This is a genomic window from Streptomyces sp. NPDC051555, from assembly GCF_044454405.1.
Taxonomy (GTDB): domain Bacteria; phylum Actinomycetota; class Actinomycetes; order Streptomycetales; family Streptomycetaceae; genus Streptomyces.
The window spans coordinates 71,491-186,833 of sequence record NZ_JBITDP010000007.1 but is presented as its reverse complement, the minus strand read 5'-3'; the positions used below and the strand labels follow the sequence as shown (position 1 = coordinate 186,833).

Here is a 115,343-nt window from a genome sequence, read left to right as displayed (position 1 = left end):
GAGGACCAGAAGGCCGTGACCCAGGCGGCCCTCTTCGACGCCTTCGGCGGCATCCGGGGCACGATCGAGACGATGCTCCCGGGCCTGCTCTTCGTCATGATCTACACGATCAACAAGAACGTGCAGATGTCCGCCATCGCGGCGGGCGCGGTGGCGGTCGGGCTGGTCATCGTGCGGCTCGTCCGCAAGGACACCGTCAAGCACGCCTTCAGCGGAGTCTTCGGCGTGGGCGTCGGCGTGGCCTTCGCCCTGTTCACCGGCACCGCCAAGGGCTTCTACCTGCCCGGGATGATCTACGGCGCCGGGCTGGGCGTGGCCTTCACGCTCTCCGCGCTCGTGGGCTTCCCGTTGCTCGGGGTGATGCTCGGGCCGGTCTTCAAGGAGAACCTGTCCTGGCGCACCCGCAACCCGGGGCGCAAGAAGGCGTACACCAAGGCCAGTCTGGCCTGGGGCCTGATCTTCCTGGCCAAGTACGCGATCCTCTTCCCGCTGTACTTCTGGGGTGACGAGACGCAGCTGGGCTGGGTGCTGATCGCGCTCAAGTTGCCGCCGATGGTGCTGGCCGTCTACTTCACCTGGCTCTTCCTGGCGAAGGCGCCGCCGCCGATCAACGTGCTGGCGGAGTGGGAGGCCGAGGAGGCCGCCGAGAAGGAGCGCAAGGCGGCGGAGAAGGCCGCGAAGGCGGCACGCAACCAGCAGGCCTGAGGGCCGGCGGGGCGCACACGAAAGGGGCGTGTGCGCACACGGAAGGGGCGGGTGGCCATCGGGCCGCCCGCCCCTCCCGTGTGTGTACGAGGGGTGCGCGCCGGTGTCAGCGGCGGGCCTGGAGGAGTTCCTCCAGCTGCTCCTCGCGGGCCTGGGCGGCCACGAACAGGAGCTCGTCGCCGGACTCCAGGGTCTCCTCCGGGTGCGGGGTCAGCACCCGGTTGCCGCGGATGATGGTGACCAGCGAGGTGTCCTCGGGCCAGCTGATCTCGCTGATCTGGGTCCCGGCGACCGGGGACTCCGGCGGCAGGGTCAGCTCGACGAGGTTGGCGTCGCCGTGGCTGAAGCGCAGCAGCCGGACCAGGTCGCCGACGCTCACCGCCTCTTCGACCAGGGCCGACATCAGGCGCGGGGTGGAGACGGCGACGTCCACGCCCCAGGCCTCGTTGAAGAGCCACTCGTTCTTCGGGTTGTTGACGCGGGCCACCACGCGCGGCACCCCGTACTCGGTCTTCGCGAGCAGCGAGACGACGAGGTTCACCTTGTCGTCACCGGTGGCCGCGATGACCACGTTGCAGCGCTGGAGCGCGGCCTCGTCCAGCGAGGTGATCTCGCAGGCGTCGGCCAGCAGCCACTCGGCCTGTGGCACCCGCTCCACCGAGATGGCGGTCGGCGCCTTGTCGACGAGGAGGACCTCGTGCCCGTTCTCCAGCAGTTCGCCCGCGATGGAGCGGCCCACGGCGCCTGCGCCGGCGATCGCGACCCTCATGCGTGTGCCTCCTCGGGGCCCTCGGCGAAGGCCGCCTCGACCTTCTCGATCTCGTCCGTGCGCATCATCACGTGGACGAGGTCGCCTTCCTGGAGCACGGTCTGGGAAGTCGGCAGCATCGCCTCGCCCAACCGGGTGAGGAACGCGACGCGCACGCCGGTCTCCTCCTGCAGGTTGCTCACCTTGTGCCCGATCCAGGCCGCGGAGGTGTGCACCTCGGCGAGCTGGACCCCGCCGCTCGGGTCGCGCCACAGCGGCTCGGCCCCGGACGGGAGCAGCCGGCGCAGCATCTGGTCGGCGGTCCACCGCACGGTCGCGACGGTGGGGATGCCGAGGCGCTGGTAGACCTCGGCGCGCTTGGGGTCGTAGATGCGGGCGGCGACGTTCTCGATGCCGAACATCTCCCGGGCGACCCGGGCGGCGATGATGTTGGAATTATCACCACTGCTGACGGCGGCGAACGCCCCCGCCTCCTCGATGCCGGCCTCGCGCAGGGTGTCCTGGTCGAAGCCGACGCCCGTGACGCGGCGGCCGCCGAAGGACGCCCCCAGCCGGCGGAACGCGGTGGGGTCCTGGTCGATCACGGCGACCGTGTGCCCCTGCTGCTCCAAGGTCTGCGCGAGGGCGGAGCCCACCCTTCCGCAGCCCATAATGACGATGTGCACGGCCGTCCTTCCGGCTGTCGGCGGCTGGCGGCCTGCCGTGGATCGCCTTTCGGGCTTCCTTCGGGCTTCCGTGGGAGTTCCATCGGAGTTCCGTCGGCGTTGCGTCGGGGTTCCACGGGGGCCAGCCTTGTTACCTGCTCAGGCTTAACAGGGTCTCAGACCGTGGCCCAAGCTACACACGGGCGGTCACCAGTGTGACCCCAGTGTCGTCTGTTGGGGTCCTGTGGTCTGCAAATACGCCGACGTGGGGGTGGTGGTTGGCCAGGCGAATTTCCCAACGCTTACGATCCTCTGCGTGTCCAAACTGACCGACGTGCCCAAACGGATCCTGATCGGCCGGGCGCTACGCAGCGACCGCCTCGGAGAAACGCTCCTCCCCAAGCGGATCGCCCTACCCGTCTTCGCCTCCGACCCGCTCTCCTCAGTGGCATATGCCCCTGGCGAGGTACTGCTGGTCCTGTCGATCGCGGGCGTGTCGGCGTACCACTTCAGCCCGTGGATCGCGGTGGCGGTGGTCGTGCTGATGTTCACCGTCGTCGCCTCCTACCGGCAGAACGTCCACGCCTACCCGAGCGGCGGCGGCGACTACGAGGTCGCCAACACCAACCTCGGCCCCAAGGCGGGCCTCACCGTGGCCAGCGCCCTGCTGGTCGACTACATCCTGACCGTCGCCGTCTCCATCTCCTCCGGCGTCGAGAACCTCGGCTCCGCCGTCGATTTCGTCATCGAGCACAAAACGCTCTCCGCGATGATCATGATCGTGCTGCTCACGCTGATGAATCTGCGCGGAGTGAAGGAATCCGGGAATCTCTTCGCGATCCCGACCTATATCTTCGTCGGCGCGGTATTCGTGATGATCGCCTGGGGCGCCTGGCGCGGCCTCGTCATGGGCGACACGATGGAGGCCCCGACGGCGCATCTGGAGATCAAGGCCGAACACCAGGGCCTGGCGGGCTTCGCGCTGGTGTTCCTGCTGCTCCGGGCCTTCTCGTCCGGCTGCGCCGCGCTCACGGGCGTCGAGGCCATCAGCAACGGCGTCCCCGCCTTCCGCAAGCCCAAGAGCAAGAACGCGGCCACCACCCTCGCCCTCATGGGCGGCCTGGCCGTGACCATGTTCTGCGGCATCATCGGCCTGGCCATGGCCACCGACGTGAAGATGGCTGAGACGCCGGCCAGCGACCTGCTCGACAAGGGCGTCCCGGTCGGCTCCGGATTCGTCCAGCACCCGGTGATCTCCCAGGTCGCCGAGGCCGTCTTCGGCAACGGCAGCTTCCTGTTCATCGTGCTCGCCGCGGCCACCGCGCTCGTCCTCTTCCTGGCCGCCAACACCGCGTACAACGGCTTCCCGCTGCTCGGCTCGATCCTGGCCCAGGACCGGTACCTGCCGCGCCAGCTGCACACCCGCGGTGACCGGCTGGCCTTCTCGAACGGCATCGTGCTGCTCGCCGGCGCCGCGATGCTGCTGGTGTGGATCTACGACGCCGACTCGACGAAGCTCATCCAGCTCTACATCGTCGGCGTGTTCGTCTCCTTCACGCTGAGCCAGATCGGCATGGTCCGGCACTGGAACCGCCACCTGCGGACCGAGCGGGACCCGGCGGCCCGCCGCCGGATGCACCGCTCCCGGGGGATCAACACCTTCGGCGCGATCTTCACCGGGCTGGTGCTGGTCGTCGTGCTGGCCACCAAGTTCACCCACGGTGCCTGGGTCGCCCTGCTCGGCATGGTGATCTTCTACGGCACGATGAGCGCGATCCGGAAGCACTACGACCGGGTCTCCGCGGAGATCGCGGCGGCCGACGGGCCCTCCGAGGACAGTGTCCGGCCCTCCCGGATCCACTCGATCGTCCTGGTCTCCAAGGTCCACAAGCCCACCCTGCGGGCACTGGCCTTCGCCAAGCTGACCCGCTCGGACACCCTGGAGGCGCTCAGCATCAGCGTCGACCCGGTGGAGACGAAGGCGCTGCGCCAGGAGTGGGAGCGGCGCGGGATCAACGTGCCGCTCAAGATCCTCGACTCGCCGTACCGGGAGATCACCCGGCCGGTGGTGGAGTACGTGAAGGGGCTGCGCAGCGAGAACCCGCGCGACGCCGTCAGCGTCTACATCCCGGAGTACGTCGTCGGACGCTGGTACGAGCACCTGCTGCACAACCAGAGCGCGCTGCGACTCAAGGGCCGACTGCTCTTCACCCCCGGTGTGATGGTCACCTCGGTGCCCTACCAGCTGGAGTCCTCCGAGCTGGCGAAGAAGCGCGCCAAGCGGCGCCAGGACTGGAACGCCCCGGGTGCGGTGCGCCGCGGCCCCGTGGACACGCCGCGCCCGCCCCGGCCGCCGAAGTCGAAGGACACGGCCGCGAAGTAGCACGGCGGCGAAGTAGCCGCCGCCCCGTGTTGGTGAACGGCCGGACGAGATCCACGTAAACTGGTGGGTCGGTCGTCCGGCCGTTTCCGTACGCCGGCACTCCTCCGTACGACCGCTACGCCCCGCACGTCCAGCACGCCCCGCACACCCCGTGCGGGTTCTCGCCCTTGAACCTTGGAGTTCCCCCGACATGACCGAGCAGAACGAGACGAAGAAGTCACTGGTCGGGGAAGAGTACGAGGTCGAGGTCGGCGCCGTGGCCCACGGCGGCCACTGCATCGCCCGGACCGCCGAGGGCCGGGTCCTGTTCGTCCGGCACACCCTGCCCGGCGAGAAGATCATCGCGAAGGTCACCGAGGGCGACGAGGACTCCCGCTTCCTGCGCGCCGACGCGGTGACCGTGCTCGAAGCCTCCAAGGACCGCATCGAGGCCCCGTGCCCCTACGCCGGTCCGGGCAAGTGCGGCGGCTGCGACTGGCAGCACGCCAAGCCCGGCGCGCAGCGCCGCCTCAAGGGCGAGGTGGTGGCCGAGCAGCTCCTGCGGCTGGCCGGGCTCACTCCCGAAGAGGCCGGCTGGGACGGTACGGTCCTGCCCGCCGAGGGCGACAAGCTGCCCGCCGGACAGGTCCCCGCCTGGCGCACCCGGGTGCAGTTCGCGATCGACGAGGACGGCCACGCGGGCCTGCGCAAGCACCGCTCGCACGACATCCAGCCGGTCGACCAGTGCCTGATCGCCGCCCCGGGCGTCACCGAGCTGGGCATCGAGAAGCGCGAGTGGCCCCAGCTGGCCGCCGTCGAGGCCATCGCGGCCTCCGGCTCCGGCGACCGCCAGGTCGTCCTCACCCCGCAGCCCGGCGGCCGCCTGCCGCTGGTCGAGCTGGACAAGCCCGTCTCGGTCCTGCGGGTCGAGGAGAAGGACGGCGGCGTCCACCGCGTCCACGGCCGCGCCTTCGTCCGCGAGCGCTCCGACGGCCGCACCTACCGCGTCGGCATGGGCGGCTTCTGGCAGATCCACCCGCAGGCCGCCGACACCCTGGTCAAGGCCGTCATGCAGGGCCTGATGCCGCGCAAGGGCGAGATGGCCCTCGACCTCTACTGCGGCGTCGGCATCTTTGCGGGCGCCCTGGCCGAGCGGCTCGGCGACACGGGCGCGGTGCTCGGCATCGAGTCGACGAAGCGCGCGGTCGAGGACGCCCGGCACAACCTCCAGGACATGGAGCGCGTCCGCATCGAACACGGCAAGGTCGAGCAGGTCCTGCCGCGCACCAAGATCAGCGAGTGCGACCTGATCGTCCTGGACCCGCCCCGCGCCGGCGCCGGCAAGCAGACCGTCCGCCACCTGGCCGGCCTCTCCCCGCGCCGGATCGCCTACGTCGCCTGCGACCCGGCCGCCCTGGCCCGCGACCTGGCGTACTTCAAGGACAACGGCTACAAGGTCCGCACGATGCGCGTCTTCGACCTCTTCCCGATGACCCACCACGTGGAGTGCGTGGCGATCCTGGAGCCGGTGGCGAAGGCCGGCTGACTGGGTTGGCTGGGCGATATGTGAGGCGTGTCATGGGCGTCACCGGCGATATCGATTGGCTTCGATGCTCGTGACACGACGCACGCCCGACGGACAGCAGGAGCATCGCCCGATGGACCGTCAGGGCGGTGCAGCCGCTGCCGCATCGGCGCCGGGCCGGTGACTATTGTCCTCGGGTTAGGGATCGCTGGGCGAGGTCATGTCGGCCCTTGCCGAGATGTCGCGCAGGATGGCGTCCTTCAGTTCGGACAGCGTGCTGATCTCCGAAGCGAGCTGCCTTGCCATCGCGTGCAGGGGGTCGGTCAACTCGTGGAAGCGTGTTCGGACGCTCACGTCAGGCCATGCGATGCTCAGGCGCGAGAAGGCGCCTGCGGAGATCTCCCGTCCGTTCTGGCCCTGCGTGGCGCCCACGATGGCGCTGCTCCGGCTCCTCAGTTCGTGCAGGAGCCACCAGGTGTCCAGGGGGTTCTGAGGGCGTACAGCCAGGACGCCCCTGGTGTGTGAAGCGAGGCGACGCGTCACTGCGATGTGTGCGCCGGTCGGACGAGTGGTCAGTAGGAGTGTGCCAGGGGGGCACGTCGCTGGATTGTCCCCCTGGCTGCACAAGCGGCTTCTCCTGACGTAGGGCAGCGAGAGCTCGAGGAGTTCGGTCGGGGTGATCCCGTCGATGCCCGAAGCCTCGGAGCGGGGGGCCAGCGACTTCGCGGAGCCCGTGCCGCTCTTCGCCTTGGTGACCTCGCCGAGTCTTCGTGTTTCCCACGTGGCACTGTTGGAAGTCCATTCGTCGTGCATCGCATCGCACAACTCCAGCGTCGTGAGCGCTGCTGTCCTGTTGAGGGCCGCCTTCGCCTCGATGAGACTGATCGCTCTGTGGAACTTCGCGATCGTGCTCGCCGGGGGGAGGGGGAAGGGCATGCGGCGAAGTGAGTCGAGGCTCAGGGTCGGTTCGACGTGGGCGGTCACTTCCTCGTCGATCCATGCTCTCGCCGTGGGTGTCTGCAACCAGATCTGAAGCCAGCGCACGATGTGTGGGGCTGCTCGGATGATTCCGACCGATCTGGTCGCCCTCCATCCGGAGTGCTGGGCGGTGACGAGCGCGGCATCGCCCGTCCGACGGACAAGTACGACGACCAGATCACCCTCCTGAAGCGTGGCCCGAGTCGCACGCACATCTGGCGGGTGGGCGATGTTGCCAGGAGGCGTGCGGATGTGCCCGTCCCTGAGGTGAGTTGAACTGACCACGGCCCGCTGCTCGGAACCGTCATCGTTGAGAACGCCGAATGTGGTGAACATGGCTCGTCCGGGGAATTCGGCGATGGCGGTCTCCCGCCATGCCTCGGAACAAAGACTGTCGGTCGTGGTGTCCATCAGATCTCCTTCAGCGCTTCCAGCAGCCGCGGTTCGAGCGCGTGGGCCTGGCCGAGCTTGTCGGCCAGGTCGCGCTTCAACTCGTCGATCCTGCTACGGGTGGCCTCCTGCTGCCCCGGTGGCGTCGCCGCGTACGTCGTCGGCATCAGGTCGTAGGAGCGGCGGGCGATCTCCTCGGTCGTGCAGCTTCGACACCAGCCGGGCTCATCACGCCGGGGGGCGTCCGCAGAGTTCTCCTCGACCATTCCCCTCCACGCCGCGAGCGTGGCCAGGATCCGTTCGGAGTGCCGGTCGCCCAATCGCCGCGCCCTTGAATCCGGGATGAGTTCGAAGGCCCGCCGCGCGTTGATGAAGAGCACCTGCCCACGCCTGTCGAGGGTTCCCCAACCGGAACGTGCACTCTTGTCCCGGTTCAACACCCAGAGGCAGGCGGTGGCATCGGAGGTGCCGAACACCCTGGGTGGAAGCGCGATGACGCACTCGACGATGTCGTCCCCGACCAGCTGTTCCCGCAGACTTCGCGTGGCAGGTTGCGGACTCTTGGCCGCGATGTCGGCCATCAGGAAGGCGGCCCGACCCTGCGGAGCGAGCGCATGCGCGATGTGCAGAATCCAGGCGGAGTTTGCTGTCCCCCTGGGCGGGGGGCCGTCCGGCCATCGAGGGTCGACGTACGGGAGCTCCGTGAGGCCCTCCGCAGCCCAAGCCGGCTGGTTGAACGGAAGGTTGGCCAGGACGATGTCGTACGACGAGCCGGTCTCCGGCCTGGCGAGGCTGTCTCCCGGAGGGGCGATTCGCGCCCCGATGCCCCGTACGGCGAGATTCATACGGGCGACCTGGGAGGTGTGGGCGTGTTGTTCCTTGCCCACCAACGACATGGTGGGATTCAGTCCGACCCTCTCATGAACGTAGCGGTGGCTCTCGGCCAGGAGCCCTCCGGAACCGCAGACAGGATCGAGCACCCTGTGACCGTCCTGAGGCACCGAGGCGCCGATCATGAGACGGGCGATGTCGCGCGGGGTGAAGTACTGGCTGCCGCGCGCCTGAGCGGCCGATAGGTTCTGCAAACACTGATCGAGCAGGTCCCCCACCTGCTGCGCGGCATCAATGGCCCGGATGAGCCTTCGCAGCAGGGAGTCGATGTTGGGGGGCAGGAAGGGGACGGCATCCTGCATACCCGTTCTGCTGCCCCCGTCATCGGGGAGGGCGAGCCATCGATGAAGGCACTGGCTCACGGCACTTGTGATGGGCCCGTCCTTCGCAGCCTGGTGTGAGAGCCACGACCAGGTGGGGGCGACGGAGGTTGGGGAATCGGTGTGCGCGGTCCGGCTCAGGTAGAGCAGCCCGAGGACAAGACGAGCCGCGTCATGAACGTTCATCAGACGGGACAAGTCGTTGGTCAACTCGTCGACCAGCACCAATGCCTGCCGGGTGGCGGTTGTCCTACGCCGGGAGGTCGGGCGAGGCGCCCCCTGCTCCGTCACGGGCCCACCACGCCGAGGGAGGCCATGACCCCGAGGCTCAGGGTGAGCGCAACGGAGAAGGCCGCCACCCCCGCCTTGAAGGCGACTGTGGGCCCGCCTTCCTCGACAGTTGCGACGAGGCTACCGGCAAGGGCAGCAACCAGGGCTGAGAGGAGCGCGATGATCACGTATAACATCTTTTGTTCCATTAGCTTCCTTTCTGAGATCAAGAGACCTGGACGAACAAGACGTCGCCGTGGGGTCCTTGTTGTCAGGTAGGACGGTAGAGGACGTGGCCCCTGCACGATGGAGAGCACGGTGTTTGGGATTTTCCTAAGGATTCCGCAGGCTCTTGAGGGTGATGTGACGGAGCACGGTGTTCGGAGTTTGAGGGAGCGGGACCGCCAGGCATGGCGGCGCAGTGGTCGTCATGCCCACGCGCAGGCCGATCTTCCGCACTTCGTCGCCGCGAGACCCCGGTCCGGCGCATGGGCAACTCCCAGGAGGCGCAGCGCCCGTCGCCGAATTCACGGAGACCGTCCGACAACCGCAGCACACCGTTTCGCGCACATCGTTCTGATCGACTATCACTCGCCCGGCAGCGTCGCGGACTACGATGCAACAGGGGGATTCTCGGTGCCTGAAGCTTGAGAGTCGGTGTCCGGGCGTCAGCATGTCGTGTGAGCTCCTCCAACGACCGACCCCTCCGCAGTCGCCAGGAGTGCAACGTGCCGTACACGGCAGAGATCAGCCGCAGCAATCCGACGAGCATCATCTTCCTCGTCGATCAGTCGACATCCATGAGCGACCCCATCGGTGGTGAAGTCCCCCAGCAGAAGGCCGATGTCGTCGCCGATGCCATCAACCGGCTCCTCACCGAACTGTCCGTCAAGTGTGCAAAGGAGGAGGGCGTACGCGACTACTTCCACGTGGCCGTCATCGGCTACGGCGCTACCGTCGGTTCGGCATTCGCGGGTTCACTCGCCGGCCGCGACATCGTTCCGTTGAGCGAGGTGGCCGACAATCCGGCCCGCATCGACGAGCGGAACAAGAAGGTGTCCGACGGGGCCGGTGGGCTGGTCGAGACCGTGGTCAATTTCCCGCTGTGGATGGACCCGGTCGCCCACGGCGGCACGCCGATGAACCGCGCTCTGAAGTACGCCGCGAACCTCGTCGCCGGATGGACCGGGCGCTACCCTGCCGGTTTCCCGCCGATCGTCATCAATCTGACGGACGGAGAGTCGACCGACGGCGACCCCGGCGCGGCTGCCGAAGCCATCACGTCGCACGCCACGGCCGACGGGGCTGCCCTACTGTTCAACCTGCACGTCTCGGCGGCGGGTGGAACACCCACCGCGTTCCCCGACACCGCCGACGGGCTCCCCGACAGTTACGCCCGCACGCTCTTCAGCATGTCGAGCCCTCTGCCCAGCCACATGCGTTCCTACGCTGCTTCCCAGGGCCAGAAGGTCAGCGAAACCACCCGCGGCTTCGTCTACAACGCTGACATCACCACGGTCGTCCAGTTCCTCGACATCGGCACCCGTGCCACCGAACTGCGGTGACCACTTCGTCATCCTGCGTGTACGTCACTCACCTCGTGGCTCCCAAGTACGGCAGCACGGACGAGGAATGCGAGGATGCCGTCGCTGTGCTCCCGAACTGTTCGCACGACCACATGCTGCGGGGGCCGTTCACCGCGGGTGTGTGTGACGGGGCCACGGAGAGTGCCCTGGCCAAGAACTGGGCACGCCTGCTGTCCGGAGCGGCGGCCGAGTACGCCATGGAGCGACCGGAAATGCTGGCCGGCGGCGCAGCCTTCGAAGGGTTCGCCGCCTCGGCCGTCGCCCGGTGGGACCCTTGGCTCGCCCAGTACACGAAAGGGCGCGTAGAGGAGGGGCGCCCGTTGAAGTGGTACGAGCACACCAAGCTCGCCGAGGGTGCCTACGCGACCCTGCTCGCCCTGCGTGTCGACCCCGATCCTGCTCCTCGACCCGATGACGACACCGGCGCCGACACCTCCGAACCGGGATGGTGGTGGCGAGCCGCTGCGCTGGGGGACAGTTGTCTGTTCCAGCTGCACGAGAACCGGCTGGTCGAGACGTTCCCCGTCAGCTCGGCCGAGGAGTTCGGTACGGTGCCGGACCTGTTCGGTAGCCGCAACCATGATGCGGCGCTGCTGGCCCGCCGTACTCGGTTCGCCGAAGGCCGGTGTGGGCCCGGGGACAGGCTGATCCTGATGACCGATGCGCTGGCCGCTTGGTTCCTTTCGGTCCCTGACCAGGAAGGCGCTGTACGTCAGTTGCTGGACTTCTCCGGACCCAGTGACTTGCGTGGATTCAGGGAATGGCTGGACGGTCTGCGGGAGCGCCGGCAGCTGCGCAACGACGATGTGGCAGTCGTGCGGATCGATTTCGAAGGGCGGTGACCGTGGCCCCGCCCACCGGACCGCAGGTGCAGTTCCCCAGCGGCGCAGCCTACGCGGAAGCCCTGCAGCACACGCAGCTGTGTTTCCAGCACCCCGAACTCAAGGGCGCACGACCAGAACTGACCAAGCTCGGTCTGCCCCGTGCGATATCCGGCGCCTTCGCGAGCGTGTTCTCGTTGACCTCCGCCGCCTCGGGGCAGAGGTACGCGGTCAAGTGCTTCACCCGGCACGTCGCCGATCAGGAGCGCCGCTACCAAGCCGTCAGCGCCCGACTCGCTCGGCTGGACTCGGCTGAACTGTCTCAGCGGTGGAACCTCGGTTTCGAGTATCTTCCCGATGCGATCCGTGTGGGGAAGGGCCTCTTCCCCGTCCTCAAAATGGAGTGGATCGAGGGCGTCACCCTTTCCTCGTGGCTGGAGGACAATCATACGGACCGGTTCGCCGTCGACCGCCTGGCTGACCGGTTCGAAGGTCTGACCCGAGATCTGTCGGTACATGAGATCGCCCACGGTGATCTCCAGCACGGCAATCTGCTCGTTGCGAGCGATGACACCTTCCGCCTGGTCGACTACGACGGCATGTTCGTGCCGGAGCTCGCGGGCCTGGGCGGGACCGAGAGGGGCCACCGCAACTATCAGTCACCCATGCGGGGGAACGACGACTTCGGATCGACGCTGGACCGGTTCTCCGCCTGGGTCATCTTCCTGTCGCTCAAGGCGATCGCTGCCGACCCGGCACTGTGGAACCGGCTGCACGAACCGAGCGGCGAGTTCCTCCTGCTCGCGGAGGATGACTTCAAGAATCCGGCCGGGTCCACGGGGCTCCGGATGCTACTCGCCCATCCCGACCGGACGGTGCGGGGCCTCGCGGACCAGGTCAGGCACCTGGCCTTTCAGCCCCTGGACCTGCTTCCCCCGCTCGCCCGGGCCGTCCCGAACCAACGGCCTTCCACGACGGCGAGCACTTCGGTGCCGGTCCCCTCCAGCGTTGCCGCCGGTACGGGGGGCCTGCCCGGCTGGATGGCCGGGCACGTCCCCGCGCGGGACGTGCCGACGCCGGCCGCGGCTGCCGCGATCGCGCCGGGCAGCTTTCGCACCCGTACGGCACTGGACGTCATGGCAGCAGTGTTGTGGCCCCTTGCCCTGGTGATGACCGTCCTGATGTTCGTCGCCGGGCTCACGGCGCAAACAGCCGCGGCAGGGGTACCGCTCGTCCTCGCCGCCGCGATGACCGTGTTCGCTCGGAGCCGTCGTGCCGAGCGGTCGCAGTCCCGGGCTGCCATGGCCGTGTTGACGCACCAGCTGGGCCGGATCGAGGACCCGCAGAAGGCGGCGGCGAAGCTCCGCAAGGATCGTGCGAAGCTCGACGCAGCGGAGTCGGACCGGAGTGCCGCCTACCCTCGGGCCCAGGGCAAGGTCACGGCCGAGTACCACGCCGCGCTCACGGAAGCCGAGAAGCGCAAGGCGCGCAAGCAGCGGGACACGGACAAGAAGATCGACGGGCTCTCGGACGAACTCCACAAGGCGGTGGCCAAGGCACTTGCCGACAAGCAGGCCGCTCATGTTCGGGATCAGCTGAGTCGGAGGCTGATCGTGCAGTCGCCGCCACACGGCATCGGGCCGACACTCGCTGCTCGCCTTGCTGCTCACGGCATTCGGACCGCCGCTGACTTCACCGGCTACCGGGCTGTGCAGCACAGCCCGTACAACACCACGGGAGCGGTGCTCGTCCTGCCTGGCGGCCGGGTCGCCAACGTCCACGGAATCGGCGAGGCAAAGGCCATCGCCCTGGACGTCTGGCGCAAGGCCGTGGTCGCGTCCGCCGTGGCCAAGCAGCCGACGGCCCTCGGTCGCCCGGAGCGGCAGTCGATCGAGCAAGGTATCGGTCGCCGCCGAGCCCAGCTCACCGACCAGCGCAAGGCCGTGGAGACCGATGCCGAGAGTGCGCGGCTGCTGGCGCGGAAGAGGTTGGACGAGGGGCAGGAGCGACTTGCCCGGGAGAACACCCTTGCCGGGGATCGGGCTCGGCAGGAGAGGCAGGAGTTCGGTCGACGCGCCGTCGTGCTCCAGCAGAACAGCGCCCTTCACGGGACGCTGAGCACCGCGCTGGAGACTGCGAGGCTCCAGCAGCGCGGGCTTTCGTATCCGCGCTACGTGCGCTTCCTGTACGTCGGTCGCTGAGCCTTCGACCGGTCGGGTCGAGGGCTGCCGGGCCGCGCGTCGAACGCGGTTCCATCATGTGGTGACGTTGTTGTCGGCCGGGCACGATCAGTACCCGGTGCGAATCGGCCAAGTACCAAAGTCTCTGTCGATCATGGACCGCGGTCCAGGAGGATGGCGGGCAATGGACATGACTTCCCCGCAGGCGGCAGGCCCGCCGGACGGGTACGGGCCCTTTGCGCATCTTGTCGCTCCGAACGTGCTGCTGTACCGCTCGGTGATGCGGGCCTTCCTCGTCGCCAAGGAGCGGTTCGCCGTGCATCTGCGGCCCGAGGACGTGTTCGCCGGGTTGTCCGCGGCCGTACGGCCCGACGGGCTGGAGGGTGTGGTCGGCGCGCTGGACAAGTTGGTCGAGTGGGGGAACCTGCGGGCCGATCCGGACACCGGGCGGGTCACGGCCGTCGAAGATTTCTATCGCAAGCGCTTCATCTATCAGCTCACCCGAGAGGGGGAGGCGGCCGAGGAGGCCCTGGCCGTCTACGACGAGGGGCTCGGGCGGCGGGGTGCGCTCCAGGCCGTTGCGCTGCACGACATCGTGACCCAGCTGCGGGCCCTGCTGGTGCTCGCGGTCGGGGACGAGCCGGATCCGGCCAAGACGCATCTCGCGCTGGACGGGCTCGCCAGTCGGTTCGGGGCGCTGGCCGACAACGCGCGGGCTTTCATGGGGTCCTTGCAGCGGACCATCGACCTGCATGACGTGGGGGAGGAGGTCTTCCTCGCCTACAAGGATCAGCTCATCCAGTACCTGGAGCGGTTCATCCAGGACCTGATCACCCTCGGCGGCCGCATTGCCCGGCTGATCCGGGAGCTGGAGGAGGGCGGGAGCATCGAGGCGCTGCTGCGGGCCGCTGCCGCCCGTGAGGCCGCCGATGCCACGCCCCAGGAGGCCGCGCACGCCGAGCAGGCCGCGTACGAGCGGTGGGCCGGCCGGTGGGCCGGGCTGGCGGCCTGGTTCCTCAGCCGGGACGGACGGGAATCACAGGCACGGCTACTGCGTGGCCGTGCGCTCGGGGCCGTGCCACAATTGCTGGCCGTCGTGCGGTCGTTGAACGAGCGCAGGGCCGGTCGTTCCGACCGCTCCGCCGACTTCCGTACGCTCGCCCGCTGGTTCGCCGAGGCCCCCGACGACGATGCCCGGCACCGGCTCTGGCGCACCGCCTTCGGGCTGTACCCGGCTCGGCACCTGACCGTGGACGCCGAGACGCTGGCCGCCCGTGTCGCCCGTCCCGAGCCCGCCTCCACCCCATGGGCCGCCGCCGCGCCGCTGCGCATCAGCCCGCAGCTGCGCCGTACCGGCAGCTATGAGCGGCGCGGCAAGCCCCGCAAGGTGGAGGACCGCCAGGATGCGCGCCGCAGGCTCGCCGAGGTGGCCGTCAAGCAGGCTGCAGAGATCGCGGCAGCGCGCGCCCGGCTGGTCACCGACGGCATCACCCGGCTGTCCGGGCTCGGCGAGCTCGATCCCGTCAGCTTCCGGCTTTTCCTCCAGCTTCTCGGGGATGCGCTGGCCACCTGGCGGCCCGGAATGACACACACGGTGGCCACCAGCAACGACGGGTCCATGGAGATCCGGCTCACCGCCCTGGCCGACGGGTCCGTGGCTGAAGTGCGCACGCAGGGTGGCGTCTTCCGTGGCCCCGACCACACCATCGAGATCATCGAACTGGCGGAAGGAGGCGACGGACGATGAGTACTCCGCTCGCCGAAGTGCTGGACGGGCAGCATGCCGCGGAACTGCGCAAGGCCGCCCGCGCCCTGCTGAAGCAGCCTCTGCTGCTCGCCGGCGGCGCGTACGCCGACGAGTTCCGTCTCGTCCGGCGGCACGCCTCCGACCTGCGCGAGTGGTTCGACCGCAACACAGGCTGGTCCCTCCAGGTCGATGCTGAGACCGCCCGGCTGGGCAAGATCCCGGCTCACCTTGCCGATGCCACCCACCCGGCCCGCGAGGCCACGCGCAGCGCTGCTCCCTTCACCCGTCGCCGGTACGTCCTGCTCTGTCTCGCCCTCGCCGCCCTCGACCGCGGCGAGGCGCAGATCGCCCTCGGCCGCCTCGCCGACCAGGTAGTCCTCGACGCCGCTGATCCCCAGCTGGCCGCGACAGGAATCCAGTTCACCCTGGACCGGCGCGACGAGCGGCTCGACCTGGCAGCCGTCGTGCGCCTCCTGCTCAGCCTGGGCGTGCTGCGGCGCGTCGCCGGCGACGAGGAGGCGTACGTCAGCGGCGCGGGAGACGTCCTGTACGACGTCGAACGGCGGGTGCTCGCCGGGCTGCTCGCGACCCGGCGCGGCCCGTCCACCATCCGGGCCGCGACCCTGGACGAGCGGCTCGTCGGGCTCACCGCCGAAACGGCCCTCGACAGTGACGAGCTCCGGTTCCGCGCGATGCGCCGCTCGCTGACCCGTCGACTGCTGGACGACCCCGTGCTCTACTACGACGAACTGACCGACGCCGAGCTGGGCTACCTCACCCGCCAGCGCGGCTTCCTCACCGCACGCATCACCGAACTGACCGGCCTGGTGGCCGAGGTCAGGGCCGAAGGCATCGCCATGGTCGACCCCGAGGACGACCTCACCGACGTGCGGATGCCCGAGTCGGGAACCCACGGCCACGTCACCCTTCTGCTCGCCGAGTACCTCACAAGGGCCGAAGACCCGGTCGTCTCCACGGCAGACCTCGAGCGCCGCGTTGCGGCACTGGCCGGCGAACACGGAGGTTTCTGGGCCAAGTCGGCCCGTGAACCGGGAGCCGAGGGCGAGCTCGTGGAGCAGGCCGTCAGTCGGCTAGCCGCCCTGGGACTGGTCTCCCGCACTCCGGATGGGGTGGTGCCGCGCCCGGCACTCGCTCGGTACGCGGTCGGCGAGACCGTTGTACTCGAACCCCGCACGATCGGCGCTTCTCAGGTGCCCGCGCAACGAAAGGCCCACCAGCGTTGACCCCCCGTGCCGTACTCCCGGCCCCCGTGCGCGACCGCTGGCAGCCCCTGCGGATCGGTCTCGTCGATCTTTTCCATTACGACGTGGAGGAGTTCCACTTCCGCGACGGCAGGCTGCTGCTCCGGGGGAACAACGGCACCGGCAAGTCCAAGGTGCTCGCCCTGACCCTGCCCTTCCTCCTCGACGGGGACCTGAGCGCGCGCCGGGTGGAACCCGACGGAGACGCCGGAAAGAGGATGGAGTGGAATCTGCTGCTCGGCGGCGAGCACCCGCACTCCGAACGGCTCGGCTACACCTGGGTGGAGTTCGGCCGCCGGGACGAGGTGAGCGGCGAGGAGCAGTTCCGCACGCTGCTCTGCGGACTCAAGGCCGTCAGCGGGCGCGGCATCGCCCGGCACTGGTGGGCGGTGACCGCCCAGCGGATCGACCACGCACCGGCCGGGGCGAGGTCGCAGGGCGCGCTCAGCCTCCTCGACGCCACCGGCACGGTGTTGTCCCGGGACCGGCTCATCGAGGCGGTCGCCGGACACGGGATGGTCTACGACCAGGCCAAGACCTACCGCCGGGCCGTCGACGAAGCGCTCTTCGGACTCGGTGAACAGCGCTACGCCGCCCTGGTGGACCTGCTCATCCAGCTGCGCCAGCCCCAACTGTCCAAACGCCCCAACGAGGCTGCCCTCTCCCGCGCCCTCACTGAAGCGCTCCCGCCCATGGACCAGGCGGTGATCGCGGACGTGGCCGAGGCCTTCCGCTCCCTGGACGAGGAGAAGGACGAGCTACGGGCCGCCGGAGCGGCCGAGCGCGCGGCCGCCGCCTTCCTGGACCACTACCGGCGCTACGCCCGCATCGCCTCCCGCCGCCGCGCACGCCTCCCGCGCAGCGAGCACTCGAAGTACGAGCACCTGCTGCGTGACCTCGCCGAGGCACAGGCCGAGAAGGCCACGGCCGAGGAGGAGCGGGCGGCGGCCGATGAGCGGATCGCCGCGCTCACCGAGACGCAGGCGCGACTGGAGGCCGTCGACGCGGCCCTGCGCGAGGGCCCGGAGATGCGCAGTGCTCATGAACTGGAGCGGGCTGCGCGGGCGTTGGAGCGGTGCCGGCAGGACAGCGCACGCGCGCGCGCCGACCGGGAGGAGGCCGCGCTGCTGCACACACGGGCGCTCGGCCGCCTCGGGGCGGCGGAGAACCGGCTTCGGGCCGCCCGGCACCGAGTCGAGGATGCGCTTCGCCTCGCGCAGGAGACCGCCGAGGTGGCCCGGCTGGACCTGCCCGCGGACGCGGGGCTGACGGAGGCCGAACTGCGCGCCGCCGTGACCGCCGTGACCGACCGCCGCCACCGCACCCTCGCGCACGCCGAGGAGCTCGCGGACCGGGCCGAGGCGGCGGTGGCCGAGCGCCGGGCCGCCGCGCTGCGGCTCGACGAGACGGAAACCGACCTGGCGCACGCCGCCGAGGAACAGGGCGTGGCCGAAGAAAGCGTGACGGCCGCGGGCCGGGCCCTGGTGGATGCCGCACGCGAGCACACGGGCCGGTGCGAGGAGCTCGTGTACGCCGACCCGGTCGGATTGCTGGACGAGCTCCAGGAGTGGACGCGGCACCAGGACGGGCCCTACCCGGCGCGTCGGCACGGGTCGGCCGCACACAGCGCCTCGGCGGCGGTACTCGCCGACCGGGCAGCGCAATCGGCGCAGCGCAGGGTGGCCCTGGCTGCCCGTGCGGGAGACGCGGCACAGGAGCTCGCCGAGCTGGAGGCCGGCGGCCGCCGCGGACCGTCGGCCCCGTACACCCGGACCCCTGGCCTGCGCGATCAGGTGCCCGGCGCTCCGCTGTGGCGGCTGGTCGACTTCTGGGGCGGGGTCGGGGACCAGGAGCGCGCCGGTCTGGAGGCGGCCCTGGAGGCGGCCGGGCTGCTGGACGCGTGGGTGCGGCCCGACGGCGCGGCCCTGACGGCGGTAGGTCACGACGTACTCCTCGACGCGCGGACGGGACCGGTAGACGGGCCGTCGCTCGCCGACGTGCTGCGCCCGGCCGTCGACCACGGCGATGCCCAGGCTGCCCACGTGGGTGAGGAGGCGGTGGGTCGACTCCTCTCGGCGATCGGCCTGGGCGCGGTTGCCGGGGACACGGAGGCGGGTGCCGGTCCAGGGGGCAACGAGCCGCCAGGGGAGACGTGGGTGGCCCCGGACGGACGCTACCGCGTAGGGGTCCTCATCGGCCGGTGGGCCAAACCCGCGGCCGAGTACATCGGCGAGGGCGCCCGGGAGGCCGCGCGGCGCACCCGGATCACCGCCTTGCGCGGCGAACTCACCTTCCTTCAGCAGGAGATGGCATCCGAGGCCGCGCACGCGCAGGTGTGGGAGACCCGTCGCCGTACGCTCGACGCCGAGCTGGCCGCGGTGCCCGACGACGGGCCGCTGACCCGGGCGCACGCGCGTGCGGCGGCTGCGGCCCACACCGCGCGCCGGGCCCGGTCCCGTCGTGAGGCACGGGCCGCCGACGTGCTGGCAGCAGCCGAACGGTCGGAGTGGGCGAGCGCCGAGCTCCAGGAGGCCGCCGCTGATCTGGGTCTGCCCCCGGACCGGCCGGCGCTGGCCGTCGTACGGCAGGCCCTCATCGACCTCGCGGCCGTCCTGGCCGCACTCTGGCCGGCGCTGCGCGAGCGAACCGAAGCGGCACGGCAGGCGCAGGAGGAGCATGAGGAAGCCGGCCGGGCAGGGGAGCGCACCGCCGAACTCGCCCTGCGCGCGGAGGACGCCGCGCGCGAGGCAGCAGCCGCGGACGAGCGGCTCACCACGCTGCGCTCGACCGTGGGCGCGGCCGTGGCCGAGCTGGAACGGCGGCTCGCAGAGACCGCGGAGTCCCTTCGCCGCTGCGCTGCAGATCAGCGGTCGACCCAGGACCGACGCACGGCGGCTGACCGGCGGGCGAACCGGGCCGAAGGCGGGATCGTACAGCTGGAGAAGGCCGTCAACGATGCTGCCGCCGCGCGTTCCGAGGCCATCGCCGCGCTCCAGCGCTTCACCGTCACCGGGCTGATCACGGTCGCACTTCCCGATCTCGCGGTACCGGCCGCGGGCGACGGGCCGTGGGCGGCCACCCCGGCCATCGCCCTCGCCCGTTCCCTCGAATCGGAGCTGTCGACCACGGACGACTCGGACGGCGCCTGGGAGCGCGTACAGCGACGTCTGAGCGAAGAGCTCAAAACCCTGCAGGACGCACTATCCCGGCACGGCCACTCCGCCTCGGCACGAATGGTCGAGGACGGGATGGTCGTCGACATCGTCTACCAGGGTCGCGAGCGTGCTGTACCCGAACTAGCCGAAGCACTGGCAGTCGAGGTCGGCGAACTCACCCGTATCCTTTCCGCGAACGAACGCGAAATTCTCGAAACCCACCTCATCACCGAGGTCTCGGGAACCCTTCAGGAGTTGATCGCCACCGCCGAACGTCAGGTGCTGGCCATGAATGCCGAACTGGAGGGTCGCCCGACCTCCACGGGCATGACCCTGCGCCTGGTGTGGCGGGCCTCCCGCAAGGCTCCCGTCGGTCTTGCCCAGGCGCGTGGACGACTGCTCCAGACCGCCGATGCCTGGACTTCCGAGGACCGGGCCGCGGTCGGTGAGTTCCTCCAGACGCAGATCGCCCGCCAGCAGTCCGAGGACGCGGCCGGCAGTTGGCTGGAGCACCTCACGGCGGCGCTCGACTACCGCTCCTGGCACGAGTTCGCCGTCGAGCGGCAGCAGCACGGCCGCTGGTTGCCCGCCACCGGTCCCGCTTCCGGAGGCGAACGGGTCCTGGCGGTCTCCGTGCCCCTGTTCGCCGCGGCCTCCTCGCACTACGCGAGCGCGGCCAGCCCGTACGCACCACGGCTGGTCACCCTGGACGAGGCGTTCGCCGGGGTCGACGACGACTCGCGCGCCAAGTGCCTCGGCCTCCTGCACGCCTTCGACCTGGATGTGGTCATGACCAGCGAGCGGGAATGGGCCTGCTACCCGCAGGTGCCGGGCATCGCCATCGCCCAGCTGTCCCGCGTCGACGAGGTGGCTGCCGTTCTGGTCACCCGCTGGGAATGGGACGGCACGGCTCGTACCCGTCACGAAGACCCGGTGCGTACGCCGGACCCGGAGCCCCTGTGGACGTGAACAGGGTTCCGGTCGACGAAGCCCGCCTGCGCCGTCTGCTCGGCGGGCCCGATCTGGCCTGGCTGGTGGAGCGCGTGCGCCGCCGGCTGGAGCGCGGGCAGCCGCTCATCGGACCCGTCTCCCTGGCCGCGCCGACCCCGGCCCAACGGGCCGCGGCCGAAAGGTTGCTGGGCCGGGCTCCGGGTGGTGGCAGGGCGCTGACGGTCCGGCTCGATGCCGTGGACGCCGTACTGGTCCGGTCAGGCGTCAGCCCCGAAGGCCTGACGGCGGCCGTGACGATGCTCACCGGGCCCGTCGTCCCTAGCGAAGAGGTCCGCCGGAGTGAGGACCAGGCCTGGGCAGAGGCATACGCTCCGCTCATCGCACTCGCCGGGGAGGTTCCGGCCCTCGCGGAATGGGCCGCCCGGGTGCGCGAAGGCGGCCTCGTACGACGTTACGCCTCTACGCCTGAGGCCGCTCGACCGCTGCTCGCTCAAGTGGCCCGCGTCCTGCGAAAGTTGCCGGCCGAGCCGCCGCGTTCCCTGTCCGTGTTCGCCGCGGACGTCCTGGGCAGCGCCCACGCACTGGATGACGGGACGCCCCCGGCGACGCTCTGCCTCTCCGGCATCCGTGCGCTCACCGGACACCCGGACGGGGCGGGCGGGGCTTGGCGGCGGGCTGCCTGGGCCTCCGCGGGCCTGCTCCGTGACGACGTCTCCTCCACGGTCCTCACCCTCAACCTCGGTGGGACCCCGGCTCTGGACTGGATGGCCGATATGGGGGAACCGTGCGTACTCACCCTTCGCCAGCTCGCCCACCATCCGCCCCGGACCGCGTCGCCGGTGGTCCACATCTGTGAGAATCCCGCCGTTCTGTCGGCCGCCGCCGACATCCACGGCCCGGACGCCCTCCCGCTGGTCTGCCTCCAGGGTCAGCCGTCGGCTGCCGCCTTGGCCCTTTTGGCGCACCTTCATGGGCTCGGTGCCGCCTTTCGCTACCACGGCGACTTCGACTGGGGCGGCCTGCGCATTGCCACGACGCTGCACCAGCACGTGCCGTGGCAGCCCTGGCGCTACACCGCTGACGAATACCGCGCGGCGGTAGCCGCTGCCACTCCTGCTCCTCCGCCTCTGACCGGGATGGCGGCCCTGTCGCCATGGGATCCGGATCTGGCGGCCGCCCTCGCTGAACACGACGTGCGTATAGAGGAGGAGGCCGTTCTGGACGCGTTGCTGGCAGACCTTGGGGGAGGGCCTGCTGCCGGTGAGACATGCGAGTGCCGAGACCCGGGCGGCCGGGCCGACGCCAGGACTGGTGACGCCCGTTTGACGCACGGATCCTCAAGAAGGCCATGAGTGACAGGCAATATGGTCTTTGACCTGGCGCTTTGCTGGCTGGCCTCCATGCATACGTCCTCCCGATGACGCAGCACGTGGAGGGCGTGGCGACCTTGGAGCCCATCGCGAAGGCTGCCTGACCCGTAGGTTCGGGTGGCCATCGGTTACCGGTGGGTCGTCAGCCATGGACGGGCGCCTCCTGCGGCAGATTGCGATCTTGCCGCGGGAGGCGCCCTTCTTGGTGGGGGGCGGTCGAGTCGGTGCGTGCCCGAGTCGCGTCCTGCCTTTCTCGCTCATGGGTCAGTCCAGGACGTCCGGGACCCGCTGCGTGTCGGTGCCTCGCAGTGTGTTCCGGGAACCGGCGGTCGCGCCGAGTGCCCAGTTCGAGAGGGCCATGGAGTCCGCGTAGCGTTCCTCGTCGTTCAGGAGGACGCCGATGATCGTTTTGCCGTTGCGGGTCACGGAGAAGACGAGGCACTTGCCCGCAGCTGTACCCGTGCCGGTCTTGACGCCGGTCGCGCCCGGGTACCCGTAACCGGTGGGCCGTGCGCGGACCAGCAGGTTGGTGTTCCACCAGGTGGCGAGGGTCGACGTACCGCCGGAGCTGTACGAGGTGGTCTTCACGACCGACTGGAACAGGGCGTTGCCCATCGCGTACCGCGTGAGCGTGGCGAGGTCGCGCGGGGTCGTGAGGTTGTTGCCGGTCGGTGAGATGCCGTCGAAGGAGTCGTAGACGGTGTTGGTCATGCCCAGCGCCTTCGCCTTGGCGTTCATCTTCGCGATGAAGTCCGCCCGGCGGGCCGCCGTGGTCGAGCCCGCCCCGAAGGTGTCCGCGAGTGCGTACGCCGCGTCGCAGCCCGACGGGAGCAGCATCGCGTACAGCAGCTGACGGACGGTCGGTGTGGCACCCAGCTTGAGGGAGGCCGAGCTGGCGCCCTCCCGGTAGACGTAGTCCAGGTACGTCTGCTTGACGGTGACCTTTCGGTTGAGGTCGAGACCGGCAGTGGTAGCGACCACCACGGCCGTCATGACCTTCGTCGTGCTGGCCATCTGCCTTTTGGTGTCGGCGGCCTTGGAGGTGAGCACGGCCCCCGTGGCGCCGTTCATGAGGATCGCGCCACGCGCGCTGACGGGCGGGGCGGCGGTGGCGGCGGCGTGGGCGGGCGTCGACACCGTGAAGAGGGCCCCCACGGTAAGGCTTGCGGCACACGCGGCCCGGGTGCGCCGCCTCAGGTTCGCTGCTGTCACGTCAATCCCCGATTTCGCCGAAGGACCTTTTCCCGAGGGGGAGTTCCGGACAGCTCTGCCGTCCGCCCCTTCCCCTTGGCGAGATTAGGCCTCCGGGCGCGGGAGCGGGAGCCCTTGCGCGGCGCGGGATGGAGAGTTCACTGTGTCCGCCCCGGCGTCACCCAACTCGGCACCACTTCGCAGATCCGCAACGCCTGGTACACCGGCAAGCTCTGCTGAGCGCCGGCCCTCCGGGCGACGCGGTCACGGGCGCGTGTTCGACCAGATCGGCTATGCGAAGGAAATGCAACGGCAACGGGACGTTGGCCAACTGGTACGCCTGCTGGATGGCTTGTCCGAACAGATCGGGGTTCGTCATCCCGGGCACCGGCGGAGTCCCGTACGCGCAGGTCGTCGGCGGTGAAGCAGACGGCTTCGGCGACCCAGACGCGCTTGCCGTTCTGGCCGAGCAGCCCGGCCAGTTCTTCAGCTCGATCATGCAGACGCCGCCGGGGGCGATGACGAGGAGGTCGATCTCGCGGACGTGACCCGTGTTCGCGGTGAAGGTGAAGTTCGACCAAGCACGCCACGGGTCGGAGTCCGGCAGCTTCTCGCGGATGGACTCCAGACCGCGGTGCTCGTGGTCGTACTCGGACTCGGACTCGGTGACCGTGGTCCACCGGCCTTCCCGCATGTGCGGCCCTCGCTTCGTCGCTTTGCGCTGACAGCTGACCGGCTCGGCCATCCGCCGGGTAGAGAAAGCTCTCGGGAGATCCTGACTGTGGGCAGTGACATCCGGGGCAGCTGCGACGAGGCGGGCAGGGCAGCGCAGCGCAGCGGGGGTGTCCGATGTGATTCGGCCATCGTGCCCCGGTGGGCGTTGGGGGGATCGAAGCCGCGTTATCGATTGGCCGCCGCATTCCCTAAGATCACCGGTACTGATTGCGGATCGACGGGCTTCCTCCGAGGACATGTCCCCACCCGCACGAGTTACTCGTGCCCTGGGGGAACCACCTCGTGTCCATGCTCCTGCTCAAGCTTTCGGCCCAGGATCTGCTCACCCTGCATGCGCGGCGCCACATGGTGCCGCACCTTGCCGCACGCTGGCGGCACTTCCGCAGTGCCGACGCCTCGGTCTCGGAGCGCTCCGCATGGGCGGAGAGTCTGATCAGCCTTGCGAACGACCTGGTTGCGGCAGACCGCGGGAACGTGGAGATGATCGTCGAATGTGCGGCCACGACGAAGGACGTCCGCCGTCCGCCGCTCATCGACGTCGTGCTGGTCGGGCGCCATCCGCAGGAGAACCGTCCGTCCGTGCAGCTGGTCGAACTGAAGCGCTGGTCGACCGTCACCAGGATCGAGCGGGCCACCGCCGACCTGGTGGATGTGCCGGGGATGGGTAGGAAGAAGCACCCGGCACTGCAACTCCGGGAGCACTATCTGGCCTTCACGAGTGACCAGGGTCCCTTCCGGGGGCTGGAGATCGAGTGCGGCGGTTTCGCCTACCTGCACAACGCCACTCAAGCCTCGGTGCGTCCGCTCATCGATGTGGATGCGCCGACGGGTGCCTATGCGCGGGTGTACACCGGTGATCAACGTGAGGAACTGCTGGACGATCTCAGGAAGAGCTTCGATGCCCAGGGTGGAGCCTCCGAGTCCGAGGCCATGCTCCAGAGCATGGGGCTGCGCAACACCCCGTTGCTCGACGCCATGATCCGGTCCCGTGGTGCCGACACCGTCTTCACCCTGAGGGGACGGCAGAAGGGCGCCGCGGCCCAGATCCTGGAAACGGCTGCCGTGGTCCTTCCGGACCTCTGGCAGCCAGCCCTGATTCCGGACGAGAAGCGCGTGGTCTTCCTCGTGACCGGCGGCGCCGGCACGGGGAAGAGCGCCATCGGCCTGCAGGTCAAGAAGAAGCTCGAAGCACAGGGCAGGACGGTCAAATACGCCAGCGGAAGCCGGGCATTCAACGGGGCTCTGAAAGAACACGTCGGATATGGGGACGGGAAGTTCAAGAAGACGTTCACGTACTTCAGCAGCTTCGTCAAAACGCCGGACCCGCCCCTGGACGTACTGATCTGTGACGAGGCCCACCGCCTGCGCGAGCGTTCCACGAACCGTAGGGACGCGAGGAAATCGGGAACCCGCCCGCAGGTGGACGAACTCCTGGACGCATCGCGTCTGACGGTCTTCTTCATGGACGAGCGGCAGTCGGTACGCCCCAAGGAAGTGGGAACCGTGGATCTGATCCGGGATGCGGCAGACCGGTACGGCGCCCGGCTCGTCTCCTACGACCTGCGCGAGCAGTTTCGGTGCGGTGGCAGCGATGCCTACATCCGCTGGGTGCGCGCGCTCCTCGGGCTGGCGGATGGTGCGCCGGAGCTCTGGAGGCCGGACGGCCTGATGCACGTAGAGGTCGCGGACACCCCGGAGGAGCTCGAGCAGATCATCGGGACCGAGGCCGGTGCAGGTGCTTCCGCGCGCATGGTTGCAGGGTACTGCTGGCCTTGGACCAAGCCCCAAGGCAAGAAGAAGAGGCTGGAAGCAGATGTGCGCATTGGAGACTGGCACCGGCCGTGGAACGCGGATAGCGAGACCTTCTGTGCGGACGGGGCGCCCCCGTCGAGGATCTGGGCGGTGAACGAAGGCGGCCTCGGTCAAATCGGCTGTGTCTACACGGCGCAGGGCCTGGAATGGGACTGGTGCGGCGTGATCATGGGGGAGGACATGGTGCGCCGAGGTGACGAATGGGTGTTTCGTCGTGGAAAGAAGCGGAAAGAGGCGCCGAAATCGAAGATCTGGCGGGTGGCTCAACCAGGATCGTTCGATCCTGAAGTCGCGGCATCCACAGTCGACCCCGCTGAATTCGAGCTCCTCGTGCGCCAGGCCTACCACGTGCTCATGACGAGAGGCAGCCGGGCGACGGTTCTGTACTCGACGGACGAGGAGACCCGCGCCTATCTGAAGGACCGGGTGGGGCCAGTGGAGATTCATGGGCTGCGTCCCACCATGCAGAATCGGCAGGCTTCGGATCGCAGACGGCACGAACCCCGGCCGAACAGGCGGGGAGGCAAAGGCAGCAAAGCAAAGGGTCCGAGTCCTGACGTCCTGTTCTGACGGGGACGTCCGACGATGTGGTGGCGGGCTCGCCGGGCCCGCCACACACCTGCGTCAGAAGAGCAGGTTCGCCACCGCGGTCAACGCCGTCAGCAGAACACTGGAGACGACTCCGGCCACGATGTCGATCAGGATCTCGCGAATCCATTCACGACGCGCAGGCTTGTACTCGACGTTGCTCATGTCGGCCCTTCAGGTGGGTGAGTTCTGAATGGCAGGGGGCGCCCTACCGGGCAGCCACGCTCGCGTCGTACGTCGCCGCACGACGGGCACAACCATTCGTCACTCACGGCCTGTTAGGCCTCGTACATGAACTACCGCCTCGTACCCTCCGGGAAGGTGCGCAGCGAGATCATGGTATCCGCCGACCGCTGCCGTCGCTCAGGAAATGAGCGAGCGGAGCTTCTCGCGCGTCTCGGGATCCGTCGAGTAGACGACCGTTCCGATCATGCCGCGGGTCAGCAGCACCTTGTACGTGTTGCGGACGAGGCGGTCGATGTCCTCGTCCGGTGTCGCCTTGGTGAACGAAGGGTCCTTCGAGGCCGTACGGTCGACCACCCATCGGTCGGTCCGCCAGACCAGGTCCGGTCCCATGATCACCCCCGACCAGTCGTACTCGAAACCCTGCGCCGTGTATACGCAGCCGACTTGGCCGAAGCCCGCCGGGTCGGTGGCCCAGAGCGGGGCCGGCGGTGCGCCGAGGAGGGACCGGTCCCCGAACAGGTTCCACGGCTTCGACCAGTCGCCGATCACCACGTCGGCGGGCAGGGTCGTCATCACCGGAGTGATCTTCGTGGTCCACCTCCAGCAGTAGCCAGCGGACAGTCGGGCGCCGTAGCCCTGAGCGCGCTTGGCGTCGAGGAAGTCCTCCAGCTCCTGCGGACTGTCGACCGTCAGCAGCTGCACCTTGCCGTCCGGTTCCCATCCGATCGGCCCGTCGTCCTCCAGAGCGAGGAGGGCTGTCACCCAGCGAAGGTAGGCGTCGCTGCCTCCGCAGCGGAACTGGCTGTCCAGCTCGACCAGCGTGAAGTCCACTTCCTGCTCGTCCGCAGCCTGCCGGATCTGTTCGACCGTACCCATCTCGCCCGGACGCACCACCTGGTGTTGGTCGAGCAGGAACACCGGAACCCGGGCCGCGTCGATCAGCTCGGCCACCTGCGGGCGTCCCGTACGCAAGGCGGCTGCGGTGTAGCGGTTGGCGGAGGTCTTGCGGAGCCGGTGTGCCTCGTCGCACACGAGCACGTCGATGTCGTTCGGTTCGGCGTCCATGAAGCTGTTGAAGTAGCGGAACAAGCGCTGGACCTCGGGCTTGCGCGCGCCCGCGACCTTGCGCATCGTCTTGGTGAACGACTGTGATCCGGTGGCGTGAAGGGCCGGCACACCGCGCCGGTACAGATCGCCGAGCACGGACAGGGCGATCACGCTCTTGCCGGATCCGGGCCCTCCGGTCACGACGACCACCTGCTTGCGCTTGGACCGGCGGGCCTTGCGGACGGCTGCCATCACCGTCTCGTAGGCGAGCCGCTGCTCGTCCAGTAGTACGAACTGCTCACGGTCGCGGACCTCGTCGGCGGCCACGGCCATCAACTGCATGGACGGCTTCACCCTGGCCTGCAGGAGGTCGTCCGCTGCGGCGGCACCCGGCTTGGGGGCCAGCCTCGCGCGCAGATAGTCCAGGAACGCACCGCGCTGGTCGCCGGTGAACATCCGGCCCCGGTTGTCCTCCTCGACCTCGCGCAGTCCCGCGACGCCGAACTCGGTCGCGTTGTGCAGGAAGGCGACGCCGGTGACGGACCCGGGGTTACGCTCGAGCGCCCCGTTGAACGAGACCAGGTAGTCGCAGTAGCCCCGTACCTGCTCGATCGGGTTGAGGACGGGATCCTTGTACGAGGGCACGCGGCAGCGCAGCGGATCGTTCTCCTCGGGGTGAGCCTCGCTCCACTGCTTGAGTTCCACGATCACGTACGACGGCTCGCCCGAGACCGGATGTACGCCGGCCAGTACCGCGTCCGCGCGTTTGCTGGTCAGCGGCAGCCCGTACTCCAGCAGCATCTCGACCTCACCGAGCCCCGCTTCGATCAAGGCGTTCGTGAGGGCGGGGATGCTGCGTTCCCATGACCGGACTTCCGAGGCATGGGGCCGGTGACCGTGTCTGTGGGAGAAGTTCTCGGTCAAGAGTTCCGCCAGCCGTCCCTCAACGCGGGTGCGGTTGGCCAAGGACGCCGCGGACTCACGGAACAGCAAGAAATCGCCCCCAGGCAGCACGGAGTGACTCGTGCGGGTGGGGGCATGTCCTTCGGTCCCACAGCAGTGGAACGGAAGCCCGGCGGGCCGCTGAGATGGTCTTCGTCATCTTATGGCAGCGCGTGGATCATGCAGCCGGGGCGATCCCCTGATTCAGACCGGGTGACAAGGGCCTCAGCTGTGAGTGGGACGGCCGGACCGCCACCGGTGACGTGTGCCACCTGAACCCGGGTGCTGTAGGGCGCGACCGGCCCGACATGGGGCAAGAAGCACCACTCCGCGCACTGGACGCTGCGGCCGCCGAGTACGAGTGTCGGGGCGCTACAGGCCGTGTTGGTCGAGCATCGCCATCAGCTTGCGTTTGCGTTTCTGGGTGGTGCGCAGGGTGGTCATGTAGGTGGTGAATGTGTCCTCCGTGCCGAGGGCGCGGTGGCAGACGCGGGCGCTGAGCAGGAGTTCGGTCAGGTGCTCGTACGCGGTGTCGCCGGTCCGGGTGAGGAGCGGGCCGATCAGGCGGAGGTACACGGTCAGGGCCTCGGCCGGGCGGCCGGCCCGCTCCAGGTCCTGGGCGATCAGCAGGTGCGTGGCGCCCGATGGGGCCAAGTCCGCCGCGTGGAGCGCGATCGGCGCGTCCACGCTTCCTTCGGCGCGCATCAGCTGTTCCATGAGGTACTTCTCCGCCCAGCCCTTCGGATGGTCGCGCAGGGCCGCGGCGGCCCGTTCGTGGGCCCGTGCCAGGCCCGCCGCGCCCAGGGCATCCGCGTAGTCGGGCAGCAGGATGTCGGTGGCGTCGCTCAGGTCGCCAAGGAGATGGTCCACCAGCCAGTCGGCGGTCCGGACCGGGTCGGGGCGCGCTGTCCGGCAGGCTTCCAGGTGCACTGCGGCCAGATCGGTCGCCACGTTGCCGATGGTCCCGTCCGAGTCGTCGATCTCGCCGTACGTTCGGGCGAGGGCCTCGATCGCGTCCCGTGCCACCTCCACTGCTTCCGCTGCCCGGCCGGTCTCCGCCAGCGTGCGCAGCGCGGACACCGCCTCCGCGGCCTGCAGCCCGTAGGCGTGGGCGTCGGCGTACTCGACATAGCCGTACCGGGCGAAGGGCCGGGTGTCGAGCAGACCAAGGATGCGTTCGCGTACGGCGCCGAGGTCGTCTGCGGCAGTGGCCGCGCGAAGTTCCAGTCGGTGGCGCAGGTCACGGTTGCCTGCGATGTGCTCTTTCACCAGAGAGAGCAGTTCGTCCCGGCTGCGCGATTCCAGCCAGGTGGTGAGCTGCCGGCCGCGAGACGCAGCGGCGGCCCGGTGACGGGGAACCGACCCTGCCTGTCGCGGGACTGTCAGCCCCACCGCCACACAGTGCTTGCAGAAGTTGCCCTCCTGCCCGTAGGGGCAATCACATCGGCCGGTGAATCCCGTCGCCCTTTCCGTCAGCTCGACCTCGTACGCGTCGGTTCCGTCCACGGTCGCGGTGATCGACCTCTCGCCGATCTCCATCGCGGACACCGAGGACACATAGCCGAGACCACGCTCGAACGACCGGGACCCCGCCAGTCGACGTAGCTCGTCTTCGTCGAACCCCAGCACGTTGGTCATGACTCTCATTGAAAGGGATCGCGCACGTGCGCGGGCAGGGTGGTGATGGTGCACAGGCGTTTGGTGGCTCGGGTGAGGGATACGTAGAGGTCTCTTTCGCCGCCCGGGCGGGACTGGATGATTTCCTCGGGGTTCAGGACGACGACGGCGTCGAATTCCAGGCCGCGGGCTTCGGAGGCCGGGACGATGCGGGCGTGGGCGGTGATGTCGGGGGCGGTCAGTTCCTTCACCCTGGTGTCCGCGCAGATCACGGCCAGGAGTTCGCCCGGGTGGGCCGTGCTCTGGGCGCGGAGCTCCTGGGTGAGGGTGGGGATCGCTTCGTGGGGAGGCGTGGTCACGGTGCGAGGGGGTTCGCCGGTTCGTAGGGATCGGGTGGGTCGTTGGTCCGGGGCGATGCGGGTGAGCAGGTCCCGGACGCTCTCCAGGATCTGCTGGGTGGTGCGGTAGCTGACCGTCAGGGTGTGGAGTTTGAAGCGCGGTCCGACGTGAGGGCTCAGGGCTTCCTTCCAGTCGCGCGCGGTTGCGACCGGGCCCGCCTGGGCGAAGTCGCCCACCAGGGTCATCGCCCGTGACGGGCAGCGGCGCAGGATCATCCGCCACTGCATGGCGGTCAGTTCCTGGGCCTCGTCGACGACGACGTGGCCGTAGGTCCGCTCGGGGGGACCGGTGACGAGGCTCGCGGCCTCGTCCAGCAGCGGCACGTCGGCGTCGGTCCACGGGTCGTCCGGATCGCGCAGCAGGAGGGAGCGATCCCGGGAGGGGAAGTGGGGCAGGTGCCGGGCGAGGGCGGTGGCGTTCGTCAGGAGCGCCTTCACGAGGTCGCCGGGTGTCAGCCGTGGCCACAATGCCTCGACCGCGCGGTCGACGCCGGCGTCGTCGAGGAGGTCGGCTCGGAGGGCGTCCAGGTCCAGCTCGTGGACCGGACCCGGGTCGGCGGCGCCTTCGACACGGCGCCCGGCGGCGCCCGTGAATCGGTCCAGGTCGATCCCCGTCAGCCGTTCGGAGTCGGCGTCGATCTGCTCCAGGACGTCTCCCATGTCCCGTTGCATCGCGTCGGTGACGGCGTCGACCAGGAGTTCTGTGAAAACCTGGCGGGCGGGGTTGTGGCCGGGTGCGGCTGCCACGGCGGCGTCGCGGGCCGTCGCCACTTCGCTGCCGGACAGGTGGACCAGTTCCTGGCCGACCCGCACGGTGAAGCCGCCGGAGGGGGCTTGGTGGGCGCGAAGGAGAGCGGCCAGGGCGTCGGCGAGGTCGGAACCGCCCTTGAGGCGCGCCGTATCGAAGGGGGCCGTCTCTTCCGCGGATACTCCGGCCAGTTCCCGGCAGGTCGTCAATACGACGTCGTTTTCGCCGAGCGAGGGGAGGACCTGGGAGATGTAGTCGAGGAACCGGGCGTTCGGGCCGACCACCAGGACGCCCTCTTCCGCGGCGCGCGGGAACGCGTACAGGACGTACGCCGCCCGGTGCAGGGCGACCACCGTCTTGCCGGTGCCCGGTCCGCCCTGCACCACCGTCACCCCGCGGTGGGCGGAGCGGACGATCTCGTCCTGCTCGGCCTGGAGCGTCGCGACGGCCGCCTGCATCGTGCCGGTACGCCGCGCCGACAGGGCGTCGGTCAACGGGCCGTCCCCCACGACGTCTTCATCGGTCGGAGCGGTCCCGTCCAGCAGTTCGTCGCTCACCGAGACGACCGTGCGTTCTTCGAGGCGCAGGTGCCGGCGGCGCCGCAGGTCCATCGGGTGGACCGGTGTCGCCTCGTAGAAGGGCCGCGCCGCCTTCGCGCGCCAGTCCACGAGCAGCGGCAGGTCGTCCTCCTCCGTGTGCAGTCCGATCCGCCCGATGCGCAGGGCCGTGCCGTCCGTCCGGTCGATGCGGCCGAAGACCAGCCCCCTTTCGGCGCCCTCCAGTCGGCCGATCTCCCTGGCCAGCCGCTCGGCGGCGACTTCCCGCTCGTACGCCTCACCGGCGCCTTCGGCCGGGGTGCTCAACACGCTCGCCCGGCTCGCCCGCGCCTCGGAGAGCCGCTCGCCGAGCAACTCGTACAGGGAGGACACACAATCCCGCTCCGATGCAACCGCACGTACAACGGGGTCATTCGTTTTTGACAACATGAGCTCCTTCGATTCGACCCACACCATAGGGTCGAATTTTCCCGAAGGTAAGTCTTGAGTTATCAAGGGAGTTGTGGCCTTGCGGGTGAATTCATGGCGGCTCTGACAATGGAATGCAGAACCCCTGTTGAATTTGCGCAGTGAATAGTTTTGTGCCCTCCAGTGGATGTGTGAGGGACGAGTGTCAGGCCAAGGTGAGGGGGAGGGTGGTGAGGCCGCGGGTGAGGCGGGTTCGGCGCCAGGTCGGGGGGGTGGCGGGGGTGGTCAGGTGGGTGTTCGGGAAGCGGGTCAGGAGGGTGTGGAGGGTGATCTCGGCTTCGGCGCGGGCCAGGGGGGCGCCCGGGCAGCGGTGGACGCCGTGACCGAAGGAGAGGTGGGCGGTGGCGTCGCGGTCGAGGTCCAGCCGGTCCGGGTCGGGGAACGCCGCCGGGTCGCGGTTCGCGGCTCCGGGGGCGATGAGCACCGGGTGGTCGGCCGGGATGTCGACGCCGCCGATCCGGAGGTCCCGCGTGCTGTACCGGAAGGTGGCCACGCTCACCGGGGAGTCGTGGCGCAGCAGTTCGTCGAGGGCGCCGGGGATCAGCTCCGGGTCCCGGCGCAGGCGGTCGTACGCCTCGGGGTGCCGGAGCAGGGCCAGGATGGCGTTGCCGATGAGGTGGGTGGTGGTCTCGTGCCCGGCGACCAGCAGGAGGGCGGCCAGGGAGACGGTCTCGTCCCGGTCGAGGCCGCCCTCGGCGCAGTCGCGCACGAGGGAGTGGAGCGGGCCCTCGCCCGGGGTGGCGCGGGCCGCGTCGACGAGGTGGGTCAGGTAGTCGCCGATGTGGTGCGAGGCGGCGTCGACGCGGGCGGTGTCGGTCGCGTCGAAGAGGTCGTGGGAATGGGCGGCGAGGCTGGCGCGGTCGGCCTCGGGCACGCCCAGCAGTTCGCAGACGACGGTGACCGGAAGGGGGACCGCCAGCTCCGCCACCAGGTCGACCTCCGTGCCCGGTCGCCACGCGGCGGTCAGGTCGTCGACGACGCGGGTGATGAACGGGCGCATCTGCCGGACGCGGCCGGTGGTGAACAGGGGCGTCGCCACCCGCCGGTGGCGGGTGTGCTCGGGGGGATCGCTCGCCAGCATGTTGCGGGCGATCGCCGGGTGCAGGTCGCGGTTCGAGGGCTTGTCGGCGAAGAAGCGGACCGTGTCCTTGGACAGGCCGGGGTCGGTGAACGCCTCGCGGGCCTCGGCGTGGCCGGTGATCAGGTAGGAGTGGTGTCCGCCGGAGCCGGTGGGGACCCGTTGGACGGGACAGCCCGCGCGCAGCCCGGCGTAGGTGGGGTAGGGGTCGGCGAAGAAGCGCGGGTCGCGCAGCGGGTCCTGCCGCGGGGCGCTCACGAGGCCGCTCCCGCGGTCTCGGGCTCCGGGCGCGCGGGGTGCGCCGCGTAGGCGCTCGCCACGAGCAGCAGCCACGCGGTCTCCGCCGGGAGGTCGCCCTTGCGGGAGCGGGTGCCGGCGGCGGGCGGGGCCTCGTCGCCGTCGAGGGGGAGGCCGGTGCGCTTGGCGTGGACGGCCGCGGCGATGACCGCCGCCTCCACCTCGGCGTCGCCCTCGGGGGTGTCGGTCGCGCCCCTGCGTGCGACCTCGGCGGCCGCGGCGTCCCGTACCGATGCCCGCCGGTAGCGGCGCAGGGCCAGGACGCAGTCGTTGATCTCGATGACCCGGCGGTGCAGGTGGAAGTCGAGGTCGTGGGCGTCGGTGTCGGCGCCGGTGTTGCCCGGGTCCAGCACGACCTCGGGGACCGCCGAGGTGACCTCGCGCCACAGGGGTTCCAGTGCGGTGAACGAGGTGCGTTCCCAGCGGCGGCGCCGCAGCCGGCTGAGCGGCCACAGCAGGGCGGGGAGGGTGAGCCCGAGGGTGATGAGGAGCACGGCGACGGCGGGCGCGGTCACGCTGAACGTGCAGCGGAAGGGGGTCACCAGGGTGGAACACCGGGCGTGGTCGGGCACGAGCCCCAGACCGAGGCCGATGGAGACCAGGGCGAAGAGCTTGTACGCGGCGTAGAGGAGGGCGAAGCCGCAGCCGACCGAGGTCGTGCGCAGGCCCCAGCGCTGACTGCGGCGGGTCGAACGGGTGGACTGGGCCCAGGTCTGGAGCAGGAAGTCCTTGGCCGTGTACCCCAGGTAGGAGATGTAGATGAGCACGTAGCACGCGTACAACACCGGGTTGCGGCCGGTGAGTTGCTCGGCGACGAAGAATACGGTCATGCCGGCGACGCAGAGCGCGAGGGCGATGACGCGCAGCCGGATCTGCCGCTGGGCCCGCTCGCGGTCCAGGTTGAGCTGGAAGAGGAAGGCGAGCACCGAGGTGGCCGCCGTCAGGGTGAAGGAGTTGCTGAGGAGCCGGGCGACGTGGGGGACCACCGATTCGACCGCGCGCTCCACGGCCGGGGCGTAGGAGGCGAAGGCGAGGGCGAAGGAGGTCAGCAGCGCGGCCATCGCCCAGCTGCCCGTGGGACGGTGCCCGCCGCGTCCGCGCACCCAGTACGCGGCGAAGCACAGCAGCACGACGGCCGTGCCCGAGAAGAGGATGTCGATCATTTCCGGTGGCGCTTCTTCCTGTGTGGCTCGGCGAACAGTGCGTCCCAGCTCTCGGCGCCGCTGGCGGGCCGGCTCGACGGGGCCTCGCGCCCCCGGTACATGAGTTGTCGGATCACGCTGGCCATCACCTCGGCCTCGCGCTCGTCCTCGCTGGTGTAGCTGGTCCGGCCGGACATGCGCTGGACGAGGGTGGGGTCGAACCCGATCGCGCGCAGGGTGTCCGGGTCCAGTTCCAGGCTGCCGGGGTGGTCGCAGATGATGTGGCTGATCTCGTGGGCGAGGATGTGGTTCTGGTGGAGGGGGGAGGTCGCCTCCTCGTAGAACAACAGGTCGGCGTCCGGGGTCTCCAGGCGGATGCCGCACGGAGCGTCCGCGGCGCCCAGGGTGCTCAAGGGGCGCAGGATGATGGGGCGTCCGCGTTGTTCGGCCACGGCGTCGCGCAGGTCGCGGGTGCTGAAGCGGTGCGGGAGCCCGAGGGCCTCGACGCGTGCCTCGCACGCGGCGCGAAGCTGCTCAAGGTCCATGTCCTCACTCTGGTGGCGCCGGTCGGGGGTGGTCGGCCGCGGCGGACCCCACCCCGGAAGTCCGCTCCATGCGCCCCCATGCTGACATGTTCGCGACTCCACTTCGAGGTCGGGGGTCGCCGCGCACGTGCCCCGCGGCGCGGCTTGTCGGGGTTGTCCCCGGACATGGCTGATGCCCCCCTGTCGATTGATCGACCACGGGCCGCCGCGAGGGGCTCCAGGGGGGTGGGACGTCGGGTCGGATCGCGTGAGCGGCGCCCGATGCGCGGTTCAGTCGTCCGCGGTTCAGTCGTCCAGGTTCAGGTCCAGGTCCTGTGCCGGGTCGTCGGCGGTGAGCCCTTCGAGTTTGCGGGCCTGCTCGATCACGGTGGACAGCATCTTCAGGCTGTCGATGCTCAGGCCGTTGGCCCGCAGGGCCACCTTGCGGACGTCCTGGTCGCGCATGGCGGCGAGCAGGTCGATCTCCGCCCGGGTGCGTTCGGCCGCCGCGCTGTCGACGAAGTAGCCGGCCGGTACGCCGAAGAAGTCGGCCAGGGCCTTGATGGTGTGGCGGGTCGGGTTCCGCTTGGCCCCCGTGCGCAGCTGTTGGATGGCGCTCGCCGTCACCCCGCGGCCCTCTCCGGTCGCGGCCTTGAGGATCCCCTCGGCGACCTCCGCGTAGGTGTAGGGCCCCCGGGAAGGGGGGTGCACCGTGCGGAAGAGGTGGTCCAGAAGCTGGGCGAAGGTGGGTGACTGGTCATCCTCCACGTACACGTCCTCCTTGGCGTGATGCCGAGCCTTTGCCCACCACAGTGTTTCTCGAAGCCCATCGGGCCGGCCCCGGCAACACTTTGGTTGACGCCGGACAGTCACTCTGGTGTACGTTACCAATGCTTCATCGCCACTGGAGTGTTGAGGGAAGTGGCGGCGACGCCGGGGCGGGGCTGAGCTTCACGGGGGTGAGCTCGGCCGACGGCCCGGCGCCCGGACCACGGGCCCACCGTGCGCGGACCACCGCGCGGGACCGTCAGGGAGCAGGGGCCGCCGCCACCGGGGCGGTGCGGCCGACCGATCGCAGGGCGATGGGGGAGGTCATGGCCCGGGCCAGCCGCTGCTGGAAGGCGAGTTCGGCGGCGAGATCGCCCGGTGCGATGACGACGGGCGTCTGCGGCGGCTGCTCGGGCGGCTGGTCGCGGCGCTTGGCCGCGATCGCGCCGAGGAGCTGGCCGGCCTCCACGACGGCCGCGAGCTCGTCGCCGTGCAGGCCGGAGGCTTCGGCCTCGGCCCGGACGGCGCGGGCGATCTCGGGGTCCATCCAGGTGCGCAACTCCCATTGGGCGTCGCGGATCTCGATCAGCATGCGGTACAGCCGGGTCTGCAGGTCGAGGGTCGGGCCCATGGGGATGACCGGTTCCGGTACCTCCGCGGTGAGCGTGCGGTGGAGCGGGGTGAGGGCGCGGTAGGCGCGCCGGTTGCGCAGCCGGTCCCCGGCGGAGGTCAGGTGCGGGCCCCAGTCCGGCAGGATCCACCCCACGGTCTGGACGATGACGGCGATCCCCACGCCGAGTTGGGCGACGGCCTCCCACGACCGTCCGGACCCGCCGAACTGCGCGGCGACGAGGTCGGCGGTGCGGCAGCCGGTGTAGACGAGCGCGAACGGCAGGGTGAGGGCCACCATGCGCAGCCCGCGGCGCAGCCAGGCCGACGGCGCGATCTTGGAGTACCGCCACCCCATCACGCCGATCTCGACCTGGTTCGCGGTGAAGGCCGCGAGGTAGACGGCGAGGTAGGCCGGCATGTACTGGGCGTGCGTGACGGCGAAGTCGTCCGGTGTCTCGCCCTGCGCCGTCGCTCCGGTGAACAGCACGGTCATGGTGATCAGTACCACGGCGAGCGCCAGGATGCGGGGCAGTGTCTTGCGCCGTGCGGCCTCCGGTCCGTGCGTCAGGTGGAGCAGCACGAGCTGCTGACACGCGGTCATGACGACGACGCAGCTCTGCGTCAGCAGCCCGGAGAAGTTGACGATCCCGACGAAGTCGCTCGTGGCCGCCCATACCGAGGGGGTGGACACCGTGAAAATGATGAAGAGGAGGAAGAAGTTGGCCACGAGGGCCACTTGGGTGACGGAGCGGTCGGTGCGCAGGACCCGCGACTTGTAGACGAGCGCAAGGAGGGCGACCGTCGAACACAGCGGGTACAGAAGGCTATTCATTGCACTTCTCGTGGGTCGGGGATTCCAGGGCGGCCAACCGCTCGACGATGGCCCGGGCTTCGGGAGGTACCGGCCATGTGCGTTGGCCTCCCCACGCGTTGATGCGCTGGCCGATCAGCGAGCCGACGAGCTCGGCCTCGATCTCCGCCTCCGCGTCGGAGTGCTCGCGCCCCATGACACGGCGTACCAGACCGGGGTCGAGGGAGGGCATCAGGAGCCGGGACGCGTCGGTCGACATGACGGGCGACGCGTCGTGGTCGCAGAGGACGTGGCCGATTTCGTGCAGGATCACCTGCTGCTGGTGGATCGGGACGAGACGCTCTTCGACGAAGATGTAGTCGTTCGCCTCGGTGGAGACCCATAACCCGTGCGGACCGGCGGCCGGCAGCGGGAGGGCGGCCACCCGCACCGGCCGCTGGCGCAACTCACCCAGGTGTTCGCAGAGTTCCCCGATGGTCAGGTTCTCGTCGAGGCGCAGGCCGAGGCTGTGCACCCGCTCTTCGCACCGCTCTCCGAGCGTGCTCGCGGCACGCGCGCGAGGCTTTAATCGCCAGCGCACGACGATCACGAAGCTTCGGCGTCGGGCGTCGCGTCGTCGCTGGTCACGGGCACTCCTGCAGGGTCGGCATGAGTGGTATCTGAACACAGCGTTCCGGCCGCGTCCAGGGCAGAACAAGACAGTTCGTCATATGGCAATAGCTCAGACGGATTATTTTTTGCCAAATTCCAGATTCCAGAATTGCCGTCAGGAGTCTGTCAGAAGCCCGCGCCGAGCCCGTCCGGAGCCCGTGGAAAGTCGGTGCGGGGCCCAAGTGGAGCCCGAGTGGAGCCCGAGCGGAGCCCGTCAGGGGCGCGGTTCCTCCTGCGGACCCACGGGGAGTCCTTCCAGTTCGCGCACGCGGTCGATCACTTCGGTGATCGAGCGCAGGGTCTTCTCCGAGAGGCCGACCGACCGCAGGGCCACCCGCTGTACGTCCGCGTCCCGGAGGGCCGTGAGGAGGGCCAGTTCGGCATTGACCGTGTCGGTGACCCGGTTGTCGAAGAAGTAGGCGGGCGGGACGCCGAAGAACGTGGCCAGCCCCTCGATGTGCCGCATGGTGGGGTTGTCGCGCTGTCCCTTGCGGAGCAGCCAGATGTAACTGCCCGAGATCGGCACGCCGGTGGCGGTGATCGCGCGGGCGACTTCTTCGGTGGTGTGGGGTGCCCGGCCGGCGGGGGCCGTGCTGGCGAACAGGTGGTTCAGCTTGTGAGCCAGGCTGTTCGCGGGCCCAATCTCCAGGTCGGTCATGCGCGTCCCGTCTTCATTGGTCGGCTGCATCCTACCCTCCGACTGGCGTGTAAGTCGAAAGTTGGCGAATCCAACGTCAGTTGACTCCGGTGAGGCCGCAGGGTTAGCGTCGCCGAGCGGGTGTTCGACTGAGGTGCGACGACGTGGCCGTTCAGTTGAACACCAGTGGATAGTAGGGGGCGGTTCGACCTCACGCCCCGTCGTCAGACTTCGCACCTGGGGAGCGAATGGCCAGCGAGTCGATCCGTGCCATCACCACCGCGAGCGGTATGCCTCGCCGCACCGTCCGTATGCGGACGCTCGGCGAGCGCCTCCCCGTCGCGGAGAGATGCAGCTGCCCCTACGCGGCTCCGCGCTCGTGATCTGGGACGTGGCCCCCGGGTGTTGAACGGCGCCGCGCCCGCGGCCCCGGCGGCCCCGGGCGAGCGCCCGACCGCTTCCACCCCCTCCACCCCTTCCTAGCCTCCCGACCGACGTCGGCGGGCCCGCCGCCCCTGCCCACCCTCCCTCGTCCAGGACACGCTGTCCGCCCACCGGCGTGCCGCGGCTCCGTGGCCGGCCGAAGGACTCCGCGAGGGCGCGGCTCGGCGTGCGGCCGAGGGAATCCGACATGACTACGTGACTATCCGGCATGACCACGTGACTACGGGACGGAGCCGTATGGCCGTCATCACATTCTGAAGACATTCGAAGCACCTGAAGACAGTCGAATGACGCCCGGCGTGACGCACAGCGCGATTCGCGGTGCGATGCGCAGGGCGAAGCAGAGCGAGCACGGGGGATCCACATGCAGCAGACGATTGCCGCGCCGACACAGCCATTACAACGAACAGAGGCCTCGCTTCCTTTCCTTCACGGACGGCAGGACGGCGCCGCAAAGGCGGACCTGCACATCACCTTCCAGGTCCTCGGCCCCCTGGAGGCCTGGGTCGGGCCCCGCAGGGTGGAGATCGGCGGGCCCCGGCAGCGGATCGTGCTGGCGATGCTGCTGCTCGCGCCCGACCGGGTGTTGTCGATCGACCAGTTGGTGGAGGCGGTGTGGAACGGCCGGCCGCCCGCGACCTGCCGCACCCAGATCGCCATCTGCGTCGCCAGCCTGCGCAAGGCCTTCCAGGCCGCGGGGCACACCGAGGAAGTGATCGTCACCGCGGCGCCCGGGTACCTGTTGCGCTCCTACGGGCACCGGATCGACGCGGTGGAGTTCGCGTCCGGTGTGGAGGGCGCGCAGACGCTCGCGCAGCGCGGGGACACCAGCTCGGCGGCCGACGTGCTGGGTCGGGCGCTCGGCCTGTGGCGGGGGCCGGTCCTGGCGGACATGTCGAGCCCCGTCATCGAGACGGAGGCCGAACTGCTCGAACACCGGCGCCTGACGGCGTACGAGCAGTACGCGACCCTCCAGCTCCAGCTGGGCCGACACCGCGAGATCATCGCCGAGCTCACCGCCCTCGTGTCCGAACAGCCCCTGTGGGAGCAGGCGCGGGCCGCCCTCATGCTCGCCCACTACCGCTCGGGCCACCGGTCCGAGGCCCTGGCCCTCTTCCGGCAGGCGCAGCGGGTCTTCCGCGAGGAGATCGGGCTGGAGCCCGGCCGGGTCCTCCAGGACCTGCACACGGCCATCCTCCAGGAGACCTCCGGACTGATGCCGGTCACCGATGTGGCCGGGCCGCTGAGCGTCGGTTCCGCACTGCCCGAACTTCCTCCGGGCGCCGCCGCGTTCATCGGTCGGGAACGCGATCTGCACGCCCTCGACGGTCTGCTGCGCCGAGCCCGCGGGGGTGTCTCGGCCGTCGGCCTGGTCGTGGGACGTCCCGGCATCGGCAAGACCGCCCTCGCGCTGCACTGGGCGCGCCGGGCGGCCCACGCCTTCCCCGACGGACAGATCCACGTCGACCTGGAACGGACCGGCACCGCGGACGCCCCCGCGGCCCTGCTGCGGGCCCTCGGCATGTCCGACTCCCAGATCCCCACGGAGTACCAGGACCGGCTCAGGGAGTTCCACCGGCGGGTCGAGGAGCGGCAGATCCTGGTGATCCTCGACGGCGTCCCCGACGACACCGTGGCCTACGAGCTCGTGCCCAAGGCGGGCAAGTGCAGCGTTTTGTTGACCAGCCGCCGGGTGCTGGCGACCCCGGCGCAGGTCCGGTTGACCCTGCAGGAATTGGCGCCGGCGGACTCCGTGACGCTGCTCGGCTCCCTCGTGGGCGACGGGCGGGTCGAGGAGGACGCCACCGCGGCGCACCGCCTCGCCTCCCTGTGCGACCACGCGCCGCTCGCCCTGTCCGCCGCGGCGGCCCGGCTCATCGCCAAGCCCCACTGGCGCCTGTCCCACCTGCTCACCCGGCTCGGCGACCCCCGGCACCGGCTGGAGGAACTCTGCACGGGCGCGCCCATGTTGCGCCGGTCCCTGGACGGCGTGTACCGCTCGCTCTCGCGCGAGGCCGCGGCCCTGTACGTCCGGCTCGGGCTCGTCTGCGGCGAGCGGATCGGCGTCTGGGTGGCCCAGGCGCTCCTCGACACCGACCCCATGGACGCCCAGGGGCTCCTGGAGGAGCTGGTGGACGCCACCTTGATCGAGGTGTCCGACACCGGGTCGGACGGCTGGTTCCGCTACCGCCTGCCCGGCCTGCTCTCCCTGCACGCGCAGGAGACCGCCCACCAGGAGATGACCGCGACCGCCCGCACGGCGGCGTACGACCGGATGGTGGACGCCGAGGCCTCGCACGCGAGCGATAGCACGTCGATAGCGGTCCTTCGTAGGGTCAGCTGACGGCACCCCGAACGGCCCCGGGACTCGCTCCCGGACCGGCGATCGGGGGAGGGGTGCCGTCCGCGGTGACGGCTCGCCGCGGCCCCGGGCCGCGGCGAGCCGCCGCGGTCCCCGGGCCGCGGCGGCGGTCGCCGTGGCCCGCGGGGCGCGCCCGCGCCCGCGTCACGGCCCCCGCCCGAACGCACCCACGGAGGCGCATCATGACTGCCGTTCAGCAGGCCAGCACCTGGTTGAGGAGGTACCGGCCGGTCGAGCGGCCACGGGTCCGCCTCATCTGCTTCCCGCACGCGGGCGGCGGCCCGAGCGCCTTCCGCACCTGGCCGGCCGCGCTGCCGTCCGACGTCGAGGTCTACGCGGTGCGCTACCCGGGACGGCAGGACCGGGTGACCGAGCCCTGCGTCGACAGGATGGAGCCGATGGCCGAGGCCGTCACGCAGGCGCTGACACCGCTGCTCGACCGGCCGCTCGTCCTCTTCGGCCACAGCATGGGCGCGTGGATCGCCTACGAGGTCGCGCGGCGGACACCGGTGCGCGCCCTGCTGGTGTCGGGCCAGGTGCCGCCCGCGCGACGGGAGTCGACCCATGACGGGGCGCCCCGCGGCGGGTTCGGTCCGCTGACCGACGACCAACTGGTCCAGGAGGTCAAGCGGCTGGGCGGGTACGACGCCCAGCTCTTCGAGGACCCGGAGCTGCGTGAGCTCGTCCTGCCGCCGATCCGGTCCGACTTCGAGCTCGTGCGCACCTACCGGCCCGGCCCGGTGGAGCCGCTCGACTGTCCGGTGCACGCCTACTACGGCGAGGACGACCTCGACGCCCGGGCGCACGACGTCGAGGCCTGGGGCGAGACCACCACGGGCCGCTTCACCGCGCACCGCTTTCCCGGCGGCCACTTCTACCTGACCGACCACGAGTCCGCCCTGCTGCGCGAACTCTCCTCCCTCCCGGTGGTGTCCCTTGTTTGACCCGACCGAAGCAAGCCTGGCCCAACTGCGGGAGGCGCTCGCCGACGGGCGGCTCACCGCCCTCGAACTGACCCGCTGGTACCTGGACCGGATCGAGCGCCACAACGACGAACTGCACGCGGTCATCGAGGTGAACCCGGACGCCGAGGCGGAAGCGGCGCGGCTGGACGAGGGTCCGGTCCGGGGGCCGCTGCACGGCATTCCCGTGCTCCTCAAGGACAACCTCGACACCGCCGACCGGATGCACACCACGAGCGGTTCCACGGTCATGCTCGGCTCGCGGCCCGCACGCGACGCCACGGTCGTCGCCCGCCTGCGGGCCGCCGGAGCCGTGCTGCTCGGCAAGGCGAACAAGACCTCGTGGATCCTGGGAACCGCGGGCTGGAGCGCCCGCGGCGGCCAGACGCGCAACCCGTACGACACCAAGCGCTCGCCGCACGGTTCCAGCTCGGGATCCGCGGTGGGCGTCTCGGCCAATCTGTGCGCGGTGGCGCTCGGCACCGAGACCATCGGCTCGATCCTGGGCCCGGCCGCCGCGAACTGCCTCGTCGGGGTGAAGCCGACCACCGGACTCACCAGCCGCGCGGGAATGATCCCGGGCATCCCCAGCTTCGACTCGATCGGGCCCCTCGCCCGTACGGTCGCCGACGCGGCGGACGTCCTCTCGGTGATCGCGGGGCCCGACCCGTCGGACGGGGCGACGGACGGCGCGCCCACCCTCGACTACCGGACGTTCCTCGACGGGGAGGGCCTGCGCGGGATGCGCATCGGCGTCCCCCGCAAGGTGTTCTACGGCTACAGCGCGGCGGCCGACGAGATCGCCGACGCCGCCCTGGAGACCATGCGCCGCGCCGGCGCGGTCATCGTCGAGGGCGCGGACATCGCCACCGCGGACCGGTTCGCCGGTCCCGAGCTGGGCGCTGTCGCGATGCACGAGACCGCGTACGCCCTGGGCCGGTATCTCGCCGGCACGCCCGGGGACCATCCGCGCACCATCGCCGCCCTGGTCGAGGCGAACCGGGAGAACGCGGCGGTCGAGCTGGAGTTCTTCGACCAGGACATCCTGGAGATGCTGGCCGGCGTCGATCCCGACACGGACGACCCGGTGTACCGCGAGGCGCTGGCCACCGTACGGCGGCTGGCGGGTGCGGAGGGCATCGACGCCGTCATGGACGAGCACCGGCTGGACGCGCTGGTCATGCCCACCTGCCCGCCGCCGTGGCCGATCGACATGGTCGAGGGCGACCCCGATCCGCACGGCGCCGCACTGGCGCCCGGACTGGCCGGCTACCCCGCCATCAGCGTGCCCGCGGGCTGGACCGAGGGGCTGCCCGTCGGGATCACCTTCACCGGACGGGCCTTCAGCGAGCCGGTGTTGTTCCGGCTCGCCCACGGCTTCGAGCGGGCGTGGCCGTCCCGCCGCCCGCCCGCCCGGTGAACCTCCCGGGGCCGAAGGCCCCGCTCACAGCGCCCCGAGGCTCCACTCCAGGACCGCGGCGGCGCTGTGCATCTTCGCCTCGGCCTGGGTGAACGCGATCGAACGCGGCCCGTCCAGCACCGCGGCGGTGACCTCGTCGCCGCGGTGCGCGGGCAGGTCGTGCATGAAGACCGCGTCCGGGCTGGACCGCATGACGGCCTCGTCGACCCGGAAGGGGACGAAGTCCTCGCGCCAGTCGGCATCGGCCTTCGACGTGCCGGTCGTCTGCCAGCGGGTGGTGTACACGACGTCGACGCCCTCGGGCAGCTCGAAGGTGTCGTGCCGCTCGGTGACGGTCGAACCGTGCGCCGCGGCGAACTCCTTGGCCCGCACCATGATCTCGGGATCGACCCCGTAGCCCGCCGGGGTCCGCAGGTGCAGCTCCGTGCCCGGGTAGCGCGGCAGCGCCAGCGCCAGCGCGGCGGCCGTGTTGTTGCCCTCGCCCAGGTAGAGCACCTTGCGCCCGGCCGGATCGCCGAAGTGCCCGGCCATCGCGGTCAGGTCGGTCAGGGCCTGGGTGGGGTGCTCCTGCGCGCCCATCGCGTTCACCACCGCCATCCCGTCCTGCGCGGCCAGCGCGCGCAGCTCCGCGACGCTGCCGGCCGTACGGGCGACCAGGACGTCCAGCATGCCGCCCAGGACCCGTCCGGTGTCCTGCGTGGTCTCGCCCGTGTTGAGCTGGAGGTCGTGCGGCCCGTAGGTGATCAGGCGCGCGCCCAGGCGCAGGGCCGCGGAGGAGAACGCCGTGCGGGTGCGCGTGGACGTCGCCTTGAAGTAGATGCCGACGACCGCGCCGGCGAGGGTCTCCTGCGACCACGCCCCGGAAGCGAATTGCTTTCCCCTTTCCACGATCCGATACAGATCGACATCGGGGATATCGGCCAACGAGATGACGTGGTTGCGGACCATTGCGCGACTCCTGTGCTCAGCGGGCTTCGCAATGTAGAGGCGCCGCATATCAGGCCGGTATCGACCTGCGAAGCGGACCGGATGGGGTCTCGATAACACGCTGAAAATGCCTCTCCGTACGGTCTGGAAACGTGTCGGACGTATGCACGTTCCGGCCGCTTCCGAGTTCTCGTCGAAGTACAGGAGTCAGCAGCGTGGACCGTCGTGCGACGCGCAATCCGATCGGGTCGGACCTGGATGGCGATGTGGCGACGATGCCGCTGCCCGCACTGGTCGAGGCACGGGTACGACGTACCCCCGATCACCCCGCCGTGATCTTCGGCGCGACCGTTCTCAGCTACGCCGAGCTCGACCGCCGGGCCAACCGGCTGGCGCGCCGGCTCGTCGACCTCGGCGCGGGGCCGGAACGGGTGGTCGCCCTGGCGCTGCCGCGCTCCGCCGACGCGGTGGTCGCGATGCTGGCCGTGCTGAAGACCGGCGCCGCCTACCTGCCGGTCGACCCGCGCTACCCCGCCCGGCGGATCGCGCACATGCTGTCCGACGGCCGTCCCTCGGCCCTGGTCACCGACACCGCCACGCGTGGCGCGCTGCCCGAGGTCGGGGCCCCCGTCGTGCTCCTCGACGAGATCGACCTGACCTCCGGTGCGGACACCGCGCCCGAGGTCACCATCGACACCGCGAACGCCGCCTACGTCATCTACACCTCCGGCTCGACGGGCCTGCCCAAGGGCGTGGTCGTACCGCACCTGGGCGTCGCCAACCACATGCTGTGGCAGGCCGCCGAGTGGCAGGTCGGCGCCGACGACGTGGTGCTCGCCCGGACCGCCTTCAGCTTCGACGCGGCGGGCTCCGAGATCTGGCTGCCGCTGATCGCCGGTGCGACGATCTGCGTGGCCCCCGACGACGTGCTCGGCCTGCCGCACCTGCTGCTCGCCTACGCGGCCGAACACGGCGTCACCGTCGCCCAGTTCGTCCCCTCGCTGTTGTCCGTCGCGCTCCCCGCGCTCCGGGACACCCCCGGCCTCGCCCTGCGGCTGCTCTTCGTCGCGGGCGAGGTGCTGCCGCCGTCCCTGGCCGACGAGGTCGTCACCAAGCTGGGCGTGCGGCTCGCCCACCACTACGGCCCGACCGAGGCCTCGATCGACGTCACGGCCTACGAGGTGCGGCCCGGGGACGACCACCGGTCCGTCCCCATCGGCACCCCGGTCGCGGGCACCGAGGTCCACATCCTCGACCGTGCGCTGCGCCCGGTGGAGCCGGGAGCGGAGGGCGAGCTCTACGTGGCGGGCGTCCAGCTCGCCCGCGGCTACCTGGGCCGACCGGAGCTGACGGCCCAGCGGTTCGTCGCCTCCCCGTTCGCCGAGGGCGAGCGGATGTACCGCACCGGTGACCTCGCCCGCTGGAACGCCGACGGCCTCGTCGAGTTCGCGGGCCGCGCCGACGACCAGGTCAAGGTCCGCGGCTTCCGGATCGAGCCGGGCGAGATCGAAGCGGCGCTCACCGAGCTGGCCGAGGTGGCCCAGGCCGCCGTGACCGTGCGCGAGGACCGGCCCGGACAGCAGCGCCTCGTCGCCTACCTCGTCGGCGCGGTGGACACCGCCACCGTGCACGAGCGGCTGGCCGCCCGGCTGCCCGAACACATGGTGCCGTCGGCCTACGTGCTCCTCGACGCCCTGCCGCTCGCCCCGAACGGCAAGCTGGACCGCGCCGCGCTGCCCGCGCCGGAGGTCGCCGTCGGCGCCGGCCGTGCTGCCCGCACGCCCGCCGAGGAGCTCCTCGGCGGCCTCTTCGCCGACGTCCTGGGCATCGACCGGATCGGCGTGGACGACGGCTTCTTCGACCTCGGCGGCGACTCCCTGCTCGCCGCCCGGCTGATCAGCCGCATCCGCACCGCGCTCGACCGCGAGGTGTCCCTGCGCGCCCTCTTCGAGGCGCCGACCGTGGCCGGCCTGGCCGCCCGCCTCGACGAGGCCGGGGCCGCACGGCCGGCGCTGGTGCGCGCCGGACGCCCGGACCCGATGCCGCTCTCGCACGCCCAGCGCGGACTGTGGTTCCTGCACCGCCTGGAGGGCGCGAGCGCGACCTACAACATCCCCCTGGTGCTGCGGCTGACCGGTGAGCTGGACGTGCAGGCGCTGCACGCCGCCGTCCGCGACGTCGCCGAACGGCACGAGACCCTGCGGACGGTCTTCCCGGAGACCGACGGCGTCGCCCGTCAGGTCGTCCTCGACACCCCCGCCGAGCTCACCGTCGTCACCACCGCGGACGTCGGGGCCGCCGTGGCCGAAGCGGCCCGCCACCCCTTCGACCTGCACGCCGAGGCCCCCCTGCGGGCCACCCTGTTCTCCCGGACCGGGACGGACGAGCACACCCTGCTGCTGCTGATGCACCACATCGCGGCCGACGGCTGGTCCGAGCGACCGCTGATCGAGGACCTCTCCCTGGCCTACGCGGCCCGCCGCGCCGGACAGGAGCCGCGGTGGACCGAGCTGCCCGTGACCTACGCCGACTACACCCTGTGGCAGGGCGGGGCCGAGGCCGAGGGCATCGACCACTGGCGGACCGCGCTCGACGGTCTGCCGCAGCTCGTCGGCCTGCCGACCGACCGCCCCCGCCCCCCGGCCGCCAGCTTCCGCGGTGACGAGCTGCGCACCCGCCTCGACGCCGCGCTGCACCGCGACGTGACCGCGCTGGCCCGCTCCACCGGCCGGACCGTCTTCATGGTGGTGCAGGCCGCGCTCGCCGCGCTCATGACCCGGCTCGGCGCGGGCACCGACATCGCCCTCGGCACGCCCGCCGCGGGACGCTCCGACGAGCAGCTCGACGGACTCGTCGGCTACTTCGTCAACACCCTGGTGCTGCGCACGGACACGTCGGGCGACCCGAGCTTCCAGGAGCTCCTGGACCGCGTGCACGGCGCCGCCGTGGCCGCCTACCCGCACCAGGACGTGCCCTTCGACCGGCTGGTCGAAGCGCTCAATCCGGCCCGCTCGCTCGCGCACCACCCCCTGTTCCAGGTGATGCTGACCTTCGAGAACCTGGGCCTGGCCGGCCCCGCGCTGCCCGGCCTCACCGTCGAGGTGGACGAGGCCGCCACCGGGGTCGCCAAGTTCGACCTCGACCTGCGCCTCCAGGAGCGCTTCGCGGCCGACGGCACGCCCGCCGGCGTGGACGTGGTCGCCGAATACTCCACCGACCTCTTCGACGGTTCCACCGTCGACGCGCTGGTCGGCCGACTGGCCCGGCTGCTGCGCGCCGCGGTCGCCGACCCCGGGCGCCGGATCGCCGGGATCGACCTGCTCACCGACGACGAGCGCGCGGCGCTCACCGCCCGCTCCGCCCACGTCGTCGACGCGTCCGGCTCCCTGGTGCCCGACGGCGTCAGCGGCACGCTCGACGGCGCCCCGGCCCGGTACACCGTCGACGGCCGCCTCGAACGCCTCGGTGCGCCGGTCCTCGTGGGCGGCGCCCCGCTCGACGTCACCCGTACCGTCGCCGCGCTGCTCGCCCACCCCGCGCTCGTCGAGGCGGACGTGGCGGACGGTCTCGTCGCCTACGTCGTGCCCACCCCCGGTCTCTCGGTGCGCGCCGTCGACCTGCGCGAGCACCTCGCCCGCACGCTGCCCGACTACCTCGTCCCGGACACCTACGTCACCCTCGCCGCGCTGCCGCGCACCGCGGACGGCCGCCTCGACACCGGCGCGCTGCCCGCCCCCGGGGCCGAGGGCCCCGAAGCCGCGGGCACTCCCGAGGAGGAACTGCTCGCCGCGCTCTTCGCCGAGGTCCTCGGCCTGCCGGAAGTCGGCCTGCACGAGGGCTTCTTCGACCTCGGCGGCGACAGCATCGTCTCCATCAAGCTGGTCAGCCGCGCCCGCAAGGCGGGGCTGCACATCACCCCGCGGCACGTCTTCGAGCACAAGACCGTCGCCCGCCTCGCGGCGGCCGCCCGCACGGCGGCGCCCGCCGCCCCGACCGTCCGGGACGTCGCGACCGGCGGCCTGCTGCCCACACCGGTCATGGCCGACCTGCTCGAACTCGGCGGCCCGCTCGCCGGGTACCACCAGTCGATGCTGCTCGTGGTGCCCGCCGGCCTGGGCGCCGACCGGCTCACCGGCGCGCTCCAGGCGGTCCTCGACCGGCACGACGCGCTGCGGCTGACCCTCGACGAGGAGCAGCAGCTCTCCGTCCCCGCGCCGGGCGCGGCCACCGCCGCCGTGCGCCGCGTGGACGTCGCCGCGTCGGCGGCCGACGCCGAGGCCCTGCGCCGCGTGATCGAGGAGCACCACCGCTCGGCGCAGGCCGAGTTGGACCCGTACCACGGCGACCTCGTGCGCGCGGTGTGGTTCGACGCCGGAGCCGCCCCCGGGCGACTGCTGCTGCTCGTGCACCACCTCGCCGTCGACGGCGTGTCCTGGCAGCCGATCCTCGGTGACCTGCGGGCCGCCTGGGAGGGCGAGGCCCTCGAACCCGTCGGCACCTCGCTGCGGCGCTGGAGCGCCCTCCTCGACGAGGAGGCGGACCGCCGCGCCGGTGAACTGCCGCTGTGGCGAACGATCATGGAGACGGCCGACCCGCTGCTCGGCAGCCGCCCCCTCGACCCGACCACCGACACCCGGGCCGCGGCCGGCACCCTCACCCTCACCCTGCCCGCCGGCGCCACCGCGCCGCTGCTCGGCGCGGTCCCCGCCGCCGTGCGCACGGGCGTGCGGGACGTGCTGGTCACCGGTCTCGCGCTGGCGGTCGCCGACTGGCGCGGCCGCCGCGGCGTCGACGCCGCGGCGCTGCTCCTCGAACTGGAGGGCCACGGCCGCGAGGACATCGCGGACGGGGTCGACCTCACCCGTACCGTCGGCTGGTTCACCAGCGCGTACCCCGTCCGGGTCGACGCGGGCGGCGTGGACGGCGTCCGCGCCCTCAAGCTTGTCAAGGAGCAGCTGCTCGCTGTCCCGGACAACGGCATCGGCTACGGCATGCTGCGCCACCGCAATCCGCGGACCGTCGCGGAGCTCGCCGACTACGCCCGCCCCCAGCTGGGCTTCAACTACCTGGGCCGCTTCGCCGCCCCCGAACTGGCCGACTGGGCCCCGGCGCCGGAGGCCCCCGCCCTCGGCGCGGGCTTCGACGACGCCGCACCGCTCGGCCTCGGCATCGAGCTGGACGCCGTCACCGTCGACCACGCCGACGGGCCGCGCCTCGTCGCGACCTGGACCTGGGCCGAGGGACTGCTGAGCGAGGACGAGGTCCGCGACCTCGCCGAGGGCTGGTTCGCCGCGCTGAGCGCCCTCTCCACGGTCGACGCCGGTGGTCTGACCCCCTCCGACCTGCCGCTCGTGGCCCTCTCGCAGGGCGACATCGAGGAGCTGGAGGGCGCCCTGCCCGGCATCGTCGAGGTGCTGCCGCTCGCCCCGCTCCAGGAGGGCCTGCTCTTCCACGCCCTCTACGACTCCGACGGCGCCGACGTCTACTCCGTCCAGGAGGTCTTCGCGCTGAGCGGCCCGCTGGACGCCGGCGCCCTGCGCGCCGCCGCGGCGGGCGTCCTGGAGCGCTACCCGAACCTGCGGGCGGGCTTCCACCACGCGGGCCTGTCCCAGCCCGTGCAGGTCGTCGTCGACGGCCTCGAACTGCCGTGGCGCGACGTCGACCTCGCCGATCTCCCCGCGGCCGAGCGCGAGGGCGCCCTGGCCCGGGTCGTGGCCGAGGCGCGCGCCGAGCGCTTCGACCTGAGCCGGCCGCCGCTGCTGCGGTTCACCCTGGTCCGGCTCGCCGAGGACGAGCACCGCCTCGTCCTCGTCAACCACCACATCCTCTTCGACGGCTGGTCCATGCAGCTGCTGCTGGACGAGCTGTTCGCGCTCTACCGCGGCGAGACCCTGCCCGAGCCCGCCGCCTTCCGCGACCACCTGGCCTGGCTGGCCCAGCAGGACCGCGAGGCCGCCCACGACGTCTGGCGCGGCGCGCTGGCCGGGCTCGGTGCGCCGACCCTGCTCGCCGAGCCCTCCTCGGCGGCGCCCGCCCGCCCCGTGCAGGTCTACTGCGACCTGCCCGACACGATGTCGGGCCGGCTCCAAGACCGCCTGCGCGAGTACGGCATCACCCTCAACACGGCCGTCCAGGGCCTGTGGAGCCTGCTGCTCGGTGCCCGCACCGGCCGCGAGGACGTGGTGTTCGGCACCACGTACTCCGGCCGCGCCGCGGAACTCGCCGGCAGCGAGGCGATGGTCGGCATGTTCATCAACACGCTGCCCGTCCGGGTCCGGCTCGACGGGGCTGAGTCCCTGCGCCAGCTGATGGAGCGCGTCCAGGACGAGCAGTCCCGGCTGATCGCGCACCAGTACCTCGGGCTGAACGACGTACAGCGCCTGGGCGGGCTGGGCGAACTCTTCGACACGCTGACCGTCGTCGAGAACTATCCGCACGATGACGACGACGTGTGGGAGCCCGCGCCGGGCCTGCGGGCCGGCGTGCTGGAGGACCACGACGCCACCCACTACCCGCTGACCCTGTCGGTGCTGCCCGGCGCGCAGCTGAAGCTGCGCCTGGAGTACCGCCCGGACCTGCTGGACGCGGCACAGATCGCCGGTCTCGCCGCCGACCTCGTCCGCCTGCTCACCGCCTTCGTCGACGACGCCACCGCGGCCGTCGGCGAGCTGGTCGGCACGGGAGCGGCGGCCACCGCCGTCGCACCGGACGCCGCACCGACGGCCGCGGAGGTCGCCGTACCGGCGGCCCCGGACGGCGCCGTCGCACTCTCCTTCCGCGCACCGCGCACCCCGGAGCAGGAGATCCTCTGCGGTCTCTTCGCCGCCGTGCTCGGCGTGCCGGTCGTCGGCATCGACGACAGCTTCTTCGAGCTCGGCGGGCACTCGCTCACCGCGATCCGGCTGCTCAGCCGCATCCGCTCGATGTTCAGCGTCGAGCTGGCCATCCGGCACCTCTTCGAGGCGCCCACCGTCGCCGAACTCGCCGAACGGTTGAAGGGCGCCGAGCAGTCCCGCCTCGCCCTCGCCCCGATGCCGCGGCCGGAGCACGTCCCCGTCTCGGCGGCGCAGTGGCGCCTGTGGTTCCTGTACCGGCTCGAAGGCCGCAGCGCGACCTACACCGTGCCGCTGCTGCTGCGCATGTCGGGGGCGCTCGACCGCGCCGCCCTCGAAGCCGCCTTCGGCGACATCGTGGCGCGGCACGAGAGCCTGCGCACCCGCTTCCCCGAGGTCGACGGGCAGCCCTACCAGCTGATCACCGAGGCGGAGCAGCCCGAGGTCACCCTGGTCGAGACCGACGAGCAGGGGCTCGCCGAGCAACTGGCCGTCGCCACCCGCTACGGCTTCGACCTCGCCACCGAACTCCCCTTGCGCATCACGCTGTTCCGGCTCTCGGAGACCGAACACGTCCTGCTCTTCCTGCTGCACCACATCGCCAGTGACGGCTGGTCCGACGCGCCGTTCGCACGGGACCTCTCCGTCGCCTACGGCGCCCGGACCGAGGGCCGCGCGCCGGCCTGGGCCCCGCTGCCCGTCCAGTACGCCGACTACACGCTCTGGCAGCGGGAACTGCTCGGTTCCGAGGACGACCCGCAGAGCCTGCTGTCGCGCCAGCTCGCCTACTGGCAGCAGAACCTCGCCGGGCTCCCGGAGCAGCTGGAGCTGCCGACCGACCGGCCCCGCCCGGCCGCGGCCTCCTTCCGCGGCGACGAGGTCCGCTTCGAACTCGACGCCGAACTGCACGGCCGACTGCTCGAACTCGCCCGCCACACCAACACCACGCTCTTCATGGTGTTCCAGGCGGCGGTGGCCGGACTCCTGACCCGGCTCGGCGCCGGTGACGACATCCCGCTCGGCGGCGTCATCGCCGGACGCACCGACGAGGCGCTCGACGAGCTGATCGGATTCTTCGTCAACACCCTGGTGCTGCGCACCGACACCTCGGGGAACCCGACCTTCCGGGAACTGCTGGCCCGGGTCCGGGAGACCGACCTGGCCGCCTACGCGCACCAGGAGGTCCCGTTCGAGCGCCTGGTCGAGGTGCTCAACCCGACCCGCTCGCTCGCGCACCACCCGCTGTTCCAGGTCATGATCCTCTTCCAGAACAACGCCGAGGCGGACCTGGGCCTGCCCGGTCTGCGGGCCGGCCTGGAGGACGTCGGCTCCGGCGTCGCCAAGTTCGACCTCGACTTCGACATGCAGGAGAACCACGGCCCCGACGGCGAGCCCGCGGGCCTGTCGGGCCTGGTCGAGTACGCCACCGACCTCTTCGACCGGTCCACCGTGGAGCAGATCGTCGACCGGCTGGCCCGGCTCCTGCGGGCGGTCGTGGCCGACCCGGACCAGGGGCTGTGGCAGACGGACATCCTGGCCCCGACCGAGCGCCGGGAACTGCTGGAGCAGTGGACCGCGCCGGCCCCCGAGCCGTCCGAACGGACCACCGTGCCCGCGCTGTTCGAGGCCGCCGTCGCCGCGCACCCCGGGGCTACCGCACTCGTCGCCGGCGCGGAACACCTGACCTACGAGCAGCTCAACGCGCGGGCCAACCGGCTCGCCCACACCCTCCTCGCGCAGGGCGTCGGACCCGAGACCGTGGTCGCGCTCGCCCTGCCGCGCGGCGCGGACCTCGTGGTCGGCGTCCTCGGCGTCCTCAAGGCCGGCGCCGTCTACCTGCCGCTCGACCCGAACTACCCGGCCGAGCGGATCGCCTTCGTCCTGGCGGACGCCCGTCCGGCCGCCGTCGTGACCGGCGCCGGCATCGACGTGGCGCTGCCCGAGGGCATCACCCGCGTCGTCATCGACGAACTGCCCGCCGACGGCCCCGTCACCGACCCGGCGCGCCCCGCGCTGCGCCCGGACAACGGCGCCTACATCATCTACACCTCCGGCTCCACCGGACAGCCCAAGGGCGTGGTGATCCCGCACCAGAACGTCGTGCGGCTCTTCACGCGGACCGACCAGTGGTTCGGCTTCGACGAGTCCGACGTGTGGACCCTGTTCCACTCCTACGCCTTCGACTTCTCCGTCTGGGAGCTGTGGGGTCCGCTGCTGCGCGGCGGCAAGCTCGTCGTGGTGCCGCAGGACGTCAGCCGCTCGCCGCGCGACTTCCTGCGGATGCTGCGCGACGAGCGCGTCACGGTCCTGAACCAGACCCCGTCCGCCTTCTACCAGCTCATGCGGGCCGACGAGGAGGAGCCGGGCACGGACCTGGCCCTGCGGTACGTGATCTTCGGCGGTGAGGCGCTCGACCCGGGACGGCTCTCGTCCTGGTACGACCGGCATGCCGACGACGCCCCCGTACTGGTCAACATGTACGGCATCACCGAGACCACGGTGCACGTCACCCACCAGGCGTTCGACCGGGTCACCGCGGCCGCCACCGCCGCCAGCGTCGTCGGCGTCGGCATCCCCGACCTGCGCGTCCACGTCCTCGACCAGGGGCTCCAGCCCGTCCCGGCGGGGACCACCGGCGAGCTGTACGTCGCCGGAGCGGGCCTGGCCCGCGGCTACCTCGGCCGCCCCGGGCTCAGCGCGCAGCGGTTCGTCGCCGACCCCTACGGCGCTCCCGGCACCCGGATGTACCGCACCGGAGACCTGGCCCGCCGGGCCGCGGACGGCACGCTGTCCTACTTCGGCCGGGCCGACGACCAGGTGAAGATCCGCGGCTTCCGGATCGAGCTCGGCGAGATCGAGTCCGCCGTCCTCGGGGCGCCGGACGTCACCCAGGCCGCCGTCGTGGTCCGCGAGGACCAGCCCGGCGACCTGCGGCTCACCGCCTACCTCGTCGGCGGCGACACAGACCGCGCCCGCGACCACGTCGCGGCCGTGCTGCCCGCGCACATGGTCCCCGCCGCCTTCGTCACGCTGGAGAAGCTGCCGCTCACCCCGAACGGCAAGCTCGACCGCAAGGCCCTGCCCGCTCCGGCCCTGTCCGGCGCCGCGGAGGGCCGACGGCCGCGCAACCCGCGCGAGGAACTCCTCGCGGTCCTGTTCGCCGACGTGCTGAGCGTGGACCGGGTCGGGATCGACGACAACTTCTTCGCGCTGGGCGGCCACTCGCTCCTCGCCACCCGACTGATCAGCCGCATCCGGTCCGCGATGGGCGTGGAGGTGCCCGTCCGGGCCCTGTTCGAGACGCCGACCGTCGCCGGGCTCGCGGGCTGGACCGACCAGGCCGGGGAGGCCAGGCCCGCCCTGGTGCCCATGGAGCGCCCCGAACGGGTGCCGCTCTCCTTCGGCCAGCGCGGACTGTGGTTCCTCAACCGGCTCGAAGGCCCCAGCTCCACCTACAACGTGCCGCTCGTCATGCGGTTCTCCGGACCGCTCGACGTGCCGGCGCTGCACACCGCCCTGCACGACGTGGTCGCCCGCCACGAGGGGCTGCGCACCCTCTTCCGCGAGGCCGACGGCACCCCGTACCAGCACATCGTGCCCGCGGACGAAGCGGTGGTGGAGCTGACCCTCGTCGACGTCGACGACGAGCGGCACCTGGAATCGGCCCTGGCCGAGGCCGCCCGCCACCACTTCGACCTGGTCACCGAACTGCCCATCCGCGGCACCCTGTTCCGGCTCGCCGAGGACGAGCACGCCCTGCTGCCGCTCATGCACCACATCGCCAGTGACGGCTGGTCGGAGACCCTGCTCGGAGACGACCTGTCCCTCGCCTACACGGCGCGGGCCGCGGGCCGCGCCCCCGACTGGGCGCCGCTGTCCGTGCAGTACGCCGACTACACCCTCTGGCAGCGCGAGCTGCTCGGACGCGAGGACGACCCCACCAGCGCGATCTCCCGCCAGCTCGCCTACTGGACCGAGACCCTGCGCGGCCTGCCCGAGCTCGTGGACCTGCCCACCGACCGGCCCCGCCCGCCGGTGGCCACCTACGGCGGCGCCGAGGCGCCGCTGCGCCTGGACGCCGCGCTGCACGACGCCCTGCTGCGGCTCGCCCGCACGGCCAACACCACGCTGTTCATGACCATCCAGGCCGGTCTGGTCGCCCTGTTGAGCCGGCTCAGCGGCGGCACCGACATCGCCATCGGCACCCCCGTCGCGGGGCGCACCGACGAGGCGCTGGAAGACCTGTTCGGCTACTTCGTCAACACGCTCGTGCTGCGCACCGACGTCTCCGGCGACCCCACCTTCCCCGAGCTGCTCGACCGGGTCCGGGAGACCGACCTGGCCGCCTTCGCGCACCAGGACGTGCCCTTCGAGCGGCTCGTCGAGGTGGTCAACCCCGTCAGGTCGCTCGCCCGACACCCGCTCTACCAGGTCATGTTGACCTTCGAGAACTTCGACGAGGTCACGCTGGCCGTCCCCGGCCTGGAGACCCGGCTCGAAGACGTGGTCGGCGACGCCTCCAAGTTCGACATGGACGTCCGCCTCCAGGAACGCTACGGCCCGGACGGCGAGCCGGCCGGCATCGTCGGCGAGATCGAGTACGCCACCGACCTGTTCGACCGGGCGACGATGAACGCCTTCGGCGACCGCCTCATCCGGCTGCTCACCGCGGCCGCCGCCGACCCGACGGCACCGGTCTCGGCCTTCGACCTGCTCGCCGAGGGCGAGCGCGACACGGCGCTCGTCGACGGCGAAGGACGGCCCGTGCCCCCCGGCGTGGTCGCCACGCTCCCCTCCGGGGAGCTGGCGCGCCGCGCCCCGGACGGCGCCACCGAGCCGCTCGGACGCCCCGAGGACGTCCGCGTGGTGCGCGGCTTCCGCGTCATCCCCGCGGAGGTCGCGGCCCGGCTGCGCGAGGTCTTCGCGGACGCCGCCGTCGTGGCCGGCTCCGCCCGGGTCGTCGCGTACGTCGTCCACGACGGCGACGCGACCTCCGCACGGCGCCTCGCCGAATCCGTGCTGCCCGACTACCTGATGCCCGCCGCGTTCGTCGTCGGCGCGCGGATCCCCGACGAACTCCCGGCCGAGGACCTCGCCGCCGCCGTCGTGCGGCGCGCCCCGCGCACCCTCGCCGAGGAGATCATCGCCGGCATCTTCGCCGAGACCCTGGGCGTCGCCGCCGTCGGCATCGACGACAACTTCTTCGACCTCGGCGGCCACTCGCTGTCCGCGATCCGGCTGCTCAGCCGGATCAGGTCCCAGCTCGGGGCGGAGCTGACCGTCCGCTCGCTGTTCGCCGAGCCGACGGTGGCTGGACTCGCCACCCGGATCGACGGCGCGGCGCCCGACCGGCCCGCCCTGGTCCGCAAGGAGCGCCCCGCGCGCGTGCCCCTCTCCTTCGCCCAGCAGCGCCTGTGGTTCCTGCACCGGCTGGAGGGCCCGAGCACGACGTACAACGTGCCGCTGCTGATCCGGCTCACCGGAGCGCTCGACGTCGCCGCCCTCGAAGCGGCACTGGGCGACGTCGTGGCCCGGCACGAGACGCTGCGCACGGTCTTCCCGTCCGACGCCGACGGCACCCCGTACCAGCGGGTGCTCGGGGTCGACGAGGCCCGGCCCGTACTGATCACCGGTGTCGCGGGGCCCGCCGAGGCGGCCCGGCACACCTTCGACCTCGACCGCGAACCCCCGCTGCGCGCCACCCTGTTCAGCGACGGGCCCCATGAGCACCGGCTGCTCCTGCTGGTCCACCACATCGCCAGTGACGGCTGGTCGACCGGGGCGCTCGCCCGTGACCTGTCGGCCGCCTACGCCGCCCGCCGGGCGGACCGCGCGCCGCGCTGGCCCGGACTGCCGGTCCAGTACGCCGACTACACGCTGTGGCAGTCCGAACTGCTCGGCTCCGAGGACGACCCGGACAGCGTCGTCAGCGGCCAGCTGACGTGGTGGAAGGACGCCCTCGGCGGTATCCCCGAGCTGCTGCCCCTGCCGACGGACCGGATGCGGCCCGCCGAGGCCACCCACCGCGGCGCCGAGGTCGCCATCCGCATCCCCGCCGAGCTGCACGGCCGCCTCCAGGCGGTGGCGCGGGAGACGAACACGACCCTGTTCATGGTGGTGCAGTCCGCCCTCGCCCTGCTGCTGTCCAAGCTGGGCGCCGGATCCGACGTCCCGATCGGCACCCCGATCGCGGGCCGGACGGACGACGCCCTCCAGGACCTCGTCGGCTTCTTCGTCAACACCCTCGTCCTGCGCACCGACGTGTCCGGGTCCCCGTCCTTCCGCGATCTGCTGGTCCGGGTCCGCGAGGCGGACCTGGCGGCCTTCGCGCACCAGGACGTGCCCTTCGAGCGACTGGTGGACGTGGTCCGCCCCGGGCGTTCGCTGGGGCACCACCCGCTCTTCCAGGTGATGCTCGTCTTCGAGAACGACGACGAGGGCGACTTCGCGCTCGCCGGTCTGGACGCCGCCTTCGACGAGGACGTCGAGATGGGCTCGGCCCGCTTCGACCTGACCCTGCACGTGCAGGAGAAGGTCGGCGCGGACGGGTCCGCCGAGGGCATCGGCATCGACCTGGAGTACGCCGAGGACCTCTTCGACGCGAGCACGGCGCAGCGGATGGCCGCGCAGTTCGTGCACCTGCTGGAGACGGTCGCCGCCGACGCGGACGTCGTCGTGGACCGGATCGCCCTGCCGCACGCCGTGACCGGCCGCGACGCGGGCGCCCCGGTGGCCACGCCGACCCTGCTCGAACTGATCGGCGCGCACCCGGCGGACGCCGTCGCGCTCGTCGACGCGGACGTCGAAACGACCTACGGACAGCTGCTGGCGCAGCCGCCCGCCGGAATCCTGGCCGCCGTCGTCGCCGGCGAGCCCCTCGTCCTGCGCACCCGCACCGGTACCTCCGTCGTCGTCCCGCAGGACGTCGTCGCGGCCCGGATCGCGGCCCGCCAGGCCGTCCACGGCCTGGACGCCACCGACCGGGTCCGCTCGGCCGCCGAGCCGGGGACCATGGGCGAGATCGACGAGCTGCTCTGGCCGCTCACCGCCGGCGCGACCGTCGTGCGCGGCGACCGCACCGCCGCCCTGGCCGCGGCCTCCCCGCACGGCGCCACCACGCTGCACGTCACGCCCTCCGAGCTGGCCGTGCTGCTCGCCGATCCGGCGCTGGCGCAGGCCGGCCTGCGGCGCGTGCTCTGCTCCGGCGAGGCCCTGGCCGAGCCGCTCCAGCGGGCCTGGTTCGACGCCGTGGACGTCCCGCTGTGGTACGGCTACGCGCTGACCGAGGCCGCCGGTACCGTCACGGAACGCGCGTGCGACCCGGACGACTGGGACACCGTGGTGCCGCTCGGCGCCCCGCTGCCCGGCACCGTCCTGTACGTGCTCGACGCGGGCCTGTGCCCGGTCCCGCCGGGCGTCGTCGGCGAGCTCTACGTCGGCGGGCCGCTGCTCGGCTCCGCGCCGACGGTGGTCGACGATCCGTTCGGTCCGGACGGCGCGCGGATGGTCCGTACCGCGGACCTGGTCCGCTGGACCGCCGAGGGTGAACTGGAGTTCGTCGGGGCGCCGCTGCCGCTGCCGGGCTTCACCGTCCGGCCGGCGCGGCTGGAGGCCGTCCTGGCCGAGCACGACGACGTCGCCCGGGCCGCCGTGGCGGTGCGCGACGGATCCCTCGTCGCGTACCTGGTCGCGGCCCCCGGCGCCACCGTCGCGCCCGGCGCCGTCACGGCCTTCGCCCGGGCCACCCTGCCCGACCACCTGGTCCCGGCGACCGTGGTGGTCCTGGACCGGCTGCCGCTCACCGCGAGCGGTCGGTTGGACCGCGACGCGCTGCCGGTGCCCGGCCCCGCGGACACCGCGGACCGCGGCCCCGCCAGCCCGGCGGAGCAGATCCTCCAGGGGCTCTTCGCCGAGGTGCTCGGCGTCGACCGGGTCGGCGTCGACGACGGGTTCTTCGAACTCGGTGGGCACTCGCTGCGCGCCACCCGTCTGATCAGCCGCATCCGTACGGCCTTCGGCGTCGAACTCCCCGTGCGTGCGGTGTTCGAGTCGCCGTCGGTGGCGGGGTTGGCGTTGCGTGTGGTGGGTGCGGAGGTGGCGCGTCGGGGGTTGTCGGCGGGTGTGCGTCCGGGGCGGGTGCCGTTGTCGGCGGCGCAGCGTCGGTTGTGGTTCCTGCACGTGTTGGAGGGTCCGTCCGCGACGTACAACGTTCCGTTGGTGTTGCGGTTGGAGGGTGAGTTGGACGCGGGTGCGTTGGAGCTCGCGGTGGGTGATGTGGTGGGTCGGCACGAGAGTCTGCGGACGGTGTTCGCGGCGGTGGATGGTGTGCCGTACCAGCGGGTGGTGCCGGTGGCGGACGCGGGTGTGATGTGGGAGGTGGTGGAGGTCTCGGAGGAGGGGCTGTCCGCTGCTGTGGATCGGGCCGCGGGGTATGCGTTCGATCTGTCGGTGGAGTTGCCGTTGCGGGTGTCGTTGTTGCGGGTGGGTGAGCGGTCGTCGGTGTTGGTGGTGTTGATGCATCACATCGCGTCGGATGGTTGGTCGTTGGGTCCGTTGGCTGATGATGTGTCGGCTGCGTATGTGGCGCGTGTGGGTGGTGGGGTGCCGGGTTGGGCTCCGTTGCCGGTGCAGTATGCGGATTACGCGTTGTGGCAGGCGGAGGTGTTGGGTGACGAGAGCGATCCGTCGAGCCCGGCCGGCCGCCAGATCGACTACTGGCGCACCGCGCTCCAGGGTGCTCCCGCGCTGATCGAGGTCCCGACGGACCGGCCCCGCCCCGCGGTGGCCTCCTACCGGGGCGCCGCCGTCGACCTCCACCTCGACGCCGCGTTGCACGGCCGTCTGTTGGCCGTCGCCCGCGCCTGCGGGGTGACCCCCTTCATGGTGGTCCAGGCCGCCGTCGCGGTCCTGCTCTCCCGGGTGGGAGCCGGTACGGACGTGCCCCTGGGCACCGTCATGGCCGGGCGCTCGGACCAGGCCCTGGAGGGTCTGATCGGCTTCTTCGTCAACACGCTGGTGCTGCGCACGGACGTGTCCGGGGATCCCTCGGTGCGCGAACTGCTGGCCCGGGTCCGGGAGACGGACCTGGCGGCCTACGCGCACCAGGACGTCCCCTTCGAGCGCCTGGTGGAGGTCGTCAGCCCGCAGCGGTCGATGGCCCACCACCCGCTGTTCCAGGTGATGGTCGTCTTCGACAACAACAGCGAGGCGACCCTCGAACTGCCCGGGCTCACGGTGAGCGAGGGCGACTCCACCACCACGGTGTCGCAGTTCGACCTGTCCTTCTCCCTCTTCGAGCGCCACGACGCCGACGGCCTGCCCGCCGGAGTCAGCGGTGAACTCGAATACGCCTCGGACCTGTTCGACGGGGTGAGCGCCGAGGCGCTGGGCGAGCGGTTCGTCCGGGTGCTGGAGGGGCTGGTCGCGGATGTGGACGGTCGCATCTCGCAGGTCGAGGTGCTCTCGGCCGGTGAGCGCGGCCGGGTGCTGGAGGAGTGGGCCGCGCACGCGGGTTCGTCGGTGGAGCGTGCGTCCTTCCCGGAGCTGTTCGAGGCCCGGGTGGCGCAGGATCCGGCGGCGGTCGCGTTGGTCTTCGAGGATGTGGAGCTGACGTACGGCGAGTTGGCGGCGCGGGTGGATGCCTTTGCCGGGCATCTGGCCTCGTGCGGGGTGGGTCCCGAGTCGGTGGTGGCGGTGGCGCTGCCGCGGTCGGTGGAGCTGGTGGTGTCGTTGCTGGCGGTGTTGCGGGCGGGTGGTGCGTACGTGCCGGTCGACCCGGACTACCCGGCCGACCGCGTCGCGTACATGCTCTCCGACTCCCGACCGCTGCTGCTGATCACCGACACCGCGACCCTGCCGCGACTCGGCGGGCACCCGGCGACGGTGCTCCTCGTGGACGAGGTGGAACTGTCCGGCGCGCTGCCTCCGCAGGCGCGCCCCGGCCCGGACCACCCGGCCTACGTGATCTACACCTCGGGCTCGACGGGCCGCCCCAAGGGCGTCGTCGTGACGCACGGCGGCATCGCCTCCCTGGCGCGGGCCCAGCAGGACGCCTTCGGCGTGGGCCCGGGCAGCCGGGTCCTCCAGTTCGCGGCGCTCAGCTTCGACGTGTCCGTCTGGGACAACGTGATGGGTCTGCTGTCGGGGGCGACCCTGGTGGTCGCCCCGGCCGAGCGGCTGATGCCCGGTCCCGACCTGGCCGCGCTCTGCGCCGAACAGGCCGTGACGCACCTGACCATGCCGCCCGCGGCGCTGGCCGTCCTCGCGGACGACGCGCTGCCCGCCGGTACGACCCTGGTCGTGGCCGGCGAGGCCTGCGCGCCGGAACTGGCGGCGCGCTGGTCGGTCGGGCGCCGGATGGTCAATGCCTACGGCCCGACCGAGACGACCGTCATCTCCACGATGAGCGCCCCGCTGTCGGACGAGGCGGTCGTGCCGATCGGCCGTCCGATCGTGGGCACGCGGACGTACGTCCTGGACGCCGCGCTGCGTCCGGTGGCACCCGGTGTCACCGGTGAGCTCTACGTCGCGGGTGCGGGTCTGGCCCGCGGCTACCTGGGCCGTCCCGGACTGACGGGCGAGCGGTTCCTCGCGGACCCCTACGGCCCCGCCGGCTCGCGGATGTACCGCACCGGCGACCTGGTCCGGTGGACCGCGGACGGCGAGATCGTCTACCTGGGACGGGCGGACACGCAGGTCAAGCTGCGCGGCTTCCGCATCGAAATGGGCGAGGTGGAGTCCGCGGTGCTCGCCGTGAGCGGCGTGTCGCGGACCACCGCGGTGGTCCGCGAGGACCGCCCCGGGGACCGGCGCCTGGTGGCGTACTACGTCGGCGACGTCGACCCGGTCGCGGTGCGCGCCCAGGTGGCCGCCACGCTGCCGGAGTACATGATCCCGTCCGCCCTGGTGGCCCTGGACGAGATCCCGCTGATGCCCAACGGCAAGGTCGACCGGGCCGCGCTCCCCGCGCCCCTGTGGACCACGACGGCGGCGAGCGGCCGCCGGCCCGCCGACGCCCGCGAGGAACTGCTCTGCCAGATCTTCGCCGACGTCCTGGGGGTGACCTCGGTCGGCCCCGACGACAACTTCTTCGACCTCGGCGGGCACTCGCTGCTCGCCACCCGCCTGGTGAGCCGGATCCGTTCGGCGTTCGGACGGGAGCTCGGCATCCGTGCGGTGTTCGAGTCGCCGTCGGTGGCGGGGTTGGCGTTGCGTGTGGTGGGTGCGGAGGTGGCGCGTCGGGGGTTGTCGGCGGGTGTGCGTCCGGGGCGGGTGCCGTTGTCGGCGGCGCAGCGTCGGTTGTGGTTCCTGCACGTGTTGGAGGGTCCGTCCGCGACGTACAACGTTCCGTTGGTGTTGCGGTTGGAGGGTGAGTTGGACGCGGGTGCGTTGGAGCTCGCGGTGGGTGATGTGGTGGGTCGGCACGAGAGTCTGCGGACGGTGTTCGCGGCGGTGGATGGTGTGCCGTATCAGCGGGTGGTGCCGGTGGCGGACGCGGCTGTGGTGTGGGAGGTGGTGGAGGTCTCCGAGGAGGGGCTGTCCGCTGCTGTGGATCGGGCCGCGGGGTATGCGTTCGATCTGTCGGTGGAGTTGCCGTTGCGGGTGTCGTTGTTGCGGGTGGGTGAGCGGTCGTCGGTGTTGGTGGTGTTGATGCATCACATCGCGTCGGATGGTTGGTCGTTGGGTCCGTTGGCTGATGATGTGTCGGCTGCGTATGTGGCGCGTGTGGGTGGTGGGGTGCCGGGTTGGGCTCCGTTGCCGGTGCAGTATGCGGATTACGCGTTGTGGCAGGCGGAGGTGTTGGGTGACGAGAGCGATCCGTCGAGCCCGGCCGGCCGCCAGATCGACTACTGGCGCACCGCACTGCACGGCGTACCGGAACTGATCGAGCTCCCCCTCGACCGCCCGCGCCCGCAGACCCCGTCGTACCGCGGTGGAGTGGCCCGGTTCACCACCGACGCCGCCTTGCAGGAGCGCCTGTCGGAGGTGGCCCGCGCCTGCGGGGTGACCCCCTTCATGGTGGTCCAGGCCGCCGTCGCGGTCCTGCTCTCCCGCATGGGAGCCGGTACGGACGTGCCCCTGGGCACGGTGGTCGCGGGGCGCTCGGACCAGGCCCTGGACGCGCTGGTGGGCTTCTTCGTGAACACGCTGGTGCTGCGGACGGACGTGTCCGGGGATCCCTCGGTGCGTGAACTGCTGGCCCGGGTGCGGGAGACGGACCTGGCGGCCTACGCGCACCAGGACGTGCCCTTCGAGCGCCTGGTGGAAGTGGTCAGCCCGCAGCGGTCGTTGGCCCACCACCCGCTGTTCCAGGTGATGGTCGTCCTCGACAACAACAGCGAGGCCGACTTCGGCCTCCCCGGCCTCGACGTCGCCTTCGAGGGCGTCGACCTGAACGTGGCCAAGTTCGACCTCACCTTCCACCTGGAGGAGACCCCCGACGGGCTGTTCGGAGAGGTCCAGTACGCCTCGGACCTGTTCGACGGGGTGAGCGCCGAGGCGCTGGGCGAGCGGTTCGTCCGGGTGTTGGAGGGGCTGGTCGCGGATGTGGACGGTCGTATCTCGCAGGTCGAGGTGCTCTCGGCCGTCGAGCGCGGTCGGGTGTTGGAGGAGTGGGCCGCCCGCGCGGGCGCGTTGGAGGAGCGTGCGTCCTTCCCGGAGCTGTTCGAGGCCCGGGTGGCGCAGGATCCGACGGCGGTCGCGTTGGTCTTCGAGGATGTGGAGCTGACGTACGGCGAGTTGGCGGCGCGGGTGGATGCCTTCGCGGGGCATCTGGCCTCGTGCGGGGTGGGTCCCGAGTCGGTGGTGGCGGTGGCGCTGCCGCGGTCGGTGGAGCTGGTGGTGTCGCTGCTGGCGGTGTTGCGGGCGGGTGGTGCGTACGTGCCGGTCGACCCGGACTACCCGGCCGACCGCGTCGCGTACATGCTCTCCGACTCCCGACCGCTGCTGCTCGTCACCGACGGCGCGACGCTCCCCGGGCTCGGCGAGAGCGCCGTCCCGGTGGTGCTCGTCGACGGGATCGGCCAGGACGCACCGGCGCAGCCGGCGCCCGCCCGGACGGACATCCGCCCGGACCACCCGGCCTACGTGATCTACACGTCGGGCTCGACGGGCCGCCCCAAGGGAGTGGTGGTGCCCCACAGCGGCCTCGCCTCCCTGGCGCGGGCCCAGCGGGACGCCTTCGGGGTGGGCCCGGGCAGCCGGGTCCTCCAGTTCGCGGCGCTCAGCTTCGACGCGGCGGCCTGGGAGATCGTGATGGGCCTGCTGTCGGGGGCGACCCTGGTGGTCGCCCCGGCCGAGCGGCTGATGCCCGGTCCCGACCTGGCCGCGCTCTGCGCGGAGCGGTCGGTCACCCACGTGACCCTGCCGCCGACGGCGCTGGCGGTCCTGCCCGAGGACGCGCTGCCCGCCGGTACGACGCTCGTCGTGGCGGGCGAGGCCTGCGCGCCGGAGCTGGTGGCGCGCTGGTCGGTCGGGCGCCGCATGATCAACGCATACGGCCCGACCGAGACGACGGTGTGCGCGACGATGAGCGCCCCGCTGTCGGGCGAGGTCGCACCGCCGATCGGACGTCCGATCGCGGGGGCGAGGGTCTACGTCCTGGACGCCGCGCTGCGTCCGGTGGCCCCCGGAGTCACGGGCGAGCTCTACGTCGCGGGCGAGGGCCTGGCCCGCGGCTACCTCGGCCGCCCCGGACTGACGGGCGAGCGGTTCCTCGCGGACCCGTTCGGCCCCGCCGGCTCGCGGATGTACCGCACCGGCGACCTGGCGCGCTGGGACGCCGAGGGCGAACTCACCTACCTGGGGCGGGCGGACACGCAGGTCAAGCTGCGCGGCTTCCGCATCGAACTGGGCGAGGTGGAGTCAGCGCTGAACGCCGTGGACGGCGTGGCGCGGGCGACCGCGGTGGTCCGCGAGGACCGCCCGGGCGACCGGCGCCTGGTGGCGTACTACGTCGGCGACGCGGATCCGGTCGCGGCGCGCGCCCAGGTCGCGGGCGGGCTCCCGGACTACATGGTCCCGGCCGCCCTGGTGGCCCTGGACGAGATCCCGCTGCTGCCCAACGGCAAGGTCGACCGGGCCGCGCTCCCCGCGCCCCTGTGGACCACCACCAGCAGTGGGCGTCCGCCGGCCGGCCCGCGCGAGGAACTGCTCTGCCGGATCTTCGCCGACGTCCTCGACCTGCCCGCCGTCGGCCCCGACGACAGCTTCTTCGACCTCGGCGGCGACAGCATCATGTCGATCCAGGTGGTCAGCCGGGCCCGCTCCGGCGGACTCCTGCTGACGACCCGGGACGTCTTCCGGGAGCGCACTCCCGCCCTCCTGGCGCAGGTGGCGACCGCGGTCGCGACCACGGTCGAGGACCGGGACGCGGGTACCGGCACCTTCGCGCCCACCCCGATCATGCGCTGGCTGGAGGACTACGACGCCACCGACGGGTTCAACCAGTCGATGACCGTACGGGTCCCCGCGGGGCTGGACGAGCGGGCACTGGCCGAAGCCGCCCGGGCGCTGGTCGACCACCACGACGTCCTGCGACTGCGCCGCCACGAGGACGGCACGTACGAAGTGCGCGAGCGCGGCTCCGTGCCGGTCTCGATCCGGCGGGCGGGCCCGGGCGACGGCGAAGCCGCCGAGTCGGCCCGACGGGAGCTGTCCCCGACGGCCGGCGAGGTCTCGCGGTTCGTGTGGTTCGACGCCGGACCCGACACGCCGGGCACGCTGCTGATCACCCTGCACCACCTGGTCGTGGACGCCGTGTCGTGGCAGATCCTGCTGCCCGACCTCGCCGCCGCCTACGAGGCGACCGCGGCGGGGCGGACCCCCGTACTCGACCCGGTGCTCACCTCGTACCGCACCTGGGCGGGCCACCTGGCGGCCGCCGACCGGCGGGCCGAACTCCCGGTGTGGCAGGAGATCGCCGCCACCCCGGACCCGCTGCTCGGCACGCGGCGGCTCGACCCGGCGCTCGACACGGCCGCCACGGCCGCGGAGTTCGAGCTGACCCTGGCGGCGGACGTCACCGAGGCGCTGCTCACCAGGATCCCGACGAGCGTCAACGGCAACGTCACCGACGTGCTGCTCTACGGGCTGGCGACGGCGGTCGCGGACGTGCGTGGCGCCGGACCGGTCCTCGTCGACCTGGAGGGCCACGGGCGCGAACACGTCGCCGACGGGGTGGACACCTCCCGGACGGTCGGCTGGTTCACCAGCCTCTACCCGGTCGGCCTCCACCCGGAGGGCCGCACGCCGACCGACCGGCTCAAGCGGGTCAAGGAGCAGCTGCGGGCCTTCCCGGACAACGGCGTCGGGTACGGCATCCTGCGCCACTCGGGCGGCGCGCCCGAGCTGGCCGTCGCACCGCAGATCGGCTTCAACTACCTGGGCCGGTTCGGGGACGGCGAGGACACCGGCGCCGACTGGCAGACCGTCGACGGGCCGACGCCCGCGCCGCGGTCGCCGCGGATGGCGATGACGCACGCGGTGGAGATCACCGCGGTGACCGAACACCGCGGGGGCCGCCCGCACCTGGTCGCCACCTGGGCCTGGGCGTCCGGACTGCTCGCCGAGCCCGACGTAAGGGCGCTGGCGCAGGCGTGGTTCGACGCGCTCACCGCGCTCGCGGACGAGCGGCCGGACACGGTCGGGCTGACGCCTTCCGACCTGAGTGACGACCTGACACAGAGCGAGATCGACAGCCTTGAGGCTGAACTGGGGGACTGGTAATGAAGCGCTCGCGCCTCGAAGACGTACTGCCGTTGACGCCGTTGCAGGAGGGACTGCTCTTCCACTCCCTCTACGACGACGAGGCGGTGGACGTCTACAACACCCAGCTCGTGCTGGAGCTCTCCGGTGAGGTCGACGCGGCCCTGCTGCGCCGCAGCGCCGGAGCCGTCCTCCAGCGGCACGCCAACCTCAGGGCCGGTTTCCGGATGCGGGCGAACGGCCGCCCGATGCAGATCATCCCGCGGGAGGTGGCGCCCGGCTGGTCCGAGTCGACCCTCGCGGCCGGGGAACTGGACGCGTTCCTGACGGCCGAACGGTCCACCCGGTTCGACCTCGCCCGACCGCCGCTGATCCGGTTCCACCTGGTCCACCTCGGGCCGGACGAGCACCGGCTCGTGGTGACCAACCACCACATCCTGCTCGACGGCTGGTCCGCGCCCCTCCTGGTCGGTGAGCTCTTCGCGGTCTACGAGGCCCAGGGCAGCGCCGACGCGCTGCCCCGGGTCACCCCGTACCGGGACTACCTGGGCTGGATCGGCCGCCAGGACGCGGCCGCCGGGGCCACGGCGTGGGGGTCGGCCCTGGCCGGCCTCGACGGGCCGACCCTGGTGGCCCCCGGCGCCCCCGCGGGCACCGTACTGCCCGAGCGGATCAGCGCCGAGCTGTCGCCCGGGGCCACCGCGCGGCTGGTCCGGCTGGCCGCCGAACGCGGCCTGACCGTGAACAACCTGGTGCAGGGCGCCTGGGCGATGGTGCTCGGGCAGCTCACGGGCCGCAGCGACGTCGTCTTCGGCGCCACGGTCTCCGGCCGCCCGGCCGACCTGCCCGGCGTCGAGGGGATGATCGGCCTCTTCATCAACACGCTCCCGGTGCGCGTGGGGCTCGACCCCGCCGTGCCGTTCGCCGAGGCCATCGGCGCCCTCCAGCGGCAGCAGGGCGACCTGCTCGACCACCACCACGTCAGCCTCGCCGAGATCAAGCGGGCGGCGGGCGCGGGAGAACTCTTCGACTCGATCCTCGTCTTCGAGAACTACCCGTTCGAGGAGACGGAGGAGGCGGGGGACGCCGGGGCGGAGCTCCCGGAGAAGCTCAAGGTCACCGACATCGACGGCGGCGGTGCGACCCACTACCCGCTCAGCCTCGTCACCGGGGTCCTGGGCGACCGCCTCGTCCTGCGGCTCGACGTCCGTCCCGGCCCGTTCGACCGGGCACACGGCGAGGCCATCGCCGCCCGGTTCCTCCAGGTCCTGGACACCGTCGCCGCCGATCCCGACCGCCTCGTCGGGCACATCGAGGTGACCCTGCCCGCCGAGCGCACGCAGGTCCTGGAGACCTGGAACGCCACGGACCTGGACCTGCCGTCCGCCGTCCTGCCCGAGCTGCTCGACGCCCAGGCCGCCCGCACCCCCGACCGGGTCGCGCTCGTCATGGAGGGCGCGGAGGTCACCTACGGCGAACTGCACGCCCGGGCCAACCGGTTGGCCCGCCACCTCGTCGGCCGGGGCGCGGGCCCGGGCCGGCTGGTGGCCCTCGTCCTGCCCCGCTCGGTGGACCTCCTCGTCGGGCTGCTGGCGATCGTCAAGACGGGCGCGGCGTACCTGCCCGTGGACGTGGGCTACCCGGCCGAGCGGATCGCCTACATGCTCGACGACGCCGCCCCGATCTGCGTGCTGGACGCCGCCCTGCTGGCCGAGGTGGACGCGGGGGCGCCGGCGGACGCGGAGGCGCCGGCCGACACCCCGCTCACCGACGCGGACCGGCTCCGCCCGCTGCACCCGGCCGACCCGGCGTACGTCATGTACACCTCCGGCTCGACGGGCCGCCCCAAGGGCGTCGTCATCCCGCACGTCGCGGCCGTCAACCGGCTCGACGGCATGCAGCGCGCCTACCGGCTGGCCGCCGACGACCGGGTGCTGCAGAAGACCGCGACCAGCTTCGACGTGTCCGTGTGGGAGTTCTTCTGGCCGCTGCTGCAAGGCGCCACGATGGTGATGGCCAAGCCGGACGGGCACCGCGACCCCGAGTACCTCGCCGAGCTGATCCGCGCCGAAGGCGTGACGACCGTGCACTTCATCCCCGCCATGCTCGCGGCCTTCGTGCAGACGACGCAGGTCGGCGACTGCACCAGCCTGCGCCGCGTGTTCTGCGGGGGCGAGGCGCTGCCCGCCGACCTGCACCGGACCTTCCGCGACCTGCTCGGCATCCCCCTGCACCACCTGTACGGCCCGACCGAGGCCACCGTCGACGTCACCGCCTGGCACGGCGGGCAGGAGATAGGCCCCGGCAACGCGCCGATCGGCTTCCCGGTGTGGAACACCCGCGTCCACGTGCTCGACCGGGCGCTGCGCCCGGTTCCGCCCGGCGTCGTGGGAGAGCTGTACCTCGCGGGCGTCCAGCTCGCGCACGGCTACTTCAACCGGCCGGGCCTCAGCGCCGAGCGCTTCGTCGCCGACCCCTTCGGCCCGGCGGGCTCGCGGATGTACCGCTCCGGCGACCTCGGCCGGTGGAACCAGGACGGCTCGATCCAGTTCGAGGGCCGGGCCGACCGCCAGGTCAAGGTGCGCGGCGTCCGCATCGAGCTGGACGAGATCCGCGCCACGGCGGCCGAACTGCCCGAGGTGGGCCAGGCCGTCGTGACCGTGCTCGACGAGCGCCTCGTCGCCTACGTCGTGCCCGCCCGGTCCGGCCCGGCCGCCGACGACCTGGCCCGCACGGTCCGGGAGCACCTGGCGGCGCGGCTGCCCGAGGTGCTCGTACCCGGCGCGGTCGTCCTGCTCGACGCCCTGCCGCTGACCCCCAGCGGCAAGCTCGACACTGCCGCCCTGCCCGCACCCGAGTTCACGGCCGCCCCCGTGGGGCGGACCGCGACCACTCCGCAGCAGGAGATCCTCTGCGGCCTGTTCGCCGAGGTCCTCGGCCTGCAACGGGTCGGCGTCGACGACGACTTCTTCGCCCTCGGCGGCCACTCGCTGCTCGCCACCCGGCTGGTCAGCCGCATCCGGTCCACCTTCGCCGTCGAACTGCCCATCCGCGCGCTGTTCGAGGCGCCGACCCCGGCCGCGACGGCGGCCCGCCTCGACACCGCGGCCGCCGCGCGCCCTCCGGTCCTCGTCCGTCCCCGCCCGGAGCACCCGCCGCTGTCCTACGCACAGCGACGCCTGTGGTTCCTGGACCGGCTCGAAGGCCCCGGCGCCACCTACAACCTGCCGATCGCGCTGCGCCTGACCGGGCGCCTGGACCGCGCCGCGCTGCACGCCGCGCTCACCGACGTGGTCGAGCGGCACGAGGCCCTGCGGACCGTCTTCCCCGACTTCGCGGGCACGCCCTACCAGCGGGTCCTGCCCGCCGAGGTCGACCTGAGGACCGAGCCCTTCTCCCCGCGGGCCCTCGACGAAGCGGTCGCACACGCCTTCCACCTGGAGCGCGAGGCCCCGCTGCGCGTCACGCTCTTCGCGTCCGGCCCCGAGGAGCACACGCTGCTGCTCCTCCTGCACCACATCGCCGGTGACGGCTGGTCCGCCGCGCCGCTCGCCGCCGACCTCGCGACCGCCTACGCGGCCCGCTGCGCCGGCGAGGAGCCGGGATGGGCCGCACTGCGCGTGCAGTACGCCGACTTCGCGCTGTGGCAGCAGGAGCTGCTCGGCGGCGAGGAGAACCCGGACAGCCTCATCGCCCGCCAGCTCGACTACTGGAGGACCGCGCTGGCCGGCGCCCCCGAACTCCTCGAACTGCCCACCGACCGCCCGCGCCCCGGGGTGGCCGGGACCGGCGGCGGTGTCGTGGAGCTGTCCGTGCCCGCCGAGGCCCACGCGGCGCTCGCGGCACTGGCCCGCGACCACCAGGCGAGCCTGTTCATGGTGGTCCAGGCCGGCATCGCGGCCCTGCTGACCCGCATGGGCGCCGGACCGGACATCCCCTTGGGGACGGCGATCGCGGGTCGCACCGACGAGGCGCTCGACGACCTCGTCGGGTTCTTCGTCAACACGCTGGTGCTGCGCACCGACGTCTCGGGCGACCCGTCCTTCGCGGAGCTGCTGCGTCGCGTCCGCACGGCCGACCTGGCCGCCTACTCCCACCAGGACGTGCCCTTCGAGCGGCTGGTCGAGGTCATCAACCCGGCCCGGTCGCTCGCCCACCACCCGCTCTTCCAGGTGATGTTGACCTTCGCGAACACCGCGGGCGGCGACTTCGACATGGCCGGGCTGGAGGTCGAGCGGGAACAGGTCGGCGGTGACAGCGCCAAGCTCGACCTGTCCTTCTTCCTCTCCGAGGAGCACACCGAGGACGGCCGTCCCGACGGCCTGCACGGGGCGATCCAGTACGCCACCGACCTGTTCGACGCCGAGACCGTACGAGCGATGGCGGACCGCCTGGTCCGGCTGCTCACCGCGGCCGCGGCCGACCCGACCCTGCCGGTCGGCGACCTGCCGGTGCTGTCCGCGCAGGAGCGCCACGACGTGCTGGTCGGCTGGAACGACCCCGGCCGCGACGTGCCCCGCGCGACCGTGCCCGAGCTGTTCGCCGCGCAGGCGGCCCGTACCCCCGGGTCCCTGGCCGTGATCTGCGGGGAGGACCGGGTCAGCTACGCCGAACTGGCCGACCGGGTCGATCGGCTCGCCCGGACCCTGATCGCGCGGGGCGCGGGCCCCGAGACGTTCGTGGCGATCGCCCTGCCGAAATCCGTCGACCTGGTGGTCGCGGTGCTCGCCGTCTTCCGCGCCGGTGCCGCCTACCTCCCGCTGGATCCCGACCACCCGGCCGACCGGCTCGCCTTCGTCCTGGACGACGTCGATCCGGTGCTGGTGTTGACCACCGCGGCGACCGCGCTGCCCGGCACCCGCCAGCGCCTGCACCTGGACGAGGACGCCCCGCACGGGACCGGGCGCGCCGACGCGCCGCTGCCGGAATTCGTACCGGACGGCGCCGCCGCCTACGTCATCTTCACCTCCGGTTCCACCGGCAGGCCCAAGGGCGTGGTGGTGGAGCACCGCTCGCTCAACGCGTACCTGGCGTGGGCCCGTAGCGCCTACGACTCGGTCGAGCGCGGTGCGCTCGTGCACTCGCCGATCTCCTTCGACCTCACCGTCACCGGCGTCTTCGCCCCCCTGACGGCGGGCGGCTCGGTGGACCTCGTCGACCTCAAGGGCGACGCCCCCGGTACGCGGCCCGCCTTCGTCAAGGCCACCCCGAGCCACCTGTCGTTGCTGCTGAACCTGCCGGACGCCTTCTCCCCGACCGAACAACTGGTCCTCGGCGGCGAATCGTTGATGGGCGAGCTGCTCGACGAGTGGCGCCGGCGCCACCCCGGCGTCACCGTGGTCAACGAGTACGGGCCGACGGAGACGACCGTGGGCTGCACCGAATACCGCATCGCCCCCGGCGACGCCGTCCCCAGCGGTGTCATCACCATCGGCCGGCCGGTGTGGAACACCCGGATGTACGCGCTCGACGCGAAGCTGCGCCCGCTGCCCGTCGGCGTGACCGGCGAGCTGTACATCGCCGGCGACCTGGTCACCCGCGGCTACCTCAATCGGCCCGGCCTCACCGCGACCAAGTTCGTGGCCGACCCCTACGGTCCCGCGGGTTCGCGGATGTACCGCTCCGGCGACCTCGGCCGGTGGAACCGGCACGGCGAGCTGGAGTTCGTCGCCCGCGTCGACCACCAGGTGAAGCTGCGCGGCTTCCGGATCGAGCTGGGCGAGGTCGAGTCGGCCGTCGGCAGCCACCCGGAGGTGACGCACGCCGCCGCCGTGGTGCGCGAGGACCGGCCGGGCGACAAGCGCCTGGTGGCCTACGTGACGCCCGCCGGGCTCGACCTGGACGCCGTCCGGGCGTACGCCGCCGAGCGGCTGCCCGAGTACATGACGCCGTCCGCCTACGTGGCGCTGGAGCGGCTGCCCTCCACCGGCAACGGCAAGTTGGACCGGGACGCGCTGCCCGCGCCCGAAGAGGCGGTCGCGGGGGCCCGGGGTCCCCGCGACGCCCGCGAGGAAGCCCTGTGCGCGATCTTCGCCGAGAGCCTGGGCGTGGCGACCGTCGGCGTCGACGACGTCTTCTTCGACCTCGGCGGGCACTCGCTGCTCGCCGCCCGGGTCGTCGCCCGCGTGCGGGACGAACTCGGCGTCGAGGTCGGCATCCGCACCCTCTTCGAGGCGCCCACCGTCGCCGGCTTCGCCGCGCGGATCGCCGCGTCGGGACCGCCCGACCGGCCGCGACGGCCCGCGCTCGCCCCGCGCCCGCGGCCCGAGCGGGTGCCCCTGTCGGCCGCCCAGCGCCGACTGTGGTTCCTGTACCGCTTCGAGGGGCCGTCGCCCACCTACAACGTGCCGCTCGCGCTGCGGCTCACCGGCGAGGTCGACCGGGACGCGCTGCGGGCCGCCCTCGTCGACGTGGTGGGGCGGCACGAGAGCCTGCGCACCGTCTTCGGCGACGAGGACGGCGTGCCGTACCAGCGGATCGTGACCGACGAGCCGGTCCTGGAGGAGGTGACCGGCGGCGACGTCACCGCCGCCGCGGCGCACGCCTTCGTCCTCGACCGCGAACTGCCCATCCGTAGTTGGCTGTTCACCCAGGCGCCGGACGAGCACGTGCTGCTCGTGCTCGTCCACCACATCGTCAGCGACGGTTGGTCGATGGGACCGCTGCTGCGCGACCTGGGCACCGCCTACGGCGCCCGGCGCGCCGGCCGCCCCCCGCGGTGGACGCCGCTGCCGGTGCAGTACGCCGACCACGCCCTGTGGCAGCAGGAGGTCCTCGGCGAGGAGAGCGACCCGGACAGCGTCCTGGCCGGCCAGACCGCCTTCTGGCGCGACACCCTCGCGGGAGCACCCGACCTGCTGGACCTGCCCGTCGACCGTCCCCGGCCCGCCGCCCTGAGCCACCGCGGCGGCACGGAGCCGCTGGTGATCGGGGCCGAGCTGCACCGCGCCGTCGCGGACCTGGCCCGCCGCCGCCACGCCAGCGTGTTCATGGTGCTCCAGGCCGCGGTCGCGGCCCTGCTCGCCCGGTACGGCTGCGGCACGGACGTCCCGCTCGGCTGCGCGGTCGCCGGTCGCGAGGAGGAGGCCGCCCGCGAGCTGGTCGGTTTCTTCGTCAACACGATCGTGCTGCGCACCGACGTCTCCGGCAGCCCCTCGCTGAACGAACTCGTCGACCGGGTGCGGGAGACCGACCTGGCCGCCTTCGCCCACCAGGACGTGCCCTTCGAGCGGCTGGTCGAGGTGCTCAACCCGGCCCGCTCGCTGTCGCACCACCCGCTCTTCCAGGTGATGCTCACCCTCCAGAACCTCGACATCTCGGAACCGGAACTCCCGGGCCTGGTGGTCCGCGGGGAGCAGGTCGATTCCGAGTCCGCCAAGGTGGACCTGGCCTTCGTCCTGGAGGAGGACGAGAGCACGGGCCTGAACGGCATCCTGCGCTACGCCACCGACCTGTTCGACCCGGAGACCGTCCGCGGCCTCGCCGACGCCTTCGTCCAGCTGCTGGCCGAGGCCGTGGCCGCGCCCGACGAGCCGCTGGAGCGGCTCGACGTCCTCGGCCCGGAGCTGGCCCACCGGCTCGTCGAGGAGTGGAACGACACCGCCCGCGACGTCCCCGCGCTCACCTGGCCGGAGCTGTTCGCGCGCCAGGCGGCCCGCACCCCGGACCGCCCGGCCGTCCAGGACGGCGCCGAGACGCTCGACTACGCCACGCTCGACCGGCGGGCCAACCGGCTCGCGCACCTGCTGCGCGAGCGGGGTGCGGGACCGGGGGAGATCGTCGCCCTGCGGCTGTCCCGCTCGGCCGACCTGGTGGTCGCCGTGCTCGCGACGCTGAAGACGGGGGCCGCCTACCTGCCGGTCGACCCGGACTACCCGGCCGAGCGGATCGCCTTCATGCTCGACGACGCCCGCCCCGTGTGCGAGCTCTCGGCCGCCTCCTTCCCGGTCCCGCAGGGGCTCCCGGACACGGAGCCGGTGCTCGCCCGCCACCTCGACGACGCCGCCTACGTCATCTACACCTCTGGTTCGACGGGCCGGCCCAAGGGCGTCGTGGTGACGCACCGCGGCATCGCCGGCCTGGTCGCCAACCAGGTCGAGCGCTACGGGGCCGGCCCGGACAACCGCGTCGCGCAGCTCATCTCCCCGAGCTTCGACGCGAGCGTCTCCGAACTGTGCCTGGCCCTGCTCAGCGGCTCCTGCCTGGTGATCCCCCCGGGCGCCCTGGCCGGTGACGAACTCGCGGCCTTCCTCGCCGACCGGCGCATCACCCACGCGCACCTCACCCCGGCCGTGCTCTCCGGCCTGCCGCGGATCGAGCTGCCCGCCCTGCGGATGATCGTCACGGGCGGCGACGTGCCCCCGGCGGACGTGATCTCGTACTGGTCGCAGGGGCGCGGGCTCGTCAACGCCTACGGCCCGACCGAGGCCACCGTGGACGTGGCCTCCTGGGTGCACGACGCCCCCGGACGCCAGCCCGCACCCATCGGCCGGCCCATCGCCAACGCCGGTGTGTACGTGCTCGACCGCCACCTGCGGCCGGTCCCGCCCGGTGTGCCCGGCGAGCTGTACAGCACGGGCCCCGGCCTGGCCCGCGGCTACCTCGACCGTCCCGGGCTGACCGCCCAGCGGTTCGTCGCGAACCCCTTCGTACCGGGCGCCCGGATGTACCGCACCGGCGACCTCGTCCGGTGGGAACGCGACGGCCAACTGGTCTTCGTCGGCCGGGCCGACACCCAGGTCAAGCTCCGTGGCCTGCGGATCGAGCTGGGCGAGATCGAGTCCGCGCTCGCCGAGCAGCCCGGTGTCACCCACGCCGCGGCCGCCGTCCACGGCGAACGGCTCGTCGGCTACGCGGTCGCGGCCCCGGGGGAGACCCTGGACCCCGGCGGGCTGCGCGGGCGGCTCGCCACGGCGCTCCCGGCCCACATGGTGCCCGGCGTCGTCATGGTGCTGGACGCACTGCCGCTGAGCCCCAACAAGAAGCTCGACCGCAAGGCCCTGCCCGTACCGCAGGCGCCCGAGGCGACGGCCGGGCGCGACCCGCGCAGCCTGCGCGAGGAGCTCCTGTGCGGCCTCTTCGCCGAGGCGCTCGAACTGCCCCGCGTCGGCGTCGAGGCGAACTTCTTCGAACTCGGCGGCCACTCGCTGCTCGCGATGCGCCTGGCCACCCGGATCAGCGCGGCGCTCGACGTGGTGACGGACGTGCGGACCCTCTTCGAGGCGCCCACCCCGGCCCTGCTCGCCGCGCGGCTCGACGCCCCCGACGACACCGGGCCGCTCGTCGTGCTGCGCCGCGCCGCGGGCCGTCCCTCCCTGTTCTGCGCACCGCCCTCCCTCGGGCTGAGCTGGTGCTACGCCGGACTCCTGCGCGGACTGCCCGAGGACGTGGGCCTGTACGGCCTGCAGGCGCGGGGACTCGACGGACCGGGACCGCTGCCGCACTCGCTGGCCGAGTGGGCGCTCGACGCCGTGGAGCAGATCCGTTCCGTGCAGCCGCACGGCCCGTACCACCTGCTCGGGTACTCGACGGGCGGCAACGTCGCGCACGCCATCGCCACCGCCCTGCAGGAACAGGGCGAACAGGTGGACCTGTTGGCCATCATGGATGCGCGGCCGGGCGACCCCGGCCAGCAGGGCCCGGTGGAGGAACACCGGCTGCTCACCGCCGCCGACGTGCTCGCCCGGGTCAGCGACGACGCGGGCGGTGATCCCGAGGACCGCGGGGACGAGGCCGAACAGCGGGAACGGGGACTCACGTTGGTCGAGGACGTCCTCGGCGGCGCGGCCGACGAACGGCTCTTCGACGTCATGATCAACACGATCATGGTGGTCACCGCGCACCGGCCCGCCGCCTACAAGGGCGAGGTCGCCCTGTTCACCTCGGGCGGCGCGGAGGGGGGCGCGAAGCTGGCCGCCCACTGGGCCCCCTACGTGGACGGGGAGCTGACGACGATCCCGTACGACTGCGCGCACGACGACCTGCTGGACGCGACCGTACTGCGCGACGTGGCCACCCGTATCGCGGGGACCTTCGAATGCGGCCCGGAAATGGCCGTAATAGAAGACCGATAAGGCTGCTCAATACCGTAGTCCTCATTCCTGTTGTCCCGCAGATTTTGAGGCGGCTCGGTCATGCCTGACAGGCTCATAGCAGAAACTCCATTCGTCCGTCGTGCGCGGCGGACGAACCGGAGGATGCGTCTCTTCTGCTTTCCCCATGCGGGAGCGGGGGCGAGCGCCTTCGCCGCGTGGCCGGCGCTCTTCCCGCCGGAGGTGGAAATCGTGGCCGTGCAACTGCCCGGCCGCGAGGACCGCGTCGGCGAGCCGCACCCCGCTTCCGTCGCGGTCGCCGTCCGCATGGTCGCGGTGGCGCTGCGGCCCTACCTCCAGGGCCCGTACGCCTTCTTCGGCCACAGCGGCGGCGCCCTGCTGGCCTTCGAGCTGGCCAGGGCGCTGCGCAAGCGCGGCACCCAGCCCGGACACCTCTTCCTGTCCGGACAGGCCGCCCCGGGCGCCGACAGCGGCGCACCGGAGCTGCACCGGCTCTCCGACGAGGACTTCGGCGCCGCACTGCGCGGCCTGGACGGCACCTCCGACGGCGTCTTCACCGACCCCGAGCTGATGAAGCTGCTGCTGCCCACGCTGCGCGCCGACTTCACCCTCTGGGAGAACCACCGGCACAGCCCCGGCGAGCCGCTGGAGGTACCCCTCACGGCGCTCGGCGGGGACACCGATCCGCGCGCCCCCGTCAGCGCCCTCCAGGGCTGGCAGGAGCAGACCACCGGGGCCTTCTCCACCCGGGTCTTCCCCGGCGGCCACTTCTACCTCAACGACTCCGAGAAGGAGCTCACCACGATGCTCGGCAGCACCCTGCTGGGCCGGGAGCCCGCGCACGCGGGCCAGGGGGAACGGATCCGATGACGATGCCCGGACACGATGCGGTGGCCCTGCTCAGGGCCGCGGCCGAATCCGTCGCGGGGGTCGAGGAAGCCGTACCCCTGCTCCGCCGGGAGGCCCGGCTCGACCGGGTGCGCCCGGTCGCGCCCCGCGCCGCCGACGCCGCTCCCGCGGCGTCCGGAGTCCCGGCCCTCGCCCACGGCGGCGAGCTGCCCGCCGACCCCGACTTCCCGACCACCCTGCAAGAGGCCCTGCGCCAGGCCGCCGCGCTCGCCCCCGACCACGGCACCGTGTACCTGACGGAGGACGGCGAGCGCGTCCAGAGCTACGCGCAGCTGCTCGCCGACGCGCAGCGGCTGCTCACCGGCCTGCGCACCACGGGCATCGCCCCCGGCGAGTCCGTGCTGTTCCAGTTCGACGACAACCGCGCCTTCGTCACGGCGTTCTGGGCGTGCGTCCTGGGCGGCTACCTGCCCACCCCGGTCGGCGCCGCGCCCGGCTACGACCGGGAGAACGCCGTCACGACCAAGCTCCGCAACGCCTGGGAGCTGCTGGACCGGCCGCTGGTCCTCACCGACGCCTCCCTCGCCCCGGCGGTGGCCAAGCTCTCCGCCCTGTGGGGCGTCGACGACCTGCGCGTGGCCGTCTTCGAGGAACTGAGCGACGGCCCGCAGAGCACGGACTGGTTCCCGGCGACCCCGGACACCCCCGCCGTGCACCTGCTCACCTCCGGCAGCACCGGCGTGCCGAAGGTCGTCCGGCACGCCAGCCGCAGCGTCCTGGCCCGCACCCGGGCCACCGCGGCGGCCAACGGCTTCGACTCCGCCGAGGTCGCGCTGAACTGGATGCCCCTCGACCACGTCGGCGGCATCGTCATGTACAACGTGCGCGACGTCGTCCTGCGCGCCCGCCACGTCAACGCCACCATCGACGCCTTCCTCGCGGACCCGCTGCGCTGGCTCGACTGGATCGACCGCTACGGCGTCACCAACACCTGGGCCCCCAACTTCGCCTTCGCGCTGGTCAACGAGCGCGCCGAGGCCATGACCGGCCGGTCGTGGGACCTCACCACGCTGCGCCACCTCTGCAACGCGGGCGAGGCCGTCGTCAGCCGCACCGCGGACCGCTTCATCGAGCTGCTCACGGCGCACGGGATGCGGGCCGACGCGATGCGCCCCTGCTGGGGGATGTCGGAGACCAGCTCGGGCGTGACGTACTCGACGCTGCGCGCCGGGGACCCGCTCGCCGGCCGGCTGCGGGTGGACAAGGCCTCCCTCGGCGGGGCGCTGCGCTGGTCCACCGAGGCCGACGCCGACGCCGTCACCTTCACCGAGGTCGGCCCGCCGATCCCGGGCGTACGGCTGCGCATCGTCGCCCCCGACGACACCGTGCTGCCCGAGGACCACGTGGGGCGGCTCCAGATCACGGGGCCGACGATCATGGAGGGCTACTACCGCAACGAGGCCGCGAACGCGGAGGCGTTCACCGCCGACGGCTGGTTCGGCACGGGCGACCTCGCCTTCCTGCACGAGGGCCGGCTCACCATCACCGGCCGCGAGAAGGACCTCATCATCGTCCAGGGTGCCAACATCCTGAGCTACGACGTGGAGTCCATCGCCGAGCAGGTGCCGGGCACCGAGGTCACCTGGGTCGCCGCCTGCGGCTGGTCCGGCGCGGGCGACAGCACCGACAAGCTGGTGATCTTCTTCGTCCCCGCCGACGGCGACCGGACCGCGGTCCACGACACCATCACCGCGATCAAGGCACGGGTCGCCGAGGTCCTCGGCCTCCAGCCCGACCTGGTGATCCCGGTGGAGCGGGCCGACTTCCCCAAGACGGGCAGCGGCAAGATCCAGCGCGCCCAGCTGATCGCCGACCTCGACGCGGGCACGTACGCGCAGTGGGTCGACGAGCCCGACGGCTCCTGGTACTTCGAGCGGACCTGGACACCGGCCCCCGCCGACCGCGGCGTGCTGCCGCCCGGCCCGTGGCTGGTCAGCGGGGCGCTCCGGGAGGAGCTGGCCGCCGTACCCGGCGTCCCCGAACTCCGCGCGCTCCCCGCGGCCGGGGCCCCCGCGCCCGCACCGGTCGGCGCCGTGGTCCACCTGGCCGGGGGGACCGACGCGCAGAGCGTCGCCCTCGACGTGCTGCGCCTGGTCCAGGACCTGGCCGCACACGATCCCGCGCCCCCGCTCCTGGTCGTCACGAGCGGCGGTCTGTGGACGGCCGAGGGCGAGACCCTCGACCTCACCGCCGCGGGCCTGCCCGGTCTCCTGCGGACGGCCGCGGCGGAGCGGGCCCTGCCCTCCGTCCGGCAGCTCGACGTGGCCGACCCCGCCGCCCGGGCCGCCGCGATCGTCACGGAACTCGCCTGCCACGACGGGGCCGACCTCGTCGCCCACCGCGGCACGCGGCGCCTGGTGCCCCGGCTGCGGCCGATCGTCCTCGACGACCGGGGCGGCGACGCCTTCGTCACGGGCGGCCGCTACCTGATCACCGGCGGCCTCGGCGGCGTCGCCCACCCGGTCGCGGAGTACCTCCTGGCCGCCCACGGCGCGAAGCTGCTGCTGGTGGGCCGCGGCCCGGCCGACCAGGGCGAGCGCGCCGAGCGCCTGGAGGACCTGGCCGTCCTGGGCGACGTGGCCTACCGGGCGCTCGACGTGGCCGACCCGGTCGCACTGGACGCCGCGGTGCGCGAGGCGGAAGCGCGCTGGGGAGCCCCCCTGGACGGGGTGCTGCACCTGGCCGGCGCCGACGTCTCCCACCAGTGGGGACAGCTGGAACTCCACCAGGTCGTCCGGGAATCGCCCCGGGCCTTCCAGGACGCCTACCGGGCCAAGGTGAGCGGCACCCTCGCGCTCGCCGGGCTGCTGGAGGACCGCCCCCGCACACCGCTGGTGCTCTTCTCCTCGGTCAACGGCGAGTTCGGCGGAAGCTCCTTCGCGGCGTACTCCTCCGCCAACGGCTTCCTGCACGGCTTCGCCGACCACTGGGGCCGCGAGCGCGGCCGCCCGGTGCACTGCCTCGCGTGGAGCACCTGGAGCGGCCTGGGCATGAACCGGGGCGCGCCCGAGGGCGCCGCCGCGGCCCGCGGGTTCCGCACCCTCGACCCCGACGAGGGCCTCGCCTCGCTCCTCGCGGTGCTGGGCCAGGACCGGCCCACCGTGCTCGTCGGCCTCGACGGCCGCAACGAGCACATCGCCCGCGCCCTCGCCCCGGAGAGCCTGCACACGGCGGAAGCGATCGTCGTCTACACCGGCACCGCCTCCGAGGCCGACGTACGCGCGGCCGTGGCGCCGGTGGCCCGGGAGCTGGACCACCCCCTGCGCACCCTGCGCGTCGAGCGGCTGCCCGACGACCGGGACCAGCTGCTCACCGTCGCGGTCGCGGCGCTGGAACGCGGCGGACGGCCCTTCGTGGCGCCGGGCACCGAGCTGGAGAAGGCCCTGGCCGACCTCTGGAGCGGCGTGCTCGGCCACGAAGTCGGCCGCGACGACCGCTTCTTCGACCTCGGAGGCAGCTCGCTGCGCGCCGCGCAGCTCGTCAACCGCATCAACAGTGCGCTGACGGCCCGGCTGTCGGTGCACCACCTCTACGAACACCCCACCGTCGGCGCACTCGCCGCGGTGATCTCACCCCAGTTGGAAGGAGAACGAGTATGACCAATCCGTTCGAGGACGCGGACGGCACCTACCTGGTGCTCGTCAACGACGAGGGCCAGCACTCCCTGTGGCCGACCTTCGTCGACGTGCCCGCCGGCTGGCAGACCGCCCACCCGGCCGACACCCGCGAAGCCTGCCTCGCCCACATCGAGGCCCACTGGACCGACATGCGTCCGCGCAGTCTGGCCACCGCGATGGACGCGCAATAGCGCTATGACTCTGGCCATCGAGGTCGAGGGTCTGGTGAAGCGCTTCGGCGCCCACCGGGCCCTCGACGGAGTCGACCTCGCGGTACCCGCCGGGCAGGTCCTGGGCCTCCTCGGCCCGAACGGAGCGGGCAAGACCACGACCGTGCGCGTCCTGGCGACCCTGCTGCGGCCCGATGCCGGGCGGGCCCGGATCTTCGGGTACGACGTGGCGAAGGAGCCCCACCAGGTCCGCCGCTGCATCGCACTGACCGGGCAGTTCGCCTCGGTCGACAAAGAGATATCCGGCAGGGAGAACCTGTACCTCATCGCCCGTCTCCTGGGCGTACCCGCCCGGCGGGCACGGGCGCAGGCGAACGGGATGCTGGAACGGTTCCGGCTCGACGACGTGGGCGGCAAGCTCGCCCGGGAGTACTCCGGCGGCATGCGCCGGCGGCTCGACCTCGCCGCGTCGCTCATGGGCGAACCGAGGCTCATCTGCCTCGACGAGCCGACCACCGGCCTGGACCCGCACAGCCGCAACGAACTGTGGGCCATCGTGAAGGAACGGGCCCGCGCCGGCTCGACCGTCCTGCTCACCACCCAGTACATGGAGGAGGCCGAGGCGCTCGCCGATTCGGTCGTCGTCGTGGACAAGGGACGGGTGATCGCCGCGGGCACGGCCTCGGAGCTGCGGGCCCGCGTGGGCGGCCGCACCTTGGAAGTGCGGCCCGCACACGCCCGGGACCTGGAGGCCCTCGCGGGCAGCCTGACCCTCGAAGGGCTGGACGGCCGGATCGACCGGGAGGCCTGCCTGGTCCGGCTGGCGCTCGTGGAACCGGACGAACTGACCCGTGCGGTACGGGCCGTCACCGCCTCCGCGGTGGAGGTCCTGGCCGTGGACACCAGGGTCGCCAGCCTCGACGAGGCCTTCATCGAACTGACCAGGAGCGCCGCGTGAGCCCGACCACCGACATCGCGCCGACCGCCCGGGTACCCGCTCTCGCCGGCTCCGCCCGCAACGGACCGCGCGACACCCTGCGACAGTCGCTCGCCATCGCCCGGCGCAACATGCTCCAACTGCGCGGCGACCCCGGACAGCTCCTCGACTCCGTGGTCATGCCGATGGTCTTCACGCTGATCTTCCTGTACGTCTTCGGCGGCGCCATCTGGGGGGACCGGCCCGGTGACTACCGGCAGTTCCTGCTCCCCGGGATCATGGTGCAGACGCTGATGTTCGCGTCCCGGTCGACCGGCTACATGCTGGCCGTCGACTTCGACAACGGGGTGATGGACCGGTTCCGGTCCCTGCCCATCGCGCGCTCGGCGGTCCTGACGGGCCGGATCGTGGCCGACATGACCCGGCTCCTGCTGGGCCAGGTCGTCATGCTCCTCTTCGCGGTGCTCATCGGCTTCCGGGTGGAGACCAACTTCCTCTACGCGGCGGCCGCCGTCCTGCTCACCCTGCTGTACGGCACCGCGCTGGCCTGGGTCTCGGCCTTCATCGGCCTCTCGATCCGCAGCCCCAACACCGTCCAGTCGGTGGGCTTCCTATGGATGATCCCGTTCCAGTTCGGCAGTTCCATGCTGGTCCCGACCAGCACGATGCCCGGCTGGCTGCGGACCTTCGCCGAGGTCAACCCCACGACCCTGGTGACGGACGCGTGCCGCAACCTGCTCGGCGGGGGACCGGTCGCCGTGCCCGTCCTCGGCACCGTGCTGTGGAGCGTGGGCCTCATGTGCTTCGCGGTTCCACTGGCGATATCCCGTTATCGACGTCGCTGAAAAGTGATCGATAACGGGAGGGAAACCCTCCCGAATACATTTTCCCCATTCCAACTCCCCGAGTGGAGGAGTCCTCTCATGAGGTCCGGTCATACCGCCGTTCCGCGATGGCAGAGCACTGCCGGTGCGGCACCGGGCACGGCAAGCGTTCGCATTCCCTTGGATCGCGATCCGGAGCCGGCAGAGCTTCTTGCCGCCCACAGCAAGGTCGTCGCGATCCTCAGTGGTGAGGACGAGGTGGCCATCGGCCCCGCGCCCCACCTGGTGCCGGTGGCCGGCACCACCTGGGCCGGCCTGGTGGAGCGCGTCCGTACGGCGCCCGTCGCCCCCGACCACGGCTACGAGAGCGTGGTCGGCGCGACCTCCGACGCGCTGCCCGACGGCGTGGTGTTCGGGGTCCGCGCCACCGACGGCGCACTGGTACTGACGTACCGCACCGAGGACTTCGACGCCGAGCACGCGATGCGGGTCGCCGGCTACCACCGCGCCGCCCTGGACCTCATCGCCACCGAGCCCGGGGCGCCGCACGAGGGCCGCAGCCTGCTCTCCGCCGAGGAGCGCCACCACCAACTCGTGGGGATGGCCGGCCGGGACCGGGAGCTGCCCGACCGCCGCTTCCACGAACTCTTCGAGGACCGGGTGCGCCTGCACCCCGACAAGACGGCCGTGATCATGGGCGAGCACCGGATCAGCTACGCCGAGCTGAACGCCCGCGCCAACCGGATCGGCCGCACCCTCCTCGCCCACGGCCTCGCCGCCGAGGACTGCGTCGCCGTGGTCACCGAGCGCAACCTGGACTGGATGGCGTCCGTCCTCGCCGTGTTCAAGGCGGGCGGCGTCTACGTGCCGATCGAGCCGCACTTCCCGGCGGACCGCATCGGCACCACCCTCGACCGCGCGCAGTGCTCCCTCGTCCTCACGGAACCGGGGAGCGGCACGGGCCTGGAGGAGGCGCTGCGGTCCCGCCCGTCCGTCACCGCCCTGCGCGTCGAGGAGAGCGAGGACGCGGACCCCTCGGACCTCGGCCTCGCCATCGGCCCCGAGCGGCTGGCCTACATCTACTTCACCTCCGGTTCCACCGGCACGCCCAAGGGGGTGATGTGCGAGCACGAGGGCATGCTCAACCACCTCTACGCGAAGACCGACGACCTCGGGGTGGGCGAGGACGACGTCGTCGCACAGGTCGCTCCGCAGTGCTTCGACATCTCGCTCTGGCAGCTCGTCTCGGCCCTGCTGGTCGGCGGCACCACGCTCATCGTGCCGCAGGCGGCGATCCTCGACGTCGAGCGGTTCGTGGAGGTCGCCCGCGACGCGGACGTGGCCCAACTGGTGCCGTCCTACCTCGAAGTGGTGCTCTCGCACCTGGAGGAGCACGGCGGCGACCTCGGTCGCGTCCGCTGCCTCTCGGCCACCGGCGAGGCGCTCAAGAAGGAGCTGGTCGAGCGCTGGTTCGCGGCCTTCCCCGGCACCTCGCTCGTCAACGCCTACGGCCTCACCGAGACCTCCGACGACACCAACCACGAGGTGATGACCGAGCCGCCGCGCGGCGACCGGGTGCCGCTGGGACCCGCCGTCGCCAACGTACGGGTCTACGTCGTCGACCCCGCCCTCGAACCGGTGCCGCTCGGCTCGCCCGGCGAGATCGTGTTCGCCGGGATCTGCGTCGGTCGCGGTTACGTCAACGACCCCGAGCGCACGGCCGCCGCCTACGGCACCGATCCGCACCGCGCGGGCGAACGGCTCTACCGGTCGGGCGACTTCGGCCGCTGGTGCCCCGACGGCAAGCTGGAGTTCCTGGGCCGCCGCGACGCACAGGTGAAGCTGCGCGGCTTCCGCATCGAACTCGGCGAGATCGAGAACCGGCTGCTCGGCGTCACCGGGATCCGCGACACCGCCGTGATCGTCGTCGGCGAGAGCCTGGTCGCGTTCTACGCCGCCGCCGCCGACGTGCCCGTCGAGGAGCTCCGCGGCCGGCTGGGGGCCGCGCTGCCGGAGTACATGGTGCCGAGCCGCTTCCAGCGCCTGGACGCCCTGCCGCTCACCGCCAACAGCAAGATCGACAAGAAGCGGCTGGCGGAGCTGGCGGAGGTGGACGAGGACGGCCCCGAGCCCCCCGTCACCCCGACGGAACGGCGCATCGCCGAGGCCTGGGCGGCCGTCTTCGGCCTGGCGCCCGAACAGGTCGGCCGCGGCAGCCACTTCTTCGACTCGGGCGGCACCTCCCTCTCCGCCGTGCGCCTCGTCGTGAAGCTCGGCCGGGTCGTGTCCCTGAAGGACCTCACCCGCTACCCGATCCTGAGCGACCTGGCCGCATTCGTCGACGGGAGCGCGGCGGTCGACGAGGTCGGGACCGGCGGGCCGGGCGCGGCCGTCGCCCCGGACACCGGGACCGGCCACCTGATCCCCCTGCTGACACCACCCTCCCCGGCCGCCACCCTGGTCTGCTTCCCGTACGCGGGCGGCAACGCCGTCAACTTCCGGCCCCTCGCGGCCGCGTTGACGGACAGCGCGCTGGCCGTCCACGCGGTGGAGCTGCCCGGCCACGACCTCACGGTCGAGAACGAGCCCTTCGCCCCGCTGGAACAGGTCGCCAAGGCCGTCGCGAGCGAGCTCGGCCGGCGCCCCGCGGGACCGGTCATCCTCTGGGGGCACTCCTCCGGAGCCGCCCTGGCCGTCCTGACCGCGCGGCTGCTGGAGGAGCAGGGCCGCGGCCCGCTGGCCGTCCTGATCGGCGGTCAGCTGGTCGGCACCCCCGAGGCCCGGCGCGGTTTCACCGCCGAACTCGCGGCCCTGACCCCCCTGGAGATCGCCGCGCGGCTCGGCGGCGAGGGCGGCTACACCGCGCTGTCCGCCGCGGACACGAGCCGGGCGGAGCTGGTCGGCGCGGCGTACCGGCACGACGTCCGGGAGGCGAACGCCTTCTTCGCCGACGCCGTGGAACAGCCCCCGGCCCGCCCCCTCGCGGCCCCGCTGACCCTCGTGGTCGCCGCCGACGACCCCGCCACCCAGGGCCACGAGAGCGCTCTCGACGCCTGGCGCGTCCTCGCCCGGTCCGTAGAGGTCCGCGAACTGCCCGACGGCGGGCACCACTTCTTCCGCACCAGGCCGGCGCAGACCGCCGCCGTGGTGCGGGCCGTCCATGACACGCACGACAGAGAGCGAGTGTGAAAGTGCCGACGCACGACACGGATCCCTTCGCCGGATTCGACGGACAGCGTGAAGAGGGCCGCCCGGCCATCGTCACCGTGGCCGCCGCGGCGGACCCGGTGGCCTGGGCCGCCGAACACCGCGAGGCGCTCTACCGGGTCGTCGCCTCGCAGGGCGCCGTCCTGGTGCGCGGTCTGGGGCTGCACGACGCCGCCGGCGCGGCCGCGGTCCTGACCACCCTCGGGAAGGACCTCGTACCCGAGCGCGAGGCGTTCGCGCCCCGCTGGACCTACGACGACCGCATCTACTCGTCCTCCAAGTGGCCGCCGAACCAGCCCATGTGCATGCACCACGAGCTGAGCTACGCGCTGGAGTTCCCGGCCACCATGGCCTTCGCCTGCCTGAGCGCGCCCACCAGCGGCGGGGCCACCGCCCTGGCCGACGCGGGCCGCGTCCTGGAGCAACTGCCCGCGGACCTCGTCGAGCGCTTCGAGCGGGAGGGCTGGCTGCTGAAGCGCAGCTACACCGAGGACATCGGCGTCCCGTGGACCGAGGCCTTCGGCACCACCGACCGCGCCGAGGTCGAGCGGTACTGCCTGGCCAACGAGATCTCCTTCACCTGGCACGGCGACGACCTGCGCACCAGCCAGCGCCGCCCGGCCGTGCTGCGCCACCCCGCCGACGGCAGGCGGCTCTGGTTCAACCAGATCGCCTTCCTCAACGAGTGGACGATGGCGCCCGAGGTCCGCGAGTACCTCGTCGACGTCTACGGGCCCGAGGGCCTGCCCTTCAACACGAGCTTCGGCGACGGCGGCGAGATCACCGAGGACGTCGTCGCACTGATCAACAAGGTGTACGACTCCGTCACCGTCGCCGAGCCGTGGCGCCCGGGCGACCTGATGCTCGTCGACAACCTCCGCACGGCGCACAGCCGGCTGCCGTACGACGGGGCGCGCGAGGTGCTCGTCGCGATGGCGAACCCCACCACCCGATCCGCATCCGCATAGAGGTCCGAGGATCCAGATGACGAAGCACAACCCGACCTTCTCCGTGATCTCAGGCCGACAGGTGCAGCGTGCGCTGAGCGGCCAGGAGAAACTGGTCACGGAGATCATCGAGGCGGCGTACCACGCGCACGGCGAGGGCCGGACGGTCAACCCGCCCTCCTACTTCCTCCAGTTCCCCGACCGCCCCACGGCCCGCATCATCGCCCTGCCCGCATCGCTCGGCGGCGACGACGGCGTGGACGGACTCAAGTGGATCTCCAGCTTCCCGGAGAACGTGCGGTCCGGGCTGCCGCGCGCCTCCGCCGTCCTGATACTCAACGATCCGCGCACGGGGTACCCGTACGCCTGCCTGGAGAGTTCGATCATCAGCGCGAGCCGGACGGCCGCGTCCGCCGCGCTCGCCGCCGACCGGCTCACCCGCGAACGGGGGCGCCCCACCAAGGTGGGCTTCGTGGGCACCGGCCTGATCGCCCGCTACCTGCACACCTACCTGGCGGGCACGGACTGGTCCTTCGACGAGGTCGGCGTGCACGACCTGTCGGCCGACCACGCGGCGGGCTTCGCGGACTACCTGGACCGCTCCGGCGAGAGCGGCCGGGTGACGGTGCACGACACCGTGGACGAGCTGATCCGCGCCAGCGACCTGGTGGTCTTCGCCACCGTGGCGGGCACCCCGTACGTCACCGACCCGGAGCTGTTCGCACACCACCCGGTGGTGCTGCACGTCTCGCTGCGCGACCTGGCCCCGGAGATCATCCTCGATTCCGTCAACTACGTCGACGACGTCGAGCACTGCCTCAAGGCCAACACCTCGCCGCACCTGGCCGAACAGCTCACCGGGAACCGGGACTTCATCGCCGGCACCCTCCACGACGTGATGACGGGCCGCGCGACGGTCCCGACCGACCGCACGGTGGTCTTCTCCCCGTTCGGCCTCGGCGTGCTCGACCTGGCGGTCAGCGCCCATGTGTACGACCAGGTCTCGCGCAGCGGCGACCTGCAGGTGGTCGAGGACTTCTTCCACGAGATGAACCGTTACGGCGGCTAGGGGCAACTGCCCGAGAAGGGGAGGTAGCTGTGCCGATCATCTCAGAGGCGCAGGAGTACCACGAGGAGGACCTGTTCGTCGATCTACGGCGAACCTTCGGGCGCAGGCTCTTCCTCAAGTGCGAAGGGTTCAACTTCGCCGGTTCGATCAAGCTCAAGGCCGCACGGGCCATGGTCGAGGCCGCCGAGGCGAGCGGGGTCCTGCGGCCCGGATCCATCCTGGTGGAGTCGTCGTCGGGCAACCTCGGCGTCGCGCTGAGCATCCTTGCCGCCAGCAAGGGCTACCAGTTCGTCTGCGTCACCGACAACAGGTGCAACCTGGCCACCAAGCAGCTCATCGAGTCCGTGGGCGGCACGGTCTACACCGTCACCGAGCCCGCGGCGGAGGGCGGGTTCCTCGGGGCGCGCCTGCGCCTGGTGCGGGAACTGTGCGAGTCGGACGAGCGCTACGTCTGGCTGAACCAGTACGCGAATCCCAACAACGCGCTGGCGCACTACCGGTCGACGGCCCCGGCGATCGCCGCGCGCTTCCCCGACCTGAAGGTGGCCTTCATCGGGGCCGGTACCACCGGCACCCTCATGGGGTGCGCCCGGTACTTCAAGGAGAAGCGGCCGGACGTCACGGTCGTGGCGGTCGACGCCGTCGGCTCGGTCACCTTCGGCGGCCCGTCGCTGCCGCGGATGATCCCCGGTCTCGGCACCGGGGTGCGCCCGCCGCTGCTCGACCGCTCCTACATCGACGACGTGGTGCACGTCGCCGAGGCGGAGACGATCCGCGCCTGCCGCCGACTGGCCGCCCGGGGCTTCCTCTTCGGCGGCTCCACCGGAACCGTGATCAGCGGCGCCCTGCGCTGGCTGGACGAGCACGCCCCGGGCGAAGAGCTCACCGCGGTGGCGATCGCACCCGACCTGGGCGACCGGTACTTGGACTCGGTCTACCACCAGGGCTGGGTCGAGGAGATATACGGCAGCGCAGCGCTCGCCGACGAATTCGAGAGGCCCGAGGAAGTGGCGATGATGTCCAGTACGGGTGGTGTCCGATGACGGAGCTGCTGGAGAACGGCATCGGCGAGGAGACCGCCTTCGCGCTCGGCGGCGCGGCCGCCGCCCTGGTGGAAGCCGCCGCGCGGGAGCTGCTCGACGTCGCCGACGGCCGGGTCGACTCGCCCGAGTTCGTGGCGGCGGCCCGGGACGCGTGGGAGGGCCTGCCGGCCCCGCTGCGCCAGGAGATCCGCCGGTTCCGCCGGCACTCGGGCCCCCGGGGCCGACTGCTGGTCCGCGGGCTCCCCGTGGGCGACGACACCCGGGACACCCCCTCCGTCGCGGGCTCGGTCCAGCGGGAGTCCTCCGTCGTCGCCGCGACCCTCCTCATGGTGGCCTGCGGACTCGGCGACCCCGTCGGGTTCCTCCAGGAGAAGTCGGGCGCCCTGGTGCACGACGTCGTACCGGTCGCGGGGCTGGAGCGGTTCCAGGGCAACGCGGGCTCGGTCCAGCTCTCCTTCCACACCGAGAACGCGTTCCACGAGCACCGTCCGGACTTCGTCATGCTGCTGTGCCTGCGCGCCGACCACGAAGGGGTCGCGGGCACCCGCACCGCGTGCGTCCGCGAGATCCTGGACCTGCTCAGCCCGGCCGCCAGGAAGCAGCTGAGCCTGCCGGAGTTCATCACCGACGCCCCGCCCTCCTTCGGGCCGGGCTGCCAGGGCGCCGTCCACCACCCCGTGCTGGGCGGCGCGTGGGACGACCCGGACCTGCGGGTGGACTTCGCCGCCACCCGGGCGACCACCGAAGAGGGCACCGCGGCCCTCGCCGAACTGGGTGAACTCTTCGAACGGGTGTCGTCCACGTCCGAACTGATGCCGGGCGACCTGGTTATCGTCGACAATCACGTCACCGCGCACGGCCGCACCGCCTTCACCCCGCGCTACGACGGCAGGGACCGCTGGTTGCAGCGCACCTTCGTGCACAGCGCGCTGCGCCGCTCGCGGGGTCGGCGCCCGGACGACGGGTACGTGCTGGTTGAATGAAAGTCCGGTCGACGGCGCACCGCCGACCGCGAACGGGGGGAGCGCACAGTGCGAGTGGTCATCGCCGAGGACTCGGTCATTCTCCGTGAGGGCATGGTGGAGCTGCTGACCGCCCGTGGCTGCGACATCGTCGCCACCGCGGGCGACGCGGACGAACTGCTGGCCGCGGTGGCCGAGCACGCCCCCGACGTCGCCGTGGTCGACATCCGCATGCCGCCGACCCACACCGACGAGGGCATCCGCGCGGCCGTCCAACTGCGCGCGGACCACCCTGAGGTGGGCGTCCTCGTCTTCTCCCAGCACGCCGAGCCGTCATGGGCGGCCCGGCTGCTGGCGGGAGAGGCGTCGGGCGTCGGCTACCTGCTCAAGGAGCGCGTCGCCGCCACCGCCGACTTCGTCGAAGCGCTGCGCCGGGTCGCGGCGGGCGGCGTGGCCCTCGACCCGGAGATCGTCAGCCGCATGCTGAACCGGGGCACCCGCCCCCTCGACCGGCTGACCGCCCGCGAACGCGAGGTCCTGGACCTGATGGCCCAGGGCCACTCGAACCGCTCCGTCTCCGCCCTGCTCGTGATCTCGGAGCGGGCGGTGGAGAAGCACGCGGCCTCGGTGTTCGCCAAGTTCGGCCTCCCCGCGACCGAAGCCGACAACCGCCGCGTCAAGGCCGTCGTCGCGTACTTGCAGGAGGTCGGTCCCTAGACCGCCCCTCCCGCTGCGCGTGGGGGGCGGATATCCGAACCCCGAAGTCGGGAGGTAGCACCGTGGTCCGGGGCGGCCCAGCGGCCAAGAATAGAGACATGTCACCGAGCACCGAGACCCCTGTCCGGCCCACCGTGGAAACGGGTACGGGCCTTCGCGCCGCAGACCTGCACCGCTCGTACGGCCGTGGCCGCGGCGCGGTGCACGCCCTGCGCGGCGTGGACATCGGCTTCGAGCCCGGCACCTTCACCGCGGTGATGGGCCCGTCCGGGTCGGGCAAGTCGACCCTGTTGCAGTGCCTCGCGGGCATGGACCAGCCGACCTCCGGCACGGTCCACTGGGGCCCCACCGAGATCACCGCCCTGCCCGAGCGGCGGCTCGCCCTGCTGAGGCGGGCCGAAGCGGGCTTCATCTTCCAGTCCTACAACCTGATGCCCGCCATGACGGTCGAGCAGAACGTCGCCCTGACCGCCAGGCTGGCGGGCCACCGGGTGGACTGGGACGCGGTCCGCGCCGCGCTCGCCCAGGTGGGCCTCGCGGACCGTCGCAAGGAACGGCCCGGCCGGCTCTCCGGCGGCCAGCAGCAGCGCGTCGCCGTGGCGCGCGCCCTGTACGCCCGGCCGCGCATCCTCTTCGCCGACGAGCCGACGGGCGCCCTCGACCGGGCCACCGGCCGGGAAGTGCTGTGGTTGCTGCGCGAGGGCGTCGAGGTCGAAGGCCGCACCTGCGTGATGGTGACGCACGATCCGGTCGCCGCGAGCTTCGCGGACCGGGTCGTCATCCTCGCCGACGGCGTCCTGGTCGACGAGCTGGTCCGCCCCTCCGCCGCACTGATCGCCGAGAAGCTGGGTGGGCTGGGATGCTGAGGCTCGCCCTGGGAATCCTGCGGTCCAGGCCCTCCTCCTTCGCCGGACTGGCCGCGGCGCTCCTGCTGGCCGTCACCGTGATCACGCTCTTCGGCTCCCTCATCGCCACGGCGATCGACGGCGGCGGCGGCTCCCGGCTCGGACTGATCGGCGGAGCGTTCGGTGAGATCGCGATGCTGATGGCGCTGTTCGTCGTCGCCAACACGCTCGCGCTCGCCGTACGGCAGCAGGCCCGCGCCATGGCCCTGCTGCGGACCACCGGCGCGACCCCCGCCCAGATCAAGCGGCTGGTCCGGTGCCAGGTGCTGCTGGTGACCCTCTTCGTCTCGCCGCCCGCGTGGCTGATGGGCTCCTGGGGCGCGCGCTGGTTCCTGACCGAGCTGGTCGCCCGGGACATCGCCCCGGCCGGGGCGGCCGTGTCGTGGTCGGCCGGCCCCCCGCTGATCGGGACGGCCGCGACGCTGCTGGTCGGCGTCGGCGCCACCAAGATCGCCGCACGCCGCACCGTCCGCGGCCGGCCGTCCGCGGCGCTCGCGCAGACGACCGAACAGGGCCGCACCGGCTGGCTCCGGACCATCGCGGGACTGCTCGTCCTCGGCGGCGCCGTGCCCCTCGTGGTGTTCACCTCGCGCCAACCCGTGGACAAGTCCGTCCAGATCGCCCTGCTCGGCACCCTGCTCCTCATGATCGCGGTCGGGCTGCTCGGCCCCCTGCTGGCACGGCTCGCGATGGCCCTGCTCGGTCTGCCCTTCCGGCTGTCGGGCGCACGGCACCGCGGTGAGGCCGGTGGCGCCCTCGCCGCCGACAACCTGCGCGGACACGCCCACCGACTGTCCTCCGCGGTGGTGCCGATCGCCCTGCTGGTCGGGCTCTCGACCACCTTCGCCGCCGTCACCGCGACCCTCGAACAGGTCGCTCCGCCCGGCGCGTACGCCCGGAGCGACATCTGGTTGCGCGGGGTGGAGCTGGCCATGCTGGCCGGTTTCGGCGCGGTGGCCACGGTGAACACGCTCGCCTCCCTGACCGTCGCGAGGCGACGGGAGTACGCGCTCCTCACGCTGACCGGTGCCACCCGGCGCCAGCTCATGCGGATGCTGGGCACCGAGGCCGCCCTGACCGCCTCGGCCGGAGTCCTGCTGGGCATCGCGGTCGCGGCCCCCATGAGCATGGCCTTCTCGGTGGCCGCCACGGGCTCCCCGGTCCCCGTGGTCCCGCTCCAGACCTACGGCCCCCTGGTGCTCGGGTCGGTGGCCCTGACCGTGCTGACGATCCTGGTCACCGGCGCCCGGGCCACCTCCGAACCGGCCCTCTCCGCCGTGGCCGCGCCGTGACGGCGCCCCGCCCCGGCGACGGGGTGCGCGAGCCGTGGTGGCGGATCCGGCCGGGGGCGCTCGCCATGGCCCTCACCGGGCCGCCGCTCTCGGTGCTCGGCGCCGCCTACGTCGCGGTCGTCCTCTACACCGGCGGTCTGCTCTCGCTGACCCTGATCGGGTTGCCGCTGCTCGCGGTCGGCCTGCGCGGAGCCCGCCACCTCGGCCGGGCCCACGCCCGGCTGGTACGGGCGCTGCTCGGCGAGGTCGTCGCCGCCCCGGCGCCCCCGGTCGCCGCCGGCGGCCCGGTCCGCTGGGTCCGCGGCGCCCTGACCGACGTGAGCGCCTGGCGCGGGATGCTCTACCTGCTGCTCCGGCTGCCGGTCGACCTCCTGGCCTTCGTCGCGACCATCGGCCTGCCGGTCTTCGGCGTGTGGAGCGCCGTCTGGGCACTGTCCAGCGGCGAGCCGCCGTGGCTGGTGGCGGCCGCCGTCGCCTGCTGCCCGGCCGCGCTGGCGCTCACCCCGGTGGCGTCCCGCGCGATGATGGACCTGCACCGGCTGCTGGCCCGCACGCTGCTCGGCCCCACCCCCTCCCAACTGCGCGTCCGCACCCTGGAACGGGCGCGCAGCACGGCCCTCACCGAGAGCGACCGCAGCCTGCGGCAGTTCGAGCGCGACCTGCACGACGGTACGCAGGCCCAGCTCGTCGCGATCGCCATGACGCTCTCGCTCACCGCGGACGCGCTCGACGGCGCCCCGCACCTCGACCGGCCCCGGGCCCTGGTCGCCCGGGCCCGCACCCAGACCGACGCGGCCATCGCCGAGCTGCGGCGCCTGATCGACGGGATCAGCCCCGCCGCCCTCGACCGGGGACTGCTCGACGCACTGCCCCGACTGACCGAGCAGGCCGGTGTGCCCGTCACGCTGACGGTGGACGTGCCCGAGCGGCCGGACCCCGTGATCGAACGGGTGGCGTACTTCTGCGTCGCCGAACTGCTCACGAACGTCAGCAAGCACAGCGGCGCGACGCGGGCCTCGGTGGACGCGGACCTCGTCGGGAAGCAGCTGAGGATCACGGTCGCCGACAACGGCGCCGGCGGCGCCCGGATCGGGGCGGGCAGCGGCCTGCTCGGTCTGCGCGAACGGCTGGCCGCCGTCGACGGGACCCTCAGACTCGACAGCCCACCCTCGGGCTCGACCACCGCCGTGCTCGAACTACCCGTCCGGATCTGACCCCGGCCGATCCGGCCCCACCGGCGTTCGAGGCGCCGTTCTCCACCGGTCCGACACATCGGGCCGAGCCATGCCCACAGGAAGGGAAGCTGACCATGCGTGCTGCGCGGATCAGACACGGAATGCTGGTGGCCGCCGTCGCGGGGTGCATCGTCGCGTCCGTCAACGCCGCCACCGCCTCGGCGGTGCCCGGCCTGCCGACCGCCCCCCGGTACGCCGCCGCCGCGGCGCAGGACCTGCCCGGCCGCTACGCGGAGAACCGCCGCTACCTCGCCGACGCCGCCGCGGCGGCCGACCGGATGGGCGACACCGGACGGGCCGGGGTGCTGCGCGAACTCGGCGCCCCCGAGCGGAACTTCCTCGACGTCGACGCCACGGGCGACGGCCAGGCGGTGGAGGTGCTCGGCGACCTGGCGCACGCCCAGCGGATCGCCCTCCTGGTGCCGGGCGCGGACACCACCATCGACACCTTCGACCACCTCGGCTCCCCGCACTCCTCGGTGGGCGGCGGAACCCGCGCGCTCTACGACGAGATGCGCGCCCTCGACCCCGGGACCCGGGTCGCGGTCATCGGCTGGTACGGCTACCGGGCCCCCCGCACCAAGAGCCGCGACACGGTGACGCAGGACCGGGCGGTGGAGGGCGGAGCCCAACTGCGCGACCAGCTCCTGCGGCTGCGCGACCTCGGCCCGGACGCCTCCGTCGCCCTGTTGTGCCACTCGTACGGCTCCGTGGTGTGCGCGGACGCGGTGCGCGGTACGGACCGCTGGACGTCGTCCGCCCTGACCGGCGTGGCCGTCTTCGGCAGCCCGGGCCTGGGCGTCGATTCGGTCTCCGCCCTGCGGATCCCCGTCCCGTTCTGGGCCGGCCGGGGGAGCCGGGACTGGATCGCCAACGTGCCCCACGTCCAGTTCACCCTGGGCGGCGAGCGCCTGGGCTTCGGCGCCGACCCGGCGTCCCCGGACTTCGGCGCCCGGACGCTCCCCACCGGCGACAGCCCGCACGGCGGCTACCTGCGCCCCGGCGGCCCGGCCCTGCGGAACATCGCCCTGATCGGCCTGGGCCGGGGAGCGGCGGTGTCCCGTGGCTGATCTCCAGGTCCGCCCCGCCACCGTGCCCGCCCCCCGCCGGACCGCGCCCCGCCCCGCCCCCGCGGCGCCCGCCCGGCCGAGCGCGCGGGACCGGCTGCACCGGGCCGTGCTGCGGATCGACGCGGCGACACCGTCCTCCCGGGACCGTGCGGTCGACGCCTTACGGGCCTACTCCATCCTCGGCGTGGTGCTCGGCCACTGGCTGGTGAGCGCGGTGGTGCTCCGGTCCGGCGGTCATCTGGCCGGCGACAGCCCCCTGCGCCACGTCCCGGCCCTGACGCCGCTGACCTGGGTGCTCCAGCCGCTCGCCCTCTTCTTCTTCGTCGGCGGCCGCGTCGGATCCCAGAGCTACGCCTCGGCCGTCGCCGCCGGCACCGGCTACCGCGCCTGGCTGGCCCGAAGGCTGCGGCAGCTGCTGCGCCCGGCGCTGGCCCTGCTGGCCGTGTGGACCCTGGTCCTCATCGGGCTCGCCGCGGCGGGCGCGGCGTACGAGACGGTGCGCACCCTGGTGCAACTCGCCCTCTCGCCCCTCTGGTTCCTCTGCGTGTACGCGGCGATCACCGCGGCCACCCCGCTGATCCGGCGGTGCCCCGGCCGCCTCGCCCTCGCGGCCTGCGCCCTGGTCGCCGCCCCGGACCTGGCCCGAGCCCTGGTGGGCGACGCGGCAGGACCGGGCGCCCTCCGGTCGCTGAACGTCCTCGCGGGCTGGCTGGTCCCCTACGCGCTGGGCGCGCTCTGGGCGGCGGGCGGCCTCGCCCGGCGCGGGCACGCCGTCGCCCTGCTGATCGGCGGCGCGAGCACGCTGGCGGCCCTGGTCCTGTGGTGCGGCTACCCGGCGAGCATGGTCGGCGTCCCCGGGGCCGCGGTGTCCAACCTCAGCCCGCCGACCCCGGCGGCCGTCTGCTTCGGGGTGGCCCAGTGCGGCCTCGGACTGCTGCTGTGCGGAGCGCTGCGCCGCCTGACCGGGCAGCGGGAGCGGCCGAACCCGCCGCCCGCGGCGGGTGCGGGTGCGGGTGCGGGTGCGCCCGTACGGGCCACCGCCGGTCAGTTCCGCTGGGCGGCCGTGGCGTTGCTGAACCTCTCGGCCATGACGGTCTTCCTCTGGCACCAGACGTCCATGCTCGCCACCACCGTGGTGGCGCTCGGTCTCGGCGGCTACTGGTCCGGCCTGCACACCGCGCCGGACGGTCCGCTCTGGGTGCTCTTCCGCCTGGCCTGGCTCCCCGTCTTCGCCGGCGTGCTCGCCCTCTGCTGGCTGTCGTTCCGCGACCTGGAGCGATCGGCCCGGCGGCGACCCCGCGAGCACGCCGTGCACGTCCGTTGAACCCCACCAGCTGTAAGGAGAAATCTCGTGACCGTTTCCCAGGGTGTCGGGAGTTCCGCAGAGCGCTGTGTCCGCGGGGCCTCCCCGCGGCGTTCCGGTAGTCCCCTGCACGATCTGACCGTGGAATCCGTGGCGGCGCTCTACGAAAAGTACGCGAAGGACCTGCGCCTGGTCAGGGACGAGCAGCGGGAGTTCCTGACGTGGCGCGGCACGTCGATGAAGGCGCAGCTCGACGACTACGAGGCGGAGATCACCTATCTACTGCTGCGCGAGCACCGCCCCGGGACGGTGGTGGAGATCGGCACGTTCCACGGCTGGTCCACGATGTGGATCCTCAGCGCCCTGCGGGACAACGGCACGGGCCACCTGCACTCCTTCGACATCGTCGACCGGGTGCTGAGCAACGTGCCGGCGGAGCTCTCGGCGGACCGCTGGACCTTCACCAAGGGCGACGTCAGGGACCGGCTCGACGGGATTCCCGCCGGGACCGACTACCTCTTCATCGACGCCGACCACGGTGCCCGGTTCGCCCGTTGGTACGTCGAGAACCTGTTCCCGAAGATGCGCGCGGGGACCCCGACCAGCGTCCACGACGTCTTCCACGGGCGGCGCACGAAGCCGCTCAGCGAGGGGTCGGTGCTCGTGAAGTGGCTCGCGGAGCGGTCCATCCCCTACTTCACGCCGTCGGCCGCGAAGGCTCCCGAGGTCATCGAGCACCTCGGCGCGACGAAGCAGCGCCTGGGCCTCGACGTCCCGGTCCGCACCAGCGGCCACAACCCGATGGTGTTCTTCACCCTGCGCTGACGCGCGGGCCGGACACCGCCGCCGAAGACGGCCCTGGCGGCGAACACCCCCGCGCCGCCAGGGCTCCCGCACCACCGGCTCCGCCGCGTACCGTCCCCCGCTACGCGGCGCACCGGTGGGGCGACGGAGCGTGGGCGCGGGTGACCGAGGTCACGGACGAGTTCGGCAATATGCCGGTCACAGTGCGTCCGATCGCCTTCCGTTGAAGGATCCTGGACTGTCATGGGCTCCACTCTTGTCATCACCAACGACTTCCCGCCGCGCCAGGGGGGCATCGAGACCTTCGTCCACGCCATGACCACCCGGGTCCCGGGCGGTGACGTCGTCGTCTACACCTCGCACGAAGAGGGGGGAGCGGCCTACGACGCCACGCTCCCCTTCCCCGTCGTCCGGGACACCAGCGGCATGTTGCTGCCGACCGGTCGGGTCACGAAGAAGGCCGTCGAGATAGCCCGGGCCCACGGCTGCGACCGGGTCTGGTTCGGTGCGGCCGCGCCGCTCGCCATGATGGCCCCGGCCCTGCGCGCGAACGGCGTGCGGCGCATCGTCGCCACCACCCACGGCCACGAGATCTGGTGGGCCCGGCTGCCCGGTGCCCGGCGGATGATGCGCCGCATCGGTGACGGCGTGGACGTGGTCACCTACCTCGGCGAGTACACGCGGTCCCGGATAGCCCCGGCGCTCGGTCCGACGGCCGAGCTGAGCCGCCTGGTGCCGGCCGTCGACGCGGACGCCTACCGCCCCGACCCGGACGCGGGCGCCGCGCTGCGCGCCGAACTGGGGCTGGAGGGCAAGCGGATCATCCTGTGCGTGGCCCGTCTGGTGCCGCGCAAGGGGCAGGACAAGCTGATCGAGGCGATGCCGCTGATCCGTCGACAGGTGCCCGACGCGGTGCTGTTGGTGGTCGGCCAGGGGCCGCACGAGGCCCGGCTGCGCAAGCTGGCGCTGCGGCACGGCGGCGAGGACGCGGTCCGCTTCGTGGGCGGCAAGACCCACCGGGAGACCCCGCGGTACTACGCGGCGGCCGACGTCTTCGCGATGCCGTGCCGGACCCGCAAGGGCGGGCTGGAGGCGGAAGGCCTCGGCATCGTCTTCCTGGAGGCCGCGGCCAGCGGCCTGCCGGTGGTCGTCGGCGACTCCGGCGGGGCCCCCGACACGGTGCTCGACGGCACCACCGGGCGCGTCGTGGACGGCACCGACCCGGCGGTCGTGGCCGCCGTGCTGACCCGGCTGCTGCTGGACGCGGGACGGGCCGCGCAGATGGGCGCCGCGGGCCGCGAGTGGGCGCGGGAGTCCTGGTCGTGGGACGCGCAGGCGCAGCACCTGACCCGCCTGCTCGACCCGGCCCACGCGCCGGTCCCCGACGCGCGCACCTCCTGAGCCGGCGGAGCGCCGTCCCCGCACCGGGGCCCGGTGCGGGGACGGCGCACGGGACGGCCTAGCCCTCGATCCACCCGTGGCCCTGGGCCACCTGGAGGAAGCGGTTGCGGACCTGGACGATCTGGGCGCCGGTCAGGGTGGGCACCGACTCCAGGAGCACCTCGGTCACTTCGCGCAGGTACTGGCTGCGGCTCAGCGCGTCGCACAGGGCGTCGTCGCCGGTCGCGGCCCGCCCGGTGGAGGTTCCCGTGGAGGGCGCAGAGGTCGCGGCAGCCGCAGGCGGCGTCACGGGAGTGCCGTCCGGGTTCGTGGCGAGCCGGACCGAGGAGGCCTTCAGGCCGCGGTCCCCGTCCTCCACCTCGAATTCGAGCGCGGTCCCGGAGCGCACGTAGGACTCCGGGATCAGCATGTCGTTCACGTGGAGGAAGACGTCCTCCCCACCATCTTCCGGAGCGATGAACCCGTAACCCCGGGTACCGTCGAACCGGATCACACGACCAGAAACCACACCAACCCCCAATGGACTTCGGGCACCTGTGCCCGGACAACACCACCGGGCCACCCTAGTGCGCCGCGCGCCGGGGCGGGGGCGCCGCCGTGGTGATCCGTCAGCTCACACCGGCAACCCCGTCGGCTCCTTGATCCGTTTCATGATGATCTGCGAGTTGACCTCGGTGATCCCGGTCAGCGCGGTCAGCTGCTCGATCCACAGCCGTTCGTACGCCCGCAGGTCCGCGACCGCGATCCGCAGCAGGCAGCCGGGGCTGCCGAAGAGCCGGTAGGCCTCGATCACGTCCGGAATGTCCTGGAGGGCCGCCTCGAAGGCCTCGACGGACTCGCGGTCGCGGCGCACCTCGACCGAGACCAGCACCTCGAAGCCGCGCCCGACGGCGTCCGGATCGATCACCGCCCGGTAGCCCTGGATCACCCCGTCCTGTTCCAGCTGGCGGACCCGGCGCATGCAGGGGGAGGGGGTGAGGCCCACCCGCTGGGCCAGCTCCTGGTTGGTGAGCCGTCCGTCCTTCTGTAGCTCGCGCAATATTTCACGGTCGATGGCGTCCATGGAGCAATCATCACCCATCGCGTGTTAAATCCAGGGCTGAAATCGCAATCACATTGCGCGTAGATGTTCCTATGATTGCTGGATACGAATACATGTACGGGGGCTATGCGGGGAAAGGCGGGCAGCCGTGGGACGGATCGTCGTCATCAGCACCGGCGGGACGATAGCGAGCCGGTGGCAGGGTTCGGGATTCGCGGCCGACGCCGACGGGCGCGAGGTCATGGCCACGGCGCCGCTGCCCGAGGGGATCACGGTCGAGATCGTCGACCTGTTCAGCGTGAACAGCCCCCGGCTCACCACCGCCCACCAGCTGACCCTCCTGCGCACCGTGCACGAGGTGCTCGCCGACCCCGACGTCCAGGGCATCGTCGTCACCCACGGCACGGACACCCTCGAAGAGTCCGCCTTCCTGGTCGACCTGCACCACCACGACCCGCGCACGGTCGTCTTCACCGGCTCGCAGCTGCCCATGGGCGCCACGGACGGCGACGGCCCCGGCAACCTCTACGACGCCCTGCTCACCGCCGCCACCACCCGCGGGCTCGGCGTACTGATCGCCTTCGCCGGCCGGGTCCACGCCGCCCGCGGAACCGTCAAGACCCAGACGCTGATCGCGGACGCCTTCGCCGACCCCTCGGGCGAGCAGCTCGGCAAGGTCGGCTTCGGCAAGGTCACCGTGCTGCGCCACGCGGTGCGCCCGCAGGCGCTCGCCCTGCCCGCGATGCCGGAACTGCCGCCCCGCGTGGACATGGTCATGCACCACGCCGACGCCGACCCGGCGCTCTTCGAGGCCGCCCTCGCAGCCGGCGCGCAGGGCGTGGTCCTCGTCGCCACCGGTGCGGGCAACGCCACCCCCGAGATCGTGGAAGCGGTCCGCGCGGCCACCGCCCGCGGCGTGCTGGTGGCCCTGACCACCCGGGTCGCGGCCGGACCGGTCACCGAGATCTACACCCACGGCGGCGCCGTCGACCTGGTCGCCGCCGGAGCCGTGAAGAGCGGCACGCTGCGCGCCGGTCAAGCCCGGATCGCGGTCCTCTCCGCGCTGCTGGCCAGCCAGGACCCGGCCGAGCGGGTGCGGATCCTGCACCGCTCGCTCGTCACCGAGAGCCCGGTCCTCGTCGACGCGTGAGCACCCCGGATCCGGGTCGTCGTGCGACCGACCCGGATCCGGCGGATCCACCTCACGCTCCGGCGGGCCCGCCGCCCCGCCCGAAGGCCGCCAGCAACTGGTCCGCGGCCGAGGTCGCGGTCACCGTGCCCGCCCGTACCCCCGCTTCCAGGCCCGGGGCCAACTCCCGTACCGCCGGGTCCGCCCGCAGCCGCCCGAGCAGCTCGTCGCGGACCATCGACCAGGTCCACTCCACCTGCTGCGCCGCCCGCTTGGCCGCCAACCGGCCGTCCGCCTCCAGCACCCTGCGGTGCGCTTCGAGCCGCTCCCAGACCTCGTCCAGCCCCACCGACTCGCGCGCGCTGCACGTCAGGACCGGCGGGGTCCAGGCCGCGTCCACCGGGTGCATCAGCCGCAGCGCACCGGAGAGTTCGCGCGCGGCCGCCCGCGCCTCCCGCTCGTGCGGACCGTCCGCCTTGTTCACGGCGAGCACGTCCGCGAGCTCCAGGACGCCCTTCTTGATGCCCTGGAGCTGGTCGCCCGTACGCGCCAGGGACAGCAGCAGGAACGAGTCGACCATCCCGGCCACCGTGGTCTCGGACTGGCCGACGCCGACCGTCTCCACGAGCACCACGTCGTAGCCCGCGGCCTCCATGACGATCATCGACTCGCGGGTCGCCTTCGCGACCCCGCCCAGGGTGCCCGCCGAGGGGGACGGCCGGACGAAGGCCGCCGGATCCACCGCCAGGCGCTCCATCCGGGTCTTGTCGCCCAGGATCGACCCGCCCGTCCGGGTGGAGGACGGGTCCACGGCCAGCACCGCCACCCGGTGCCCGAGCCCGGTCAGCATCGTGCCGAAGGCATCGATGAACGTCGACTTGCCCACGCCCGGCACACCACTGATCCCGATCCGGCGCGCGGCGCCCGTGTGCGGCAGCAGCTCCGTCAGGAGCCGCTGCGCCAGCACGCGGTGATCGGCCCGGGTGGACTCGACGAGGGTGATGGCGCGCGCGATGTGCGCGCGCTTCCCGTCGAGCACGCCCTTGGCGTAGGCCTCGATGTCGATCTTCGGGGGCATCGGGTCGCCGCCCCGCCTACAGCTCGTGGCCGAGGTCGGCGGCCAGTCGCGTCACCAGGTCGTGCGCCGCGTCCGGGATGACCGTGCCGGGCGGGAACACCGCGGTGGCGCCCATCTCCAGCAGCGTCGGCACGTCCGCGGGCGGGATCACCCCGCCGACCACGATCATGATGTCCTCGCGCCCCTCGTGCGCCAGCTGCTCGCGCAGCGCCGGTACGAGGGTGAGGTGGCCGGCCGCCAGCGAGGACACGCCCACCACGTGGACGTCCGCCTCGACCGCCTGGCGGGCGACCTCCTCCGGCGTCTGGAAGAGCGGGCCGACGTCCACGTCGAAGCCCAGGTCGGCGAAGGCGGTCGCGATCACCTTCTGGCCGCGGTCGTGCCCGTCCTGGCCCATCTTGGCCACCAGGATGCGCGGCCGACGGCCCTCCGCCTCCTCGAACCGGTCCACCAGCGCACGGGTGCGCGCGACCGACGGGGACTCGCCTGCTTCGTTGCGGTACACACCGGAGATCGTACGGATCTGGCTCGCGTGCCGCCCGTACACCTTCTCCAGCGCGTCCGAGATCTCGCCGACGGTCGCCTTCGCGCGCGCCGCGTCCACCGCCAGCTTGAGGAGGTTGCCCTCCAGTCCCGCTCCCGCACCGCGCTCGGCGGCGTTCGTCAGCGCCCGCAGACAGTCCTGCGTCACCGCCTCGTCGCGCTCCTCGCGCAGCCGCCGCAGCTTGGCGATCTGCTGGGTGCGCACCGAGGAGTTGTCCACCTTGAGCACGTCGATCAGCTCGTCGCTCTCCACCCGGTACTTGTTCACCCCGATCACCGGCTGGCGGCCCGAGTCGATCCGCGCCTGCGTGCGGGCCGCGGCCTCCTCCACGCGCAGCTTCGGGATGCCCGCGTCGATGGCCTGCGCCATGCCGCCGGCCGCCTCGACCTCCTCGATGTGCTGCCACGCCCGGCGGGCCAGGTCGTAGGTCAGCTTCTCGACGTACGCGCTGCCGCCCCACGGGTCGATCACCCGGCAGGTCCCCGACTCCTGCTGGAGCAGCAGCTGGGTGTTGCGCGCGATCCGCGCCGAGAAGTCCGTCGGCAGCGCGAGCGCCTCGTCGAGGGCGTTGGTGTGCAGCGACTGGGTGTGCCCCTGGGTCGCCGCCATCGCCTCGATGCACGTGCGCGTCACGTTGTTGAAGACGTCCTGGGCCGTCAGCGACCAGCCGGAGGTCTGCGAATGCGTGCGCAGCGACAGGGACTTGGGGTTCTTCGGGTCGAACTGCTTGACCAGGCGCGCCCACAGCAGGCGGGCGGCCCGCAGCTTGGCGACCTCCATGAAGAAGTTCATGCCGATCGCCCAGAAGAAGGACAGGCGCGGCGCGAAGGCGTCGACGTCCATCCCGGCGCCCAGCCCGGCCCGCAGGTACTCCACCCCGTCGGCCAGGGTGTAGGCCAGCTCCAGGTCGGCGGTCGCCCCCGCCTCCTGGATGTGGTAGCCGGAGATCGAGATCGAGTTGTACCGCGGCATCTTCTGCGAGGTGAAGGAGAAGATGTCGGAGATGATCCGCATCGACGGCTTCGGCGGATAGATGTAGGTGTTGCGGACCATGAACTCTTTGAGGATGTCGTTCTGGATGGTTCCCGCGAGCTTGTCGGGGGACACCCCCTGCTCCTCGGCCGCCACGATGTACAGCGCCAGCACGGGCAGCACCGCGCCGTTCATCGTCATCGACACCGACATCTTGTCCAGCGGGATCCCGTCGAACAGCTGGCGCATGTCGTAGATCGAGTCGATCGCCACGCCCGCCATGCCGACGTCGCCCGTCACCCGGGGGTGGTCGCTGTCGTAGCCGCGGTGCGTCGGCAGGTCGAAGGCGACCGACAGGCCCTTCTGACCGGACGCCAGGTTGCGCCGGTAGAAGGCGTTGGACTCCTCGGCCGTCGAGAAGCCCGCGTACTGCCGGATCGTCCAGGGCTGGTTGACGTACATCGTCGGGTACGGGCCGCGCAGGTACGGGGCCACGCCCGGGTAGGTCCCCAGGAAGTCCAGGCCCTCCACGTCCCGCCCGGTGTACAGCTGCTTGACGCCGATGCCCTCGGGCGTCTCCCACAGCAGGTCCTCGGTGGCGGAGCCGGTGGACTCCTTCACCGCCGCCCGCCACTGCTCCTCGGACCCGGCGGGAGCGGTCCCGCCGAGCGCCAGCTCGGAGAAATCGGGGATGCTCACGTGGTCACTCCCATCCGGTCGAGTACGGAGGACAGCACGGCGACCGCGTCGCAGCCGGCGAAGACGTACTCGTCCACATCGTCCGCGCGGGTACCCGGTCGGCCCGCGAGGAAGACGGTCGTGGCGCCCGCGGCGCGCAGTGCGGCCGCCACCGCCCCGGCCCGCTCCTCGTACAGCGCGTCGCTGGAGCACAGCACGGCCATGCCGTCGGCGCCGCTCGCCGCGTAGGCGGCGGCCGCGGTGTCCGCGTCCACGGACACCGGGTCGTGCACCGCCTCGACGCCACCCGCCTGGAACAGGTTGGAGGCGAAGGTGGCCCGACCGGTGTGCGCCGCGGCCGGACCCAGCGCCGCGAGGAAGATCCGCGGCCGGGAGCCCGTCGCCGCGAGGTGCGCGTCGGACCGGGCGCGCAGCGCCTCGTAGGCCTCGTCGCGGCGGACCCGCGGCAGTCCGCCCGAGGGCGCGGCGGGGGCGCTCTCGCGCACCACCGGCTTCTCGGACAGCAGCGGGAACTCGCTGACACCGGTGATCGGTTCGCGGCGCTTGGCGAGCTTCTTGGACCGCTCGGCCCAGGTGGCGGCCAGTCGTTCGGCGACCAGACCGGAGCGCAGCGCGGCGGGCAGACCGCCCGACTTCTCCACGCTCTGGAAGAACTCCCACGCGGCGTGCGCGAGTTCGTCGGTGAGCTGCTCGACGTACCAGGAACCGCCCGCCGGGTCGATCACCCGGGCCAGGTGCGACTCCTCCATCAAGATGGTGGAGGTGTTGCGGGCGATCCGGCGCGCGAAGGCGTCCGGCAGCCCGAGGTCGTGGTCGAAGGGGAGCACGGTGACCGAGTCCGCCCCGCCCACGCCCGCGGCCATGCAGGCCACGGTGGTGCGCAGCATGTTCACCCACGGGTCGCGCCGGGTCATCATGACCGGCGAGGTCACCGCGTGCTGGCGCTGGGCGCCCGCCTGCGGGGCCCCGCACGCCTCGGCGATCCGGGCCCACAGGCGGCGCGCGGCCCGCAGCTTGGCGATGGTGAGGAACTGGTCGGCGCTGGCGGCGTACCGGAACTCCAGCTGCCCGAGGGCCGCCGCGGTGTCCAGGCCCGCGTCGGTGAGGGCGCGCAGGTAGGCCACGCCGGTGGCCAGGGACAGCCCGAGCTCCTGCCCCGCCGAGCCGCCCGCCTCGTGGTAGGGGAGCGCGTCCACGACCAGGGCGCGCAGGCCGGGCCACCCGGCCGCCGTCTCCCGGGCCAGCTCCACGGCCCCGGCGAGCTCCAGCGCCTCGCCCGTACGGGCCTCGTGGCCCAGCGGGTCGGCGCCGAGGTTGCCGCGCGCGGCCTCGGGGGCCACCTCGCGCTCGGCGTACAGGCGCAGCAATTCCCGCGCCGCCCCGAGGAATTCCGCTCCGGCGTCCAGGGCGACCGGTGCGAGGTCCAGGTAGACCCCGGTCAGCGCGCGGTCCAGCCCCGCGACCGGAACGCCGTCCCGGCCGACGGTCAGCCACAGCGAGGTGACCCCGTTCTCCAGGTCGGCGAGGACGGCCTCGTTCAGGAGCGCCGGGTCGGTGTGCGCGAGCCGTTGGCGCACGTCCCAGCCCGCGGCGGCCGTGCCCTCGGCCCGGCCCCCGCGCAGGAAGGGCGCGAAACCGGGCAGGCCGATGGCCCCGGCGTCTGCGGAGCCCCCGGAAGCAGGTGCGGTGTAGAGCGGGCGCGTACTGAGCCCGTCCTCGAGCGTGGTGGACAACGCGTTCTCAGCTGCCTCGCCGGATGCTTCCTTGCCCGACTTGCGCAGCACGCCCTCTACCAGGCGCTGCCACTGCTCATGCGTCGCGTCAGGGAACTCGGCGGCCAGGGAAAGCCCGTCATCAGGCAGGACCGTCATGGCTCGAATGCTAGGGGCGGGGCCAAAGCGAAGCCACCTTCCCTCTATGTGATCTGTCACTCTCGGTGCGTGGCGCTTCAGGCCGGACCCGCGGGATCCCGGAACAACGGACCCAGCAACACGGTCGCCGCGGCCTGGGGGAGCACGGCGGGCCCGGCGTGCGGGGCGACGATCCGCCCGGGGCCCGCCGACCCCGGGGACAGCTCGGCCGCCGCCGCGCGGATTTCATCCAAATAGCCTTCGTGCAGGACGCTCGACAGCTCGGAGACCACCATCACGGCCGGGTTGAACACGTCCAGGAGCAGCGCCGCCGCCCGCCCGACGGCTCGGGCCCGCTCGCGCAGTAGCGCGTCCGCGCGCGGGTCCCCGGTGGCCGCCGCGTCGACGACCAGCCCGACGGAGGGCTCCGGCACGATCCCCCGGCGCACCGCCTCGGCGCCGAGCGCCGTGTCGGACGCGGTGGCCTGGAGGCAGCCGGTACGTCCGCAGGCGCACGGCACGGTCGAACCGGGCACCGGCAGGTGCGCCACGTCACCGGCCGCGGCCCCGGGCCCCTGGTGGACGGCGCCCTCGATGCCGAAGGCGGCGTCCACGACATTGCCGATGAAGAGGTGGACCAGGCTGCGCCGGGCCTGCGGGTGCCCGAAGAGGATCTCCGCGTGCCCGACCGCGCGCGCGTGGTTGTCCACCCGGACCGCCACCCCCAGTGCCCGGGCCAGCACCTCGGCCAGCGGTACGTCGCGCCAGCCCAACGCCGCGTGCCGGACCACGGTCCCGGTGTCCGGGCGGACCCACCCGCCCAGCGCCGCGCCGACCCCGAGCAGCGGGCGCCCGCCGCCGAACTCGGCCAGGAACCGGTCCAGTTCGGCCGCGACCAGGCCGAGCAGCCGGTCCGCACCGAGACCCTCCTCGTGGGGCAGGGCCCGGCGGGCCAGCACCTGCCCGCGCAGGTCGACCAGCCCGAGGACGCAGGCCCGTACCCCGATGTGCAGGGCCCCGGCCAGCGGGCCGCCGACGGCCCCGGTGTGCAGGTCCAGCGGGATCCGGGGCCGCCCCGCCGCCGTCGCGGGCCCGGCCGGGGGAGCGGGCACCTCGCGCAGCAGGCCGCGCCGGACCAGCAGGGTGGTCTGCCGGGACACGGCCGCCGGACTCAGCCCGCACAGCCCGGAGATCGCGCTACGGGCGACGGGCCCGTGGTCGAGCACGGTCCGCAACACCGTGGCGGCATTGGCCACCGCCCGCCCGTCCCCGGCGCTGCGGGGCGCGGCAGCCCCGTCCCGCTCACTGGCCCCGAACCTCAAGCGATCTCCTAGAACGACGACGACCTCCCCCAGATCATGCCGGACCCCCCCACATACCAGCCCCGCCGCCATCCCGGCCCCGCAGTCGCCCAAAGCGCCCGCCCCCACATCCCCAGCCTCCAGTCGCGCGAGACGCCGGCCCTCCCATCCCCAGCCTCCAGTCGTCCGAGGGGCCCGCCCCGATTCCAGCCCCGCCGGCGTTTGAGGCGCCCCCGGAGGGCATGCGGACCCGCACCCGGCGTCGCACCCCACCCCCGTGTCGTGCGAACGCATGGCGGCCACGTTGCGGCGCCATGAAATCCACCAGGGTCGATCATGCGCCACCAGCCATCCCCCGCCCGACGCGCAGCCGCAATAACCCCAGGTCAGCCGGGGCGACACGGTCACCCCCCACCGGACCCGGTGGCTGGTTCGCACCCCTCCCCCAGGGGGTTGACCGGCGGCGGACCCGCTGACAGTCTCCGAGCCATGTCCGCGACCGAGCGAAACGTCTCGCGGCTCCACACCCCCGGTGCGTGTACCGCTCCGGGCGGATGTCCGGGCCGCTGTCCGGCCCCTTCCCGGGCCTGACCGCCCCCACCCGCGCCCCGCCACCCGCGCCCCGCGCCCAGCGCTTTGGTCGTGCCCCTTCCCCGAGCCACACCCGGGGGAGCCGGGCCCCCGGCCCCGCCACCCGGAGCCACCGGCCCAGGCCGACCCCCTCCGAGCGGCGCGCGGCCCGTAGCCGCCGTCCGTACCGCCGCGCACCCCACCGCACCGCGTCCCACCGCGTCCCACCACGCCCCGCGACGTCGCTGAGTCCGCCCGCCCATCCACATTTCTTCCGCTGCGGAAAGAATCCTCAGGAGGCTCTCATGAGCACCGCCACCCACCCCGCCCCCACCGTCACCGTCAAGAAGGTCGGCGGCCGGATCGGAGCCGAGCTCGGCTCCGTCCGCCTCGGCGGCGATCTTGGCCCCGAGACCGTCGCTCAGATCCGCGCCGCGCTCCTCACCCACAAGGTCGTCTTCTTCCGCGGCCAGGACCACCTCGACGAGGCCGGCCACGAGGCCTTCGCCCAGCTCCTCGGCACCCCCGTCGCGCACCCCACCGTCCCCTCCGCGGACGGGCGTTACGCCCTCGGCATCGACTCCCACCACGGGGCCCGTGCCAACCAGTGGCACACCGACGTCACCTTCGTGCCGGCCTACCCCGCCTTCTCCATCCTGCGGGCCGTCACCATCCCGCCCTACGGCGGCGACACCCTGTGGGCCAACACCGCCACCGCCTACGGCAACCTCCCCGCACCGCTGCGGGCCCTCGCCGACGGTCTGCGCGCCGTGCACTCCAACGAGTACGACTACGCCGCGCTGCGCCCCGACGCCCTCCCCGAAGCCCTCGCCCAGTACCGCGAGGTGTTCACCTCCACCACCTTCCTCACCGAGCACCCGGTGGTTCGCGTCCACCCCGAGACCGACGAACGCACCCTGCTCCTCGGCAACTTCGTCCAGCGCATCGAGGGCCTCACCGGCCGCGACTCCCGCGCCCTCCTCGACCTGTTCCAGGCGCACGTCGAGCGCCCCGAGAACACCGTGCGTTGGCAGTGGAGCGCCGGCGACGTCGCCATCTGGGACAACCGCGCCACCCAGCACTACGGGGTCGACGACTCCGACGACCACGAGCGCACCCTGCGCCGGGTCACCGTCGACGGCGACGTGCCGGTCGGCCCCGACGGCCGCTCCTCCCGCCTGATCAGCCCGGAGAGCGTCCCCGACCCGTCCTTCGGAATCCCCTCGGGCGCCTCCGTGACCGAGGCCCCCGCCGCCCCGGCCGCCGTCTGACCCCGCCCCGCACGCACGCCGCCCAAGGAGCCCCCGTGGCCAGCATCCTCGCCCTCACCGGCAGTCCCTCCCTGCACTCGCGCACCGCCGTCGTCGCCGACCACGTCCTGCGCCGCCTGTCCCACTCCGGATTCGCGACCTCGCACCTGGCCGTCCGCGAACTCCCCGCCGCCGACCTGCTCGCCGCCCGCAGCGGCCAGCCCGAACTGCGCCGGGCGCTGGCCGCCGTCGCCGAGGCGGACGGCCTGGTCATCGCGACCCCGGTCTACAAGGCCTCGTACACCGGCCTGCTCAAGGCTTTCCTCGACCTGCTCCCGCAGGACGGCCTGGCCGGGAAGACCGTCCTGCCGCTCGCCACGGGCGGCAGCCTCGCCCACGTCCTGACCCTCGACTACGCCCTGCGCCCGGTGCTCACCGCGCTCGGCGCCCGGCACGTCACCACCGGCCGCTTCGTCCTGGACTCCTCCGTCGAGCGCGGTGACGGGCCCGACCGGCTGCGCCCCGAGGCCGAACTCGACCTCTTCCAGGCCGTCGACGAGTTCGCCGAGGCCCTGCGCCTGCGCACCGCCCCGCACCCGCGCCCCACCCTGACCGTCGCCCCGTAACCACTCGCCCCACCGCCCCGCCCCACCGCCCCGAGAAGGACCAGCCATGCCCGCGACACCCACCCGGACCACCACCTCCCGGCGCCAGTTCCTCGCCCTGCTCGGCATCTCGGCGGCAGCGGTGAGCTGCGGCACGGCCACGGCCTCCGGCGGCGGGGGCGGGGGCGCGCAGGTCAAGAAGCTGAAGTACCAGGGCGCGGTCGGGTCGGTCACGTTGCCCGAACTCGCCGTGGACCTCGGCTACCTCGGCGATGTGACCCTCGACTGGGTCGGCAACACGATCAGCGGCCCCCAGGACATCCAGTCGGCGGCCACCGGCCAGACCCACTTCGGCGGAGCCTTCAACGGCGCCGTCGTCAAACTCGCGGCGGGCAAGGCCCCGATCAAGGCCGTCGTCTCCTACTACGGATCCGACCAGTACTCCTACGGCGGCTACTACGTGCTGGAGGACAGCCCGATCCGCTCCGCCCGCGACCTGATCGGCAAGAAGGTCGGCATGAACACCCTGGGCGCGCACTACCAGGCCCTCCTGGACATCTACCTCAGCCGCAACGGCCTCTCCAAGACGGACGCGGCCAAGGTCGAGGCCCTGGTCGTGCCCCCCGTCAACACCGAACAGTCGCTGCGCCAGAAGCAGATCGACGTCGCCGTGCTCAGCGGCGTCCTGCGCGACAAGGCGCTCGCGACGGGCGGCATCCGGCCCCTGTTCACCGACTTCGAACTGCTCGGCGCCTTCAGCGCCGGCACCTACGTGATGACGCAGCGCTTCATCAAGGAGAACCCGGACACCGTCCGCACCTTCGTCACCGGCGTCGCCAAGGCCATCGAGTGGTCCCGGACCACCCCGCGCGAGGAGGTCATCGCCCGGATGACGGCCATCGTCAAGAAGCGCGGCCGCAACGAGGACACCTCCACCCTCCAGTACTGGCACTCGTACGGCGTGGCCGAGACCGGCGGCCGGATCGGGGACAAGGAGTTCCAGCTCTGGCTCGACTGGCTGGGAGAGCGCGGAGACATCAAGAAGGGCCAGCTCAAGGCCGCCGACCTGTACACCAACGAGTTCAACGACTACCGGAAGGGGGCCTGAGCGACATGGCGAAGATCGTCTTCGAATCGGTCACCAAGACCTTCCCGTCCGCGTCCCGCGGCGACTTCACCGCACTGGACGGCATCGACCTCTCCATCGGAGCGGGGGAGTTCCTGGTCGTCGTGGGCCCCAGCGGCTGCGGCAAGTCCACCCTCCTCGATCTGCTCGGCGGCCTGACCCGGCCGAGCGGCGGCCGGATCCTGCTCGACGGCGAGCCCGTCACCGGCCCCGGACTGGACCGCGGCATCGTCTTCCAGCAGTACGCCCTGCTGCCGTGGCGCACCGCGCTGGGCAACATCGAGTTCGGCCTGGAGGCCACCGGCGTACCGCGCCGCCAACGCACGGCGAAGGCAAGGGAGTTCCTCGACCTGGTCGGCCTCACCGGCTTCGGCGACCGGCACCCGCACGAGCTGTCCGGCGGCATGCGCCAGCGCGTCGCGATCGCCCGCTCGCTGGCCTACGACCCCGACGTGCTGCTGATGGACGAGCCCTTCGCGGCGCTCGACGCCCAGACCCGCGAGTCCCTCCAGGACGAACTCCGGCGGATCTGGCAGGCCACCGGCAAGACGGTCGTCTTCATCACGCACAGCATCGAGGAGGCGGTGTACCTCGGCCAGCGCGTCGCGGTGATCACCTCCCGCCCCGGCCGGGTCAAGGAGATCGTCCCGGTCTCCTTCGGGGGCCGTGCGAACGGCCTCCTGGGCGAGGACCTGCGCTCCAGCCCCGAATTCGCCCGCTACCGCCACGAGATCTGGACCCTGCTCCACGACGAGGTGGCCCGTGCCCAGCAACTGGAGAAGGAGCAGGCCACCGCATGAGCACCGAGACCCACACCCCGGTCGAGCTGACCGAAGACCTCCCGGCCACCCCGACCGAAGCCCTCCCCGAGGCGGACTCCGCCCCCTCGGCCGCCGCGCCCTCCGTCGCCGCTCCCGCTCCCGCGCCCGCCGCGCCCGTCCCCGCCGCGCCCGTCCCCGCCGGTCCGCTCCCGGCGGCGAAGCGCCCCCGGGCCGTCCGACCGGCCGCGCTCGGCGGCCGGGCCGGGCGCTGGATCCGCGGCGCCGCCCTCCGCTCGGCCGCCCTCGTCGCACTGCTCCTCGTCTGGGAGACCGCACCCCGCCTCGGCCTGGTGGACCGGACCTTCCTGCCCCCGTTCAGCGAGGTCGCCGTCGCCTGGTGGGAGCTGCTCGCCGACGGACAGCTCGGCGAACACACCTGGGCCAGCCTGGTCCGCTCCTTCGGCGGCTTCGGGATCGCCGTCGTGGTCGCCGTCCCGCTCGGCCTGCTGATCGGCTGGTACCGGCCGGTCGCCGAGCTGCTCGGGCCGCTGCTGGAGGTGTTCCGCAACACCGCCGCCCTCGCGCTGCTCCCCGTCTTCGTGCTGCTGCTCGGCATCGGCGAGACCTCGAAGATCTCGATGGTCGTCTACGCCTGCGTCTGGCCGGTCCTGCTGAACACCATCAGCGCCGTCCGCGGCGCCGACCCCACGCTCGTCAAGCTCGCCCGCTCGATGGACCTGTCCACCCTCCGGCTGTTCCAGAAGGTGATCCTGCCGTCCTCCGTGCCGACCATCTTCACCGGCATCCGGCTGGCCGGGGCGGTCTCCATCCTCGTCCTCGTCGCCGCCGAGATGATCGGCGCGAAGGCGGGCCTCGGCTACCTGATCAACGCCTCGCAGTTCAACTTCGCCATCCCGCAGATGTACGCCGGGATCATCACCATCTCCGCGATCGGCGTGGGCTTCAACCAGATCCTCGTCTCGATCGAACGCCGTCTGAGCCTGTGGCGCGTCCCGGCCGCGGGCTGACCGCCCGCCCACTCCGCCCGCCCCGCCTTCCTTTGAGGACCCCGTCATGAGCACCGACTCCCGCCGCACCCTCCACCTCAACGCCTTCCTGATGAACGCCGGCCACCACGACGCCGCCTGGCGCCACCCCGACAGCAGCCCCGAGCGGATCACGGACCTGCGCTACTTCCAGGAGCTGGCGAGGACCGCCGAGCGCGGGCTGCTCGACTCCATCTTCTTCGCCGACGGCCTCGCCCTGTGGGGCAAGGCCCGCTACAACGCCCTCGGCGGCTTCGAGCCGTTGACCCTGCTCTCCGCGATCGCGGCCGTCACCGAGCACATCGGCCTGATCGCGACCGTGTCCACGACCTTCAACGAGCCGTTCCACACGGCCCGCAAGTTCGCCTCCCTCGACCACATCAGCAACGGCCGCGCCGGATGGAACATCGTCACCTCCGGCACCGTCGACGAGGCCCGCAACTTCAACCAGGAGGAGCACCTGGAGCACGGCCTGCGCTACGACCGGGCCCGCGAGTTCCTCGACGTGGCCACCAAGCTCTGGGACAGCTGGGACGACGACGCGATCGTCCTGGACAAGGAGCGGGGGATCTACGCCGACACCGACAAGCTCCACCCGGCCGACCACCGCGGCACGTACTTCGGCGTCGCGGGCGCCCTCAACGTGCCCCGCTCGCCCCAGGGCCACCCGCTCCTGGTCCAGGCCGGGTCCTCCGAGGACGGCAAGGAGTTCGCCGCGCAGTACGCCGAGGCCGTCTTCACCGCGCAGCAGACCCTCGCCGACGGCCAGACCTTCTACAAGGACCTCAAGTCCCGCCTCGCCCGCTACGGCCGGACCGAGGGCGACCTGCTCGTCCTGCCCGGCATCGCACCGGTCATCGGGTCCACCGAGGCCGAGGCCAAGGCCCTCGAACAGCAGCTCACGGACCTCCAGGTGCCGGAGTACGGCCTGGCCCAGCTCTCCGGCATGCTGGGCACCGACCTCACCGGGCACCCGCTGGACGGCCCGCTGCCCGAACTGCCCGAAGAGCGCGACATCAACGGCAACAAGAGCCGCTTCACGCTCGTCGCCGAACTCGCCCGCCGCGACGGCCTCACCCTGCGGGAGCTGATCGCACGGCTCGGCGCGGGTCGCGGCCACCGGGTCTTCGCGGGAACCCCGGAGCAGATCGCCGACCAGCTGGAGCAGTGGTTCACCCAGGGCGCGGCCGACGGGTTCAACATCATGGCGCCCGTACTGCCCACCGGGCTCACCGACTTCGTCGACCAGGTGGTGCCGATCCTGCAGAAGCGCGGTCTCTTCCGCACCGAGTACACCGGACGCACCCTCCGCGAGAACTACGGCCTGGGGCGCCCGGTCGGCCGGTACGCGGCGGCCGGGGCGCGCTGAACGCGGGCCGGAGGACCGCAGGGGGGTGGGGGGGGGGGGCCGGCCCCCCCCCCCCCCGCCCCGCGGGGGGGGGGGGGCGGGGGGGGGGCCGGGGGGGGGCCGGGGGGGGGGGGGGGGGGGGTTGGGGCCCGCCAGAAGCGCCGGAGGCC

At 72.3% G+C, this 115,343-nt stretch carries 66 protein-coding genes and 1 pseudogene (1 of these 67 running past the window's edge); 42 read left to right on the top strand and 25 right to left on the bottom strand.

Annotated elements, in window-relative coordinates; genetic code table 11:
* Window positions 1-705, top strand: the 3' portion of a protein-coding gene (locus ACIBEA_RS17380; protein WP_399261695.1) for a DUF3159 domain-containing protein. It extends 108 nt beyond the left edge of the window; the window shows 705 of its 813 coding nt (coding positions 109-813); its start codon lies beyond the left edge, outside the window; the stop codon is at window positions 703-705.
* A 106-nt stretch (window positions 706-811) separates the two neighbouring features.
* On the opposite strand, the gene ACIBEA_RS17375 is transcribed toward ACIBEA_RS17380, so the two are convergent.
* Window positions 812-1,474 carry a TrkA family potassium uptake protein gene (locus ACIBEA_RS17375; RefSeq protein ID WP_283449663.1) on the bottom strand — a complete coding sequence of 221 codons (663 nt, stop codon included), beginning with the start codon at window positions 1,472-1,474 and terminating at the stop codon, window positions 812-814.
* Complete coding sequence (locus ACIBEA_RS17370; RefSeq protein ID WP_354379042.1) at window positions 1,471-2,139, bottom strand: TrkA family potassium uptake protein; 669 nt, start codon at window positions 2,137-2,139, stop codon at window positions 1,471-1,473. The genes ACIBEA_RS17375 and ACIBEA_RS17370 overlap by 4 nt, the downstream gene beginning before the upstream one ends.
* Before the next feature lie 295 nt (window positions 2,140-2,434).
* On the opposite strand from ACIBEA_RS17370, the gene ACIBEA_RS17365 reads away from it, so the two are divergent.
* Complete coding sequence (locus tag ACIBEA_RS17365) at window positions 2,435-4,501, top strand: APC family permease (RefSeq protein WP_399261693.1); 2,067 nt, start codon at window positions 2,435-2,437, stop codon at window positions 4,499-4,501.
* Between the two features lie 190 nt (window positions 4,502-4,691).
* Window positions 4,692-6,026 (top strand): class I SAM-dependent RNA methyltransferase, encoded by a 1,335-nt coding sequence (locus ACIBEA_RS17360; protein WP_399261691.1) that lies wholly within the window; start codon window positions 4,692-4,694, stop codon window positions 6,024-6,026.
* Between the two features lie 177 nt (window positions 6,027-6,203).
* Here ACIBEA_RS17360 and ACIBEA_RS17355 read toward each other — a convergent pair whose 3' ends face one another.
* The 3 genes from ACIBEA_RS17355 to ACIBEA_RS17345 all read right to left on the bottom strand — a co-directional run bounded on the left by ACIBEA_RS17355 (window position 6,204) and on the right by ACIBEA_RS17345 (window position 9,051).
* Window positions 6,204-7,394: a hypothetical protein gene (locus tag ACIBEA_RS17355; protein ID WP_399261689.1), complete on the bottom strand. Its 1,191-nt coding sequence runs from the start codon at window positions 7,392-7,394 to the stop codon at window positions 6,204-6,206.
* On the bottom strand, window positions 7,394-8,809 hold the full coding sequence (locus ACIBEA_RS17350) for an N-6 DNA methylase (protein ID WP_399261687.1): 1,416 nt from the start codon (window positions 8,807-8,809) through the stop codon (window positions 7,394-7,396). The genes ACIBEA_RS17355 and ACIBEA_RS17350 overlap by 1 nt, the downstream gene beginning before the upstream one ends.
* A 62-nt stretch (window positions 8,810-8,871) precedes the next feature.
* The gene (locus ACIBEA_RS17345) at window positions 8,872-9,051 is read right to left on the bottom strand and encodes a hypothetical protein (protein ID WP_399261685.1); all 180 of its coding nucleotides are present in this window, start codon (window positions 9,049-9,051) and stop codon (window positions 8,872-8,874) included.
* A 531-nt stretch (window positions 9,052-9,582) separates the two neighbouring features.
* Between ACIBEA_RS17345 and ACIBEA_RS17340 the strand changes: the two genes are divergently transcribed.
* From ACIBEA_RS17340 to ACIBEA_RS17310, 7 genes are all read left to right on the top strand, one after another.
* A complete protein-coding gene (locus ACIBEA_RS17340; RefSeq protein ID WP_399261683.1) occupies window positions 9,583-10,419 on the top strand; it encodes a vWA domain-containing protein in 837 nt (278 codons plus the stop codon).
* A 35-nt stretch (window positions 10,420-10,454) separates the two neighbouring features.
* Complete coding sequence (locus ACIBEA_RS17335; RefSeq protein ID WP_399261681.1) at window positions 10,455-11,282, top strand: hypothetical protein; 828 nt, start codon at window positions 10,455-10,457, stop codon at window positions 11,280-11,282.
* A 2-nt stretch (window positions 11,283-11,284) separates the two neighbouring features.
* On the top strand, window positions 11,285-13,462 hold the full coding sequence (locus ACIBEA_RS17330; RefSeq protein ID WP_399261679.1) for a hypothetical protein: 2,178 nt from the start codon (window positions 11,285-11,287) through the stop codon (window positions 13,460-13,462).
* 169 nt (window positions 13,463-13,631) lie between these two features.
* Window positions 13,632-15,188 carry a TIGR02677 family protein gene (locus tag ACIBEA_RS17325; protein ID WP_399261949.1) on the top strand — a complete coding sequence of 519 codons (1,557 nt, stop codon included), beginning with the start codon at window positions 13,632-13,634 and terminating at the stop codon, window positions 15,186-15,188.
* The gene (locus ACIBEA_RS17320) at window positions 15,185-16,432 is read left to right on the top strand and encodes a TIGR02678 family protein (protein ID WP_399261676.1); all 1,248 of its coding nucleotides are present in this window, start codon (window positions 15,185-15,187) and stop codon (window positions 16,430-16,432) included. Before ACIBEA_RS17325 ends, ACIBEA_RS17320 begins: the two co-directional genes overlap by 4 nt.
* 26 nt (window positions 16,433-16,458) lie before the next feature.
* On the top strand, window positions 16,459-20,574 hold the full coding sequence (locus tag ACIBEA_RS17315; protein ID WP_399261674.1) for a TIGR02680 family protein: 4,116 nt from the start codon (window positions 16,459-16,461) through the stop codon (window positions 20,572-20,574).
* Window positions 20,571-21,908: a TIGR02679 family protein gene (locus ACIBEA_RS17310; RefSeq protein ID WP_399261672.1), complete on the top strand. Its 1,338-nt coding sequence runs from the start codon at window positions 20,571-20,573 to the stop codon at window positions 21,906-21,908. Before ACIBEA_RS17315 ends, ACIBEA_RS17310 begins: the two co-directional genes overlap by 4 nt.
* Before the next feature lie 282 nt (window positions 21,909-22,190).
* On the opposite strand, the gene ACIBEA_RS17305 is transcribed toward ACIBEA_RS17310, so the two are convergent.
* Window positions 22,191-23,123, bottom strand: a complete 933-nt coding sequence (locus ACIBEA_RS17305; protein ID WP_399261947.1) for a D-alanyl-D-alanine carboxypeptidase family protein — start codon at window positions 23,121-23,123, stop codon at window positions 22,191-22,193.
* Here ACIBEA_RS17305 and ACIBEA_RS17300 point away from each other — a divergent pair.
* Window positions 23,046-23,357 carry a DUF6355 family natural product biosynthesis protein gene (locus tag ACIBEA_RS17300; protein WP_399261670.1) on the top strand — a complete coding sequence of 104 codons (312 nt, stop codon included), beginning with the start codon at window positions 23,046-23,048 and terminating at the stop codon, window positions 23,355-23,357. The two genes, ACIBEA_RS17305 and ACIBEA_RS17300, sit on opposite strands and share 78 nt — an antisense overlap.
* A 158-nt stretch (window positions 23,358-23,515) precedes the next feature.
* Here the strand turns inward: ACIBEA_RS17300 and ACIBEA_RS17295 are convergent.
* Window positions 23,516-23,811, bottom strand: a pseudogene (locus ACIBEA_RS17295) (NERD domain-containing protein); the annotation flags it as partial.
* 329 nt (window positions 23,812-24,140) lie between these two features.
* On the opposite strand from ACIBEA_RS17295, the gene ACIBEA_RS17290 reads away from it, so the two are divergent.
* On the top strand, window positions 24,141-26,234 hold the full coding sequence (locus ACIBEA_RS17290; RefSeq protein WP_399261945.1) for a DUF2075 domain-containing protein: 2,094 nt from the start codon (window positions 24,141-24,143) through the stop codon (window positions 26,232-26,234).
* A 54-nt stretch (window positions 26,235-26,288) separates the two neighbouring features.
* On the opposite strand, the gene ACIBEA_RS17285 is transcribed toward ACIBEA_RS17290, so the two are convergent.
* From ACIBEA_RS17285 to ACIBEA_RS17235, 11 genes are all read right to left on the bottom strand, one after another.
* On the bottom strand, window positions 26,289-26,417 hold the full coding sequence (locus tag ACIBEA_RS17285; RefSeq protein WP_399261668.1) for a DUF6408 family protein: 129 nt from the start codon (window positions 26,415-26,417) through the stop codon (window positions 26,289-26,291).
* Between the two features lie 198 nt (window positions 26,418-26,615).
* On the bottom strand, window positions 26,616-28,478 hold the full coding sequence (locus tag ACIBEA_RS17280; protein WP_399261666.1) for a DNA/RNA helicase domain-containing protein: 1,863 nt from the start codon (window positions 28,476-28,478) through the stop codon (window positions 26,616-26,618).
* A gap of 321 nt (window positions 28,479-28,799) precedes the next feature.
* Window positions 28,800-30,065 carry an SWIM zinc finger domain-containing protein gene (locus tag ACIBEA_RS17275; RefSeq protein ID WP_399261664.1) on the bottom strand — a complete coding sequence of 422 codons (1,266 nt, stop codon included), beginning with the start codon at window positions 30,063-30,065 and terminating at the stop codon, window positions 28,800-28,802.
* 5 nt (window positions 30,066-30,070) lie between these two features.
* Entirely contained in the window at window positions 30,071-32,119 is a 2,049-nt protein-coding gene (locus ACIBEA_RS17270) for a HelD family protein (RefSeq protein ID WP_399261662.1), read from the bottom strand.
* A 241-nt stretch (window positions 32,120-32,360) separates the two neighbouring features.
* Entirely contained in the window at window positions 32,361-33,551 is a 1,191-nt protein-coding gene (locus tag ACIBEA_RS17265) for a cytochrome P450 (RefSeq protein WP_399261660.1), read from the bottom strand.
* Window positions 33,548-34,753 (bottom strand): MAB_1171c family putative transporter, encoded by a 1,206-nt coding sequence (locus ACIBEA_RS17260; protein ID WP_399261658.1) that lies wholly within the window; start codon window positions 34,751-34,753, stop codon window positions 33,548-33,550. Before ACIBEA_RS17260 ends, ACIBEA_RS17265 begins: the two co-directional genes overlap by 4 nt.
* Entirely contained in the window at window positions 34,750-35,277 is a 528-nt protein-coding gene (locus tag ACIBEA_RS17255) for a regulator component (RefSeq protein ID WP_399261656.1), read from the bottom strand. Before ACIBEA_RS17255 ends, ACIBEA_RS17260 begins: the two co-directional genes overlap by 4 nt.
* A 285-nt stretch (window positions 35,278-35,562) precedes the next feature.
* Window positions 35,563-36,024, bottom strand: a complete 462-nt coding sequence (locus tag ACIBEA_RS17250) for a helix-turn-helix domain-containing protein (protein WP_399261654.1) — start codon at window positions 36,022-36,024, stop codon at window positions 35,563-35,565.
* Between the two features lie 259 nt (window positions 36,025-36,283).
* A complete protein-coding gene (locus tag ACIBEA_RS17245) occupies window positions 36,284-37,468 on the bottom strand; it encodes an MAB_1171c family putative transporter (protein ID WP_399261653.1) in 1,185 nt (394 codons plus the stop codon).
* The gene (locus ACIBEA_RS17240; RefSeq protein ID WP_399261651.1) at window positions 37,461-37,961 is read right to left on the bottom strand and encodes an ImmA/IrrE family metallo-endopeptidase; all 501 of its coding nucleotides are present in this window, start codon (window positions 37,959-37,961) and stop codon (window positions 37,461-37,463) included. The genes ACIBEA_RS17245 and ACIBEA_RS17240 overlap by 8 nt, the downstream gene beginning before the upstream one ends.
* A 351-nt stretch (window positions 37,962-38,312) precedes the next feature.
* Complete coding sequence (locus ACIBEA_RS17235; RefSeq protein ID WP_399261649.1) at window positions 38,313-38,786, bottom strand: XRE family transcriptional regulator; 474 nt, start codon at window positions 38,784-38,786, stop codon at window positions 38,313-38,315.
* 757 nt (window positions 38,787-39,543) lie between these two features.
* Between ACIBEA_RS17235 and ACIBEA_RS17230 the strand changes: the two genes are divergently transcribed.
* From ACIBEA_RS17230 to ACIBEA_RS17220, 3 genes are all read left to right on the top strand, one after another.
* The gene (locus tag ACIBEA_RS17230) at window positions 39,544-41,523 is read left to right on the top strand and encodes a BTAD domain-containing putative transcriptional regulator (RefSeq protein WP_399261647.1); all 1,980 of its coding nucleotides are present in this window, start codon (window positions 39,544-39,546) and stop codon (window positions 41,521-41,523) included.
* A 200-nt stretch (window positions 41,524-41,723) separates the two neighbouring features.
* Window positions 41,724-42,485 carry a thioesterase II family protein gene (locus ACIBEA_RS17225; RefSeq protein ID WP_399261645.1) on the top strand — a complete coding sequence of 254 codons (762 nt, stop codon included), beginning with the start codon at window positions 41,724-41,726 and terminating at the stop codon, window positions 42,483-42,485.
* Window positions 42,478-43,923 carry an amidase family protein gene (locus tag ACIBEA_RS17220; protein WP_399261643.1) on the top strand — a complete coding sequence of 482 codons (1,446 nt, stop codon included), beginning with the start codon at window positions 42,478-42,480 and terminating at the stop codon, window positions 43,921-43,923. Before ACIBEA_RS17225 ends, ACIBEA_RS17220 begins: the two co-directional genes overlap by 8 nt.
* Before the next feature lie 24 nt (window positions 43,924-43,947).
* On the opposite strand, the gene ACIBEA_RS17215 is transcribed toward ACIBEA_RS17220, so the two are convergent.
* Entirely contained in the window at window positions 43,948-44,871 is a 924-nt protein-coding gene (locus ACIBEA_RS17215; RefSeq protein WP_399261641.1) for an ornithine carbamoyltransferase, read from the bottom strand.
* 194 nt (window positions 44,872-45,065) lie between these two features.
* Between ACIBEA_RS17215 and ACIBEA_RS17210 the strand changes: the two genes are divergently transcribed.
* The 20 genes from ACIBEA_RS17210 (at window position 45,066) to ACIBEA_RS17115 (ending at window position 99,852) form a co-directional block, all read left to right on the top strand.
* On the top strand, window positions 45,066-67,409 hold the full coding sequence (locus tag ACIBEA_RS17210; protein ID WP_399261639.1) for a non-ribosomal peptide synthase/polyketide synthase: 22,344 nt from the start codon (window positions 45,066-45,068) through the stop codon (window positions 67,407-67,409).
* Window positions 67,409-77,461: an amino acid adenylation domain-containing protein gene (locus tag ACIBEA_RS17205; RefSeq protein ID WP_399261637.1), complete on the top strand. Its 10,053-nt coding sequence runs from the start codon at window positions 67,409-67,411 to the stop codon at window positions 77,459-77,461. The genes ACIBEA_RS17210 and ACIBEA_RS17205 overlap by 1 nt, the downstream gene beginning before the upstream one ends.
* 60 nt (window positions 77,462-77,521) lie before the next feature.
* Window positions 77,522-78,310 (top strand): thioesterase II family protein, encoded by a 789-nt coding sequence (locus ACIBEA_RS17200; protein WP_399261635.1) that lies wholly within the window; start codon window positions 77,522-77,524, stop codon window positions 78,308-78,310.
* Entirely contained in the window at window positions 78,307-81,948 is a 3,642-nt protein-coding gene (locus tag ACIBEA_RS17195) for an SDR family NAD(P)-dependent oxidoreductase (protein WP_399261633.1), read from the top strand. The genes ACIBEA_RS17200 and ACIBEA_RS17195 overlap by 4 nt, the downstream gene beginning before the upstream one ends.
* Complete coding sequence (locus ACIBEA_RS17190; protein WP_399261631.1) at window positions 81,945-82,157, top strand: MbtH family protein; 213 nt, start codon at window positions 81,945-81,947, stop codon at window positions 82,155-82,157. The genes ACIBEA_RS17195 and ACIBEA_RS17190 overlap by 4 nt, the downstream gene beginning before the upstream one ends.
* A gap of 4 nt (window positions 82,158-82,161) precedes the next feature.
* Window positions 82,162-83,094, top strand: coding sequence for an ATP-binding cassette domain-containing protein (locus tag ACIBEA_RS17185; RefSeq protein ID WP_399261629.1), 933 nt, complete (start codon window positions 82,162-82,164; stop codon window positions 83,092-83,094).
* A complete protein-coding gene (locus ACIBEA_RS17180; RefSeq protein WP_399261627.1) occupies window positions 83,091-83,918 on the top strand; it encodes an ABC transporter permease in 828 nt (275 codons plus the stop codon). The genes ACIBEA_RS17185 and ACIBEA_RS17180 overlap by 4 nt, the downstream gene beginning before the upstream one ends.
* A gap of 159 nt (window positions 83,919-84,077) precedes the next feature.
* Window positions 84,078-87,086, top strand: a complete 3,009-nt coding sequence (locus tag ACIBEA_RS17175; protein ID WP_399261625.1) for an amino acid adenylation domain-containing protein — start codon at window positions 84,078-84,080, stop codon at window positions 87,084-87,086.
* A gap of 2 nt (window positions 87,087-87,088) precedes the next feature.
* Window positions 87,089-88,072 (top strand): TauD/TfdA family dioxygenase, encoded by a 984-nt coding sequence (locus ACIBEA_RS17170; protein ID WP_399261623.1) that lies wholly within the window; start codon window positions 87,089-87,091, stop codon window positions 88,070-88,072.
* Between the two features lie 16 nt (window positions 88,073-88,088).
* Window positions 88,089-89,120, top strand: a complete 1,032-nt coding sequence (sbnB, locus tag ACIBEA_RS17165; RefSeq protein WP_399261621.1) for a 2,3-diaminopropionate biosynthesis protein SbnB — start codon at window positions 88,089-88,091, stop codon at window positions 89,118-89,120.
* A 29-nt stretch (window positions 89,121-89,149) separates the two neighbouring features.
* Window positions 89,150-90,163: a 2,3-diaminopropionate biosynthesis protein SbnA gene (gene sbnA / locus ACIBEA_RS17160; protein WP_399261619.1), complete on the top strand. Its 1,014-nt coding sequence runs from the start codon at window positions 89,150-89,152 to the stop codon at window positions 90,161-90,163.
* On the top strand, window positions 90,160-91,146 hold the full coding sequence (locus ACIBEA_RS17155; protein WP_399261617.1) for a TauD/TfdA family dioxygenase: 987 nt from the start codon (window positions 90,160-90,162) through the stop codon (window positions 91,144-91,146). The genes sbnA and ACIBEA_RS17155 overlap by 4 nt, the downstream gene beginning before the upstream one ends.
* Window positions 91,147-91,200: 54 nt before the next feature.
* Window positions 91,201-91,842 (top strand): response regulator, encoded by a 642-nt coding sequence (locus tag ACIBEA_RS17150; protein WP_399261943.1) that lies wholly within the window; start codon window positions 91,201-91,203, stop codon window positions 91,840-91,842.
* A gap of 98 nt (window positions 91,843-91,940) precedes the next feature.
* Complete coding sequence (locus ACIBEA_RS17145; protein WP_399261615.1) at window positions 91,941-92,708, top strand: ABC transporter ATP-binding protein; 768 nt, start codon at window positions 91,941-91,943, stop codon at window positions 92,706-92,708.
* Window positions 92,702-94,039, top strand: coding sequence for an FtsX-like permease family protein (locus ACIBEA_RS17140; RefSeq protein ID WP_399261613.1), 1,338 nt, complete (start codon window positions 92,702-92,704; stop codon window positions 94,037-94,039). The genes ACIBEA_RS17145 and ACIBEA_RS17140 overlap by 7 nt, the downstream gene beginning before the upstream one ends.
* Window positions 94,036-95,253, top strand: a complete 1,218-nt coding sequence (locus ACIBEA_RS17135) for a sensor domain-containing protein (RefSeq protein ID WP_399261611.1) — start codon at window positions 94,036-94,038, stop codon at window positions 95,251-95,253. Before ACIBEA_RS17140 ends, ACIBEA_RS17135 begins: the two co-directional genes overlap by 4 nt.
* A gap of 95 nt (window positions 95,254-95,348) precedes the next feature.
* On the top strand, window positions 95,349-96,344 hold the full coding sequence (locus tag ACIBEA_RS17130; protein ID WP_399261609.1) for an alpha/beta hydrolase: 996 nt from the start codon (window positions 95,349-95,351) through the stop codon (window positions 96,342-96,344).
* Window positions 96,337-97,668, top strand: coding sequence for an acyltransferase family protein (locus tag ACIBEA_RS17125; RefSeq protein WP_399261607.1), 1,332 nt, complete (start codon window positions 96,337-96,339; stop codon window positions 97,666-97,668). The genes ACIBEA_RS17130 and ACIBEA_RS17125 overlap by 8 nt, the downstream gene beginning before the upstream one ends.
* 120 nt (window positions 97,669-97,788) lie before the next feature.
* The gene (locus tag ACIBEA_RS17120; protein ID WP_399261605.1) at window positions 97,789-98,472 is read left to right on the top strand and encodes a class I SAM-dependent methyltransferase; all 684 of its coding nucleotides are present in this window, start codon (window positions 97,789-97,791) and stop codon (window positions 98,470-98,472) included.
* 222 nt (window positions 98,473-98,694) lie between these two features.
* Window positions 98,695-99,852, top strand: coding sequence for a glycosyltransferase family 4 protein (locus ACIBEA_RS17115; RefSeq protein ID WP_399261603.1), 1,158 nt, complete (start codon window positions 98,695-98,697; stop codon window positions 99,850-99,852).
* 58 nt (window positions 99,853-99,910) lie between these two features.
* On the opposite strand, the gene ACIBEA_RS17110 is transcribed toward ACIBEA_RS17115, so the two are convergent.
* A complete protein-coding gene (locus ACIBEA_RS17110) occupies window positions 99,911-100,345 on the bottom strand; it encodes a cold-shock protein (RefSeq protein WP_399261601.1) in 435 nt (144 codons plus the stop codon).
* Window positions 100,346-100,465: 120 nt separating this feature from the next.
* On the bottom strand, window positions 100,466-100,915 hold the full coding sequence (locus ACIBEA_RS17105) for an Lrp/AsnC family transcriptional regulator (RefSeq protein WP_354379099.1): 450 nt from the start codon (window positions 100,913-100,915) through the stop codon (window positions 100,466-100,468).
* A gap of 127 nt (window positions 100,916-101,042) precedes the next feature.
* Between ACIBEA_RS17105 and ACIBEA_RS17100 the strand changes: the two genes are divergently transcribed.
* On the top strand, window positions 101,043-102,044 hold the full coding sequence (locus ACIBEA_RS17100) for an asparaginase (RefSeq protein WP_399261598.1): 1,002 nt from the start codon (window positions 101,043-101,045) through the stop codon (window positions 102,042-102,044).
* Window positions 102,045-102,096: 52 nt separating this feature from the next.
* Here the strand turns inward: ACIBEA_RS17100 and meaB are convergent, their stop codons facing one another.
* The 4 genes from meaB to ACIBEA_RS17080 form a co-directional block, all read right to left on the bottom strand.
* Window positions 102,097-103,101, bottom strand: a complete 1,005-nt coding sequence (meaB, locus tag ACIBEA_RS17095; protein WP_399261596.1) for a methylmalonyl Co-A mutase-associated GTPase MeaB — start codon at window positions 103,099-103,101, stop codon at window positions 102,097-102,099.
* 16 nt (window positions 103,102-103,117) lie between these two features.
* Window positions 103,118-105,316 carry a methylmalonyl-CoA mutase gene (scpA, locus tag ACIBEA_RS17090; protein ID WP_399261594.1) on the bottom strand — a complete coding sequence of 733 codons (2,199 nt, stop codon included), beginning with the start codon at window positions 105,314-105,316 and terminating at the stop codon, window positions 103,118-103,120.
* Complete coding sequence (locus tag ACIBEA_RS17085) at window positions 105,313-107,187, bottom strand: methylmalonyl-CoA mutase family protein (RefSeq protein WP_399261592.1); 1,875 nt, start codon at window positions 107,185-107,187, stop codon at window positions 105,313-105,315. The genes scpA and ACIBEA_RS17085 overlap by 4 nt, the downstream gene beginning before the upstream one ends.
* A 77-nt stretch (window positions 107,188-107,264) precedes the next feature.
* Window positions 107,265-108,488: an ROK family protein gene (locus ACIBEA_RS17080; RefSeq protein WP_399261590.1), complete on the bottom strand. Its 1,224-nt coding sequence runs from the start codon at window positions 108,486-108,488 to the stop codon at window positions 107,265-107,267.
* Window positions 108,489-109,342: 854 nt separating this feature from the next.
* On the opposite strand from ACIBEA_RS17080, the gene ACIBEA_RS17075 reads away from it, so the two are divergent.
* The 6 genes from ACIBEA_RS17075 to ACIBEA_RS17050 are packed head-to-tail and all read left to right on the top strand — an operon-like array spanning window position 109,343 to window position 115,194.
* A complete protein-coding gene (locus tag ACIBEA_RS17075; RefSeq protein ID WP_399261588.1) occupies window positions 109,343-110,308 on the top strand; it encodes a TauD/TfdA dioxygenase family protein in 966 nt (321 codons plus the stop codon).
* Between the two features lie 35 nt (window positions 110,309-110,343).
* On the top strand, window positions 110,344-110,913 hold the full coding sequence (gene ssuE / locus ACIBEA_RS17070; RefSeq protein ID WP_399261586.1) for an NADPH-dependent FMN reductase: 570 nt from the start codon (window positions 110,344-110,346) through the stop codon (window positions 110,911-110,913).
* 46 nt (window positions 110,914-110,959) lie between these two features.
* Complete coding sequence (locus ACIBEA_RS17065; protein ID WP_399261584.1) at window positions 110,960-112,000, top strand: ABC transporter substrate-binding protein; 1,041 nt, start codon at window positions 110,960-110,962, stop codon at window positions 111,998-112,000.
* Window positions 112,001-112,005: 5 nt separating this feature from the next.
* Window positions 112,006-112,818, top strand: a complete 813-nt coding sequence (locus tag ACIBEA_RS17060) for an ABC transporter ATP-binding protein (RefSeq protein WP_399261582.1) — start codon at window positions 112,006-112,008, stop codon at window positions 112,816-112,818.
* Window positions 112,815-113,807 carry an ABC transporter permease gene (locus ACIBEA_RS17055; RefSeq protein ID WP_399261580.1) on the top strand — a complete coding sequence of 331 codons (993 nt, stop codon included), beginning with the start codon at window positions 112,815-112,817 and terminating at the stop codon, window positions 113,805-113,807. Before ACIBEA_RS17060 ends, ACIBEA_RS17055 begins: the two co-directional genes overlap by 4 nt.
* Before the next feature lie 46 nt (window positions 113,808-113,853).
* Entirely contained in the window at window positions 113,854-115,194 is a 1,341-nt protein-coding gene (locus ACIBEA_RS17050; RefSeq protein WP_399261578.1) for an LLM class flavin-dependent oxidoreductase, read from the top strand.
* The last annotated feature ends 149 nt before the right edge of the window (window positions 115,195-115,343 follow it).

Bases quoted from the DNA above. Each gene is read 5' to 3' on its own strand.
- ACIBEA_RS17225 (WP_399261645.1), top strand. From the start codon at position 41,724: ATGACTGCCGTTCAGCAGGCCAGCACCTGGTTGAGGAGGTACCGGCCG.
- ACIBEA_RS17260 (WP_399261658.1), bottom strand. From the start codon at position 34,753: ATGATCGACATCCTCTTCTCGGGCACGGCCGTCGTGCTGCTGTGCTTC.
- ACIBEA_RS17230 (WP_399261647.1), top strand. From the start codon at position 39,544: ATGCAGCAGACGATTGCCGCGCCGACACAGCCATTACAACGAACAGAG.
- ACIBEA_RS17075 (WP_399261588.1), top strand. From the start codon at position 109,343: ATGAGCACCGCCACCCACCCCGCCCCCACCGTCACCGTCAAGAAGGTC.
- ACIBEA_RS17085 (WP_399261592.1), bottom strand. From the start codon at position 107,187: ATGACGGTCCTGCCTGATGACGGGCTTTCCCTGGCCGCCGAGTTCCCT.
- ACIBEA_RS17200 (WP_399261635.1), top strand. From the start codon at position 77,522: ATGCCTGACAGGCTCATAGCAGAAACTCCATTCGTCCGTCGTGCGCGG.
- ACIBEA_RS17115 (WP_399261603.1), top strand. From the start codon at position 98,695: ATGGGCTCCACTCTTGTCATCACCAACGACTTCCCGCCGCGCCAGGGG.
- ACIBEA_RS17185 (WP_399261629.1), top strand. From the start codon at position 82,162: ATGACTCTGGCCATCGAGGTCGAGGGTCTGGTGAAGCGCTTCGGCGCC.
- ACIBEA_RS17050 (WP_399261578.1), top strand. From the start codon at position 113,854: ATGAGCACCGACTCCCGCCGCACCCTCCACCTCAACGCCTTCCTGATG.
- ACIBEA_RS17130 (WP_399261609.1), top strand. From the start codon at position 95,349: ATGCGTGCTGCGCGGATCAGACACGGAATGCTGGTGGCCGCCGTCGCG.
- ACIBEA_RS17105 (WP_354379099.1), bottom strand. From the start codon at position 100,915: ATGGACGCCATCGACCGTGAAATATTGCGCGAGCTACAGAAGGACGGA.
- ACIBEA_RS17055 (WP_399261580.1), top strand. From the start codon at position 112,815: ATGAGCACCGAGACCCACACCCCGGTCGAGCTGACCGAAGACCTCCCG.
- ACIBEA_RS17345 (WP_399261685.1), bottom strand. From the start codon at position 9,051: ATGTTATACGTGATCATCGCGCTCCTCTCAGCCCTGGTTGCTGCCCTT.
- ACIBEA_RS17205 (WP_399261637.1), top strand. From the start codon at position 67,409: ATGAAGCGCTCGCGCCTCGAAGACGTACTGCCGTTGACGCCGTTGCAG.
- ACIBEA_RS17275 (WP_399261664.1), bottom strand. From the start codon at position 30,065: ATGACCAACGTGCTGGGGTTCGACGAAGACGAGCTACGTCGACTGGCG.
- ACIBEA_RS17375 (WP_283449663.1), bottom strand. From the start codon at position 1,474: ATGAGGGTCGCGATCGCCGGCGCAGGCGCCGTGGGCCGCTCCATCGCG.
- ACIBEA_RS17325 (WP_399261949.1), top strand. From the start codon at position 13,632: ATGACTTCCCCGCAGGCGGCAGGCCCGCCGGACGGGTACGGGCCCTTT.
- ACIBEA_RS17190 (WP_399261631.1), top strand. From the start codon at position 81,945: ATGACCAATCCGTTCGAGGACGCGGACGGCACCTACCTGGTGCTCGTC.
- ACIBEA_RS17140 (WP_399261613.1), top strand. From the start codon at position 92,702: ATGCTGAGGCTCGCCCTGGGAATCCTGCGGTCCAGGCCCTCCTCCTTC.
- ACIBEA_RS17155 (WP_399261617.1), top strand. From the start codon at position 90,160: ATGACGGAGCTGCTGGAGAACGGCATCGGCGAGGAGACCGCCTTCGCG.
- ACIBEA_RS17060 (WP_399261582.1), top strand. From the start codon at position 112,006: ATGGCGAAGATCGTCTTCGAATCGGTCACCAAGACCTTCCCGTCCGCG.
- meaB (WP_399261596.1), bottom strand. From the start codon at position 103,101: ATGCCCCCGAAGATCGACATCGAGGCCTACGCCAAGGGCGTGCTCGAC.
- ACIBEA_RS17245 (WP_399261653.1), bottom strand. From the start codon at position 37,468: ATGAATAGCCTTCTGTACCCGCTGTGTTCGACGGTCGCCCTCCTTGCG.
- ACIBEA_RS17285 (WP_399261668.1), bottom strand. From the start codon at position 26,417: ATGAGCAACGTCGAGTACAAGCCTGCGCGTCGTGAATGGATTCGCGAG.
- ACIBEA_RS17145 (WP_399261615.1), top strand. From the start codon at position 91,941: ATGTCACCGAGCACCGAGACCCCTGTCCGGCCCACCGTGGAAACGGGT.
- ACIBEA_RS17255 (WP_399261656.1), bottom strand. From the start codon at position 35,277: ATGGACCTTGAGCAGCTTCGCGCCGCGTGCGAGGCACGCGTCGAGGCC.
- ACIBEA_RS17215 (WP_399261641.1), bottom strand. From the start codon at position 44,871: ATGGTCCGCAACCACGTCATCTCGTTGGCCGATATCCCCGATGTCGAT.
- ACIBEA_RS17290 (WP_399261945.1), top strand. From the start codon at position 24,141: ATGCTCCTGCTCAAGCTTTCGGCCCAGGATCTGCTCACCCTGCATGCG.
- sbnB (WP_399261621.1), top strand. From the start codon at position 88,089: ATGACGAAGCACAACCCGACCTTCTCCGTGATCTCAGGCCGACAGGTG.
- ACIBEA_RS17195 (WP_399261633.1), top strand. From the start codon at position 78,307: ATGACGATGCCCGGACACGATGCGGTGGCCCTGCTCAGGGCCGCGGCC.
- ACIBEA_RS17355 (WP_399261689.1), bottom strand. From the start codon at position 7,394: ATGGACACCACGACCGACAGTCTTTGTTCCGAGGCATGGCGGGAGACC.
- ACIBEA_RS17065 (WP_399261584.1), top strand. From the start codon at position 110,960: ATGCCCGCGACACCCACCCGGACCACCACCTCCCGGCGCCAGTTCCTC.
- ACIBEA_RS17235 (WP_399261649.1), bottom strand. From the start codon at position 38,786: ATGCAGCCGACCAATGAAGACGGGACGCGCATGACCGACCTGGAGATT.
- ACIBEA_RS17360 (WP_399261691.1), top strand. From the start codon at position 4,692: ATGACCGAGCAGAACGAGACGAAGAAGTCACTGGTCGGGGAAGAGTAC.
- ACIBEA_RS17320 (WP_399261676.1), top strand. From the start codon at position 15,185: ATGAGTACTCCGCTCGCCGAAGTGCTGGACGGGCAGCATGCCGCGGAA.